Raw genomic sequence first — 115,343 nt, forward strand, 5'->3', positions numbered from 1 at the left:
AACAATCCTTACTAGTAGCTTAATTTATTATGTCTAACTTTTTGGGGTCAGATCATACTTACGTCAACTCTTTTTTATATTGATTCATTTTTTCAATATTATAGCGTTTCTATTCAGTAGCTAATGCTAAATCTATTTCACTATCGCTAGCATCTTTAGTTCCTTTAATTTCAACTGCTACTTTTAAATAATCTCCAGTATACTTAAATGGAACTTCATATTCCTCTGTAACAGGTGTCATCTCATTACTTCCTATTGAAAATAGCTCCATACCTACTATTCCATTTATATTTTCAATAATTTCTTCTCCTACAACTTCAGAATTAATTAATAGCCTTCCTATGCCTATATTTTCTCCAGTTTTTCTAAAATCATATTCAACCTCTATCTTTCCTATTGGAACCTCAATATCTGACACTATTTCATACCTCTTATATCCAAAGAAATTAAAATGATACTTTAGTAAATTATCTTTAATATAAAGTGAATATCCACCAAATCTTCCTCCAAACGAAACCAAAACTCCTTCTTCATCTTCACTTAAACGATTAAGATACGCCTTTATTTTATGAGATTTATCATTAACATTTGGAGCTTTTATACTTGATATTGGATCAGTTCCTTGTAAAAACTCAAACCTTTGATCTAAAATTTTTTCATTCTTTTCTTTTCTCTTTCTTCTACTAATATCTAGAATAGGAAGTACATCATATTTTCCTGCTTCAACCCACCATAGGTTTATTAACTCTCTAAGTTTTTTAGGATAGATTTTAGCAAGGTTGTTATATTCTGAGTAGTCCTCCTCAACATTATATAACTCCCAAACATCATCTTCTATATTTTCTCCCTCTATATGTCTTGCAACAGCTTTCCATCCTTTACTGTAAATTGCTCTGTTTCCAAACATCTCATAATATTGAACATCTTTTTTAGTTTTTGCGTCTTCATTATCAAATGTATATTTCAAACTCACCCCATGCATTGGAAGTTGATAAACTCCATTAATGCTAATTGGCTTCTCTATTCCTAACACATCTAATACAGTTGGGGTAACATCTGTTACATGATGATACTGATTTCTTATTCCGCCTTTATCACTTATTCCACTTGGATAATGTATAATAAGAGGGTCTTTTACACCTCCTGCATGAACAAATGATTTATACCATTTAAATGGAGTATTTCCAGCATGGCCCCACCCTGCAGGATAGCAATTAAATGCTTTGGGACTTCCAAGATCATCTATTCTATCTAAGTCTTCTTGTAAAATATCTTCGTCTATATGACCTAAATAGCTTTTATATACATTAAACTGTCCATGCTCTCCACCTTCTGCACTAGCTCCATTATCTGAAAGAAATACTATAATAGTATTTTCAAATTCATCTATTTCTTTTAAATAGCTTATGACTCTTCCTATATGATAGTCTGTATGCTCTAAAAATCCTGCATATACTTCCATGTGTCTTGCATAATATTTCTTTTTATCTTCAGTAAGACTATCCCAAGGAGATACAAGTTCATTTCTATCTGTTAGCTTTGTACTCTTAGGTATAATTCCAATCTTTTTCTGATTATTAAACCAACGCTCTCTTATTACATCCCATCCTTCATCAAACTTTCCTTTATATCTGTCTATAAACTTTTTAGGTGCATGATGTGGAGAGTGCATTGCCCCATATGCTAAATATAGAAAAAATGGTTTGTTAGGAGAATTTGACTTTTGATTAGCTATATATTTGATAGCTTTATCTGTTATATCCTCAGTTAAGTGATATCCGTCCTCTGCCTTTTTAGGCTGTCTTATTCTATGATTATCCTCTACTAAATCAGGATTCCATTGATTAGTCATACCAGGTAAAAATCCGTAAAATCTATCAAACCCTCTTCTAAGAGGCCAATGTTCAAAGTCTCCATCTCCTGTTTGTTGTTTACCAGGTGTTAAATGCCACTTTCCAAGAGCAAATGTGCTATACCCATTCTCTTTTAAAATTTCACTTAACAAACCATACCTCTTATCTACTCTTCCCCTTGCATTAGGAAATCCCGTATCTATTTCTGATACTACTGACATACCTACTGCATGATGGTTTGCCCCTGATAAAAGGCAAGATCTTGTAGGAGAGCATAGTGCTGTAGTGTGAAAGTTATTATATATAAGACCATTTTCAGCTAAAGAATCTATATTTGGTGTTGAAATATTTGAACCAAAACATCCTAAATGAGAAAATCCCATATCATCTAAAACTATATACACTACATTAGTCCCTTTCTCTTTATATTTCTCCTTAGGCCAATATGGAATTGATTTACTTATAGTTGTATTTATCTTTCCTTTGAAGTTTTCACTACTGTTTAATGACATTTTAATACCCCCCTTTTCTGAATTTACTACCTTTTTAAAACTAACGACAATTCATATATCCGCTCATCTGCATACTTGAAAAATTCTTTAAATGCAGGACAAAGTTTGTTTAACTTAGGCCTTACATCTTCAAAAGGCTCTCTCCACCTTCTGCACCCCCCTCTACATAGATTGAAATAATCACAAGCTCTACACTTATCATCTACATAAATAGAATCATAAACAAACTTTTCTGCTTTTTCAGATATAATAATATCTTTAAACTTTTCATTATTTACATTTCCTAGTAACCAATTATCTGTTACATAAAAGTCACATGGATATATACTTCCATCTCCTTCTACAACAAAGTAACAATGACATTTTCCTGACATACCACAAGTCTCTGATCTATATCCAGCAGCCATTTGAACTAGATTTGAAAAAAAGCGTATATCTATTCTCTCTCCCTTTACAAAGTCTTCATACCATAAATCAAATAAGTTTTTTAGAAATTTACCATATTTTTTATTATCTAGTGAATAAAATTTGCTCTCTTCATTTTCATCAAGACAAGGCATAAACTGTAAGAATTTAAATCCATTTCTCTTATAAAAAGAATAAACCTTTCCTATATGTCTTGCTACATATGAACTTACAACACATAATATATTATAGTTAACTTTATATTTATCAAGTAGTTTTATTGAATTCATGACTCTATTGAATGTACTTTTTTCATTTACATCCAATCTACTTCCATCATTTATATCTTTAGAACCATCTAAAGATACTCCTATAAGAAACTTATTTTCATAAAAGAACTTTGCCCATTCTTCATCTATTAAAATTCCATTAGTCTGAATTGTATTTTCTATTCTAACCCCTTTATGGTTATATCTTTTTTGTAACTCTATTACCTTCCTATAAAAATCTAATCCAATTAATGTCGGTTCTCCTCCCTGAAATGCAAATACACAATGATCATCAGCATATTCTAGTATGTTTTTTACTAAGTTAGTTATAGTTTCCTCATTCATAAAGCCGTAATCTTTAGTATCTCTTTTTTCACTCAATGAGTTATAAAAACAATACTTACATCTTAAATTACATTTTGATGATGAAGGCTTTATTAGAATACTTATAGGTGGCATGAGCTTTTTTCCTCCTTTGAACTAGTATATAGAGATCTTCATTTTGCCTTATATCTATTTGTCATTTTGAAAACTAACTTTATCTGAAAAAGCTTCTTTCAAAGGTTTGGTATCTATTGTGTTTCTAAGTTCATATTTTTTAAATATTCCTTTGTTATCTCCCCATTCTTTTATCTCGTTTAAGTGCTCATAATCTTCATCATTAAACTCCACTACACGATTTGTAACTTTTATCTGCTCTAGCACAGTCTCTTTCGGTACTTTAAGTTCTTTATAAACTATGTCAGCTGCTTCGTCTGGATTTTTCTTTATAAATTCAGTTGCTTCATTTAGAGCTTTTAATATATTTGAAACTAATTTAGGATCTTTATTAGCCAATTCATTCTTAGCTAAGAAAAAACCCCTAACAGAAAATTCAACTTCAGATGAACTGCCTATTTCTTTTATTCCTTCTATGTTCTTTACCTTAGGAATAAGTTCCCCATTGAAAAAAGCTGCATCTATATCGCCACTTTGTATAGCTGCTAAAGTTTCTGCTGGAGACTGAAGGGCTACAAATTTAACTTCATCATCTTTTATATTGTGATGGTTCAAATACTTAACCCATAGATATTCCATAACTGTCCCCTTACTTACACCTAGTTTTTTTCCCTTTAATTCTTTTGGACTATCTATCCCTTTTCCTAAAAGCACATTTCCAGATTTATTTTTATCTTTATTTTCATTTTGACCACTGCGACTAATGGTAGCCACTATCTTCATGTTGTCTCCGCTTAATCTATTTATTGCTGCATAGTCAGCAGCTATTCCTGTATCTGCTGTCCCTGTTATAACTGCATTTAAAGTATCTACTCCATATGCATAATCAGAGAATTCTGCCTTTATACCGTGCTTTTCAAATAAACCCTTAGCTCTAGCTACTCTAAACTGGATACCTGTATCTCCAGCAGTATCTATTGCAAACCTTACTAGTTGATTTGCCCTTGCTGTTTTTTTATTACAACCTACTATACTAATTAAAGAAATTATAAGTGTTAGAACTATTAAATATTTTAAAGTCGTTTTCAAGACTATTCCCCCTATCTACTTCCAAATTGAGTTTTAGATACTACTCCATATTTTTTAAGTGTTTTTCCTCCTAAAGTTCTTAAAAGTTTATCACTAAAATAACCCATAATTCCTAAAGTTACTAATCCCACAAATATCCAAGTCGTTTTAAAATATAATCTTGAAGTCCATATTAGATACCCTACCCCTTCATTTGCTGCTATCATTTCTGCACCTACTATTGCCATAAATGAATTTCCCATAGATAATCTTACGCCATTAAAAATAAATGGAATTGATGATGGTATAATAACATGAAGTAGTATTTGAAATTCACTAGCTCCTAGGCTTCTTGCAGCTCTTATCTTTTCTTCCTCAATACTTAACACTCCTGTAGCTGTATTTAACATCACTACAAATGAGGTAGCATAAATTATAAGAATTGATTTTGATATTTCTCCAACTCCAAACCACAGTATGAATAAAGTAATAAATCCTATCGCTGGCACGAATCTAAAGAAGTTAATAAGAGGCTCTAATATATCTCTCACTATTTTCAATCTTCCTATTAGTAGCCCTATAGGAATTCCTATTAGGCTTCCTATAGACCAACCTACAATTACTCTCAAAAGACTTATCAAAATATACTTTATTAAACTTCCATCAGCAATAAGTTCTCTAGCCCCTAATATGGTATCTCTAGGTCCTGGTAGAAATTCCGGTGTTGAAAGCAAGGCTAGAGTTTGCCATAAAAGTATAACTATAATCCAAGTTATAAAAGTATTTCTATTTATCCTTTTAAATGTTTTCACGATATTCCCCCCTAACTAGATAACTAACTCACTAGAATCTATCCATTTCACTTCTTTATCAAAATTTGACTGAACTCTTCTGTATAATTCATTAAACTCTTTTGATGATACATCTCTGTAATGAGGCAACTTGACATCGTAAGTCTTATATATTGAAGCATTTGGCGACTTAGACATTACACCTATTCTTTCTCCTAAAAGAATAGCTTCCTGTATATCATGAGTAATAAATATTATTGTCTTTTTAGTTTCTAGCCAAATACGAACTAGCTCTCTTTGCAATATTCCTCTTGTCTGTGCATCTAATGCTCCAAATGGTTCATCCATAAGAAGAATCTCTGGATCATTTGATAAAACTCTAGCAATTTGAACTCTTTGTTTCATACCCCCTGAAAGTTCACTAGGATATTTCTCTCTATGCATATCTAATCCAACTAATTTTATATATTTATCTGATATCTCATTTCGTTCTTCCTTAGTTAACCCTTTCATCTTTAGTCCAAATTCAATATTTTCTCTAACATTTAGCCAAGGAAATAGTGACGCATCTGGATGCTGAAACACCATTGCCCTTTCCCTGCTTGGTTTATATATCTCTCTTTTATCTATTGTTAAGATTCCCTCACTTTTTTCTATAAACCCACCTATTATATTTAGTAAAGTTGACTTTCCACATCCACTAGGCCCTAATAATATGAAGAACTCACCTTTATTTAAAGTAAGATTTACATCTTTTAATATATAGTTTTTATCCTCAGATTCTAAAGTATCATAAGTCTTTCCTAGATTTTTAATTATAATTGACATAGGACCCCTCCTAATTTTAAAGTAATAAAAAAACCTTCTGCCTACTAAAAATATCAGAGGCAAAAGGTTTAACTTTCACGGTTCCACTCTGGTTAAGCACAGAAGTGCCTACCTTTATTTCTCTATAACGGGAGAATCCGGAACAGTCTACTTTATTCAACCTACCATTCATAGGAGCACTTCAATTAATATCCACATAAAATCCTTTCACCATATGGATTTCTCTCTGAATGCTTAGATTAACCTACTTTCCCTAATCATAATGTTTACAATTTATTTCATTGTATATTCTTTCCATAAATTGATTTTATTTCTATGATTTTATCTTATTTCAAATAATACTATGGAATTCCTACAATGTCAATATGTTTTTATGTATTTAATTTTGAAGTTTTAAAAAATCTCAATCATGTTATAATTAGATTTGTATATTACTTATATTTGGGGGTTATTATGAAAGTATTTATATTAGATAAGGAATTTGAAGTATATAATAATGAAAATATAATCGGAGAATTAGAAAACATAGTAAAAGATACCACTATAGGAACTGATTATAGCTTTAGTCATATGATAATAAATGGTGAAAATATATATGATCATGACACATATATAACAAGCAACTATAAGGACATAAAAGAAATAAAAATAATTGTTAAAACAGAAAGCGATTTAATAAAAGATACATTATCTTCTGTCCATGATGATATAGATAATATTATCCACTTTGTTAAGCAAATATCAGAAGACTTTGCTAAAAAGCCAGATAGAAATGCATTTATGGATCTTATTCCACTTTTCGATAGATTCAACTTTATATTTAACTCATTTAATTCTATAGAAACAAGTGGAAATTTAAATAATAAGATTGCCAACTATGAAGCATGGAATGAATATGCTAAAGAAGTTTATAACCTAAGTGAAACTATGAGATCTTTTCAAATAATAATGAGAGATAATGATGTTTTAGCTATATCAGACGCACTAGTGTCTAAAGTTGTCCCTATACTTGAAGTTATGAAAGTGAAGATTTCAAGTTTATTATAGTGGTATAAAAATACCTGTATTTAAAAGATTTAAGTTAGTAAATATATTATGAAAAAGATAAGATTAAATATATAAAATGAGATACTATTATTAATTTAATAACATCTTTCAAAAATAGAATAGAACCTAATATTTTTAAACATTATAAAAGTTATTGCCAAAGTTTATGTATATACATAAGTTTTGGCAACTATAAAAATAAGTATATTCTTGTTATTCTATAGATCTTATGGCTTCTGTTGTTTCTATTTTATTGACTTGTCTTGACGGACCTAGTGTTGCTATATATCCTATTGACAAGTTTATTAATACAACTACTAAATAAAGATCCCATTCTATAAAAAACCTTTTTAATATAAATATATCTTTATACATATATTGCGTGTAATACAAGTAAACTCCTACTTGAATAACAAACGCTATAATACAAGATGCAAAAGCAGATATGACCCCGTACATTAGTCCTTCAAATCTTATCATTTTTCTAAACTGTCTATCTGTAAGTCCTATTGCTTTCATAATACCATGTTCTCTTATCCTAGATATTAGATTATAATTTATGTTGTTAAATATACTTAACCCACTTATCAACATTAAAACTATTGCAATCGAATTTTGTAATAAATTATATTGTCTATTTGATTTTTCACTTTCTTTTCTTATCTCAACATGATCTTCAAAATGAGTCATAGGAAACAATTTTGACATTTCTTGAACCTTTTTTCTCAATGTTTCATATTCTGATTTTGTTGCATTATCTTTCATGTCTATTTTGACTACTCTATAGTTATCTATTCCTGAAAGTTCTTTAAACATATTTTCTGATATAAACATATGAATCCCTTCTGATAGTGTACCTCTATGATTATTTGGTAATCCATGATAATCGACTGTACCTACAACTGTAAATTCTTTGTCTACATATTGAGATTTATATTTTTCATACCGAGATATAATTTCAATATTATTCATATTTTTTTCATAACCCTCTTTAGGGATAGAGACTTTAACTTTATCTCCAACATTTATATTGAAGGCAGGTTTAAGTTCTCCATCTTCTTTATTCATACTTCCTTTTTTGTTTATTTCAGGAACATATAATATTGCTAAAGGCTTATCATTCATTTCACTTAAATCAATCTTACTTTCGCCTAATTTTTTATTCAACCGTTCTATATCATCATTTGATAAACTCATTAAGGTATTTCTCATTATTTTTTCTTTCTTGTCATCACTTTCAAATGAGAAATTATCTCCATGTTTAACTAGCTCATTTCGATATTTATAATCTCCGTCAGTCATATACTTTATATAACTCTGTCCATATTCTCCGTTCATATACTTTTTATCAATTTTAATCCTAGAATAAAGTAGTTGACTAGAATATATATTTTTTACTTGAGGAAGTTTTTTAATATCATTTATCTGTTCTTTAGTATAACCTTTTTTGATAGCAACTTTGTCATCTATATCTAGTCTTAAATCATAAATAGCATGTAGTTTATTTACGTAAATTCCTTCCCTTCTAATTAATTCATTTTGAAATGACTGTGCAATAAATAATATACATCCTATTGACATAGATACTATTGTAAATAGGATCATCTTTTTATTTCTCTTCAAATTTTTACATGATATCTTTCCTGTTATTGACAGTGACCTTTGTATAATCCCCTTTTTTTCATTAAAAATTATATTTTTATCTTGAGTACTTTTATTTATAGCATCTATAGGAGATACTTTAATAGTTAATAATACAGCTCTTATACCTGCCAATAAGATGGAACTAAAAGATACTATCATTGATAATTTAATAGCAAATGTAGAAATAACTACGATATCTATTTTAGTATTTGCTTCTGTAAATAAATTGGTGGTGATTCCTTTAAATAACTGTACAGAAGTAACTCCCATTAATATTCCTATTAATACACCTATAGCATATATAATTCCTATCTCTGATAACATTACATATATTATCTGTTTAGAAGTTGAGCCTATTGCTCTCATGATTCCATACTCTTTCACTCGTTTTAATACTGAAATACTATATATACTGTATATTACCATTCCACCTACAGCCATTAACATCAGTGACATCTTAATTAGATCCCATTCAAGAGCTCCATATTGTCCCATAGCATCCAGTAACATAGGATTTATTCTTATATTCCTTTTCTCCTTTACTCCTATTTCTTTTGATAAATCATTTATTTCTTTCTTAAGTTTTAATCCTTCCTTAAATTCAACGAATGAATATATATAATCATCATTACCAGATAAATTTTCTTTATTAAAAGCTACGTATGCTCCTGTTTCTCCTCTAGATTTTGTTGCTGGTATATCTTTAACTATACCTACTAGTTTAAATTCTTTTTCTCCGCCTTTTTCTAATGGTATTTTTATAGCTTCACCAACTTTTATCTTAAGCTCCATTCTATCTAAAACCCAATTTTCTATTGCAATTTCATTAGATTCTGTAGGAAATTTCCCCTCTTCCATTTTTGTATTATTCATGTACAGCATATTCTCGTCTACTGAAGATATGTATATTGGTATTCTATCTTCATAGTTCCATATAGCATAGCCAGCCATGTTTGACACAACTTTTATATTTTTATTTTTCTTTATTTGATTTACTTGGTTCATATTTAGTCGATCATACCTAACATGTTGTGCTCCAGTTGACTTTTTAATATCATTAATTTCAGTATTTATTGAACTTTCTGCTAGCGACCCTATAGTTACCATTAAAAACGTACTAAGTGCTATACTTATGATCATTGCAGCTGCTCTCTTAGGATACTTAAGTATATATTTCAAAGCCATTCTAATATAGTACAATAATTTTCACACTCCTTTCTTATAAGATATCATTTCAAATTATATTCATATCTATATAAAATAATAGAGGTTGTCTTAAAAGTATCTAATATACTTTTAAGACAGCCCCTATCCTAGTAAATCTTATTAAGAAATCTTTTACAACTAAATTATATGGTTTAATTTAAAAGCATCGACAGGAGAATATTCTTAGTTTCCAGGTTTCTCTTCTGAACCTGATTTTTCAGAGTCATCTGTTTTTTCAGCTTCTGAATCTTTTTCGTCAGATTTATCTGTTGATTCAGATTCTGAATCTTTTTTGTCAGAATCTTCTTTGTTAGAATCTTCTGTTGTTTCAGATTCTTTAGAATCTTGTCCTTCAGTTTCTGCTTCTGTTTCTGTTTGTGTTTCATTTGAATCTTTATTGTTATTCTTCTCACATCCGTATAGTCCAAAAGATGCTACCATAAGCCCTGCTAATGCTAAAGATAATAATTTTTTTCTATTCAAAAAACCACTCCTCTATAGTTATTTATTACATGATATATTTTTCCTGTCGTATGTCATATACAATGTTACCACCCTTACCTTACAATATCCTTTAAACTTCCTTACAGTTTTGTAAAGTAGACAAAAATAAATAAACTACGGAGTGGTGTGTTCTATTCTACAGACCTTATAGCTTCTGTTATTTCTATTTTATTAACTTGTCTTGTTGGTTCTAAAGTTGCTATATATCCAATAAATAAGTTTAAAAGTATAACTATAAGATAAGGCTTAAATTCTATAAAAAACCCTTTTATTGATACTGCGTCTTCACAATATGCATAATAAAGATAAAATGTAAGCTGAGAAATAAACCCTACTATACAAGATACAGCTGCTGATATACCTCCATACATTAGTCCTTCAAAACTTATCATTCTTCTAAATTGCTTTTCTGTAAGACCTACTGCCTTTAAAACTCCATATTCTCTTATTCTAGATGCAAGATTATAATTTATATTATTGAATATACTTAATCCACTTATTAATATTAAAACTAATATAACTCCATACTCTAAGATTTGTCTTTGATTTCCAGAGTTCATAATTTCTTTATTTTTTTCAAAGTTATCTTGAAAATAAGTACCAGGTATAGTATCCGACAGCTTATAGACTTTATTTCTCACTGTTTTATAGTCAGCCCCTTCTTTCATATCTATTTCAAGATATCTATATATATCTATATCTGTAATTTTTCTAAATATATTTTTAGATATAATTGCATCTGGAGTATTACCAAGACTCATATAATTGTCTATAGGAATGTTGTCTACAATACCTATAATTGTAAACTCTTTATCCACATATTTAGACTTATATTGTTCATAATTAGATAATATTTGAAAGCTATCAGTTAAATCATCATAACTTTCTTTTGGAATAGATAAGCTTATTTTATCACCTACATCTATATTAAACACTGGCTGCATATTTTCATCATTAGGATCTTTTGATTTTTTACTCTCTGGAATATATATTATAGCTACATTTTCTTCATTCATTTTATTTATATCTATTTTTCCTTTTATTAAAGATTTTCTTAATTTATTTAACCCTTTATCTGATAATCCAAAAGTATTACTTCTAAGAACTAGCTGTTTATCATTATCTTTCTCTAAAGAAAATCCTCCTATCTGTGGTACATATCTATAGCCTTCCATATATTCTAAATAGTTACTTCCATATTCTCCATTTATATATTTTTTATCTATTTTAATATTATTTTCAATAATCTGAGTAGCTATTACTTCTGATATTTCAGGTAGTTCTCTTAAGTTTTTAATTTGTTTCTCATTATATCCTATCTTCATAGGTGACGTACCATTAACATTTACTTCGAAATCGTACTTTGTTCCAAAGAATGTATTCATACGATATTCTAGATCTCTTCCAAAAAAACTATATCTAAATGTTGTAGTTAAAAATATAGTACATCCTATACACATAGCTAATATAGTAAATACAAACGTCTTTTTATTTCTTTTTATATTCTTAAATGAAATTCTTTTAGATATGCTAAGTAATCTATCTATAAAACTTTCTTTATCATTAAAAAATATTTTACTATCTTGAGTATTTTTATTTATTGCTTCAATAGGAGAAACTCTGACAGACAACACTATAGCCCTTATACCTGCTAGTAATATAGATGCCAATGTCGTAATCATAGATAATCTAACTGCAAATGATGGTATGACAATTGTATCTAGTTTAATTTTTCCTGTGTAGAATAAATCTATAGTACTACCCTTAAGCATATACATGGCAGAAACACCAAGTATTGTTCCTATCAAAATACCTATTATATAAATAATTACTATTTCTAATATTATTATATAAGCGATCTGACTCGATGTAGATCCTATTGCTCTTATTATTCCATACTCCTGCATTCTTTTTAATACAGATATGCTATATAAGCTATATATTACCATTCCTCCTATTAACATTAATGTTGAAGAAATTTTGACTAGTTCCCAGTCTGTATTGTCTAGTTGTCCCATGGCCTGAAGTAATTCTTTATTAAGAGTTAAATGCTTCTCTTCTTTTATGTTCAAGCCTTTTGCAAGCTTTTTTATTTCGTTTCTTGTCTTTACTCCATCCTTAAATTCAACAAGTAAATTTATACTGTTTTCTTTTCCTAATAAACGTTCTTTATTGAATGCTACAAAGGCTTCAAGTGTCCCTGTGGATTTTTCATCCATTCGATCCTTTATTATACCTGATAGTTTAAACTGCTTTATTTTCTTTCCCTCTTTTAAAGGTATTTCTATAGTTTGTCCTAATTCGTGTTTAAGTTCAAGCCTGTCCAAAACCCATTCTTCAATTGCAATTTCATTAGATTTTGTAGGAAACCTTCCTTCTTTCATTTTGGTGGCTTCCATGTATAATATATTTGAATCTGCTGCAATCATATTAACTAATAATTGATTCTTATCATTCCATCCATTATAGTAAACTGTATTTGATATCCTTTTTACATTCCTATTGCTCTTTACCTTTTCTACTTGATTTAGATTAATACCACCATATGTAACATGTTGAGCCCCATCAATTTTTTTAGCGGTATTTATATTAATAACTTTAGAACTTTCATTCATAGAACCTATGGTTATTATTAAAAACGAGCTTAAAGTAATAGCTAGTACCATTGCAAAAGAACGTTTGGAATATTTTATTATGTATTTCCATGCTATTTTTATATAAGTTAACATGTAATCCTCCTTTCTTTATTTAAGCTTTAAACTTAAATGTTTCTATTTAACTTTACTTTATTTTTCATTTACCAAATTTCAATATATTACATACATTTCAAATTTGATAATCTCACATAAAGATAATAACATTCATACCTTACAATATAATTTAAACTCTCTTACAGTTTTGTAAAATTAGTAATTTAATTAATGATGATACTAATAATAGTAGTTATAAAAAAAGAAACTGACTAAACAGTTTCTTTTATATCCTTATAAAACCTTAAACTTTTTGTGCATATTGAGATTTATACTTTTTTATATTCATAGGTGATAACTTAATAGTTAATAATCCTACCATTATACCTGTTAGTATCCCAATCACTAAGGATACTATTGTAGATAACTTAATAGCAAATGTAGAAATAACTATAGTATCTAATTTATTCATTCCCATTGTAAACAAACTAATGGTAATTCCTTTAAATAGATATATAGAAAAAATCCCCATTATTGTACCTAATAGTGTACCTATTATATATATGATACCTATTTCTGATAATATTGTATATATTATTTGCTTAGAAGTAGAACCTATTGCCCTCATTATTCCATATTCTTGTATTCTTCTTAATGCTGAAATGCTATATATGCTATATACTATCATTCCACCTATAATCATTAATATTAATGATGTTTTAATTAAATCCCAATTAATTGCTTCAAGTTGACCTATAGTAGAAAGTAATATCCTATTTAATATTATGTTCTTTTTATTTTTTATTCCAATTTCTTTTGCTAATTTGTAGGTTTCATCTTTAATATCTAATCCTTTTTTAAATTGAACAAATGAGTATATATGATTTTTATTATTAGTTAAATTTTCTTTATTAAAAGCTATGTATGCTTGAAGCTGTCCTATAGATTTTATTTCTGATCTATCATTAATTATTCCTACCAACTTGAACTTTTTTTCTTTTCCTTCCTCTAATGGTATATTTATAGTTTGTCCAAGTTTATTGGGAAGTCTTAGCTTCTCTAAAACCCACATTTCCATTGCTATCTCATTAGAATTGGTAGGAAATCTTCCCTCTGATATTTTTGTTGCATCCATATATAATATATTTTTATCTGCTGAAAATATACTAACTGATAGTTTGTCTTTATAATTCCATTCTTTATAGTAAGATGAATTTGCTAATACTTTTACATTTTTATTTTTTCTTATTTTGTTCACTTGGTCTATCTTAAGCCTATTATATCTAACATGTTGAATCCCAACCAACTTTTTCGCACTATTAACATTAGTCATTCTCGAACTCTCCGTCAAAGAACCTATAGTTATTATTAAAAACGTACTAAGTGCAATGATTATAACCATAGTAATTGAGCTCTCAGTATATTTTCGTATGTATTTCCAACCTACCTTAATATATGTCGACAATATGATCCTCCTTTCCTATAAGCATACTATTGTAAAATATATAAATACAGAATACATATTCATTACTTGACTTAAAATAATAGATCTTTAAGTTTTTTATTTGAAGGTACATTTATTCTCTTAAGTTCGTATAATCCATCTGATATATTAGCATATTTACTCTTAGTAGTAAGGGTAACTTTAAAGTTCAGTTTTTTCAGAACCTCTTCATTTGTAGAATTATATTTTCCATATGGATAAGCGTAAACATAAGACTCACTTCCCACTTTTTCCTTAATGAGTTTAATGATCTTATCTGTATCCTTTGTAAACCTATCATAGTGAGATTTTTTACTTTCTTTAGTCTTAGACAATACACCTTCTCCATGATTAGGGCTTTCTTTGTAATAATGAAGATCATATGTATGAGGCTGTATTTCTACAAGTCCACTTTCAAACATCTCTTTTGCTTGTTCCCAAGAAAAATAAGAGTATCTTGGATCATTATTATATTTGATTATCCCCAATCTAGAACCTACTACGAATATAGTAGCTTTCATGTTGTTTTTCTTCAAAATAGGATAGGCATACTTGTAATTATTATCATATCCATCATCAAATGTTATAATTATAGGTTTTCCTGGTAGCTTAGCTCTTCCTTCTTTGTAATCTATTAATTCTTTAAAAGATATAGTATTATATCCATTCTTTTTCAAATACTCCATGTCTTCTTCAAATCTTTTATCAGTTACTGTTATTAAATTAGTTTTACTAGGATCTTTTACAACATGATGATACATAAGTATGGGAATATGTTCATTTCCCATTGCTTTCACTTTCATGTTCTTTGTAAATAAATTTTTTATATATGAAGCTATTAATACAAAGCAGATTACGAGTATAGTACTATATAATAGTTTTCTTTTAATTTTAATCACTTCCTAATAAAATGAATTTTAGTTTTTATATACTTTAAAGCTTAGTTGTATATTAAACTTTATAAATTTTCTTTATAATCTACTACAATTACCTTAGACTTCCCTCCGGTTATTAAATTAGCTAAAGATGACCATAATAACTTTCCTATATCTAAAATGTGTAAACAAATAATTATTGTAAAAATAGATACTAACAAAGGTACTTTGATTTCTAAGATATATTTTAAAAAGTGTATAATAAATAAATGTATTAGATAAATACCAAAGCTCTTTTGTCCTATACTGGCTAGAGTATTTTTCCCAGGTACTTCTCTTTGTTCAAAGATAGCAATAATCAGTACAGTTACACCAATAGCAAGTGGAAACAAACTAGAACGGTTATACATATAGCCAACAGTGTTTGTCCAAAAAGGTAATAAAGTACCAATTACTGTAACCAAACTAGATAAAAGAATAACTTTCAAACGATGATTATTAATGTATCTAAATATATTCTGTCTGCCTGCTACTATCATCCCTAATGCTAAAAATCCCCACCATTTACCTGGGTTAATTCCATTATAAGTAATTAATTTAATACCATAAGACTTCTGTATTTCTAATGCTAGGCATATAGCAAAATTGCTAAATACCATAAACCACATACAATAATACCTAAGTTTGTATTTTATTTTATATAGAAACGGAGCAAGTAGTGTAAAAATCATATAATGAATTATAAAGTAGAGATGTACAGCAGTTTCACCTAAAATAACATCTAAAAATGTAAACCCTTTGCCATCAACCATAAAAAAATATAAACCATATATCAATGAAATTATAATAAACGGTAGATATATTCTTTTTATTCTTTTCATAGAATATTTAATCCATGGCTGTTGTGCTCCTTTATTCATATAAAAACCTTGAATCATGAAAAATGCAGGTACTGCCTAACGACCAACCTCTCCTATAAATATATCTATTTTCCCTTTTCCACGAAAAGCATGTACTAAAATAACGGTAATAATAGCTGAACCTTTTAATACGTCAACTGTTACATTGCGTTTATTTGTCATTATTAGTTCTCCTTCCACTTGTTTCTACAAAAGAATAATATCATTCGCACCTTACAAGATGATTTAAGCATTCTTACAGTTTTGTAAAGTTGTTTCTAAACATAAAAAAAGAAACTATTTAAATAGTTTCTTTTTTATTCAACAGAACTTATAGCTTCTGTTATTCCTACTTTATTAACCTGTCTTATTGGACCTAATGTCGCTATATATCCAATAGCTAGATTTATAGCTATTACTATTAAATAAATCTCTGGCTGTATAAAGAATTTTTTTAATAATAACCAATCTTTATAGTATACATAATATATAAATATTCCTAATTGAATGATAAATGCTAAAGTACAAGAAAATAAAGCTGATATACCTCCATACATTAATCCCTCAAATCTTATCATTCTTCTAAACTGTTTATCAGTAAAACCTACCGCCTTCATAATCCCATGCTCTCTTATTCTTGTTACTAGACCTTGATTTATGTTATTAAATATACTTAGTCCACTTATTATTATTAAAACGACAATAATAGAGTTTCGTAAAGTACTTTGTTGTCTTACTGCTCTTTTAATTTGTTTATCTTTACCAGTAGAATCCATAACATTAGTATGTTTAAAAATTTCTGACATGTTTTGAACCTTTTTTTTGACATAATTGTAGTCAGCACCTTGTTTCATATCTATATGAACTATTCTATATGTATCTATCCCTGAAAACTCTTTAAATATGTCTTCTGATACTATTATATAAGGATTGGAATAAATTCCTAAATAGTTGTGATCTTTATCATAAAATGAAATATCATCATAGTTTAATATCTCTGTAATTTCAAATTCCTTATCTATATATTGAGACTTATACTTTTCATATTTTCCTAAAATCTCATAGTTATCCATTGACTTATCATAATATTCCCTAGGAATAGTTATTTTTATCTTATCTCCAACTTTCTTATTAAATACAGGTTTAAGATTTTTCTCTTTTTTATCCCACAATTCACCCTTTCTATTTGCTTTTGGAATGATAACTATAGCTGAATATTCTTTTTTCATTTTATCTACATCAATTTTTAGTTCAGGAATTAACTTATTTAGAGATTTCAAGTCACTATCAGATAACCCTAAGATTGTATTGTTAACTACTAGTTCTTTATCATTATCTCCTTTGAATAAAAACTTATAATCCACTCCTTCCATAGAACGAGCACTCTTATCTTGAGATTCTAAGTATGATATTCCGTTTATATTGTTTATATCTTCTTTATTAAACTTTATTTTAGAATAAAGGACTTGTTTAGCTACTATATCTCCTATACCTTGTATACTTTTCATCTCCTCTAACTGTTTTTTAGTATATCCATATTTCATAGGTATTAGCTCGTCTACATTTAGTCTAAATTCATAGCTAAGTGACTTGTCAATACTTCTTTGATAATCGTAATCCCTCTCAAACAGTTCATCTTTAAATGATCTTGATATAAATAATATACATCCTATAGACATAACTGATATAGCAAATATTAAAGTTTTTTTGTTTCTCTTTAAATTTTTGTACGATACTTTACTAGATATACTTATATGCTTTTCAATGAAGCTTTCCTTCATATTAAAGTTTATGTTTTTATCTTGAGTAGTTTTATTTATAGCTTCTATAGGAGATACTTTAAATGTTAAGAAAGTAGCTCTTATACTTGATAATATTAGTGAAATGATAGATATTAACATAGATAATTTAATTGCAAATGTAGATATTACTACAGTATTTAGCTTAACATTTCCTTCTGTAAATAGCCCCATAGTACTTCCTTTAAATAAATTTAGAGAACATATTCCCATCATCGTTCCTAGAATCATTCCTATAATATATATAATTATAGTCTCTGAAAGTATAACAAGTATCATCTGTTTGGATGTTATACCTATTGCTCTCATCATTCCATATTCTTGTACTCTTTTTAAAACTGACATACTATATAAACTATATACTACCATTCCACCTATGATCATTAACATTAATGATATCTTAACTAAATTCCAATCTATAACGTTAAGTTTTCCTATAGCCTCAAGTAACGTCTTATTTATTTTTATATCCTTTTTATCTTTTATTCCTATTTCTTTAGCTAGATTATTTATTTCTTTGTTTATATTTAGTCCTTCTTTAAATTCAACAAATCCAAATATGTAGTTTTCATTATTAGTTATGTTCTCTTTATTAAAAGCTATATATCCTTCTAGCTCACATCTAGCCTTACTTTTTTCTCTATCTTTTATTATTCCTACTAGTTTAAACTCCTGTATTCTATTATTTTTTTCCATAGAAAATGATATAGTTTGTCCAAGTTCATGAGGAAGATTTAATCTATCTAAAACCCACTTCTCAATTGCTATTTCATCTGACCTTATAGGATACTCTCCTCTTATTAGTTCTGTGTTATCCATATATAATATATTTTTATCTGCTGCAAGTATATTAACAGACAGTCTATCTTCAAATTCTCCCTTGCCGCAATAAACTGTATTCGCTAAAGTTTTAATATTTTTATTGTTTTTTATTTTGTTTAATTGCTTCATATTAAGATCATTATATCTAACATGCTGTACACCAATTGACTTCCTAATGTAATTAGCATTTGCATTTTTTGAGCTTTCCGATAATGACCCTATAGTCACTATTAAAAATGTACTAAGAGCAATACTTAAAATTATAGATAATGTCCTTCTAGAATAGTTCGTTATATACTTCCAAGCTATTTTCACATAAGTTAACAAGAAGATTCCTCCCTGTTAACTATCATTCCATCCTCTATTCTAACTATTCTATCTGCCATTTGTGCTATTTTTTCATCATGAGTTATAATAACTAATGTTTGATAATACTTTCTTACAGAGTACTTTAAAAGATTTATTACCTCTAAGCTTGTCTTAGAATCAAGATTCCCAGTAGGTTCATCTGCTAATACGATAGACGGTCTAGTAGCAAGAGCTCTTGCTATGGCTACACGCTGCTGTTGTCCTCCTGATAGTTGACTTGGGAGAGAATTCTTCTTATCATATATACTTAAAGTTTCCATCAAGTCTTTTACAAACTCTTTATCAACTTTTTTTATATCTAATTCTATAGGTAGTGTTATATTCTCCCATACATTTAGTACTGGTACTAAGTTATATGATTGAAAAACAAATCCTATCTTTCTTCTTCTAAATATAGCTAAATTTTCACTGTTCATGGAGTATATATCCTGTTCATCTATAAAAACTTTGCCATTTGTAGGTTTATCTAGTCCCCCCATCATATGTAACAAAGTACTTTTTCCCGATCCCGATGTACCTACTATAGCCACAAATTCGCCTTCATTTACTGTTAAATCAACATTATCTACTGCTTTTACTAGATTATTTCCTTCTCCATAATACTTTTTTAAGGATTTAGTTTCTAATATTTTCATCACTTTACCTCCTCACTAAATAAAGAATATCATCTGTGTCTTACAAAATGATTTAAGCTACCTTACAGTTTTGTAAAGTTAAAAAAATTGTAAACTTTGTACCTTTATTTTCTTGAGAAGATACTGTCACATTTCCACCCTGTTCTTCTAATATCTTTCTTGAAAGATAGAGTCCTATCCCTGATCCTTCAGAATTTCTAACTTTTTCTAAATTACCTCTATAAAATCTATTAAAGATATTACTAATTTCATTTGATGGAATTCCTATCCCATTATCTTCAATATCTATCTTTATATATGTTTCAAGTTTTTCTAAAGTAATATCAATTTGCCCATTTTCATGTGTATACTTAACTGCATTTTCCAGTATGTTAAATATAGCTTCTTTAGTCCACTTAGAGTCATGATAAACATTGATACTATCCACCATAATATTAATATCTATATTACTATCTAAAGCTCTTAAATATATTCCATTAACAGCTTCAAGTATAGTTTTCTTTATATCTTTATTCTCTTTTTTAAGTTGTATAATTCCAGCTTCCATTCTCGATATTTTTATTAAAGAATTTGACAACCATTCAAGCTTGTCTACTTCCTCCTTTGTTCTTTCTAAAAATTCCACTTTTTCTTGTTCCTCTAATTCATTATCTGTTAAAAGTGTATTAAATAGTTTTATAGAAGATATAGGTGTTTTAATTTGATGAGAAATATCCGTAACTAAAGATTTTATATTTTCTTTTTCACTATTTAAATTTTCTAGACTTAATTTTAGTCTCTTTGACATCTGATAAAACTGAGATTCTAGTCTAGAAAGTATACCTTCCTTATCTATGTTTACAGTCATTGAAAAGTCACCATCCATAATTCTATCTATAGCGAAAGAGACTTTCTCAAGTTTATTTATAAAATACTTAAATATAAATACAAATAAAATAATATTAATGAGAATTATAAAGATCATAATAAATAGATTTTTAACTAAAAAATCTTTAAAATAATTATTAAAATCATATTCCATATTCCTTTTTATTTTAGAACTATAGTTATACTTTTTAAGTATGTTCTTTCCTAAATTTTTATAATCTTTTTTAGACTTAGACTTGCTAGATAAAGTTTTTACAATATCTTTTTCTTTTTCAGGATAGATACTAGATAACTTTCCTATCATCTCTTCTCTTATCTCTAATTCATGTTTACTTACTTCCTTGAAAAAATAATAATTGCTGAGTATTAGTGTAGAAAATATAATGACTAAACTAATTATTAAAACAGTAAGTAATTTTTTAATTAAAGGTTCTTTCTTGAAAATCATTTCATAACACACCTTTCAGTCCAAATATAACCTATACCTCTTACAGTTTTTATGTATTTAGGTTTAGAAGGGTTGTCCTCTATTTTTTCTCTAAGCCTTCTAATATTAACTGCTACTGTGTTTTGTTCTACAAATATACCATCTATGTCCCATAGTTCTGTTAATAATTGTTCTTTTGTTATTATTTGTTGAGAGTTAGTCATAAGATATTTAATTAATTTAAACTCTGTTTTACTTAAGATAACTTCTTCATTATCTTTAAATACTTTCATAACATCATCATACAAAGTTATATCTTCTGAAACTATTTCCTTAGTAACTTTAAGTGAATTTCTTCTTAAAAAAGCATTTACTTTTGATATGAGAATCATAAGACTAAATGGCTTTGTAATATAGTCATCTCCACCTATGTCAAGTCCAGTGACTATATCCACTTCCTCATCACATGCAGTTAAGAATATTATAAGTACATCACTTATCATTCTTATTTCACTACAAAAATCAAATCCATTTCCATCTGGAAGTCCTACATCTAATATAATTAAGTCTATATTTTCATCATTAAGCACTTTTTTTGCCTCATTTATATTTTCACTTGCAAAAACATTGTAACCTTCCTTTGATAGTTTAAAGCTAATACCTCTATTTAAAGACTTATCATCTTCTACTAGTAAAATATTGCTCATATGCACACCTCTCTAAATAAATTGTCTTCATTACATATAATACCATAATACTTCCTATACTGTTTTATATTGTAGATTAACAACATAAAAAAAGATAACAAGAATACTCTTGTCATCTTTTTTTAATTTCCCTGGAAATATGTCATTAATTAGTGTCTTATTTCTTAGATACATTGATATTTTTTTATTTATCTATTCACTTTCCTCTTCTCTTTCTTCATATGTAATTGTAGCCAAATATATATTATCTCCTCTTTGCGAATATTCAATATCTATAATTTCTAATATTTCATGTTCATTTTCAGATATCCACTGATCTACTTTATCTTTTAAACTATCTCCTTGAGTATACTCCATAATAGTAACATGCTTCATAAATATACACTCCTTTACTTATATTAAATCTTAAAATATATTTTTATATAAGTATATTATCTAAGGAGTACATATATAATCTTTAGCTATAAATTACTAAATAATCTCTTTTAACATGTTGTTAAGTTTATTATTTTATTATGATATCTCAATAAAATTTATCCATATATTCTCTAAAAATATATATCCGAAAATTCTACATTTATCATCTCAACATTTTTATCCGTTACATGATCCACTTCTTCTGAAGTATTATCAGTCATTGTTTTTACAGGAAGTTCTATTATAAACTCACTTCCTTTTCCAAACTCACTTTCTACTTTTATATTACCGCCGTGAAGTTCTATCATAGACTTAACTATAGATAACCCTATTCCACTGCCTTCTGTTTTTCTTGTTAATGAAGTATCAACTTGTCTGAATCTGTCAAATATCTTATCTTTCATATCATCTTGTATACCTATTCCTGTGTCTTTAACTGATATAACTATGAAATCTTCTTTATCATATATATTTACATTTATTTCACCATTTTCTTCAGTAAACTTTATAGCATTAGAAAGCAAATTCAGTAAAATTCTTTCAACTTTTTCTATATCACAAGCTATAACTTTTTCTTCTATTTCAGTATCAAATACTAAGTTTATTCCTTTGCTTTTAATAAAATCTGCAACTGAAAGGGTTACTTCCTCTACTATATTTACTATGTTACAATTTTGAGTATTCATTATTAAAAAACCTGTATCTGCCTTAGTGATATCTATTAGATTCCTTATAAGTCTAAGGAGTCTATAGCAATTCTGTTTCATCATTTTCAAATACTTGTTAACGGTTTCAATATTGTTAGAAATCATTATATCTTCTTTAGTAGATTCTAACAGCTGTACAGCTCCGAGTATAACATTTAGAGGTGTTTTTAATTCATGAGATATAGTAGTAAAAAATTGTGTCTTTAAATTATCATATTCCTGTATTTCTTTTAATAGTTTTTCTTTTATTTCAACTTGTTCTTCTAACTTCTCAGCTTTTCTTCTTTCTGATATATCACGTATAACAGTTACTATATAATGGTCATCTTCATGTTTAAAAGATGAAGCCGCCACTTCTACATCTATAGAAATATTTTTATCTAGTATAATCTGTTGTTCTAAAAATTCTACAGAAGTTTCTTCAGTTAATAACTTAGCTATTCTTTCTTTTACGGTTTTTCTATGTTCATAAGAGATTTTAAAGACGTCTTCATAAGGGATTTCACTTAACTTATATATGTTCTCTTTCTGTGATAGTTCTAATCCTTTCTTATTAGTGATTATTATATGCTCTCTTTTTTGAACATAAACTGCATCTGGTAATAACTCTAAAAGCTTTCTATATAATTCAGTACTTTTTTCTAGTTCTCTTTCAAACATCTTGCTTTGTGTTATATCTCTAAAGCTAAATATACATCCACTTTTTTCTCCATCCAAAACAAAAGGAGTTAATACAACTTCTATTGTTTTACCATTTTTAAGTTGAATTGTATTATTTATTTCTACTTTAAAATTGTATATATCTTCTATCCTTTCAATAACATCATCAGGATATACAAATTTTGTATTAATAAATTCAAGCATTTTCTCTTCTTTTATTACTGACGGTACACTTCCCTTAATATCAAACATATCAATAAAAGACTTGTTAAAATGTATAACTTCTCTTCTTAGATTTAAAACTATTATTCCATTATTAGTAGATTCTAATATCGAATTTAGTATATTAGTCTTCTTTCCAAGATCTAATTGGGCCTTTTTTCTTTGAACAATTTCAGCATTTAAGTGTTTATATGGCTCTATAATATTTTCGTATAATAAAATTTTATATATAAACATAATGGAAATAAATCTAAAGATATGTGTCATTGTAAGGGACAATAAGTTATCTTGATTATAAGGAAGCATGGATAATCTTCCTAGTATTAAAGATATCTCTCCCAAAATTTGGGATATTATAGATAGTTTAAGATATGTAAAATTCCTTTTATTAAATCTATCTTTCTTTTGGTGTAAAACTAATAGTGAAATAGAAAATATTATCAGTATTCCATATTGATTTAGTATTTTTAATAGTAATATTTCTTTATTTCTAATAAAAAATCTAGGTATTGTCTCCCAAATAAATATATCCATCGTAAATAGTCCAAATATAATTAGATAAATTTTGGATACTAAACTTAAATTCTTAAAGTTAAATAATTGACTCTCATTATCTTTATACTTTTCTACAAATAATATAAACGCTAAAATTACTAAGCCTTTTATACATCCACTAATAATAGAAATTGGTACATGAATATCAACTATTTCCTTATATACTAAATCTGACTTATATAATTTGATCCCACTCATTAAGTTAAATATAGATACGAATCCATAAAAAGTTCCTATAAAGTTTATAAAAGGAGATTCATCTTTCACATTAAAAGTACTTAATGAAATTACAAACATCATTACCCCTACAAACCCTGTTATAGTTTCTATCATCATATGAAAAGAAGTAAAGTTTATCTTACTTAAATAAATGCTAAATAAAATGATAAATAGTAGTATTAGATAATATGTCTTACTTTTTTTATAATTAATATTAGTGTTTACTTTATTTAAGATTGACTTAGTGAAAACATTACTCATTGACATAATACCTCCATGTATTAGTATAAAGTTATAAATTCGACATTTTGCATTTTTTCCCTTTATTTAGTTTATCTGTAATTTTTATAGAAAATGGAGAAAGTATATGTTTTAATTACAGACATCCTATAACTTAACTTGCATATTTATAAAACTTATAAAATCATAGTCTATTGGTCTTTAATAACATATTTAATATCTCCTTAAAGATATATATCAGAAAATTCTACATTTAACATTTCAACATTTTTATCTGACATGTCATCCGTTTTACATTTAAAATCACTATCTATCATTTTTACAGGAAGTTCTATTATAAACTCACTTCCTTTACCAAGTGTACTTTTAACCTTTATATTTCCGCCATGAAGCTCAACTATAGACTTAACTATAGACAACCCTATTCCACTGCCTTCTGCTTCCCTTCTTAACGAAGTATCAACTTGCCTAAATCTTTCAAATATTTTATCTTGCATATCATCTGGTATACCTATTCCTGTATCTTTAACTGATATAACTATATATTCTTTTCTGTCATATATATTTACATTTATTTCACCATCTGCTTTTGTAAATTTTATGGCATTAGAAAGTAAGTTTAATAGGATTCTTTCAAGCTTCTCTTCATCACAAGCTATAACTTTTTCTTCTATTTCTGTATCAAACACTAAATTTATTCCTTTGATTTTAATAAACTCTGCAACTGAAAGAGTTACTTCCTCTACTATATTTACTACATTACAATTTTTAGTATTTATTGTTAAAAAACCTGCATCTGCTCTTGTAATATCTATTAAATTACTTATAAGTCTAAGAAGTCTATAACAATTTTGTTTCATCATCCTTAAGTATTTATCCATAATTTTAATGTTATTAGAAAAAATTATATCTTCTTTAGTAGATTCAATTAACTGTATGCCTCCAAGTATAACATTTAAAGGTGTTTTTAACTCATGTGATATTGTAGTGAAAAATTGAGTTTTTAAATCATCATACTCTTGTATTTCTTTTAATAATCTCTCTTTTATTTCAACTTGTTCTTCTAGTTTCTCAGCTTTTTTTCTTTCTGATATATCACGCATAACAGTTACTATATAATGATCACTTTCATGAATAAACGATGTTGCTGCTACTTCTACGTCTATGGCAATATTTTTATCTAATATAAGTTGCTGTTCTAAAAACTCTACAGAAGTTTCCTCAGTTAACAACTTGTCCATCCTTTTATCTATAATATTACTATATCTACGAGGAACTTCAAAAAGTTTGTCATGAGGAGCTAAGGCTAATTCATATATATTCTCTTTTTGTGATAACTCTAATCCTTTCTTATTAGTGATTATTATATGTTCACCTTTTTGAACATAAACTGCGTCTGGTAATAATTCTAAAAGCTTTCTATATAACTCAGTACTTTTTTCTAGTTCTCTTTCGAACATCTTACTTTGCGTTATATCCCTAAAGTTAAATATACATCCATTTTTTTCTCCATCCAAGACAAAAGAAGTTAATACAACTTCTATTGTTTTACCATTTTTAAGTTGAATTATATCATTTATTTCTATTTTAAGATTGTATATATCTTCTATCCTTTCAATAACATCCTCAGGATATAGAAGCTTTTTATTAATAAATTCAAACATTTTTTCTTCTTTTATTACCGACGGTATACTTCCCTTAATATCAAACATATCAATAAAGGCCTTGTTAAAATGTATAACTTCTTTTTTTAGATTTAAAACTATTATCCCATTATTTGTAGATTCTAATATTGAATCTAGTATATTAGTTTTCTTTCCAAGATCTAATTGGGCCTTTTTTCTTTCATTAATTTCACAATTTAATAATTTATACGGATGTATAATATTTTCATCTATTAAAGTTTTACATATAAGTACAATAGAAATCAGCTTACATGCATTAAAAGCTCCAACAGCTAATAAGTTATTTTGAGTATAAGGAACTATAAATAGCCTTCCTAATATTATTAATAACTCACCTAGAATTGTAATCAGCATTGATAGTTTTAAATATCTAAAAGTCTTTTTATTGAATGCATATGCCTTTTTGTGTAAAGTAATTAAGGATAAGGACAATATAGACAACATAATATATTCATCTAGTGTTTTAAATAAATCTACTAAGTTATGCTTAATAAAAAATTTAGTCATTGTCTCCCAAACAAATATATCCATCATAAGTATTACAGATATAGCCAAATAAATTTTGGCTATCAGATTTAAATTCTTAGTTTTAAATAATTTATTTTGATTATCTTTTTGTATAAGTATTAGTGAAGTAAAAAGCAGTAATACATAAATCCATTTAGAAATAATATATAGTGATATGTATACATCTAATGATCTCTTATAAGTTAAGTATGTATTGTACAATTTAAGTCCATTAATCATATTGAATATAGATACAAATCCATATGATATTCCTAAAAAGTTTATATATGAAGACTCATTTCTCATCTTAAAAGTACTTAATACAATTGCAAACATCATTGATCCAATAAACGCGCAAATAGTTTCCATCATAGTGTGAAAAGATACGAAACTTGTCTTACCTAAATACATACTAAAAGCAACAAAATATAATAATAATATAAAATAAGCTCTATTTTTTTTAATACTAATATCAGATTTTTTTTGATCTAAAGTTGTACTAGCATAAATATTATCCATCCTTCTAATACCTCCATATATCAGTATAAATTTAGAATTCGACATCTTGTATTTTTTACCTTTATTTGTATTATTTATAATTTCAATAACAACATAATTAGACATATAAAAATATTTAGCTCCATAAAAAATAATCTATAATTCAACTTATTTTAAATTTAGCCAAATTATAGATTATCAATTTTTACATAATATTTATATTTTTCTACAGATATATATCTGAAAACTCAATTTTTATCATTTCAACATTTGTATCTGATGTATCATTTACTTCGTACTGGACATCATTATATACTGTATTTGTAGGAAGTTCTATTATAAACTCGCTTCCTTTTTCAAGTTCACTTTTCACTTTTATAGACCCACCATGAAGCTCTATTATGGACTTAACTATAGATAGACCTATTCCGCTACCTTCTGCTTTTCTTCTTAAGGAAGTATCAACTTGTCTAAATCTTTCAAATATCTTATCTTTCATGTCATCTGGTATACCTATTCCTGTGTCTTTAACTGATATAACTATAGAATCTTTTTTATTATAGACATTCACACTGATTTCACCATTCTCTCCTGTAAATTTTATAGCATTAGAAAGTAAGTTTAATAAAACTCTCTCAAACTTTTCTGCATCACAAGCTATAATTTTTTCTTCTATTTCTGTATCAAACACCAACCTTATTCCTTTACTTTTAATGAAATCTGCAACTGAAAGAGTAGTTTCTTCTATTACACTAACTATATTGTAGTTTTTAATATTCATTGTCAAAAATCCTGCATCTACCTTTGTTATATCTATCAAATTTCCTATAAGTCTAAGCAGTCTATAGCAGTTTTGCCTCATCATTTTTAAGTATTTATTCATGACTTTTATATTATTAGAAAAAATTATATTTTCTTTAGTTGATTCTAATAACTGTACAGTACCAAGTATAACATTTAAAGGTGTTTTTAGTTCATGAGATATAGTAGTAAAGAACTGTGTCTTTAAATTATCATATTCCTGTATTTCACTTAATAATCTCTCTTTTATTTCTATTTGCACTTCTAACTCCTGAGCCTTTTTTCTTTCAGATATATCACGCATAATAGTAAGTATATAATGATCATCTTCATAGTTAAAAGATGAAGCCCCTATTTCCACATCTCTAGTAGTACCATCTCTTAATATAATTTTTTGTTCTCCAAATCCTATAAAAGTTTCTTCTCTTGATAGTTTATCTCTTGTTTTTTTTGCTAACTCTTCATCTTCATGAGGAACTTTAAAAGCTTTATTAGGATGAGTACGATTAAGTTCACTCATAGTTTCAAACTTTGATAATTCTATACCTTTTTTGTTTGCAATTATTATGTTTTCATCCTTTTCTACATATACTGCATCTGGTAATAGTTCTAATAGTTTTTTATATAACTCATTATTTTTATCTAATTCTTTTTCAATTATTTTTTTCTGTGTCACATCTTTAAAACTAAATATATATCCATCTTTCTCTCCATTCATAACAAATGAACTTAACGAAGCCTCTAATATCTTACCGTTTTTAAGTTTGATAATGTCAGGTATTCCATTCTCATAATCATATATATTTTTCATCTTATCAATAACATGACTTGGTTCTAAAAACTTTTCATTAATAAATTCAACAGTTCTTTTATCATCTGTTACCTTTCGTAACTCCCAGTCAATATCGAATAAATTAATAAACTTTTTATTAAAATGTATAATTTCTTTTTTACGATTAAGTACTATAATCCCATCGTTTGTTGATTCTAGTATTGAATTTAGTATATTCGTTTTCTTACTAAGATCTAATTGAGCTTTTTTTCTCTCTATAATTTCAGAATTTAATAATCTATACGGCTCCATAACGTTTTCCTCTATTAAAACCCTATATATAAATATAAAAGATATAAGTCTAAAAACATGTCCAACTGCAATAGAGAATAAATCACTTTCATTATATATAGTCATTGATAATTCCCCTAATATTGTAGTCACTATAGATAAACTAAAATATACTAAAATCTTTTTACTAAAATAGTTTTTCTTCTTGTATAAAATTATTAATGAAATAAAAAATATTATTGATACAATATATTCATTTATAATTTTAGATTGTGTTATTCCTATTCCTTGAATAAAAGTCTTAGGAAATATATTCCAAGTAAAAATATCTATTATAAAAATACTTGAGATAAATAAATAAACTAAAGCTACTCTATTTAGATTTTTAATTTTAAATAAATTAATTTGCTCATTCTTATCCCTCTTTATAAGTAATAGCGAAAGAATAATAGCAAAACTCTCCATATACCTAGCAATAATAGCCATTCTTATAGACATATCTAATGTTTCTGTAGGAAATAAACCTAATTTAGGCACTGTTAATCCATTCATTAAGTCAAATACTGCAATAAATCCATAAGAAATTCCTAAAAAATTAATGTATAAACTCCTTCCACTTACTTTAATAGTATTCATTGCAATCATAAATATCATAAATCCTACAAATGCACAAATAATTTCTATAATAGTATGAAAAAGTGTAAAATTTATTTTACTTAAATAAAAACTAATTACAACAGTAACCAAGAATATCAAAAAATTTAACATATTTTTTTTACAGTTAATATCACCCGTTAACTTCTCTGAAACTAAATTATTCAAAGCATTATACCCCCAATTATAAACTAAGCTCACCTATAAAACACAAAATAAAACTTATAATTCCCGATTTTTTACTTTTACTTAAAATATTCTTCGAACCTTTTTATGATACTATTAACAGAGTATAATATTAAAACAAAAAAATAGGTTTGACAACTTAATCAAACCTATCTAATTCTTGTTTATATTTCTTATTTTAAGTTTCTCTATATTATTTACCAATTAAGCCATTAATGTTTAAAATGCCTTATACCTGTAAAAATCATTGCTATACTATGCTTATTAGCAGCTTTTATAGATAGTTCATCATTTACAGAACCTCCAGGTTGTATAATTGCGGTTATACCAGCCTTAAATGCTTCTTCTACGCAATCTGAAAATGGAAAAAATGCATCTGAAGCTAACACACTTCCTTTTACATTTTGTCCTCCTTGCTTTATAGCATTTTCTAATGACCATATTCTACTTACTTGTCCTGGCCCAACTGCTATTGTTCCATTATCTTTAGCTAATACTATCGCATTTGACTTAGTATGCTTAGCAACCTTCCATGCAAATAATAAATCTTCTATTTCTTTTTCTGTAGGATTTCTATCTGTTACTACTTTAAAGTTCTCATTAAGTAACATTGTATCTCTATCTTGTACTAATATTCCACCTAGTACCTTCTTTAAGTCATAACTTTCATAATCATTTTTATCTATTTGTAGCATTTGTAATATCCTAATATTTTTTTTAGATTTAAGAATGTTTAATGCCTTAATAGTATATGAAGGTGCCACTATTATTTCTATAAATATTTCATTTATAAGTTTTGCAGTGGATTCATCAACTTCTCTATTTATAGCAATTATTCCTCCAAATATAGATACTTTATCACACTCATATGCTTTTCTAAAAGCCAATTCTAAAGTATCACTACTTCCTACACCACAAGGATTACCATGTTTTACTGCTACAACAGTAGGTTTATCAAATTCTTTCAGAATCTCTAAAGCACTATTAGTATCATTTATATTATTAAAAGAAAGCTCTTTTCCATGTAATTGTACAGTATCTGCAAGAGTTCCTGATATCTCTTCTATTTCTTTATAGAAAGCTCCCTCTTGATGAGGATTCTCTCCATATCTTAATTCCTGCTTTTTCTCAAATGTAAAAGATATTATGTCTGGAAATTTAATATTAGTAATTTTGTTAAAATACTTAGATATAAGCGTATCATAATGACTAGTATACTGAAATACTTTACTAGCAAGATATAATCTTGTATCTTCTGATACTTGTCCATTATGTTTTAATTGCTGCAAAATTTCATCATAATCTTTAGGATCAATTATAACTGTAACAAATCTATAATTTTTTGCAGCGGCTCTTAACATAGAAGGACCACCTATGTCTATATTTTCTATTATCTCTGTGTGAGTAACATCTTCTCTTAATACTGTTTCTTTAAAAGGATAGAGATTATTTACAACCATATCTATACACTTTATGTCTAACTTAGCCATTGAATTCATATGTTCATTGTTATCTCTCAGTGCTAAAAGTCCTCCATGTATATTGGGATGCAAAGTCTTTACTCTCCCATCAAAACATTCTGGGAATGCAGTCACATCTGAAACATCTATTACATTTATACCTTCTTCTCTGAGGGTTTTAGCTGTTCCACCAGTAGATATAATTTCCCATCCTAACTTTACCAATCCTTTAGCAAATTCTACTATCCCTGTTTTGTCCGAAACACTTATTAAGGCTCTTTTCATTCCCTATTTCCTCCAGTTTATCTTAAAAGTTCTAATGCCTTTTCCATCCTACCTATTCCTTCTTTTATATTTTCTAAAGAGTTTGAATATGATATACGGATACTATTTGGAGCTTCAAAGGCAATTCCAGGTACTACTGCTATATGTGCCTTTTCTAATAAAAATTCACTTAAATCTATTGAATCTTTTATAACTTTTCCATCATACTCTTTTCCATAAAAGCTAGATACATCTGGCATAACATAAAAGGCTCCTTTAACATCTGGACATGTTATTCCATTAATACCTTGTAGTTTTTCTATTAGGTATTTTCTTCTTTTTCCATATTCTTCTATCATAATACTAATTGACTCTTGAGGTCCTGTTAATGCCTCTACACCAGCTTTCTGAGCGATAGAATTTGGTCCTGAAGTCATATGACCTTGAATGTCATTCATTCCTTTTATAATATCTTTAGGCCCAACTGCATATCCAAGTCTCCATCCAGTCATCGCATATGCTTTAGAAAATCCATTTATAGTTATAGTCTTTTCCTTAATTTCACTAGAAAGTGATGCTATAGATACGTGTCTTTCCCCATCATAAACTAGCTTTTCATATATCTCATCAGATATAATGTAAAAATCATTTTCTACAGCTAATTTACCTAATTCTCTTAAATCCTCTTTACTATATACTGCTCCTGTTGGATTATTAGGAGTATTTATAAGTATTGCTTTTGTCTTATCTGTTATAGCTTCCCTTATTTTATCTATATTAAGCTTAAATCCATTTTTCTCATCTACACTTACTAATACAGGTTTACTTCCTGATAACTTTATCATTTCAATATAGCTAACCCAGCATGGTGTAGGAATGATAACCTCGTCATCCTCTTCACAAATTGCTAAAATAGTATTCATAAGGGCTTGCTTTGCTCCTGATGAAACTACTATATTGTTAACTTCATAGTCTAAGTTATTATCTTCTTTTAGTTTTTTTACTATAGCTTCTCTTAATTCTAAAATACCAGAAACTACTGTATATCTTGTAAAACCTTCATCTAATGCTTTCTTAGCCGCATTCGATATGTTTTCTGGTGTATTAAAGTCTGGTTCTCCAATATTAAACTTTATTATATCTATTCCATTTCTCTTAAGTTCTTCTAATTTATCTGTTATACCTATTGTCATTGAAGGTATCATGTTTTTTACTCTTTTAGTTAACATTTGTATACACCGTTGTCAAAACCTTATAAAACTTTATAAAGCTTATTTAATTCCCTGTTCAACGTGTCCGATTTTGTAATTCCTAAGAATATACTACTTTCGTTTGATATAACACTCCAAGGGCTTAACTTCGGATACAACGACTCCTACATCTCAAACATAACTGTTTAAGTAGTTATGCTTAAATATCTGCTTAAATTAATTGATGCATTAAAATCTCTATTAATTGCCACTCCACATTCTTCACAGATATAAGTTCTCTCAGACAATAATAACTTAGCCTTTATGTGACCACACTTACTACAAGTTTTTGATGATGGATAAAATCTATCAGCTTCGATAAACTCAATTCCATAAAATTCACATTTATATTGAAGCTGCCTTTTAAACTTGTATAATCCTTGACTGCCTATAGCTTTAGATAAATGTTTATTTTTCATCATACCTTTGACGTTAAGTGTTTCCATAACTACCCTTGATGGCTTGGTTTTCACTATCTTAGTAGTTGCCTGATGTAAGTGATTGTTCCTAATATTAGATAATTTTCTATAAAGTAATCTAATTTGCTTTTCAAGTTTTATAATGTTGCTTGTTTTGACGAACTTCCTCCCTTCTTTATTCATTTCATATTTTTTTGATACTTTACGTTGCAACCTACGTAATCTTTTTTCTAACTTCTTAACTAACCTTGTTTTATTAATATTTTTAAAAGTCATTCTATTGGAACATACAGCAAGATTCTCAATTCCAACGTCTATTCCTATGATTTCATTTGTTAATTCTACTACTGGATTTTCTTTTTCAATACCTACAGATAAGTACCAATACTTCCCATCAAAACTTACTCTTGGATTAGTGTATTTAACATTCATAGGTACTTGTTCTGATGTCTTAACCCAACCTACTTTTTCAATTAAAACCTTTTTAGATTTAACTTTTAATTTTATATTGTCATTATAAAACGATGGCTTACTTTTTCTTCTACTTTTAAATTTTGGCTTATCTGCTAATCTTTTGAAGAATATTTTATAAGCATTACAAGCATCTTTTACTGCCTGTTTTGCTATATTATTAGATACTTCATTAAGCCAGTTAAATTCTGCTTTCTTTAAAATAGTTAACTCTTTTCTTAAATCACCATCATTAATGAATTTACCACCATTTTTATAATTCTCTTCTTGCTTTGCAAGTGTCCAATTATATATAAATCTTGCAGTTCCTACAGACTTCCAAAGTTGTTGTTCTTGCTCTATATTAGGAATAATTCTAATCTTCTTTGCCAGTATCATCTTTCAAAAACTCCTTAATCATTTTCTTAGCCTTATTTGCTCTTTTACCTTGAAGCCTACAACTAAATACTGTAATAATTTGAATTAAATCTTCAACTAACTCCTGTTCTTCTGTCTTTTCTGTATGATCTATAATCTCAATAGTAGTTCCATATTTATCACATAGATTTTCTGTAAGCTCATAACCAAACCTCACTAATCTATCTTTATAAAGAATTACTATTTTTTATACTTCATAGTTAGTTATCATATCTATCAATTAATTTAATACCTTTCTATTGTAGTTAATTCCACTTCCTATGTCAGTTATTATCTCAAGTTGATAACCTTTGACATACACATATATGTTTTGACATTTTCAATCTGTTTTTCAAGGTCATCTTTTTGTTATGTGAACTAACTCTACAATATCCTATTACTTTTTTATTTAGATGCTTTTCTCCTTTAATTCCTAAAAAATGATTAAGTTGTTCTCGTGAATAATATCTATATCCTGTTGGTGCAATATGATGTGGTTTTAATATATCTTTTTTATCCTATTCTCTTAATGTTTGAGGATTTTTTCCTATTAATTTTGAAAATTCACCTATAGAATAATATTTTATTTATATCATCTCTGAATTTATTATAATATAATCATTATATAAATTCAGTAAAGTTCTATAAAATTATATAATGTTTTGTTAGCTGTTCCTTAACCTCTTTCAAAATAATGCTCTATTATATTAATACTATACTATTTTCATATTAAAATAAATACATTGCATCATTGAATATATGTATATTATTTATAAACACTATACTTTATTCTCTTAGTATAAATATTATTAAGTACATAAGATAATTTTAATAATATTACACAAATACCTAATTCATCACAACATCTAATTTATTTATTTTTTATATTATATCATTAAAATTTATAATTATAAAATTATAATTTTATTAATTTAAATCAAAAAAGAGAGTATGTACTACTCTCATTCATCCTCGACTATAGTATTTACTAAGTTCATCCCTTCTTCTGTAAGTTGCCATATACTTATATCATCACTAGTAATACCTATTTTCTCAAATAGACATTTGCAATTCTCTCTGTCTTCTTTACCTTCTTTTTCTTCTTTACCCTCTAAATTGATTGTTTCAAACCTATTTAATGTTTTATTTATTATATGTGAAATTTTTTTAGTTCTTTTTGCTTTTACGTAGTTTTGAATTAATGGGCTCTCTTCTATTTCATTATTTGCAACTTCATCATTATTAGATAGAAAAATAGTAAGGGCTATAAGTTCATGCCATTTTAGTTTTGATAAATATACTGAATTTATAATTAAACTTTGATCATCCAACATAATATCATCTCCACCTTTCTAATGTATAATATGATTCTAAACCTCACATGATACTTAAAAAGTGAAAGGATATTTATAAATTTCTAAATTCTCTATCTTTCTGTAGCACATCTTTCTCCATTTCTTCTCTATATTTTTCTAGTTTTTCTTTTAATATATTATACTTAAGAGATAGTATTTGCACTGCTAATAATCCTGCATTTTCTCCACTATCAATTCCTACAGTAGCTACTGGAATCCCTTTTGGAGTTTGGACCATTGATAATATTGAGTCTATTCCATCCAATATAGGTGATTTTATAGGAAGCCCTATTACTGGAAGCAAAGTTATTGACGCCAAAGCTCCTGGTAGATGTGCTGCTTTACCTGATGCCGCTATTATTAAGTCAAATCCGTTCTTTTCAGCGCATTGGCCAAATTCTATAACTTTTAAAGGAGTTCTATGAGTAGATAAAATTCTTATCTCTGTATCTATTTCAAATTGTTCTAATATTTGTACTGTTTTTTTTACCACTGGATAATCTGAATCACTGCCCATTATAATAGCAACTTTCATTTAAATACCCCCTTAATAGTCTCGCTTTCTTAAAATTTCTAGTATTACACATATTATCTATATAGCTAAATAATATATTCTTTTAAATATATAATCAACATTTTCTAAAAATCATGGTACTTTTTATTTAACTAAATAATTAAAAGTATATAAAAAAGAACTATAGACGTTCTAATATATACTAAAACGTTTATAGTTCTTGAATAAACTATCTATATTTTAAAGCTTAGAACCAAATTGAAATTTCTCTTTCAGATGATTCTATTGAATCTGAAGCATGAACTATATTTTCAGTTACGCTATTTGCAAAATCTCCCCTAATTGTTCCCATAGCTGCCTCAGTAGGTTTTGTACTTCCATTTATATTTCTAACTAGTTGTATAGCTTCATTTCCTTCAACTATCATTACTACTACAGGACCTCTCATCATGTACGATACTAATCCTTCATAAAACGGCTTTTCCTTATGTTCAATATAGTGTTGTTCTAAGATATCTTTAGTAGCATTTATTAATCTACATTCTTTTATCTTAAGTCCTTTTCTTTCATATCTACTTATTACCTCACCTATTAATCCTCTTTCAACACCATCAGGCTTTATTATAACTAGTGTCTTTTCCATTCCTTTACCCCCTGCACTCATATACTTTAATTTTAAAGATGATTATACCATATATATTTTATCAAGTAAATCAAAGTTAACACATTTTTTGTTACATTAAAATGTTATTATTCTATTAACTATTTTATAAGAACATAAATGATATTATAACTTTTTTATCATATGCCTATATAAATGTCCATCAACTTCCATTTTTTGATCTTCTTCATATCCCAGCTTTTGATATAATCTATATGCATTTTCTTTATCTATATCAACTATTAAACTTGTAACATCATGTCCTAGTTTTCTAGCTTCATCTTCTATAGACTTGAATAGTTTTTTAGCAATTCCTCTTCCTTGATACTGTGGATCTACTGATACAGTATCTATATAATATTCATTTTCGAAAGATTCTTTGTCAAATGCACCTCTTTTAATACCCATTTCTCTTAAGTGTTTTATAATAGCTTCATCTAACTTATCTGTATCATTTGAACAATATCCAAGTATTACACCTACTACTTTCTTATCTTCTTCATAGACTATAGTATTCTTATAGCTAAATCTACATTCATCCATTTGAAAAAATTTGCTTAGAGTATCTACAATATCTCTTTTTTCATTATACCCAGTAAAAGTTTTTCCTAAACCTTCTATAGCATTTAAGATAAGTTCTGACGAATAAATATGATCTTCTTGTTTAGCTCTTCTTATTTTCATTTTAAAATCCCCTTCTTAACTTTTTTATTTTTTCCTAAGTTATTAATAATTAACTTTGACTTACTAAGTCATCTCTACTAGTACGTTTTTCATCATTTAGAAAAGCCATTCCTTTTTTAATATAAATAAGTCCTGTTATTGATGATAGTAAATCTGTAATTGGATATGTTATCCAGGCTCCAAATAGACCTAATGTTTTTCCTAATAAAATTACAATAGGAATGAATAAAAGTAATTGTCTATATACAGATAAGAAAAGACTTGTTTTAGCTTTTTTTATTGCCTGATAATAATATATAGATACATAGTAAAAAGTAATTATAGGAAATATTGAAATTGTAGTCCTAAACGACTTTACAGTTTCCTTTAATATCTCTTTTTCTCTTAAGAAACTTCCTATTATCTGTGGAGTAAATAACATCATCACTATCCAAATTCCCACAGATGTTATAAAAGCTAGCTTAGTAGTCTTTTCTATTACTTTTTCTAGTTTCTTATATTCTTCAGCACCATAGTTATAGGCTGCAAGTGGTTGCATACCTGAACTAATTCCAAGCATAGTTATATACATGAACATTGATACTCTGGTTATAACCCCTATCATAACAATAGCCTTATCTCCACCAACAGATAGAAGAAGATTGTTTAAAATTCCTATAACTATAGCATCTGAAATTTCTACTATAAATGTTGAAAATCCAACTGCTACAATAATCTTAACTATATTTAAATCAAATGATAAATTAAATTTTAAATTGATTTTTTTAGCTACCTTATACATCTGGTAAAATGCATATATAAATCCGATTATTTGAGAAACCACAGTAGCTATAGCTGCACCTGCTATTCCTATATCTAATATCCCAACCAATATATGGTCTATAACAATATTGATTATAGCTCCTATAGATGTAGCTATTAAAACTATTTTAGGATTTCCTAAAGAATTTAAGATATATCCAAATATATTAGTAAATCCTAAGAACAAAGATCCGATTAGTACTATAGTAATATATTCTTCTGCTAAAGGATAGATTGTACTACTTGCTCCCAACTTTGATATTATAAACTCTTTAAATACAAAGACTATGATAGGAAGTAAAATAAGAGTTACTAGTCCTAAAAATATTGCATTCACAATACTTTTATTCAGTCTTTCAAAGTTTTTAGCACCATAGGATCTAGCTACCTCTGTAGCAGTTCCCACGCCTATAAGTAACGATAATGAAAGCATTAATCTTTGTATAGGAAAGGCAATACTCAAAGCTCCTATGGCATTAACCCCTACATATTTTCCTACAAAGAAGGTATCTACCATATTATAAAGTTCTCCTACTAGAAGAGTAATAACTGCTGGTATAGAAAATTTCAGGAGTGCTTTTGTAATGTTCTTTTCCTTAAATACTCCGTTCGTCGTAATCATGACTATCACCCCATTTAAGTTTCTTGTGTCATTTATAGTATTTAAGAATCTATTAAATGAACTTTGGGAGTATTCTCATATAAAAACACCATATATAATATTATACAGTGTACTTTTTATAAATAAAATCTACATATTAAACTATATTAAGGGACATATTTAGGTACTAATAAATATTTATCTTTTGTCCAATAGAAAAAAGCACCTCTAGTAAGGTGCTTTTTGTACTTTTTTGAATATAATCATTGTGGCCCCACTTCCAAACATCTTAAAATTTATAGGAAATACATTACTCTTCTTTGCATGTTTAATATCTACTTTAGGAAATGACATATATTCTATTAATTGTATTTCTTCATCTTTTAATTTCTTAGATTTACCCATAGATCTCCAAATTCTATAGCTAGAGCCACTCTTTTCATCTACTTGATATTTTATAACTCTATAATCATCTATTAGATTTTCTATATTGAGAAAAAAATGTATTTCTTTATTTACATTTTCTTTACCTTCATTAAAAATAAGTATTTGATAATCTTCGTCATTACAAGTTAATATATGATTTTCTCCTTTAGATATGATCTTATCTCCTAATAGACTTGCAAAATACATACTATAATACGAAGGTTTCTTTACTCCTTGATAACTTAATACTCCATATTCTCCAGAGAATAACTCTTCTTTAAAATCTAATGCTTGCATATAAAAATCATCATTCATAAAATTTTTAAACGTATATGGTAGCATATATTCTGTATTATATATATCATTGATTTTGTCATCATAGATAATACTCCTATTACTGAATTTTATTCTATCATCTAATGACTTATCGTATTCAAATATCCACTTTTCTACTTCTTCTGACGAAAAATTTTCTAGTATAGAATCTATATTAGATAAAAATATGTCTTCCTCATCTTTACTAATTATTATATAAGGCGTAAGGTCTAATACCTTTAGTTTTTTTACACCTTCTTCAAACAGTCTATAATTTCTGTTTTTAAAACAATCTTTTATAATTAAGTACTTAAAATTCAGCAGTTCCTGTATAGATTTTAAATTTTTAAATATATCTTCTATTAACAAGTAATGAAAGTTTCCAAAATATAGCTTTTCTAAATAATTTTTATCTAGTTTTTTGCCCTCGTCAGATAAGTTTAAGTCTATTTTTATAATTTCTTCTTCAATGTTATATCTTGAGTATTCAGCTAAATAGTCTTTTAGGTAGTCTAATGATAAATCTGTAGAATATTCTTTTACTTTCTTTATTTCTTTCAGTTCTTCTTCTGTTTTTTTATACTTTTTTCTATATTCTTTCGGAGTCATTTTATAGTGTTTTTTAAAATATTTATTGAAGTATCTTATGTGAGAAAATCCCAGTTCTTGAGATATTTCTGTTAGTGTCTTATCTGTATCTAAGAGTAATTTTATAGCTTCTTCTACTCTAGTTAAATTTAAAAATTCATTAAAACTAATTCCCACTGTATTTTTGATTTTATAAGATAAATAATGTGAACTTAGATATTCTTTTTCAGCTATTTCTTGAAGACTTATTTTATTTTTAAAATTATTATATATATATTTTACTATTCTATGATATCTTTGAAGCTGCTCTTCATCATCTTTTAATTCTTCTTTCTCATACATAAGATAATGAAAATGATTTATTAGATGATATAAGAGATCTATTAAAGTTTTATTTATAAATTCTTGGTAATTTTCTCTCTTTTTTATGCTCTCTAGTAATAATATTGCTACAAATTGTTTCAATATAATATATTCTTCAGTATTTTGTATATTTTCTTCTGATGTATCTGCATAAAAAAACATGTTTTTCATATCAGCATAATACTTATCAAAAAAACTAGGATTTATCTGAAGTATTAATACCAAATTTTCCTCATCACTATATATGCGATGAGCTTCATCAGCATTTACCATTTCTATCTGTTCCGCTTTTACTTTGTACGTTCCTGCCTCTATATTTAAATATATACTTCCTTTCAATACGAATATTATTTCAAGAGCATTATGCCAATGTATGGGATATTCTCTTATATCACTTAAGCTTATGTGTATAGGAAGATTATCTGTGTACCTCACATATTCTCTTCTCATTTTTTATTTTCCCCCTGTGTATTTTCTCTTATATTTATTATATCTATATATACTAAAAAACAAAATGCCAAAAGACAGAAGGGGGTCTTCTGTCTTTTGGCTTTGTGATTTTAGGTGATATAACTTTTTGATATTGGTTTATTTATTCCATTCACATGGAACTTTTATATAAATAATTGACCGGGTAAGTCAAATTATTTCAAAATTATTCTACTCCCACTCAATAGTAGATGGTGGTTTCGATGTTATGTCATAAACTATTCTGTTTACTCCATCAACATTATTTACTATCTTATTTGAAACTTTTTCTAGTACTTCAAATGGTACTCTAGCCCAATCAGATGTCATTCCATCTGATGAATTTACCGCTCTTAGAGCTATAGTATGACTATAAGTTCTTTCGTCTCCCATTACTCCAACACTTTTTATGTTTGGAAGAGCCGCAAAGTACTGCCATATATCGTTTTGAAGTCCAGCATTCTTAATTTCTTCTCTAAAAATCCAATCTGCTTCTCTAACTATATTCAGCTTTTCTTCTGTAACTTCTCCTAATACTCGTATTGCTAATCCTGGTCCTGGGAACGGCTGTCTGTTCACTATTTCATCTGATATTCCAAGTTCTTTTCCAACTTTTCTTACTTCATCTTTGAACAAAGGTCTTAGTGGTTCTATAAGCTTAAAGTCCACATCTTCTGGAAGACCTCCTACGTTATGATGACTTTTGATAACAGACGCTTTATCAGTTCCACTTTCTATAACATCTGGATATATAGTTCCTTGAACCAAATAATCAATTTGGCCAAGCTTAGATTTTTCTTCTTCAAATACTCTTATGAACTCTTCTCCAATAATTTTTCTTTTTGTTTCTGGGTCAGTAACCCCTTTTAATTTTTCTAAAAATCTATCTTGTGCATTAACTCTAATTAAGTTCATGTTGAACTTTTCCTTAAAGTTTTTCTCTACTTCGTCACCTTCATTTTTTCTTAAAAGCCCATGATCTACAAATACACAAGTTAAGTTAGACCCTATGGCCTTATGCACTAATACTGCTGCAACAGATGAATCTACACCGCCAGATAGTGCACATATAGCTTTCTTATCTCCTATTTGTTCTTTAAGACTTTCTATAGTTTCCTTAGCAAAATGTCCCATGTCCCAGCTTGGAGATAATTTACAAACTTTATATATAAAATTATTTATAATTTCTCTTCCTCTTTCTGTGTGTTCAACTTCTGGATGAAATTGAACTGCATATAGATTTCTATCCTTGTCTCTCATAGCAGCTACTGGACAAGAATCTGTTTTAGCTAAAACCTCAAATCCTTTTGGTAGACTATCTATGAAATCTGTATGACTCATCCAACATAAGATATCCTCGTCTATATTTTCAAATATTCCATCTTTGATTAATATTTCAAGCTTAGTTTTTCCAAATTCTTTCTCTTCCGCTCTAGTAACTTTTCCATCAAATACTTGAGCCATAAGTTGACCACCATAGCAAATTCCAAGTATAGGAACACCTAAATCGAATACTCCTTTATCACATTTTGGAGCTTCATCTGAATATACGCTTGCTGGTCCGCCTGAAAATATAATCCCCGAAGGATTCTTTTCTTTTATTTTATCTAGAGAATAGTTACAAGGAATTATTTCGCAATATACATTGGCTTCCCTAACTCTTCTAGCAATTAATTGGCTATATTGACCACCAAAATCCATTATCAGAATAAGTTTATTATCCATATTTTGCCTCCAGACTATCTTTAGTTATGTTCTACAAAAAAATACACATTCAAGAGTGGAATGTGTATTTTGGGTATCAAAAATACAAGTTAGTTCCACCCATAGTCAGACAATTTACGGTTATCTGGTAGAGACTCCCTAGCCTTATTCTAGGGTATATATGAGCCATAACGATAATATTTTTTAACAGTTTTTCCTTTTTATTCAGTTAACAAAAGTGTAACTTATAGTCCCACTTTTGTCAAGAAGTTTTGTTTATTTTTTAAATCTCAATATTTAAAGTTATGTCAACTTATCCATTGTAAATAAAAAAATACACATTCGAGAGTGGAATGTGTATTTAAGCATAACAAAAATACATATTGATTTCCACTCATAGTCAGATAATTTACGGTTATCCGGTAGAGACTCCCTAGCCTTATTCTAGGGTATATATGAGTTGTAGCAACTTTATTTTTTATTTAATATTAACAAAGCTCAATAATGTTAATTATATGTCTATTTTTAATTCAACAATTCTTTACCCTTTAAAAAGTTTTAATTTGTCGCAAAAATTTCGATAAAAAATAAAAAAACACACATCCGAGTGGAACGTGTATTTTGAACGACAAAAATACGAGTTAATTTCCACTCATAGTCAGATAATTTACGGTTATCCGGTAGAGACTCCCTAGCCTTATTCCAGGGTATATATGAGCTATTAACAAATTTAATTTCTTTAATCGATTAACTATAGTTTATATTATAGTTAATATGTTTGTCAAGCATTTTTGTTTTTAAAATTTTGTCACTAAGATTGTTTTATGTAAACCATTTAAAATTTTTTTAATTATCAATTATAAAAAAGTTTTCTCATTAAATATACTTTTTAACTATTAATTATTTTATTACATGATATCTCATATTTTTCAAGTTATATATTTCATTTACATAGAGATAATAATTATACAACAATTAATTTTAACTCGAAATGAGGGATTTTTATGTTAGATGAAAAATCTATAAGTTTAGTAAAAGAACAATTAAATAATGAATACGTACTTTATAAAAAATATTTAAACTATAGTAATATGATTTTTGATAGTGAACTTAAAAATATATGCTATGAATCAAGTCTTAAACATAAAGATAATTATCAAAGCATAGTTTCGTACTTAGATTCACTTAAAGGATAAGAGGAGTGATTTTATCTATGTATGTTTATAATCTTTTAACAGAGAAAGATATGCTAAATGACCTCATTTATTCAGAAAAATATATATCAAATTCTTATAGTAGTATTGTTTTAGAGTTACCATGCCCAGAACTTAGAAAAATACTTTTTAGATGTCAGTTAAATGTACAGAGTATTGAGTCTAATATTGAAAATGCTAGAAATGAAAGAGGTTGGAACCTTAACTCATTATGTAAACTTAGTTCTTATTCTTAATATTTATAACTTTCACGTTTAAACTATTATAATTCACAAAAAAGCTCCTATATAAAACTTTAAAAGTTTTACATAGGAGCTTTTAATATAAACTCATTGTCTTAAATTAATTTTATATATTCATTTTTAATTATTTCTCTAATTAGTCCCTATCAATTTCAATTATTCTTCCTGTATCAGCATTTATTTTAACCTCATATACTCCATAATCAGTAAGAATTTTAACTTCATAAACCAATAAACCATTTTCAGTATCTAATTCAGCTTTTATTACTCGCCCCGGAACTTGTCTTAGAGCGATTCGAATAGCTGTTTCGATATCTATACGATAGTTGATCCAGTAGTCCCATGTATTATAGTAATACCTCAACATATACACCTCCCTCTTTTGCATTTATACAACTATTATATTCAAATGCAAAAAAGTTGGTGCTTTCGAATCTCATTAAATAAACTATTTTGTAAGAAAGTATTAGATCAATTCTAAGGCTCATTTTTAATTTTTAAAGCTTCTTTATACATTATCTCTATATCAATTTGCATAAATATGCTACTATACTTTTAGAAGCTAATATAAGTCTTGAATAGTTTTAAAAAAATTTGCCAACCAAAAGTCATCCTATATTCGCAAATGGTTGGCAAATCTCTTTTATAAAGTTATTCAAATGTTGGTTTTAACACCTTTCACCACTTGATTTATTACATCATTGGCATTCCGCCAGGCATTCCACCGCCCATTTCTGGTACTGATTCTTCTTCTATATCAGTTACAGCACTTTCAGTAGTTAATACCATTGAAGCTACAGAAGCAGCATTTTGTAAAGCTGATCTTGTAACTTTAGTTGGATCAACTATACCAGCTTCGATCATATTTACATATCTTTCATTTAATGCATCAAATCCAATTCCTTGTTCACTTGCTTTTACTTTTTCTACTATAACTGATCCTTCTAGTCCAGCGTTTATAGCTATTTGCTTAACTGGTTCTTCTAATGCTTTTAATATTATTTGGATACCAGTTTTTTCGTCTCCTTGTGAGCCTTCTAGTAACTTTTCTACAGCTTTACTAGCATTTAATAATGCTGTACCACCACCAGATACCATACCTTCTTCAACTCCAGCTCTTGTAGCAGCTAAAGCATCTTCTATTCTTAACTTTTTCTCTTTTAATTCAGTTTCAGTAGCTGCACCAACTTGAATAACTGCTACTCCACCAGATAATTTAGCTAATCTTTCTTGTAATTTTTCTTTATCAAACTCTGAAGTAGTTTCTTCTAATTGAGCTTTTATTTGATTAACTCTATCTTTAATATCTGATTCTGCTCCAGCACCGTTTACAATAGTTGTGTTTTCCTTATCAACTTTAATAGTTTGAGCAGTTCCTAAAAGGTCTAGTGTAGTTTCTTTTAAGTCATATCCTAATTCTTCTGAAATAACTTCTCCACCTGTTAAGATAGCTATATCTCTTAACATGTCTTTTCTTCTATCTCCGAATCCTGGCGCTTTAACAGCAACACAGTTAAATGTTCCTCTTAATTTGTTTACAACTAATGTAGCTAATGCTTCTCCTTCTACTTCATCAGCTATAATTAATAATTGCTTACCTTGTTGTACTATTTGTTCTAATACTGGTAATATCTCTTGAATATTAGTTATTTTTTTATCTGTAATTAAAATATATGGATTTTCTAATTCTGCAACCATTTTTTCAGTATCAGTTACCATATATGGTGATAAGTATCCTCTATCAAATTGCATACCTTCAACTACATCTAAAGTAGTTCCCATTGATCTTGATTCTTCAACTGTTATAACTCCGTCTTTACCTACTTTTTCCATTGCTTCTGCTATTAATTGTCCTATTTCGTTATCATCAGCTGAGATAGATGCAACTTGAGCAATAGCGTCTTTAGTTTCTATTTGTTTTGAGAATGATTTTATTTCTTCAACTACAGCTCCTACTGCTTTGTTTATTCCTTTTCTTAAAATCATTGGATTTGCACCAGCAGCAACATTTTTAAGTCCTTCTCTAATAATAGCTTGGGCTAATAATGTAGCTGTAGTAGTACCATCTCCTGCAACATCATTTGTCTTAGTTGAAACTTCTTTTACTAATTGTGCTCCCATATTTTCAAATGGATCTTCTAATTCTATTTCACGAGCTATAGTTACACCATCATTAGTAATAAGTGGTGATCCAAATTTTTTATCTAAAACAACGTTTCTTCCTTTTGGACCTAAAGTAACTTTAACAGTATTAGCTAACTTATTTATACCTCTTTCCATAGCACGACGTGCTTCTTCGCCAAACTTAATATCTTTAGCCATTATATTCACACTCCTCAGTTATTTTAAAATTGTAAGTACATGATATTAATAATAAAATTATATGATTTAAAATTATTGAACTACTGCTAATACATCAGCTAATTTTACTATTGTATATTCTTCTCCATCTACTTTGATTTCTGTTCCAGCATATTTTGAAAATATAACTTTGTCTCCTACCTTAATTTCATCTTTTTTCTTTTCGTCATTAGTAATTCCTGCTCCAATAGCAACAACTTCAGCGATTTGTGGTTCTTCTTTTGCTGTACCTGGAAGTACTATACCACTTTTTGTTTTTTCTTGAACTTCTACTTTTTTGATAACAACTCTGTCTCCTAAAGGCTTAACGCTCATTAAAAACCCTCCTTAGATATATATTAAATTTAAGTATATTTAACTGCTTTTTTTCATTATTAGCACTCACCTTGATAGAGTGCTAATCCTTATGAATATTATGTTACTTAATAAATAGTCTCTAATCAAGCTTTTTTTTTAGATTTAAATGATAATTTAAAGGTTTTATTTTAAATTAATATCAATTTTCTTCCTATTATACTTTATTGCTTGATTTTTCTTATGTTCCTATGTTTAAGTAACTAAACTATATTTTGCCCACTTTTCATTTTATTAGACTAATGCATAATACATTAATATTATTATTAAAGATGGTATCATATTCCCTATCTTTATTTTCTTTATATTTAAAATATTAATTCCTATGGCTATTATAAGTAATCCTCCTAAAGCCGATACTTCATTTATCATTTGAGGAGTAAAAAAGTCTTTTACCATTGAAGCACTAAGAACTATAAGTCCTTGATATATAAGTACAGATATTGATGAAAAAGCTACACCTATTCCCAAAGTAGAGCCAAATACTATTGATGTCACTCCATCTAATATAGATTTAGCATAAAGTGTATCATGACTCCCTTTAAGTCCACTCTCTAGTGAACCTACTATAGACATAGCCCCTACACAAAATATTAATGTAGTAGTAACAAATCCCTTAGAAAAGCTTCCTCCTTCCTTAGAAAATTTTTCTCCTATCCAATCTCCAAGATTGTTTAGCTTTTCTTCTATGTTTAGCATCTCTCCTATAAGACTTCCAATTACTATACTTATAATTATAGGCAACATAGATTTTGTTTTTATAGCACTTGTAATTCCTATTAATATAACACATAATCCTATTCCATTCATTACAGTTTCTTTATACGATTCCTTTATTAAATTTTTAAATATTAATCCTATAAGTCCGCCTATACAAATTGATATAGAGTTTACAATAACCCCTAGCATGTACGTTATGTCTCCTTCCATATGTAATGATAATCACTAAATCTTTATTTAAAGAAAAAACTTTAGGTATTACCTAAAGTTTTTTAAGATGAAAGTAACGTTCTATCTGATAATAGTCCTTGTGTCTTCTCAAAGTTAGAAAGTAATTTTTCTACTGTTAATTCTTGTTTTTCTTCACCACTTATATCTAGTATAACATTTCCTTGGTGCATCATTATAACTCTATTTCCTAAGTCAACTACATGTCTTAAGTCATGAGTCACCATGAGTGTAGTGACACTATCTCTATTAACTATTTCCTCAGTCAGTTCTATTATTCTTGCAGATGTTTTAGGATCTAGTGCTGCTGTGTGTTCATCTAGTAAGAGTAATTTAGGCTTAGACATAGTAGCCATTATTAAAGATAAAGATTGTCTTTGTCCACCTGATAATAATCCTACTTCTTGATCCATCTTATTTTCTAAACCTAGATGAAGTTCAGATATAAGTTCTTTAAAATATCCTATATTCTTTTTAGATATACCTTTTGTTAATCCAAAATGCTTTCCTTTATTATAAGCCATGGACATATTTTCAAGTATAGTCATTGAAGGTGAAACCCCAACAGAAGGATTTTGAAACACTCTAGATATAACTCTAGTTCTTTTATACTCTGGAAGTGATGTTATATCCTTTCCATCTAAAGTTACAATTCCATCATCTATAGGAAGAACTCCCGATATAACGTTTAAAAGTGTAGATTTACCTGCTCCATTACTACCAATGATAGTTATAAAATCTCCCTTTTCCACTTCTAAGGAGAAATCATTATAAAGTACATTTTCATTAGCTGTATTTTTATTAAAAGTCTTACATAGATTTTGAATTGAGAGCATTCCCTTCACCTCCACTTCTAGTTTTCTTTCCTACAAATAAAGCTTTAATATCTTTACCTCTATTATTTATCCCTAAAAATATTATAACTACGACAGCTGTCATAAGTTTTAAATCCGTAGGTGATGAACTCTTTTCTAATGCAAATGCTGTAGCTAATCTAAAAATAATTGATCCAAATAAAACTGCTGTTGTTGCTTTAAAGAAAGTTAACCTTTTAAATATGGATTGTCCTATGATAATTGATGCAAGTCCCATAACTACAATACCTGTTCCCATACCTGCATCTCCAAATCCTTGATGTTGGGCAAGTATTGATCCAGCTAATGCAACTAGAGCATTTGAAATCATAGTTCCCATTATCTTAGCTTTTCCTATATCTACTCCTAATGAAGTAACTAGTTGAGGATTGTCTCCTGTAGCTCTTAATACAAACCCTGACTTAGTAGATAAAAATAAGTCCAATAATAATTTAGCTAAAATAGTTATTATTATAATTATAACTATACTGTTTATATTATATGAAAATATAGTTTTGGCACCCATTAAAGGTGTATTAGGCTTGCCCATTATCCTTAGATTAACTGAGTACAATCCTGTCATGACAAGTATCCCAGATAAGAGATTTGTGATTCTAAGTTTCACATGAAGAACTCCTGTAATAATCCCCGCTATAGCACCTGCTATAGTAGCCAATATAATGGCTAAGAAAGGATTCATTCCACCAACTATGCAATATGCTGTTACAGAAGCTCCCAAAGGGAAGCTTCCGTCAACAGATAAATCAGGAAAATCTAATATTTTATATGTTATATAAACTCCTAATACCATTATTCCATATATTAAACTTTGTTCTAAAGTACTAATCAAAAAACTACTACTCACCCTTGCCACTTCCTATCATTTGTGCTTTATTTTTTATATCTTCTGGTAATTTGATTCCTAATTTTCCTACAGTTTCTTTATTAATAACTGTAGAAGTTTCTTTTGTTGTTTGCATAGGAAGGTCTTGAGGTTTTTTACCTTCTAATATTTCTATAGCCATAAGCCCTGTTTGATATCCTAGTTTACTATAGTTAATACCATCTGTAGCTAACGCGCCATCTTTAACTTGCCCTTCTTCTGATCCTATAATAGGAATTTTCTTGTCAATAGTCTTTGAATAAATTAAAGGCATAGAAGAAACTACTATGTTATCAGTTGGAACATATATAGCATCTATTTTTCCTATAATAGAATCAAGTACCTGAGCAACTTCATTTGTTCCAGTAACTCCACCTTTAACAATTTTGAATCCAAATTTCGGTGCTGCTTTCTCTGCATCTTTTAATTGTACTTCTGAGTTTGCTTCACTAGTGTTATATAATATACCTATATTTTTGGCATTTGGAACTAATTTTTTTAATAATTCAAATTGAGTATCTATTGATAATGCATCAGAAGTTCCTGTAACGTTGGTTTCTGTTTTTTCTAGACTCTTTACAAGTTTTGCATTTACAGGATCTGTTACTGCTGTTATTAATACAGGTATGTCTTTCTTAGCTTTTTGAGTGGCATTGTATAATCCTTGTGCCGATTGAGTTCCAATACCTAGTACTAAGTTTTTATCTTGTGAAACAAAACTTTGTGCTATATTTTCAGATAAAGACTGGTCACCTTGAGCATTTTTATACTCTACATCTATTTTATCCTTATATCCTTTTTCTTCCAAAGCTGCTATAAATCCCTCTCTAGCGCTGTCTAAGGCTTTATGTTCCACTATTTGTGATATACCTATCTTTATTTTTCCGTTGTCCTCTTTACTACTTTTTGATTTAGAGCTAGTATCTTCTGTTTTTGAACAGCCTGCTAATAGAGATCCCCCTAAAACCAGAGCTAAACTCAAAGATACTATTTTCTTACCTAGCTTTCCTACCATTCTACCATCCTCCTATTTAGTCTTTAATATAGTGTGCTAAACAAAAACACTTTTAAGTATCCTACCTACATATACTTATCTACTATTCTACAAACCTACTTAACTCTTTATTACTAAAAAGTGTTAAAGTAAAAGTGCATAACTATATAATTTAACTGAATTATATAAAAAAAAACATTTCAAGTCAATATTATATACAAAGTACGATATTTTTCCTATAAAACAGGTACACATCTATGTCCTAGTCCAACGACAACTTCATTTAGGTGTAAAAGTCCTATACTCATAAATATACATACACTTAAATGTTCACCATATCTAGCTATACCTATCTTTCCACCTACATTTAATCCATTAGCTTTTGAAGCTACTTGTACTATAGCTTCTCTTGTTGCTCCTGCTACTGCACCATCATGCACTAAACATTCTTTTGTTATACCACTACGTCTTGATGCTACTACTGACCTTTCTATTATCTTGTGTATTGAAGATATAAGGTCTCCACCTATATCAACTCCAGCAGTAATTATTTCTTTTTCTTTAAAGCTATTTATTAATTCTTTTTCTTCTTCTCTAGATGATAATGCTATTTTTATAGCTGCTTTAGCTACATCTATACTATCAAATTTCATAAATTAACATCTCCTTTTTCTTTTGATATAAAGTAAAGCTTAATCTAAGCACTATATAAGTCTTATTTTAAACTTACAAAAATAAAAGTATTATAATTGTCGGTTATCGAATAAAATAATCTTCAACTATATTATAATTATATTAGATATATATTGATATAAGAAATCATTTATAATATAATTCCAAATATTTTACCCATATATTTAAAATAAGAATATAAAAAATACTATAAATATAAGATAATGACTTTTATATTTATAGTATCATAATTTTATCGTCTAAAATTTTAATCTTAAAGTTTTACTACTTAGAAAGTAGATATGTCGAATAAATAAATATTATCCATCCATGCACTGGATAAAATACATAGAAGAAATATTTTATACTTCTACCTCTTTCTCCATTATACATTGATATAGGTATTAATGTAAATATCATCATCCATTGATAATTATTATATAAAAGTGTTTTAAGCGTAAAAGATTCAGCACCAAATATAATGGATAAAGAAAGTATTGCATAAGCTATAAACATAATGCTCTTTTTTTCTCTAAATGCATAAAATATAACTCCTACTAAAATGAATATTGGTCCTCCTTCTACAAATATCGAAAGTGATATTAATATAATTATTCCAATTATTCCAGTTACATATTTTTTATCATTTTTTATTTTTTCAATTAAAGCAAGAATACTCAACGTAACTGCAAGAGTTAGAAAAATGTTGTTTATTATCATAGCGTCATCTGGTCTACTAAAGTATCTATTAATTATTGTGTTTCCTATTTCAGTTATAATCCCCCATATATATAGCCTTGTTATATATTTTTTTCTACTTCTAGTTTTGAAAAATCCTTCAACCGATAAAAAGATAAACATTGGTGCTACCGTTCTGCCCAAGTATTTGAACCAAATTGGCATTCCCATAAAGTTCAAATATGCATACAAATGATCTAGTACCATAAATATAATTCCTATTATTTTTAATTGAAACGAATTAAGTCCTTTTTTCATTTTTTCACCTCTTTTCTTAAGTTTAACTTTTTATATTTTTAAAAGACAGTACACTAAGTAATTAGAATCTTAAAATAAAAATTTGGTACAACCACATAGTAATATATCTCAATTTAAAATCAGATGGGATAAAATTCCCATCTGATTTCTTATTTTAAATACTTAAATATCTGTAAATTTTAGTTTTGTTTTATACTATTTTAAAGCCTCCATCTTCTTAATATATATTGTTCTTATAACTAAGAAGTATATTATTTGGAATACAAGATAACCACCTGCTACTGTTAAGCCATTCATAATTAGATTTTTTTGTAACATTGCTCCTAGTGGTTTTAAGGCAAATAACGAATGTACAACACCCACCACAAAAGGCAAGAAGAATATGATACCTGTCTGTTTAGTTATAATAGACTTAATGTTTTTCCTTGACGCTCCTATATTTCTTAGAATTCCATATTCTATATCATCTTGTTTTATGTCGTTAAATAATTTAAAGTAAATTATACTTCCAGCTGCTATAAAGAACAAGAATGCTATAAAGAATCCTATGAATAATGTCATTCCCATTGTACTTCTTTGTTCTGTATAAGGTATAATTTTAGAATAATAGTAGCCATTTTCTCCACTTACATGTTTATCTTCTGATTTAATTATTTTACTTTGTATCTCTTTAGAAGCCTCTAGTGAATCTTTCCAGTTTTTCAGCTTCATACCATGATATGTCATTACTTGTTCTTCTGAAGCTTTGTTAGATATATCCTTAAACGCTTCATCACTAATAACTAGAAGATCCGAATATTCTGTAAATGTAACATTAATTACAGATTTATATATTTCTTCTTTTATTTTATATTCTTTTGTACTATCTCCTATACTAAGCAATAGCTTGTCTTCATTTAATATTTTCTTCTTTTTATTATTGTCTTTTTTATCTTCAAATTGATTAGGATCAAATGGATAGATATATACTCCTTCATCTTTATTTAATTTAAGCTGTTTACTTCCAATCTTTTTAGCAATTTTATTATATTGAGAATTTGATATAGCAGTAAATATTTGTTCCATTTCTTCCTCATTGTTACCACTAGATACATTTTTAATCTTTCTTGTAAGTTCTATTCCATCAACCTTATTATAGTAATCTACATTTATATTATGTTTTTTTAATATATTTTTAATTTCAGTAACATCTATATCTTTAGACTCTTTACTTTCTATAAAGCTAATTTCATCTGCCATACCCATAGATGCCATCTCAGGTATTTCTGTAAAGAACGTATATACAGTTTCTGTAGCTGTAAAAGTTATAGCCCCTAATATAGCCGCTAAAAATAATACCTTAGCAGTATCTTTTAATTTGAAAATCATTTGAGATAATGCTATCATGTTAGTTTGTTTATAAAATATACTCTTATTATTGCGAAGTCTAGTTGTAATAGCTAAACTAAACTGAGTAAATATAAAGTATGTTCCAGTTATAACCAACAATATTACTGGAATGAAAGCTGCCACTACTTGTATCGGTTTTATAGTCGAAGCTATAAAATATCCTGCGCCTAGAAGTCCAACTCCTAATAAAGATTTTAGCACTGAAAATTTAGGTAATTCTTTAGGAACTTTATTAGACTTTATTTGTTCAACTATTTCCTTACTTTTTATTTTCACAAGCATAAAAGCATTTATAAGTTCAAAAAGTACAAAAAATACTATTAATGTTAATCCTACAGCTTTTAAAGATACACTAAATGGAATGTTTCCTCCTAGAAACGATCCCATAATAAGGAAAAATAGCTTTGAAAAAGCGGATCCCAAAATAATACCTGAGAGTATAGATACAATAGATATTATTGTACTTTCTACCATAACATATTTTTTTATTTGTCTAGTAGTCATCCCGAAGAGAGAAAGAAGTCCAAATTCTTTTCCTCTAGACTTTATAAACATAGATATAGAATACCCTACAAATAATACAGTGAAAATTACTATAATTATTTGACACGCTATAAGTCCTTTGTTCAGAGCTTCTATCATAGCTTTACTTCCAAACTGTTTTGCTAATCCTTCTCCTCCTTCTTTCACTACTTTAGAATTCATTACAAAGTTAGCAAATATAAAAAATACAGTTACTGCAAATGTATTACTTAAATAATACATTATATATCTGTATAAGTTTCCTTTCACATTTTTAGCTGCTATATTAGATAGTGTCATTATAGTTCCCTCCTAGAAGAGAAAGTGAGTCTAATATCTCTTTAAAGAATACTTGTCTACTTGAACCCTTTGTTATCTCTAAAAAGAAGTTTCCATCTTTTATCATTATTATTCTATTACAAAAGCTTGCAGAAAAGGCATCATGTGTTACCATTACTATAGTTGCTTTTCTTTCTTTATTCATTCTTTCAAGTGACTCCATTAAGTCATATGCTGATTTAGAATCCAAGTTCCCAGTAGGTTCATCAGCTAGTATCATAGACGGTTTACCTATAAGTGCTCTTGCACATGCAGTTCTCTGTTGCTGTCCACCTGATACTTCATAAGTTCTTTTGTTTAATATACTATCTATTCCCAATACTGATGCTATTTCCTGAACTTTTGTTTCTATTTCTTTTGTTTTTTCATTATTCATTACTAGCGGTAATATTATATTTTCCTTTATTGACAACGTATCTAGTAAGTTAAAATCTTGAAATATAAATCCAAGCTCATTTCTTCTAAATAATGCTAGTTCATTTTCATTTAATTTATGAGGATTTTTTCCACCTATTAGAACTTCTCCTGATGACGGTTTATCTATTGTTGCTAGTATATTCAAAAGTGTACTTTTACCACTACCAGAAGGACCCATTACTCCAACAAATTCTCCTTCTTCTATAGTCATATTAAAATTATCCAACGCTTTTACAGATATCCCTTTACCTTTCATTCCATATATCTTAGATAAATTCTTAGCTTCTAATACTTTCATTTTCTTACCTCCTATAGTTTACAATCATCTAAAAATAGTTTATCAAATGCAAATATTAAGTAATTATTTTCAACATAGATAAAAACTTTCTAATAACTTAATCTATAACTAAATTAAACTAATCTATTATAGTCATTAGAACTTATGACAATGTAATTTACATTATTATTATAAAAAAATAAGAGAAATCATTGTATTGATTTCTCTTTCAAATATAAAATATTTTCTTACATTATTGTCATGTTTATATCTTCCTTACTCATTTAAGTATATGCCATTATTGAAAATTATCTATTTTTCTTATATATATTTTTCTTACTATTAAGAAATATACTAATTGAACTAAAAAGTATCCAAATATAACTGTTAATCCATTAATAAGTAAGTTCCTTTGTAAGAAATTTCCCAACGCTTTTAATGCAAATAATGAATGAGAAGTACTAACTATAAAAGGTAAAGAAAATATAATTGCTATTTGTTTAGTTATTATTCTTCTTATATCAGATTTTGATGCTCCTATTTTTCTAAGGATACTATATTCCATACTATCTTGCTTCATATCATTAAACAACTTAAAGTATATTATACTTCCTGACGCTATAAGGAACAAAAGTGCTATAAAAAGTCCTATAAACATTACTACACCTAAGCTACTTCTTTGTTCAATATAGAGATCTGCTTTAGTAGAATAATGACCTTCATAACCTTTATTCAAATATTGTCTTATTTCTTTGACAGCCTTATAAGAATTTGATCCATCTTCAAGTTTTATTCCATAATACTCAATTAATTGTTCTTTAGATATATTTTTTAATATTTCTTCGAACTCTATATCATTAACAGATAAAACACCACTATATCGAATTCTTAATGTGTTCATAGGAGTCTCATATATTTTTTCTTTAATGTTATATTTCCTTGTAGTATCATTTATTTTAAATTCTAAAATATTCTTGTTCAACATTTTCTCTATATACGTTTCTTTCCTAGGCTCTAACTCCCCTACCTCTTTAAAAGGAAAAGTATATATTATTTCATTTTTATTTAATCTTATCTGTTTATTATTAGATTGTTTAGCTAACTTATTATATTGGGAATTGGATATTAAAGCTAAACTTTTATAATATGAATCTTTATTATCTACTTCCTCTCCAATTTTAATTTCTACTCCTTTAACCTCGTTTAAATATTTCACCTTCAGATCATACTTTTCTAGTATAGACGTTATTTCACTAATGTCTATTTTTCTATTTATATCTTCCTTGGAGTTCACTATTCCTACATCATCTGGAGTACTCATTCTTATTGCTTCTACAAATTCAGTAGAAAGAGAATATACTGTTTCAGTAGCTGTAAAGGTAATTGCTCCTAATATAGATGCTAAAAATAACACTTTTGCAGTATCCTTTAACTTAAATATCATTTGAGATACAGCAACTATATTTGTCTTTGTATAAAACCTAGTTATATTTTTTTTAAGTAGATTCGTTAGTAATATACTAAACTGAGTGAATATAAAGTAGGTTCCAGCTATAACTATAAGTGTAACTGGTATCATTCTTGATATTACACTAACTCCATATGCATTCCAAGCTAGTACATATCCTACTATTAATAAAGTAATTCCTATTAGAGATTTAAATATTGAAAATGTAGGTACTTCTTTTATAACTTTATTTGACTTTATTTGTTCTATTATTTCTTTGTTTTTTATTCTAATAAGCATCACTATATTTATAAATTGAAATAATAGCAAAAATATAATAAGTGTTAACTTTGTAGCTTTAAACGAAATACCAAATATAATATGTTTCTGTAAAAGTGCCCCTATTATAAGAAAAAAAAGTCTTGAAAACAATATTCCTAAAATGATACCTGAGACAATGGATATACTTGATATTATTGTACTTTCTATTAATACATATTTTCTTATTTGATTTTTAGTCATTCCAAATAATGATAATAGTCCAAATTCTCTCTCTCTAGATTTCAAAAATATAGATACCGAATAAGTTACAAAAAATAATGAAAACATAACTATTATGACTTGACACATTATAAGACCATTATCAATACTACGACTAGCTATTTCTGAGGGACTAGTTATTTTTTTGGGATAAAATACAAAATTAGAAAATATAAAAAATATAGCCACTGTAAGTGTATTACTTAAATAATACATTACATATCTATATGCATTGCCTTTCATATTATTTATAGTTATATTGTGTAGTTTCATTATAGTTTCCTCCTAAAAGAGAAAGTAGTTCTTATAAGTTTTATATATTGTTAATTTTCTAAACAATCAAGCTTGATAAATCTATAGAATTTAAAAAATCAAAAAAGCTATAGACTGATTTGTCTTTCTCATTATAAATCATTACTTATATTATTTTTATATTATAACATAAAAAATAAACATGATTCTTTTTTAGTATTGCTCCATAAGAATCATGTTCATTATTTTCCATTATTGATATTATAAAGTTTCTATTTTCCTTATATATATTGACTTTATTATCAAAAAGTATATTAACTGAAATACAAAATATCCTGTCATTACTATTAATCCATTAGTTAATAAATTACTATTTAATAGATTTGCTAGTGACTTTAATGCAAATAGTGAATGCACTGTACTAATTATAAAAGGTAAGAAAAATATAACGCCTATTTGCTTAGTTATTATCTTTCTTATATCATTCTTTGATGATCCTACTTTTTTAAGAATACTATATTCTACACTGTCTTGTTTCATATCATTGAATAACTTAAAGTATATTATACTTCCCGATGCTATAAAGAATAAAAATGCTATGAAGAATCCAATAAATAATATCATTCCAAAGGCATTTTTTTGTGCAGTATAAGGTTCTATTTTATTAGAATAGTATCCTTCATAATCCTTTCCTAAGAATTGTCCTATTTCCTTACTTGCCTTGTAAGAATCTTCCCAGTTATTCAGTTGTATTCCATAATATTTAAATAACTTTTCTTTAGGTATATCTTTTAATATTTTATTAAATTCATCATCATTCATAACTAAAATCTTGTTATCTTCAAGATATGATCCATTTATAGGCTTCCCATATAATGTTTCTTTAACTTCATATTTTTTAACATTACTATTTATATCTAAGTTTATTCCTTCTTCTTTTAGTCTTTTTTCTTTTTCTAACATTTCATCTTCATTAAATCCTTTTACTGGTTTAGAAGAAAAGATATATACTATTTCATCTTTATTTACTTTTACTTGCTTTTCATCGGATTGTTTAGCTAATTTATTATATTGAGAATTAGATATTATGTTAAAGTCCACAGTATTAGGATCATTTTTATCTTCATTTTCTTTATTTGCAATTTTAGCTTCTATTCCTTCTATATTATTTAAATACTTTACATCTAAATTATGCTTCTCTAATATGGATTTTACTTCTTTAATATCTATTTTATCATTAGTATTTTTCTTAAGCTCTACTATTCCTATATCATTTGGAGTACCTTCTGTTACTCCATTTGTGATTTCAGTAAAAAGTGAATATACCGTTTCTGTAGCTGTAAAAGTAACTGCTCCTAATATAGATGCTAAAAACAACACTTTTGCAGTATCTTTTAACTTAAATATCATTTGAGATAGTGCAACCATATTTGTTTTTGTATAAAATCTACTGTTATTTTTCTTAAGTCCATTTGTTACTGCTATACTGAATTGAGTAAATATAAAATAAGTTCCGATTGTAACTATAACTATAACTGGTATCATTACTAATACAACAAGGGTTCCCCTTGAAATCCAAGCTATACCGTATCCGATAGCCAGCAGTATAACTCCTATTATAGACTTAGTCTTAGAAAACTTAGGCACTTCTTTAGGTATTCTATTCGATTTTATTTGCTCTACTATCTCTTTGCCCTTTATTTTAAAAAGCATAATCATATTTATAACTTCGAATAGCACGAAAAATATTGCGAATGTCAATCCTATAGCCTTAAATGAAATACTAAATGGAATGTTATTTTCTAAAAATTTTCCTATTATAATGAAAAATAGTCTTGAAAGTCCACTTCCTAAAATGATTCCTGAAACAATAGATACGAATGATATTATTGTACTTTCTACCATAATATACTTTCTTATCTGATTCTTTGTCATTCCAAATAGTGATAACAATCCAAACTCTTTTCCTCTAGACTTTAAAAATATAGATACTGAATAAGCAACAAATAATATTGTAAATATAACTATTATAAATTGACACATTATAAGTGCATTAGTAACACCTTGTTGTGCATTTCCATTCCCTAATCTTTTAACGTTAGTTATTTCACTCGGATGAAATATAAAATTAGCAAATAAAAAGAATACAGTTACCGTAAATGTATTACTTAAATAATACATTATATATCTATATAGATTACCCCTAATATTTTTTACTGCCATATTAGATAGTGTCATTATAGTTCCCTCCTAGAAGAGAAAGTGAATCTAATATTTCCTTAAAAAATACTTGTCTACTTGACCCTTTTGTTAATTCTAAGAAAAATCTTCCATCCTTTATCATTATTATTCTATTACAAAAACTAGCAGCAAAAGCATCATGTGTTACCATTACTATAGTTGCTTTTCTTTCTTTATTCATTTTTTCAAGTGATTCCATTAGATCATATGAAGATTTAGAGTCTAGATTTCCAGTAGGCTCATCAGCAAGTATCATAGACGGTTTACCTATAAGCGCTCTTGCACAGGCAGTTCTTTGTTGTTGTCCACCTGATACTTCGTAAGTTCTTTTGTTTAATATACTATCTATCCCTAACACTTTCGATATTTCATTAACTTTTGCTTCTATTTCTTTCGTCTTTTCGTTATTCATTACTAATGGTAGTATTATATTTTCCTTTATTGATAACGTATCTAGTAAGTTAAAGTCTTGAAATATAAATCCTAATTCGTTTCTTCTAAATAATGCTAGTTCATTTTCATTTAATTTATGAGGATTTTTTCCACCTATCAGAACTTCTCCTGATGACGGTTTATCTATTGTTGCCAGTATATTCAAAAGTGTACTTTTACCACTACCAGAAGGACCCATTACTCCAACAAATTCTCCTTCCTCTATAGTCATACTAAAATTATCTAACGCTTTTACGGATATTCCTTTTCCTTTCATTCCATATACTTTGGATAAGCTTTTAGCTTCTAATACTTTCATTATCTTACCTCCTAATCTTTAAGTGAATTCTCAATAAGTAATTATCTTAAAAATGATAATATTTTTTTAATATTTAATCTGCATTAACTTAATACAATGAATTTGAATCAAAATTCTATTTTTAATATAGTCTATAGTCTTATTATAAAAAATTAAGAGAAATCATAGTATTGATTTCTCTTTCATACATAAGTTATTGCCTTACATTATTGTCATATTTACCTATTCACTAGCCAACTAGTAAATATCATCATTTTAAAGCATTTATTTTTCTTATATATATTTTTCTTACTAATAAAAAGTATATTAATTGAAATATTAAATACCCAACCATAACTGTTAGACCATTAATCAGTAAGTTTTTTTCAAAAATATTTTCTAGTAATTTTAAAGCAAATAACGAATGAATCGTACTAACTATAAACGGTATGAAAAATATTACAGCTATTTGTTTTGTTATTATTTTTTTTATATCAGATTGTGATGCTCCTATTTTTTTAAGAATACCAAACTCTACACTGTCTTGTTTTATATCATTAAATAACCTGAAGTAAATTATACTTCCTGATGCTATAGAAAATAAAATTACTATAAAAAGTCCTATAAACAGCATCATCCCCAAAGTATTTTTTTGCTCAGTATATGAATATATCTTAGCGTGATAGCAATCTCTATAGTTTACTCCCATAAATTTTTCTAACTCTCTACTACCTTCATAGGAGTCTAACCAGTTATTTAATTTAATACTATAGTAATTAACTAACTTATTTTGAGGTGTATTTATTATTATATCTTTAAACTCTTTGTCGTTAATTACTAACATATGTCTCATATAAATAGGTGATTTATATATTTTCTTCTTAATTATATAGTTTTGAGTTTTATCATTAATTTTTAAGATTGAATTATCGTTCATTACTTTAGATTCTAGTAATTTGTTGTTATCATAAAATTTAATGTTATCATCAAAATAAAAAATACATATCATTTCTTTTTTATTTATTTTTAATTTTTTCTCTCCTATTCTTTTAGCTATTTTATTATATTGAGAGTTAGATACTAGCATAAATTTACTCATATATTTATTATTTTTATCATTTCCAAATATCTCGTCAGCCTTTATTCCTTCAATCTTATTAAAATATTTTATGTTAACATTATAGTCTTTCAATACAGATTTTATATCCTCAATATCTATATGATCTCGAATATTCTTATCAGTTTGTAGGATCCCTATATCATCTGAATAATGTTCTACTGTCATCATTGGTGTCTCTGTAAAAAATGAATATATTGTTTCTGTAGCTGTAAAAGTTACAGTACCCAATATGGATGTTAAAAATAAAATTTTTGCCGTATCTTTCAGTTTAAACATTATTTGAGATATCGTAATCATACTTGTTTTTCTATAAAATCTTTTAGTATTTTTCTTAAGTCCATTTATTATAGCTATACTAAATTCAGTAATTATAAAATACGTTCCAACTATAACCATAAATGTAGTTAACGCTATTTGTAATGAAATATTATTTAATCTTGTTATCCACGATACAGCATATCCGGCTATTATTAGTACAATCCCTATTAGTGATTTGATTATAGAAAATGTAGGAACTTCCTTTGAAGTTTTATTTAGCTTTATTTGTTCTATTATCTCTTTGTTCTTTATTTTTAAAAACATTATTACATTTATAACTTCAAATAATATAAAGAACAAAATAAATGTTAATATTGTAGCTTTAAATGAGATTCCAAATGCAATACTACTTTTTAAAAATGCTCCTATTATAAGAAAGAATAACTTTGAAAATAAAATTCCTAAAATAATTCCTGAAGTAATAGATGCAACTGATATTATCATACTTTCTATTAACACATATTTTCTTATTTGATTTATACTCATTCCAAATAATGATAATAAGCCGAATTCTTTTCCCCTATACCTTAAAAATATAGATATTGAATAAGTCACAAATATTATAGAAAACATGACTATTATAATTTGACACAATATAATTCCAATATCAATGTTATTCTTTATACTAATACTAACTCCTTGGATATTCGTTATTTTTTTTGAGTAAACCATAAAGTTAGAAAATATAAAAAATATAGCCACTGTAAATGTATTGCTTAAATAATACATTATATATCTATATAAATTTTCTTTTATGTTTTTTAGTGCTATATTATATAATCTCATCGTAGTCCTCTCCTATTATACAACCTACAATGTTATTATAAAAAAATAAGAGAAATCATTGTATTGATTTCTCTTTCACATGTAAGATATTATCTTACATTATTGTAATCTTAAAAATACTTTAACTATTTAGTTAAGGATAAAATGTATAATATATAGCTATTTTTACACTATATCGTATAGACTTCTTCCTTTGTAAAATACTATAGTTATTTCCGTCCATTCGCCTTCTTCAGATTTTACCGATATATCATGTCCTAATTTATTACATATAGTTTTAGCAAGATACATTCCAACACCTGTTGATTCTGAATATATTCGTCCATTTCTACCTGTAAAGAAAGGATCAAATACCTTACCTAAATCTTGCTTAGGTATACCCACTCCTTTATCCTTTATAGAAAGTATTGTCTTTTCAGCGTCAGTATTTACAGTTACTAATACACTCTTATTTTCACTTTCTTTAACTTTAGAATATTTTATACTATTTGATATTATCTGTCTTATAACAAACTTTATCCACTTTTTATCTGTTTTTACTTCTATATCTTCCTTAACGTCTATTTTAGGATAGATAGAGTTCATTATAAATGTATTTTTGCTTTCATTTATAATATTTCTTACTACTTCTAGTATATTTACTCTTTCTACTTTAAAGTCTTGTTCAAAATCATTTACTCTTAGGGTATAAAGTGCCATCTCAAGTCCATGTGATAGTTTCTCTATCTCTTCTTTCATACTAGCATAGTTTCTTCTAGCAGTTTCATCTATATTTCTATCTTCCTCATTTTCCAACATAAGTTTTATTACTGATACAGGAGTTTTCATTTGATGTATCCATCTACTTTTAAAGTAAGTATAATCTTTATAATTTTCTCTATACTTTTCAAGCTTATTCTCATAACTATCATAATTTTTAATTAGAAGCTTTTTAAATAGTTCATGTTCTATACTATTATCTTTAGGTAGCTTAAATATTTCATTTGAATTTTCATTTTCTTCAAGTGCCATATTTAACCCTTTATAAAAACCATGTTTTTTGCTATAGTCTATAACTATGAATACTATAAGAAGTATAGTTGACAATATTAAAGTATAAAGTATATTATCTGTACTTAATTTTTCTTCTCTTATTATTAAATCTAAAGATATTATAAATATAGTTAATCCTATACTTATAAAATATATTAAAAAGTATGAAATCCTATCTTTTAAATACTTTATAAAATTCAATACTAATCACCTATTCCCATGTTTTAATCATTTTATATCCCTGACCTCTTTTAGTCTCTATTGCATTATATATTCCTATATCTTCAAGTCTTTTTCTAAGTCTAGTTACATTTACTGATAATGTATTATCATCTACAAATTCTACATCATCCCATAAATCTTCTAAAAGCTTCTCTCTAGGTACTATTTCATTTAGATTATTTATAAGGCTGTATAATAAAGCAAACTCTTTTTTACTAAGTTCTACTTTTTTGTCTTTCCATTCTACTATATTTTGCTTTATATATAAGTACAGTCCATTTACTTCAGTTACTTCTTTAGACTGCTTTTGTGCATATTCTCCATAAGTTCTCCTTAAAACTCCCTTAATCTTAGCTATAAGTAAGTCAAAAGAAAAAGGTTTAATTATATAGTCATCTCCGCCATGTTCTATAGCCATAACTTGTTCCATATCTGAAAATCTAGCAGATACAAATATTATTGGTACTTTCGATATTGCTCTTATTTCTCTACACCAAAAAAAGCCATCAAAATTAGGTAAATTTATATCCATTAATACCAGATGAGGATCTGCTTTTAAAAATTCACTCTTTATATTAGAGTAATCCTTAACAGTTATTGCTTGATATTCATATTTCTCAATTCTGTCTTTCATTAGGCTTTCCATTTTCTTGTCATCTTCTATTATAAATATTCTATACATGTTATCACCTTAGCTTCTAAAATGTATTAACTATACTATTAGTTTAGCTCATTATTTCAGGGATATATTTAAGATATTTATTTTTTTCCTTTTCCTATACCTAGTTCTCTAGCATAGTAAAATAAATATTGTTGTGCATATCCTGCATATTTTCCAAACTTATCTTGAGCATATTCTTGTATAGCCTTTAGTTTAGTCTCTTCATCTAAGTAAAAATACTCCATAATTCTTTTAACCCATATATCTATAGGAAAAGCATCCTGTTTATCCATAGAAAATAGCATTATACAGTCAGATACTTTTGGTCCTACACCTGCAAATAGCATCAATTGTGTTCTAGCATCTTCTGTAGACAAGTTTTTTAAATTATATATTTCTATTTCATTCTCTGATACTCTAGCTGATGCACTTACTATATATTTTGCTCTAAATCCTGTTTTACAGTCTTCTACTTCTTCTACAGTCAATTTTTTTAGTTTACCAGGCTCAGGAAATCCATAATATTTTTTTCCATTATACTCTCCTATATATTCACCATATCTTTCACTTAATATGTCTATAGCTCTTTTTATCATAGGAATTCTATTATTTGCTGATATTATAAATGATATTAAAATCTCCCATTCATCTTGTTTTAATATTCTTATACCATGTCCGAACTTTATAGCCTCTTTTAGCACAGAATCTTTTGCTAGCTCTTTTTTTATTTCCCCATAATCTGTATCTAAATCAAAGTAGTTATACCATATATTTTTAAAATCCTCTATATTCGTATTTGAAAGTATAACATCATTACCTTCTTTTTTTACATTTATCACTCTATTATAAGCTACTCCAGTAAAACTTCCATCTGATTCTTCATTCCATCTAAAACATTGTCCACATTCAAATATATGCTTTGGCTCAAAATCTTTTACACCTTCTATTATTACTTTTCCGTTATTTTCATAAGCGTTGTATTTCATATTACTCTTCTCCTTTCAGTTAAATATATAAAATAACTATAATAAATAATATTTTAATTTATGTATTAGGGTATCGAATTCTTTATTACTAACCTTTAATTTAAGTAAAAGTTTATATACACATATAAAATATAACCATTATATTATAAAGAAATCATAAACTTTATATAATTTTAAGACAATATTTAAATAATTCTCAAATCTAAGTTTAAAAATAAGCAAATATATAATATTTAAGAATATAAAGTATTAATATATAGTTTTAACGTTACACATACTAAATAACCTTAATATACTTACTTTCTAAAATTTATTCTATCAAATATCTTTGTCATAATTCCATTATTTATTTTTATCTTTAATTATTAAACAATTTAAAAGTAAAATAAAAAACCTTCTTTAACTATTGAATTTCTATAATAGAAATCAATTTAAAGAAGGTTTTAATATAATATATTTTAATCTTTAAAAATATCTAGATTTATTTAATTAATTTAAGTTAGCTCATTATGTTATGCTATTTATTTTTATATTAAAATTACTAGTTTTAAACTATTAAAATTTTAGCAAGAAGATCAGTATAGTATTTTCAGTATTATTAAGATTTAATTAGTATAATAGATTAAGTTATTATTTTATTATCTTTTTTAGGTTCTAATTTTTTTCCTGATATCTTGTTTACAATTATAGCTATTGCTCCATCTCCAGTTATATTACATGCAGTACCGAAGCTATCTTGTGCAATATATAAAGCTATCATCAGTGATGTTAAAGTTGGTGAAAAATGAAGCATACTTTTTAAAAGTCCTAAAGCTGCCATTACAGCTCCTCCTGGAACCCCTGGTGCAGCAACCATAGTAACACCCAACATCATGATAAATGGGAAAATCATTCCAAAAGAAAAGTCCATTCCATTTAGCATCATTATAGCAATTGCACAACTTGTAAGAGTAATGGTACTACCAGATAAGTGAATTGTTGCACAAAGTGGAACAACAAACTCTGCAATTCCATCATCTACACCATTTTTCTTTGTTTGACTTAAAGTTACAGGAATAGTAGCTGCAGAAGATTGAGTTCCAATTGCTGTAAAGTACGCTGGAATCATATTCTTAATTAAACTAAATGGATTAGCTCCTCCTAAAGTTCCTGCAATAGTGTATTGTATTATGATAATTGCAGCATGAAGAAGAAGAATCATAACAAATACTTTTGCAAATACAGATATAATAGCTGCAACTTCTCCTGCATAAGTCATGTTAGCAAAGATCCCTAATATGTGTATTGGCAATAATGGAATAATAATATTAGAAATGAGTTTTTCTACGATTTGTTGAAATTCATTCATAAATTTTTTAATTGTATCACCTTTAATTGTAGCTATTCCTAGTCCTATAGTAAAAGCAATTAAAAGAGCTGTCATAACTCCCATAATAGGTGGCATTTCTACTTTAAAAAATGGAGCTAAAAGTGATTCTTCTGGGTTACTTGCATTTAATGTAAGATTTTTAATATTCATGATCTTAGGTAAAACAGTAGTACTTGTTAAATAAGCTAAAGATCCAGATGCTATTGTAGATATATATGCGATTCCTGTAGTAATTGCAAGAAGTTTTCCTGCACCTTTTCCCAGCTCCCCTATACCTGGAGCCACAAATCCTATAATAATTAACGGAATAGCGAACTCTAAAAAGTTGCCAAAAATACTACTAAAAGTAACAAATATTTTTATAAACCACTCTGGAGCAACCTTACCTACTAAGATACCTATAATAATAGCAATAATCAATTTAGGCAATAGACCTAATTTTTTCATTTAACAAACTCCTTTCTATTTTTTATAATCGATTATGATTATATCAAACAATGTCTTAGTTATGGCTAAATTTTGCTATGAAATCGTTTTCATGATTGTTATACATTATATGCTTAATTAACCTTTCTTGTTATGAATCATCTTTTGCTTATAAAGTAATTACTTATTTTATCTTAAGTATAATTGATAAACTTTTTTACACCTCCTTACACCCCTGTGTTTCAATCAAATACATGTGTATTTTTTTAAACTAGCACATATTTTTTTATAAAGTACCTTATACTTATATTATACACATTTTCAGAAAAAAATGATTGTTATTTTTTTGAAATTAGTAAATTTATCTCTTTATATGTATACTATACCCGGACATTTATACCTTACACATGATATTTTAAAATTTATTAATCAACTAATATTTTTAATCTTTAAATTTTTATGAAAAAAATAACTCTTTAAAAATTATATATAAATTTAAATAATGCTCATTTACAAAAACTCCATTTATATTAAATTTCAATATAAATATTTTATGTTTTTGAGTTTTTATTATCTTAATTTTCATCTTTAATCTAATTTAATGTAAAGTTATGGAAGTTTAAATGTTGACTCTTTTGTAAATCAATATAAGTAATATGAGTTTTATAAAATTCATTAGCTTTTTTTATAAAATTGAACTAAATTTAAATACTATTTTTTCTTTCGTATTTAATTATTTTTTAATTAGATAAGATAGCTATGTTCGTGATTGAAAGTCATTTTGGGAATAACAGTAAATATTTTTTCCAAAAAAAATGTTGATTTTATAAATGCAAACATGTATATTAGTGGTATAGATAGTATTTCATTTTAGTTCAGAATTTTATACACATGTATGTGTTATGCGCACATTATCTTAAGGAGGTTTTTATATGTCTAGTAAAGTATTAGATAAGTTTTTAAAAGAAAACTTAAATGATTTAAAGGAAAAAGGTCTTTATAATGTCATAGACCCTTTAGAAAGTGCAAATGGTCCTATAATAAAAATAGGAGGAAAAGAGCTAATCAACTTATCTTCAAATAATTATCTAGGCTTAGCCACTAATGAAGAACTGATTAAAGCTTGTAATGAAGCCACAACAAAATATGGTGTAGGTGCAGGTGCTGTTAGAACTATAAATGGAACACTAGATATCCACATTAAACTTGAAGAAAAACTTGCCTCATTTAAGCATACAGAATCTGCAATCGTTTTCCAATCAGGATTTAACTGTAATGCTGGAGCTATTCAAGCAGTTATGGATAAAAATGATGCTATTCTATCAGATGAACTTAATCACGCTTCCATTATTGATGGATGTAGATTATCAAGAGCAAAGATTATTCGCTATAATCACTCAGATATGAATGATCTAAGACAAAAAGCAAAAGAAGCAAAAGAGTCAGGTCTTTATAATAAAATCATGATAATTACTGATGGAGTATTTTCCATGGACGGTGATATTGCTAAACTCCCTGAAATCGTTAAAATAGCAGAAGAATTTGATCTTATTACCTATGTAGATGATGCTCATGGATCAGGAGTATTGGGAAAAGGATCAGGAACTGTAAAACATTTTGGTCTTTCTGATAAAGTAGACTTTCAAATCGGAACTTTATCAAAAGCAATAGGTGTTGTAGGTGGTTATGTAGCTGGTAAAAAAGATCTTATTGACTGGCTAAAAGTTAGAGCAAGACCATTCCTATTTTCTACCTCTTTAACACCAGGTTCAGCTGCCGCTTGTATAAAAGCTATTGATATATTAACAGAAAGTACAGCTTTACATGACAAACTTTGGGAAAACGGGAATTACTTAAAAAAAGGCCTAAGAGAACTTGGATTTAATATAGGAAATAGTGAAACTCCTATTACTCCTTGTATTATTGGAGATGAAAGTAAAACTCAAGAGTTTAGTAAAAGACTCTATGAAGAAGGTGTATATGCAAAATCTATAGTATTTCCAACTGTTCCAAAGGGAACTGGAAGAGTAAGAAACATGCCTACAGCAGCTCATACAAAAGAAATATTGGATAAAGCTTTATCTATATATGAAAAAGTTGGAAAAGATCTAGGTATTTTATAAGCATCATAGCTTAATGCAGTTTCATATAGAATATGGAGGGATTTTATGAAAAAGATTTTTATAACAGGAGCATTAGGACAGATTGGTGCAGAATTAGTAATGAAAATGAGAGAAATTTATGGCAATAGTAACGTAATTGCCACAGATATTAAAATAGATAAAAATCATAATGTTTTTCAATCTGGTCCTTTTGAAATTCTTGACGTAACAGACGCAAAGCTAATGAACGAATTAGTAACAAAATATAAACCAGACACTATTATTCATTTAGCGGCACTTCTATCTGCAACGGCAGAATCTAAACCGTTACTTGCATGGAATATTAATATGGGTGGACTCGTTAACGCTTTAGAAGTAGCAAAAGAACATAATTGTAAATTCTTTACGCCTAGTTCCATAGGAGCTTTTGGTCCTTCTACTCCAAAAGAAAACACTCCTCAAGATACACTTCAAAGACCTACTACTATGTATGGTGTAAATAAAGTAGCTGGTGAATTACTATGTGACTATTATTATCATAAATATGGGGTAGATACAAGAGGAGTTAGATTTCCAGGATTAATTTCTTATGTTGCTCTTCCAGGTGGTGGAACTACTGATTATGCCGTAGACATATACTATGAAGCCTTAAAGTCTGGCAAATATACTTCAAATATTGCAAAAGGAACTTATATGGATATGATGTATATGCCAGATGCATTAAATTCAATTATAGATCTTATGGAAGCAGATAGTTCAAAATTGATTCATAGAAACGCATTTAATGTTACATCTATGAGTTTCGATCCAGAAGAAATTGCTTCTGAAATCAAAAAACATATTCCAACTTTTACTATAGATTATGATGTAGACCCAGTAAAACAAGCTATAGCAGAAAGTTGGCCAAATTCCATAGATCCATCATCTGCTATAGAAGAATGGGGATTTAAAGTAAAATATGATCTTCCTAAAATGACAACTGATATGCTTCAGAAATTAAAAGAAAAAGGTATTGGTAGATAAATAACTAAAATGATAAATTGAATAAGTAAATAATTCTTATAAGATAATCCCGTATAATTTGATTATACGGGATTACTTCTATAACATATTATCTATTTTGTAGTGGTGAACTACCCTTATATATTATACGCTACTTAGATCTCGATAAATTTAAGTGTTTTCCTATACTTGTCATAATATAGTCTTTTTCTGAAGAACTATCTACAATTCTATCTTTCATTGTAAGATCTAAAAAATCTTTAGCTTCTTTTTTTATATTATCTTTCTTTATTAAAGCATTTACTACTGTAGTATGTTCATAGTTTTCTTTTAAAATTACAACCTCAGTTCCCTTTCTTTCACTTGCTTTTTTAGCATCTTTATATCCAAATAAGATTCCTATAGGATTATCCTTACTCCCCGATATTATATTTGACTCTATGTTATTTTCGGAATAGTTATTTATATTCTTGCTTAATTTATTTAAATACTTCCAGGCTTCTTGTTCTCCTTTTAGCTTTAAAATTGAAGATACTATTAAATAACCTGATCCAGTTGTTTCTGGATTTGACATTGTTATTAGTCCCTTATATTCTAGCTTTATTAAATCTTCATAGCTTCTAGGGATTGAAAGATTTCTTTTCTTAAGCTCATTATTATCAACTATGATTATAGGCTCCCATATATCATTTCCTATCCAAGTAGGAAGTTCCTCTACTCTTCTGAAGTTATTAAATATTATTTCTATATCCTTAGGAATATAGGTGTCAAGTAGTCCCTTTCTGTCTAGTGTTAGTAAACCTGAAGGGCTTATTCCCCATACTATATCAGCTTTTGTATCTCTTTTTTCTTTTATTAGTTTATTTAAGATAGTTCTATTACTTTCCCTTACTATTTTTAAGTCAACATCAGGATATTTTTTATTATAATCTTCAATATATTTTTTTACATCATTTTCGTCTAATGATGTGTATACTACTAACTCTTTTTTATCTATATTGCTTTTCTTTGTATTAACACTACACCCTGTTATGAATACAAAGATTAAAAAAAGTAATGTTATTAAAAAGAATAATTTTTTTATTCTCATTTCTATCCTCACTTTCTATACGATCATGTAATATCTCAATATGAGTATAGAAAAGAGTTATTATGAGAGAGTTATATATTTGTAAAAACTAAGTTAAAGTTTAAATTAAAAAAAGCTGACTATATAGTCAGCTCTTTTTGATATAATTTTGATATATTAAATTATATTAAGAAATAATATAATGTTTGTCTATTTATTAGTATATTCCTTGCTCAGTCATAGCTTTTGCTACTTTAGCAAAACCTGCTATATTAGCTCCAGCTACTAAATTATATCCATATCCGTATTCCTCTGCTGCGTTCATAGCATTATTATGAATGTTAATCATTATTTGATGTAACTTTTCATCTACTTCTTGTTCTGTCCATGCTAATCTCATACTATTTTGTGTCATCTCTAAAGCTGAAGTAGCAACTCCACCAGCATTAGCTGCCTTAGCAGGTCCAATTAAAACTCCGTTATCTTGTAAGTATTTAAGAGCTTCGTTAGTCGTAGGCATATTAGCGCCTTCTACTAAGAATTTTACTCCATTTGCTACTAATTTCTTAGCTTCTTCAATTGTAATTTCATTTTGAGTAGCACATGGCATAGCTATGTCAACTTTTTGTCCCCATGGTTTTTCTCCTGGAAAGAATTGTACTCCAAATTTATTTGCATAATCTTCAACTTTATCTCTACCTGAAGCTCTCATTTCCAGCATATAATCAATTTTTGCACCAGATATTCCGTTTGGATCATAGATATACCCATCAGGACCTGAGAGTGTTACAACTTTTCCACCTAATTCACTAACTTTCTTAGCCGCTCCCCAAGCAACATTACCAAATCCTGATAATGCCACTGTTCTTCCTTCTATTGATAATCCTTCATGCTTTAGCATTTCTAAACAGAAATATGTTACTCCATAACCTGTAGCTTCTGGTCTTATTAAACTACCGCCATATGAAAGTCCTTTTCCTGTAAGAACTCCATTTTCAAATGCTCCTCTAAGTCTTCTATAATGTCCATATAAGTATCCTATTTCTTTACCTCCAACTCCAATATCTCCAGCTGGAACATCTACATTTGGTCCAATATGTCTGTATAACTCTGTCATGAAACTTTCACAAAATCTTCTTATTTCATCGTCAGATTTTCCCCTAGGATCAAAATCTGCACCACCTTTACCTCCACCTATTGGAAGTCCTGTTAGAGAGTTTTTGAAAATTTGCTCAAATCCTAAGAATTTTAAAATACTTAGGTTAACTGAAGGGTGAAATCTAAGTCCTCCTTTATATGGTCCGATAGATCCATTAAATTGAACTCTATATCCACGATTCACATGAACATTACCGTTATCATCAGTCCAAGGTACTTTAAACATTATAGCTCTTTCTGGTTCACAAAGTCTTTCTAGTAAATTTGATTTTACAAACTCTGGATGTCTTTCAATAACTGGTTCCAATGTTTCTATTACTTCTTCTACAGCTTGTAAAAACTCTGGCTCATAAGAGTTTCTGCCTTTTACCTTCTCTAGTACTTCTTGTACATAATTGTTCATTTGTTTTTCCCCCTCTATATTTTTATATATATTATAGTTTTATTACTAAAAAAAATCAATTAATTTTTATGCATTTTGTAAAAAAAAGTATAAAAAAACTTTTTTATGTAAAATATTCCCTTAAGGCCCATATTTACTGTAGTATTTAAAATAAAAAATATTAATAATTAATTAAATATAGTTATTTAATTATTAATATTTTGTTATACATTATTTAAAAATTAATAATAATGAATAATTACTTATTTGTTTGAATATATTTAATATTTAATTAATTACAATCCTTTTAATAGTTACGTTAACAGCTAATACGTTTATAGATGTCATTTGCTCTACTTCTTGTCCAATTTTTTCTTGAACTTTTTTTATAAAATCTGTTATTTTATTTCCGTATTTTATTGCAACATTTAAGCTTATAACTACCCCTTCTTTGTAATTCTTAGTATATATGTTATATATCTTATGAATACCATCAGAATTATTAGCTACAAACTTTGCTAAGTCTCTTATAACGCTATCTGAAATAGTATATTTTCCTAAATAGCTAAATGTAGGCCTTACTACCGTCTTTTCATATACCTGCTGCTGGGTAGTATCTTTATCCCTGAATATTTTTAATGTATCTATAAAGTATCCAGAAAAATCTTTTTTCACTTCAAAAGTAGGTACTGGAATAACATGTTTTCCTTGTTTTTTCCTATATTCTTGAGCTATTTCTATTTCTTCTGGTGTACATATCTGTTCTACATATATCCTTGACTCTATAGAAGGAAGTCCTAAAGCAATGACTATCTTGTCCACCATTTTATCTGAAGTTCCAAGTACAAGTATAGACTCTGGATTCATCTCTTGTATTGCCATTCTAACATCTAATCTATGGTCTTTATCAGAAAATAAGGCTCTTTTCACTGCCCTTATTCTAGATTCCTCTCCTTTTGCTGACTTACCAGTTATTATTTTATTTCCCTTTATAAACAGCCCATCATCAATTATATATTCTATATTAAGTTCCTTTGCTAGCATTATAGACTTATAGCTTTTACCTGTTCCACTTCTTCCTATTAAAGCTACTATTCTCATGTTATTGTCCCCCAATTATTAAGTGTAAATTAGTCAACGATATAATTCTATCATATATAATATTCTAAGTATGTCGAAGTTTCATTAAAAAGAAAGCCTGACGTACTTCTTTTTACGTCAGGCTTTTACATTTTCTAAATTTTAAATACATTTATCTCTTTATTTAGTATATTTGCAAGATCATTAAGCTTACTTGAGGATTTAGCAACTTCTTCTATACTAGAAGTCTGTTCTTCAATTGAGGCCGATACTTCTTCTGAAGCAGCGGCAGCTTCTTCTGACACTGCTGATATGTTTTCCATAGAAAACACTATTTCTTCTTTATCTTGGCTCATAGAATGAACATAGTTATCTATACTCTCAATTTTTTTTGTAATTTCTTTTATAATATTACTTATTATATCAAAAGACTTGCTAACTTCAAATACAGACTCTGTTTGCTCCTTAGTTATTTCTTTTACCCCATTCATAGCTTTTATTGTATTTCTACTTTCACCCTCAACATCTAATATTACTTCTTTTATTTCATCTGATAACTTCTTAGAATCATAAGATAATGTCCTTATTTCTTCTGCTACTACTGCAAATCCTTTACCATATTTCCCCGCTCTCGCTGCTTCTATTGATGCATTCAGTGCTAATAAATTTGTTTGGTCTGAGATTGAGTCTATGGTTTGCAATATTTCCTCTATATAGTTTATCTTTTTATCTAAAGATAGTATAGCTCCTTCTATTCTATTAGTACTTTCATTACTTTCTTTAGTCTTTGTTTCTAGTTCTTTTACCAAACCTGCACTTAATTCACTAGTTTTCATTATATTTTCTGCTGACTTCATCATTGTCTCTGAATTATTACTAAGTTCTACAAGCTTATCTGATAGTATAGATACAATTTGAACTCCTTTTTCTGTATCTTGTGCTTGTTCAGTTGCTCCTTTAGCTATTTCTTCTATCGCTCTAGATATTTGAGATGCTGACGCACTGTTTTCTTCAGAGGTAGATGCAAGAAGCTGAGCCGAATTTGTCACTTCACTTGAAACTTTTTTTACATGTATAATAAGATTACTTAGTTTATCCACCATATTATTGAAACTTTCACTAAGCTTTCCTATTTCATCTCCATTTTTAACCTTACACTTCACATTAAAGTCTCCATCTTCCAATTTTTCCATATTTTTGACCAACGTATTAATTGGATTTGTAATCGACCTAGCAAATAAATAGGCAACTACAGCTCCTACTATTATCGTAATTAATCCTATAATTAAGGTACTATTTAAAATCCCCCTTGCTTCTTGACTTACTTCACTAGCATATATATTAGATACCACTTTCCAGTTTAATTTTTCCAGATTGTTTATAACTGCATACTGCTTCTCCATATTTCCATTTTCCCTAATTTCATAATCTACAAGTGATTTATTTTCTTTTATAGCTACTAATAGTTCTTTAGAATTTGAAGTCTTTCCTACATTTGCTTTATCTTTATGTGCCATAACCTTACCTTTTGAATCATATATTATAGCAAATCCTTTCTCGCCTATTTTTATATTTTTTATTGTATCTGAAAATCTATTTATAGGAACATCTATTCCCATTACTCCTATGATGTTATTAGTATTATCATAAACTGGGACAGATACTGCTATCATAGTTTCTTTAGTTCTTACGTCTATATAAGGATCTGACCATGATATGTCTTTATTTTTCATAGCTCCTTTGTACCATACTCTTTCTCTACAATCAAAATCTTCAGGTGTTTCTGTCTCTGGTATATGATAAAACTTTCCATCAGTTGTGCCTAGATATATATTGGATACATTGTAGCTTTTTATAAATCTATTGAAGTTATCTATTATTTCTCCTTCATACTCTGGATTATTTACAAGTCTATCAGCCTTAGATATATGTGAGATTAGCTTTAAACTACTCTCTATTTCTGTTATATAACTGTTTATATGATTACTTACTTCATTTCCTATAGATTTTCCTAAATCTTCATATTCTCCATCTATTATATCTATAGATGTTAAATATGCCCCCCATCCAGATGCAATTAGTGGAATTATTATGAATACAATCATCACTAATATAATCTTACTCCTAATTTTCAACCTGACTTTTTTCATTTTTTTCACCTTACCTATTTTCAAATTTCCTTTGAATGTCTTAGTTTTGTTTGTCGTAATCATTATATTATTCAATATAAAAAAAGAATGTAAATAACTGTAAATTATTCACATTCTTTTTTTACCAAAATATGATATAAGAAAGCTTAATATCCTTACATAGACATTGAAACCTTTATTTTTAAATTCTAAATACATTTATTTCTTTGCCTAATTTATTAATTCTTTTTTATTATCTTATTAATTTATTTATATTCCTAATAATGAATTTTATTTTGTGTCTTTATAAATTATTCAAAAAGTATTTGTTATAGGATTGTTTATACCACATTTATTCCAAACTATTTATTAAGATATTAATTCATAAACCTTTAATTAAATCCAAAAACTATAAAAAAACTTGGACTAGTCCAAGTTTTTTATAGTTTAAATGTATTTATATTATCATCTAACTTATTTGCTAGATCATTAAGCCTACTTGCAGCATCTGATACCTCTTCAACTAAAGCAGATTGCTCTTCTACTGATGCTGTAACTTCTTGTGAAGATGCTGCCGTTTCTTCTGATACTGCTGATATACTTTCTATCGAAGACATAACTGCTTCTCCATGATCATGCATCTCATTAAAGCTATCATTCATTATATTTATTTCTTCTGTGACTTGATTAATTAGTTTGTTTATCATACTAAATGCTTTATCAACTTCAAATACTGATTCTGTTTGTTTTGCTGTTACTTCCTTTACTTCTTCCATTGTATCTACTGTATGTCTACTTTCATTTTGAACATTTAGTATTATTTCTTTTATCTCATCTGATGACTCTTTTGAATTATAGGCCAATTTCCTTATCTCTTCTGCAACGACTGCAAAACCTCTACCATTTTCTCCCGCTCTTGCTGCTTCTATTGATGCATTTAATGCTAATAAATTTGTTTGTTCTGATATTGAGTCTATTGTTTCTAATATATCTCCTATAGATTTTATTCTGTTATCAAGATTAGTTATATTTTCTTTAATTTTATTAGTGCTTTCATTATTTTGTTCAGTTTTTATTTTAAGTTCATCTACTACATCCTTACTTGCTAAACTAGTATCAATTACATCTTTAGTAGTTTTTAATATTAAATGTAAGCTTTCATTTAACTCATTAATCTTACATGATAGTTCAGTTACTGTTTGTACACCTTTTTCTGTGTCTTGTGCTTGTTCAGTCGCTCCTCTAGCTATCTCTTCTACCGCTCTTGCTATTTCAATAGATGAAGCATTATTTTCCTGTGAAGTGGCCGCCAATATTTCAGCTGAATCTGTTACTTCATTAGATATCATTTTAATATTAGTTACAAGATTTTTTAAGTTCTTTACCATTTCATTAAAACTATAACTAAGTTTTCCTATCTCATCTTTACTATCTATCTCTATATTTATATCAAGATGTCCACTTTCAACTTTTCTCATATTATCAACTAATTTATGTAATGGTTTTGTAAGTTTCCTACCAAATATGTACGCTACAATTACCCCTATAATAGCAGTAAGTATTCCTATTACAAGTGTACTTCTTAAAATATCATAACTTTTAATTCTTCCTTCACTAACATCTATAATAGACATTACTTTCCAATTAAGTTTCTCTATTTTTTTAATCATACCTATTTTGTGTGATTCAACCTCATTCTCATCTACATTATATTCAACATAAGATTTATTAGACTTTATAGCATTTGATATTTCTTTTATATTTGTAACCTCACCAACTATGCTTTTGTTCTGATGTGCAAGTATAGTTCCTTTTTCATCATACACAGCAGCATGACCTTTTTTTCCTATTTTAATATTACCTATAGTATCAGAAAAAGATTTAAGTGAGATATCAAGCCCCATAACTCCTACAAAGTCTCCATTATTGTATATAGGTAGAGCTGCCGTTACTACAGTTTGCTTTGTAGCTGCATCTATATATGGATCTGTCCATATTAGTTTCTTTTCCTTAACTGCTTTTTTATACCACTCTCTCTGTGTTAAATCAAAATCTTTTGGAATTTCTGCTTCTGGAATAAAACGCATTTGTTTATCTTTCGTTCCCACAAAAACACTAGTTATGTCTTTATAGTTTTTTCTAAAAGATTCAAAATTTTGTAGTAACCACTCAACTGAACTAGAATCTTCTAATATTTTTTCTACGCCAGATATTTGGGACATTATTATTAGATTTTTTTCCATACTTTCCATATAATTTTCAACATATCTATGTACTTCATTTCCTACAGTTTGTGCCATGAATTTATGCTCTTCTTCAATGATTCTAGATGATCTTACGTATGATCCAATACCTAAAATAAGTAAAGGAATTATTATAAGTATAGTCATCATAAGGATGATTTTGTTCTTGATGTTTAAACTAATACCTTTCACTTCTTAGCCTCCTTTTACTAACAACCATAGAAGAATTATACGAAAAATAGTATATATTGTCAATAAAAGTATTTGTTAGTAAAAGATATATTATTTAATAATGAAAATAGGGATACTAACCTTCTGAAATGAAGTTAACATGATAAGCACACAAGAGTATGACAAGAAAATATAGACTAGCATATTTTACAAGTCTATATTTTAAACATTTTCTTCTTTTTCTTTTAAAAGGAATGCAATAGTAAGTAAACTTTCGCTTAGTTGAACATTTTCTACTACAACATCTTCTGGAACCTTTAAATCAATAGGTGCAAAGTTCCATATAGCTTTTACCCCACAATTTACAACCCTGTTTACTACATCTTGAGCTTGACTTTTAGGTGTAGTTATAACAGCTATATCTATTTTGTTCTCTTTAGAAAAACTTTCAATACTATCGATATCTAATATATCTATATCCCTTATTGTAAGCCCCACAAGTTTAGGATTTTTTTCAAAAAGAGCTAACATTCTAAATCCCTTATCATCAAAACTTTTATAATTTGCTATAGCCTGCCCTAAATTTCCTGCTCCGATTATTATAGTATTATATTTTTTCCCTAGGCCTAGTATATTTCCTAGTTGGTTATAGAGATCTTCTACATTATATCCGTAACCTTGTTGCCCAAATCCACCAAAGTTATTAAAGTCTTGTCTTATTTGCGAAGCAGTAAACCCAGTAAGCTTACTGAGCTCATATGAAGATATCCTTGTTACATCTTTTTCCAGTAACTCCCCTAGATATCTATGATATTTAGGCAATCTCCTTATAACTGCCATCGAAACTTTCCTATCTTTGTTCATTTGAAACTTCACCCACTTTTAGTTAGATTTATACAAATCCATGTATTCTTATGATATGTATTTTATCATCGAGTTAAAATTATGTCAATGTTGAAATATACCCATTCGCAAAGGTTCTATAGTATACAGGATACATATAGATTTTATATTTATTCAACATATAATTAAAATTCTATTCACATTTTCTTTTAGTTAGTTTTTTTGTTAAAATTATATTATTAATATATTCTAGGAGGAAACTAAGTTGATAGTACTATCATGTAACAATTTATCTAAAAGTTATGTAGTAGACAAAATTCTTGATAATATTACTTTTTCTATAAATAATGATGAAAAAGTTGGTTTAGTTGGACTTAATGGAGCTGGAAAATCCACTCTTTTTAATATATTAACCGGAAACGTCTCTATAGATTCTGGAAATATATTCATTTCAAAAGAATGTAAGTTAGGCTATCTTGAACAACAAACTTATATAGAGAGTCAAAATAGTATACTAGACGAAGCTATGGAAGTTTTTAAGCCTATAATAGATATGGAAGAGAAGCTAAGAACACTTGAACAAGAGATAAGTATAGAAGCACAACAAGAAAATTCAAATAAATTAGAAAAATTAATGGAATCTTATTCTGTTCTCTCAGAAGAGTTTCAAGGAAAAAATGGTTATGGATTTAAAAGTGAAATTAAAGGTGTCCTAAAAGGACTAGGTTTCACAGATGATCAGCTTGATAAGCCTATTCATCAGTTAAGTGGTGGTCAGAAAGCTAGAGTATCTTTAGCAAAGCTTTTATTAGAAAAGCCGGATATTTTATTATTAGATGAGCCTACCAATCATCTTGATATACAAGCTATAGATTGGTTAGAAAAATATATTAGAGAATATAGAGGTGCAGCTATAATAATATCTCATGATAGATATTTTTTAGACAATACGGTATCTAAAATATTCTATTTGGAGAATTCTAACTTGTCTATTTATAACGGTAACTATACTACTTTTATGAAAAAAAGAAAAGAAGAGCTAGAGCTTCTTGAAAAAAAATATGAAGAACAACAAAAAGAAATATCTAGACAAGAAGATATCATTCGTAGATTTATGTCCTACGGCGGTCAGAGATATGTAAGACAAGCTCAAAGTAGACAAAAAATGCTTGATAAAATGCAAAAGTTAGACAGTCCCGCTGCTAGTAATAAACGCTCCAAGATAAGATTTGAACCTAGTATTCAAAGCGGAAACGATGTAGTATCTATAGAGAACTTAAGTAAGTCTTTTGAAAACATAGACCTTTTTAATAATGTTAGTTTTAATATATATAAAGGAGAAAAAGTAGGACTTATAGGTCCAAATGGTATTGGTAAAACTACTCTTTTTAAAATTATCATGGGTAATATTTCTCCTACAGATGGTAGTATAACTCTTGGTCACCATGTAAATATAGGATACTATGATCAAGAACAATCAGATCTAAATAGCCAAAAAACTATAGTAGATGAAATATGGGATGATTATCCTAACTTAAACCATTACCAGATAAGAACTCTTCTAGCTCAATTTTTATTTTTAGGAGACGATATATTTAAGGATATATCTGATTTAAGCGGTGGTGAAAGAAGTAGAATTTCACTTCTTAAGCTCATGTTATCAAAGTCCAATTTCTTACTTATGGACGAGCCTACTAACCACCTTGACATAGACTCTAAAGAAGTTTTAGAAGATGCTCTTCTCAATTATGATGGTACATTACTTGTAATATCACATGATAGATACTTTTTAAACAAAGTTACCAACAAAATACTTGATCTATCTAAATGTGGAATTACAGAGTATTTAGGAAACTATAGTTACTATCTTGAAAAGAAAAATGCATCTTTATCTGTAGAAGATGAAAATAGTAATGAAAAGACTAAGACTCAAATCAAAGCAGAACGTAAAAAAGAAAAAGAACAAGAAAAAATTGAAAGACAATTAAGAAAAAAAGTAAAGCTTCTTGAAGAAAATATATCTAAACATGAGGAAAGTATATCAGAACTTGAAAATCTCATGTGTGATCCTAATATATATTCTAATCATCAAAAAAGTAATGAGATTCATCAAGAAATTTTAAAGCTTAAGACAGAACTTGAGAATCTCTACACTGATTGGATGGATCTAACTGAATGTTAGCATATAAGCTATAAAAAAGTATGACTTTACATGACTTTAAAAAACTCTCACTTATATAAGTGGGAGTTTTTTAGTCAATATCTCTAAAAGGATATGAAAACTCCATATTATCTGTTACTAAATCAACTTGAAGATTATTGTATAACACATAAAAATAATTTAAAACAACTTAAAAATAGCTTAAGAAATTAACCATTATATATAATCCTAGTAAAACAATTCCAAACCATTTATTTAATCTTTCTTTTGATAGTATAGTTCCAATTCTAAACACTAAAAGTACAGCTAGCATAGATGGAAAATAAAGTTTAAAAAATTCAGGAGATACTTTTATACCTTGTTTTGAAAATGAAGCTGAAGCTCCTACCACAAATAATACATTTAGTATATCTGCTCCTATTATATTACCCAAAGCAAGATCACCGTGTCCTTTTCTTGATGCCGTAACTGCTGTTATAAGTTCTGGTAAAGAAGTTCCAAATGCAACTATAGTAGCAGCTATTACACTATTAGGTATATTAAATCTTATTGCACATTCTTTTATAGCAGGTATTACTATATTAGAAGACAGTATTACTATTGCTATACCTAGTATTAATCCTAAAATTTCTTTCAAACTTTTTTTGATTTCATAAGATTCTGTACATGTAGCATCATCTAAAGCGCATTCATCTTTATACGTTTTAGTCCATTTTATTGATAAAAATATGTAAAGTAATAACAATAATAAAAATAAGAATCCTACATATCTACTAATAGTCCCTCCTGAGATTAACATATTACTCAAATTACTATAAGGTATAGAGAAAATAACTAATAAAACTCCTGCACCGAATTGAATCCATCCGTGTCTATTTGTAATTTCTTTATTTATTTTTAATGGTGATATTGTAGTTGCTATACCAATTATCAGTGCAGTATCACATATAATAGATCCTACTGCATTTCCAAGTGCTAAGTCAGGATTTCCATGCATTGCAGAAACTACAGAAACCGATACCTCTGGAAGTGTTGTTCCTAAACTCACAATAGTAGCCCCTATAATCATTTTAGGTATTCCTATAGACTTTGATATATCAACAGCATTATTTACTAATATATCTGCACCTTTACCTAAAGCATAAAAAGAAATCACTATAATTATAGCTAATAGTGGTAAGCTGAAGTTACTAACTAGTACTTCTATATAAGATTCCATAATTCTCCCCCCCATAATGAAAAAAACCTATGTACAATATAAATATTATTGCACATAGGTCTAGTTAACTCAACTTAAAACCTTATTCTTTTATTTTTTATTATATGGCTTTACTATCTTAAATCTCTCTTTTATTTCACTCAATTTCATAGAAAATTTCATAGAAATATCTTTTGCCTTTTTACCTTGTATAGCATCATTCATTTCAACAGTATATACCTTGCTATCACTTTTACCTAATAAGGCATATTCATTTTCAATGTATTTCTTATCTTCATCCCATACTTTTTTATCATATACTTTTATAGAGAATAATTCTTGCTTATTACCAGAGTCCTTATCTATATAACTAAATTTAATCCAATTTTCTTTTCTATTTTCTTCATAAAATTTTGAAGTATCTATAGTTATACTATCGTCCCAATACGTAGGAAAGTCAAAGCCAAGTTCTATATTATAGTTATAATAGCTTTCGCTGATAGGTATTAAGGATTCTTCACCATCCCATTTGCACCATGTGGTAATCCACGGAGTATCTATCATGGATTCATCTTTTTTATCTATGGGCGCTCTCATAAGAGGTATTTCTATAATACCATCTTTATCTTTATCCCTACTTTTTTCCAAATAAGGTTTTGTAGTTTTATCATTGCCATTAATTTTTTCATCATAAAATACATTTTTTAATTTTCCGTCTTTCATAACTAATAACTCTGTTATTCCAGAATGGGCACCTACTCCATTATCTATAAATATTCCCATCTGCTTATCAGTAGCATTGCCTACCTGTATTGAGTATGGCTCAAAAGAAGATTCTAAGCTTACACCATTTATATGTTTAAGTTTGTTATCTTTCCATTTATATAGTTCAGCCGATGAACCATTTGTAACTTTATCCATTTTTATTAGGACAAGTTCATCCATTTTATCTCCATCTAAATCAGTTACAATAAAGTCTGTATAATAGTCCCTAAATATTTCTTCAAATTTTTTATTTTTTAATTTATATATACTGATACCTTTGTTTGAATTTTCACCGACTTTAAGTCCTACTATAACTTCTAACTTGCCATCTCCTGTTAAATCTTTGTAAACAATCTTATCAAATTTTTGACCTACTGACTTTATCTCATCATCTTCTTTCCAATTACCTGAGATTTTAGAAAGAAATAATACTCTTAAAGGATTCTTATCTGTTTCTACCTCATAAGGTACAGCAGCTTTTATTTCTCCTTTTCCTTCAATATCTATAAATTGAATATTATCTTTATTAGGCCCTTTTCTTAAAGAAGCAAGCTTTGAGCGTGATGGTAGCTGTTTATTTATTATAGGCTTTATTTTTTGTATATCTTCACTATATTCCACTTCTTGTTTAGCGCCTATTAATAGATCTTTAGTATCTTTTTGCTTTTTGGAAACATTATGGATAGATAATGCAACAAGAAAAATAGTTACTATAAACACTATTGAAAGTTTTTTTATCATTTTTTTTCCTCCTTCTTCAAAAGAGAAAAGAATATAATAATATTATAATAATTTTTAAAACAAATTTGGGTTACAAAAAGGTTAATTTATAACTTCATTCTATAACTTTTACGGAATATAAAGTTATATTTTCCAATATATAGGCATATGTTTAAACAGTTCAGAAAGGTTATATATGAATATAACTTATTTTAATAGTTATGTAAACCTTATGTGAAATTTTTACATTAAATATATTGTTAATATAAATTTAGTTTAACTTTTCCTAATTAGTACACATTTTATCAACACTATCCACAAACTTATTCACATTTGTATATCAAAAAGTAAGATATTCTAAAATATATTTCCACATTATACACATGTATGTTAATAATTATTTTTTTGTTTGTGGAAAATTTGTGGATTTTTTTGTAGAAAACCCTTTAAAAAAATCTAAATTTATACGTTTACATAAAATTTTCTTATAGTTTTAGATTGGGAACTGCATTTAAATCTAAATCTCCTATTTTCCCTTTAACATAATTATAATAAGCTACACATCCTATCATAGCAGCATTATCTGTACATAATATCTTTGATGGATATTTTATCTCAATACCTTCTTCTTCCCCTCTTAATTCCATAAGATTTCTTAGTCCTTCATTTGCAGCAACTCCACCTGCAATAGCTATTATATGATTACCACTCTTTTTTGATGCTTTTATAGCTTTCTCAACAAGGACTTCTATGACAGCTTGCTGAAAGCTAGCTGCTACATCTTCTACTACTATTTCTATTCCTTTTTGTTTTGAACTATTTAAGTAATTTAGAACAGCTGATTTTAATCCACTAAAGCTAAAATCAAATGTGTCTTCATCTAAATAAACTCTAGGAAATTCTATAGCATCTTTATTTCCTATTTTAGCAAGATTATCAATAATAGGTCCACCAGGATATCCTAATCCTAATGCTCTTGCAACTTTATCAAAAGCCTCTCCAGCAGCATCATCTCTAGTTCTTCCTAGAAACTCATATTCTCCATAATCTTTAACATTTACTAAGTGTGTATGTCCTCCTGATACTATCAAACATGTAAATGGAGGCTCTAGATCCTTATGCTCTATAAAGTTAGCATATATATGCCCCTCTATATGATTAACTGGTACTAAAGGAATGTTTTTACCAAAAGATAGTGCCTTGGCACTTGATATTCCTACAAGTAATGCTCCTACTAATCCTGGTCCATAAGTTACACCTATATTATCAATGTCATCTAATGTAACTCTTGCCTCATCCAAAGCATTTTTTATTATACTGTTTATATTTTCTATATGCTTTCTTGAAGCTATTTCTGGAACCACTCCTCCAAACTTCTTATGTACTTCTATCTGTGAAGAAATTATATTTGATAAAACTTCTCTCCCATTTTTAACTACTGATACAGAAGTTTCATCACATGATGTTTCTATTGCTAGAGTAATTATATTATCCTTTTCTATGCTAATATCCAAAACTATCCCTCCGATAAATTTCAACTTATTTTATATTATAACCTAAAGAGTTAATATATTGCCATATTTACACGTCTTTATTAAAATATTCAACATAAAAAAACTGAGCAAATGCTCAGTTTTAAATTTTCTATTCTTTATCTTCTAATTCCATAGACATATTACTTAATATTTCATCAGTTAAATCTAGTTCACATTTATAATCTTTCAAGTGTATACAGTTTACACAACTTTCTTCAGGTAATCCAACCGTTGCTCTTAGTTCCCATTCATTTCTAAATTGATGTTCACTACATCTAGCAGCAACTTTTCTAAGTTGTTCCATACTTGCCATAACTTATACCTCCTTTTCAAATTATCTATTTTTATTATTTGAAAAAAAGATAAGTTTTATTCACATCTTAAAGCTTCTATAGGGTCAAGCTTTGCAGCTTTATTCGCTGGATATATTCCAAAAAACATTCCAACTGCTGTTGAAAATAATACTGCTATTATAACAGTAGCAATAGATACTGAAGGTGGTATTCCTAAAGCAGAAGCTATTATCCACTGGAATATAAGTCCTAATATAGTTCCGATTATTCCTCCAACGCTAGATATAATCATAGACTCCACTAAAAACTGAAATAATATATCTTTTCGTGTGGCTCCTATTGCTTTTCTTATTCCTATTTCTCTTGTTCTCTCTGTTACAGAAACTAGCATTATATTCATTACTCCTATTCCTCCAACTAAAAGAGATATTGCTGCTATAGCTCCTATAACTCCTGAAAGTATTCCTAAAACATTATTAAGCATTCCCATTTGTTGCTCAGCACTAGTATACCTATAGTATTCTTTACCTATGTTTCTATGTTTTCTTTCAATAAATCTAATTATGTCATTTGCAGTTTTTTCTATAGTATCTCCATTTTTGAGATTTACTTCTACAAACTTATATTTATCTTCTATACCTAAACTTTTCATGCTACTTATAGGTATATACATACTCGTGGCTTCTTCCATGAACTGGCTACTTATTTTATCAAGTGTACCTGGTATCGTTTTGTATACTCCTACAATTGTAAACTTCTTTCCACTCCCTAGCTTGATTTTTTCTCCTATAACTTCTGTTCTTTTGAATAAATTTTCTGCTAGTTTTTCATCTATTACACATACATTTCGATTTCTCTTATTATCTGATTCTATAAAAAATCTACCTTGTGTAATATCAATTTGTTCAAGATTGTTATATTGCTCGTTAACACCTATAAGAGATACATTTTTCTTTTTACTTCCATTTATAGCTTTATCTGATAAACTTACACTAGGTGATATTGCCTTTATATCATTTTTAAATGCCTTTTGTATAGATTCTATATCATCATCACTAAACATATCCTCTTCTGTATATGATTTATCCAAATGCATTCTAAGTACAACTCTATTCGTTCCAAACTTTTCAAATTCAACACCAATCTGAGCTTGACTTCCTTCTCCTAAAGAAACTATAGTTATAACAGATGATATTCCTATTATAATCCCTAGCATTGTCAAAAAAGATCTCATTTTATTGCCCCAAAGACTAGATAGAGCTACTTTTATACATTCTATGAAATTCATTTATTCACCCCCATTGGATGATTAAAGATTGACTATATTTCTATTTTCAACTTCTTTATCCTCTATTAAAGCCCCATCTTTAAATACTACTATTCGTTTTGAAAATTGTGCTATTTCAAGTTCATGAGTAACTAGTACAATAGTTACACCCTCATTATTTAAACTTTGAAATATACCCATAACTTCTTCTCCAGACTTGCTATCTAAGTTTCCAGTAGGCTCATCAGCTAATATTATAGACGGAGTGTTCACCAAAGATCTTGCTATGGCAACTCTTTGTCTTTGTCCCCCTGAAAGTTCATTCGGTTTGTGGTCTAGTCTATTTTCCAGTCCTACCTTTTTTAATGCTTCTATAGCTTTTTCTTTTCTCTCTTTAGGAGGAATCCCTGCATACATCATAGGAAGTTCAACATTTTTTAATGAAGATATTTTAGGTAATAAGTTAAATGATTGAAATACAAAACCTATTTTTTTATTTCTTACACTTGCTAATTCTTTTTCTTCAAGCTCTTCTACATTTACTTGGTCTAATATGTACTTTCCTGACGTAGCTTTGTCTAAACAACCAAGTATATTCATAAATGTAGACTTTCCCGATCCTGACGGACCCATTATAGAAACAAATTCTTCTCTTTGAATCATCAAGCTAACATCTTTTAAAGCTTTTACTTCTATAGGTCCTGACCTATATGTCTTTGTAAGATTTTCTATTTTTATCATATTTGTCACCTTACTTTGTAGCTTTATTCCTGACTTTTTCTGAAGGATTTAATATTATTTTATCTCCAGCTTTTATTTTTTTACTTATTATTTCTTGATTAATGTCACCTGAAATCCCAATATCAACATTAGTTTCTTCTATCTTATTCCCTCTTATTACATAAACAACATAACTTCCATTCTTCTTTTGATATATAGCTTCATAAGGAACTACTAGTGCTTCGTCTTTACTAGCTATATCTATAGATACATTAGTAGTATATCCAGGTTTCAATATGTCATCAGTATTTTCTAAACTTATTTTTACCAATACATGGGCTTCTCTTGACGTACCTTGAGCTCCACTATTAGATACTCTAGCTCTTGGAGCTATATAAGTAACTTTTCCGTATATTTCTTTATCTTTAAACGCCTCTCCAGTAATTTTAGCAACTTGATCTATTTTTACATTCCTAATGTCATACTCTTTTACATTTACTTCTACTTCCAAATCCTTAGTATCACTTATAGTAAATAGTGGATTATTTCCTGTTGCAGGAACTCCAACTTTTGCTCCTGAAAATACTACTGTGCCATTTATAGGACTTTTAATATTTGATTTATCAAAAGCTTCTCTTTGAGTGTTTAGATTTATTTCTTGTATTTCTATAGTTTTCTTTTGTAATTCTATATTACTTTCAATATCTTCTTTACTTTGAGTTTCTATAGATGAAGACATACCATTTTGCATATCCTTATTAATGTTCTTTTGAGAATTAGCTGTGTTTTTAGCATTCTCTAGGCTCTTTTCTAAGCTCCTTAGCTTTTTCTTTTCTAGCTCTAAAGATAGCTCTGCTGATTTAAGTTTTGCTTTTAATTCTTCACTATTAAGCCTTGCTAATATCTTACCTTTAGTTACCACGTCTCCTTCTTTAACTAAAACTTCACTTATAGGATAAGGTAACTCTGAGATTACATTTGCTTCGTTTTTAGATTTTAATACTCCATTTAAGTCTAGAGTAGAGCTAAAGTTTTTTTCTTTTAATACTTTTACAGTTTCAAACTCTTCATTAGGATTCTTTACCTTTTTAGGAGCTTTCATAGCTCCTATAGAAACTATACCGGCGATTATAATCAAGACAGATACTATTGTTAAAAATTTCTTCTTATTGTCCACAAATATCACTCCTATGTCAAGATTATAAACAAAAAGTACTTCTAATATTCTTAGAAGTACTAATTATAATTAAGTAAAAAATTTCCTTATATTGTTATTGACCATTGTTCTAAATCCTATATATATCCCACACAATATATCCGTTCCTGATATGTCCCCGAATCCTACAACATCTTTTATACTTTCTAAAAGTTCTTCTTTATCTTCGGAATATATTATGTCTTTAATTATCTTCTTTATAATTTCCTGTGTCATGCCATTAGAACTATGCATTAACATACTATGGCTTATTTGTTCTATATCAAATTCCATATCTCTAATTATCTCTCTGTTTAAATTGTATATCCTACTCATATTAAGATTATAATGTATTCCCATATACACCAGAGTAGTCATGAATCCACATAAAAAATCATCTGAAGACGGAGTCATTCCAGGTCCAAATCCAATAATCTCCTTTGTATCCATAGATATATTATTTATATCATTTATGACTATTTTCGACAAAAAGTCCATTACCTTATTAAATATAAAGGAACTATATAAATTGTTGTGTATCTTTATATTAGATAAACTCTTAAATTCATCTATATAATCTCCTATGCTAAACATAAGAGGTGCTATACCTTCGTGCTTACCATAGTTGAATATTCCTTCTTCAAGTATTAATAAGTTGTTCATTATAGTTCTTTCAGAAGATTCTGACGATAACAATAGAGGTCTAGGATTCCATACCTCAGCACCATCTAAATCTATAGATAATCCCGCTGATTCTAATACTATTTCTTTATTAGTAAAAGTAACCTTCGTATTATATAATAGATTTAAGTCTTGAAAGTTAGAAACATCATTTATTACTATGGACATAGGCGCAATATATTTATGAGAGCCTAGAAAATATATTAAATCTTCATCCTCAGTAACAACCGTAAAAATTCCTCTATAAACAGATGATATATATCCGTTTAAAGTTCCTTTTTCTTCAATCTTATCTTTTAATTGTGAACATATATAAGTAGCTTGCATAAGACCATTCCTCAATATGTAAATAATATGTATTAGTTTTGTAACATATATATAAGTATTATTCATTACGCATAAATTGTCAAGTAAAGATTGGATATTAACATAAATTAAAGCATATATGTTAACTTTTTCTTCTTAAAAATTGATTAAACAATATAATATAAATTTTAAAATCTATATTAACATGTTCTAATCCTCTTTATTTAAATATACAGAATCTAATTTTCTTAAATATTTATTCTCATAATCTTTTAATACGTCTTTTACCTTATAGGATAATAACAATAAAGCAATTAAATTTGGAAATACCATAAGTCCATTAAATATATCTGCTAACTGCCAAACAACCTTCACTTCTAATACAGATCCTACAACTAAAAACGCTAAAACCAGTAATCTATAAGGCATTATGCCTTTTTCACCAAATAAATATTTTATATTAGCCTCTCCAAAAAAGTACCAACCTATAATAGTTGAAAAAGCAAAGAAAAATAATGAAATAGCTATAAAGTATACTCCTATATTTCCAAATCCTAGTTTAAAAGCATTCTGTGTAAGAGCAGATCCTGTTAATCCTGAATCTAAAGTACCAGATGTAAGAATTACTAAAGCTGTGATTGTACATATTATAACTGTATCTATAGTAACTCCTACTAATGCAGCTAAGCCTTGTTCAGCAGGATGTTTTACTTTTGCTACAGCATGGGCATGAGGTGTAGAACCCATACCAGCTTCATTTGAAAACAATCCCCTTGCTATACCATATCTAGCAGCTTGCATTACTGTTATTCCTAAAGCTCCTCCTCCAACAGCTTTCGGATTAAAAGCTCCAACAAATATCATTTTGAAAGCTGGTATAACTTTATCTATATTTATTATAAGTATTCCTAAACTTCCAAGTATATATACTAATGCCATTATAGGCACTACTTTTTCTGTAAAAGATGCAATTCTACTTATTCCTCCAATTAAAATAATACCTGCTAATATAGCGGTTATTATTCCTACAAATATCGGCTTTACGTTTATAGCATTTTTTACCACTTCTGCAATAGAGTTTGACTGTACCATATTACCTATAAATCCTAAAGCAATTATAATAGATATAGCAAAGAATCCAGCTAAAAATTTACTATTTATACCTTTCCTTATATAATATGCAGGTCCTCCTGTTATTTCATCTCCTACTCTTTCCTTATAGATTTGCCCTAGTATTGCTTCTCCAAAGTTAGTTGCCATCCCTAGTAATGCACTTACCCACATCCAAAATATGGCGCCTGGTCCTCCTGAAACTATGGCAGTTGCTACCCCTGCTAAGTTACCTGTTCCAACTTGGGCAGCAACTGCTGTTGCTAAAGCTTGAAAAGATGACATTCCGTCTTTATCTGCTTTTTCTTTTTTGTTGAACATTCCTCCAAATACTTGTTTAAACGCTGCTCCTATTTTTCTCACCTGGATAAATCTTAAATTAAAAGTGTAATAAATTCCTGTACCTAATAATAATGGAATCAATATAGGTCCCCATAAAATTTCGTAAATCATATTAAAAATTTTAGTCATATTTGTGACCTCCTTTTTATTTAATGATTCTTACATTATAGATTTTTTCTATACCTTGATTCCATTATATTACTTTTAAATATAGTTTTGTATAAAATTTAATATTTTTAGGTTGTGTATTCAGTATAATCATCGACAAAAAATATGTTTTTTTATTTATCCTTTCTCCACATAATCAGAGCGTTTTCATTATTATCTGAATAGTAGTTTGGTCTTATCCCATATTCTTCAAATCCAAACTTTTTATAAAGACTTTGAGCCGTAGTATTAGACTCTCTAACTTCTAAAGTCATATTGCTTATACCCTTCTCTTCACAAAGTTTTACAAGCTTTTCTACTAAAAGTGATCCTATTCCTTGTCCTCTATAATCTGGAGATACAGCAATATTAGTTATATGACCTTCGTCTATAATAATCCATACTCCAGCATATCCCACTACTTTATCTTCTTTTTTAGCGACTAAGTATTTTGCTAAGTTATTTTTTGTTACTTCCATTGTAAGAGCTTCCTTTGTCCAAGGTGTAGAAAATGATATTTCTTCTATTTTACATACTTGATCTATATCTTCTTCTTCCATTTCCTTAATCAATATGTTACTCATTTTTATCAACCTCACAATTTTTTTTGTCAAGTTCTCTTTGTGCCTGAGACTCTCTTAAATAATTAGGTACTAATGTAAGATAACTTTCTGTTTTTCCTTCCTTAGCTTGTGCCATGGTTAATTCAGCTATTGATGACGCCCTAGCCATATTAGCATGCTTTGGTGCAAATATAGATTTATCTCCAAGTTCCTTTATTATCTTATCTTTATATACTAATGTCCCATCACCATTAAATATGATATTTTCTGGTCTTTCCTTTAAGATCTTCATAAGTTCATCAACTTCTATAACCATATTTTCTCTTATAATATGTAATCCGCCACTTTCCCATTTGTATATTCCTGTGAATACTCTTTCTCTTCTTGCATCCATTATAGGAACTATTATTCCATTACTAAAAGGTATATTAAAAGCTAATGCATCTAAAGTAGAAATCCCAACTACATCTTTTTCTACAGAATGGGCCAAACTTTTAATTGTAGCAATTCCTATTCTAAGTCCAGTAAAAGAACCTGGTCCTTTTGAAACTCCAAACACATCTATTTCATCTATATTTAAATCAGAAGCTTTCATTATGTCCCTTATAATTGGCATTAACTTTTGAGAGTGAGTCATTTTATCATTTATCGTATATTCTCCTATTAGTTTTTCATCATCCATTATAGCTACTGTAGCAACTGTACTTGAGGTATCGATTGCTAATACTTTCATTATGATTTCAACTCCTTAATTATTTCATCGTATCTTTCTCCAAAACTATTTATAATTAATTCTCTATTATCTGAGCTATAACCTTTTCTTATTTCTATATTCAATCTCTCTTTAGGTAGTATCTCTTCTATCATACTTGACCATTCTATTATAGTAACTCCATCTGAATAAAAGTACTCTTCATATCCTAAATCATACATTTCATCTATTTCACCTATTCTATAGACATCAAAATGATATAGCTTATGTCTTCCTTCATATTCATTTACTATAGTAAATGTTGGACTAGTAACATAGTCATTTACCTCAAGTCCTTCTGCTATAGACTGAGTTAATGTCGTTTTTCCTGCTCCTAAGTCTCCATTCATACATATAATTTCTCCACCTTTAAGGAGCTTTCCAAGTCTATACCCTATATTTTTAGTTTCTTCAGGACTACTTGTAGTAATTTTTATCAATTGTTTCATCCTCTCTTTTATCCATTCAAAAATATTATATCCACTTTAACAAATATGTACAATAAAAAGACTAATAGAATTTATATACCTATTTCTATTAGTCTTTTTGCATTATTTTATAGTTCATAATATTAAGCAATATATTATATCCTCAATAAATCCTATCAACTATCAAGAATTAATATATTTATTTACTAATTATACTCCCTAATCTTTTATATAAAGGCATAGTTACTAGTGACACCAAAATTCCTTTTAATATATTAAACGGTAAAATTCCAAATATAATAAATGTTTCAAAGCTTACTACATACTTATTAACTGCCTTAGCCATGTCTATATATGCTTGAATAGGTAATCCATATAATTTAGCATAAAAAGGTATTAAAAATACATAGTTTAATACTGATGCCACTACACTCATTACTATAGTTCCAAATAACATACCTCTTACGGCACCTTTAAAATTATTTGATCTACTATATATATATCCTGCTGTCCATACATATATAGCCCCTACTATGAAGTTTGCTATTTCTCCGACTCCTAAAGTAGTGGTACCCTTTAGTCCAAACTTCAATAAATTCTTTACAAGTTCAATAACTACTCCTGCAATAGGACCTAAAGAAAATGAACCTATTAGTGCAGGTAAATCACTTAAATCGATTTTAAGAAACTCCGGTGTAAACCACATAGGTACTTCTATATACATTATTAAAAATGATATTACAGACAATACTGATATTTTCGTTAATAATGCAGTACTAATTCTTTTATTTATCCTTTCCATACACTCATCTCCTTTTTATATAAACTTTATTGTTAAATAATTAATAAATTTATATATACTTATACAAAAAGCCCTGAGATAAAATCTCAGGGCATGATATTCAAGTTATATTAAGTACTTAGATTAAAAAAATACTAATCTAACATCCTTAAACCTCTTCCATCCAGACTATACTGTCGGTCTTGGAATCTCACCAAGTCAACTGCAAAGCAGTTCGCGGACTTTACCGCCGGTCGGGAATCTCACCCTGCCCTGAAGAATAAGAATAATTTTTATTCACTTTTACAGTAATCATTATTTCACACATATTTTTTTATGTCAAATCAATCTCAACTACTTTTATCTTTATTGTATACAATATATTGGAATATTCCTTGTATATCATATTAAATCTTCCATTCTCTAATTATATTCCTTCTCTATGAACTATATTACCATTGATCATAGTTAAAAGTGTATTACAGCCTATATCTTTTAACGGATGTCCATCAAACACTACTATATCTGCATCCTTGCCTACTTCTATACTTCCAACTCTATCTTCTATTCCCAGTATTTCAGCTGGATTTATTGTTATAGCCTTTAAAGCAGTTTCTTCATCTAGACCTGCTTTTATAGAGAGTCCTGCACATAGTGGAAGATATTGAAGTGGTATTACTGGAGAATCTGTCATAATTGCTATTTTTACTCCAGCCTTATGAAGTACAGATGGAGTTTCAAAAGTTAGATTTTTAAGTTCAAACTTAGATCTATCAGTTAAGCTCGGTCCTACTATTGCACATATATTTTCTTCTTTTATATAGTCAGCTATGAGATGTCCTTCTGTACAGTGATCTAAGGTAATGCCTACCTCAAATTCTTTAGCTATTCTTATAGCAGTAAATATATCGTCAGCTCTATGTACATGAGCTTTTAATGGAATCTCCTTATTTATTACTTTTGACATAGCATCTAACTTCATATCAAATTCATATGGATCTATACCTGTCGTTAAATTTTTCTCTACCTTTTTAACATAAGCCTTAGCTTTAAATAAACTTTCTCTTAATATAGCAGCGGTAGCCATTCTAGTTACTGGAGATTTTTTTTGACTCTCGTATACCCTCTTTGGATTTTCTCCAAATGCTACTTTCATAGCTACTGATTCCTTTACTATCATATCATCAATTCTTTTACCATATGTTTTTATAACAGCAAATTGCCCTGCTATTACATTAGCACTGCCAGGACCTGTAGCTACTGTAGTAACCCCACCTTCATATGCCTCTTTAAAAGTTCTGTCCATAGGATTTATTGCATCTATTGCTCTTAAATGTGGAGTAACAGGATCAACCTCCTCATTTCCATCTTCTCCTTCAAATCCTATACCATCTTCAAATATTCCAAGATGACAGTGAGCATCTATGAATCCTGGTGTAACTATTTTACCTTTTACATCTATAGTTTCTACATTTTCTTCTACTTTTATATTATTATTGATTTCCTTTATTTTACCTTTATCTATAAGTATACTTCCATTTTCAATAACTTCTCCTGTTCCTTTGTATATTTTAGCATTCTTTATTAGTATCATAAATTTCCTCCTTAGTTTCTCACAATAAGATTATAAGACTTAACTTGATAAAATAAAACAATACAAATATAACTTGTATTGTTTCACTTTATCCTTCAGTCATCTTTTAGGTAGGATGATTGATCAAACTGTCAATTGTAGATGCTATAACTTCTAGGGTACAAGGTTTCTGTAACATTACATCTACGGTCTCTAAATTTTCATTTTTTATATCATCTGGCCAACCTGTCATTAGTATGAACTTAATATCTTTATTATATGATTTAACTATTCTTGAAACTTCTATTCCATTAAGTACAGGCATAGCAAGATCGCAAACTATTATATCATATTCCTTCTCTTTAATTAGACTTTCAACTTTACTGCTATAATTTTCTATATCAGAATTTATTCCTAACACTGTTAAAAGAGAACCTATTGTTTTTCCAACTTCTTTCATATCATCTACAACTAGAGCTTCTATATTTTCAAATTTTGGTAGTTCGTTAGTACACATATGTTATTTTTCATTAATTTCAAGTGTTTTAGGTAAATAAATTTTAAACAAAGTGCCTTCTCCAGGAACACTATGTACCTCAATATATCCGCCATGACTATAAATTATATTTTTAGATATACTAAGACCTAGACCTGTTCCTTTAGCTCCTTTTGTACTAAAGAAAGGTTCAAACAAATTCTCTTTTACTTCTTCAGTCATACCTGATCCAGTATCTTCTATTTCTACAACTATTGTATTCTCATCATCATCATAAGTTCTGATTGTTAAAGTTCCACCCTTTTCCATGGCATCCATAGCATTTAATATTATATTGAGTATTACTTCTTTTATCTCATATTGATTACAATGTATATTACTCGTTGACTCTAACTTTTCTATAACATGAAACTTTATTCCACCAGTTTCATAATAATTTTTCCATTTGGGTTTAGCCATTTCTATAGCACTTCTAGCTATATCATTAATACAATTAACTTCTTTCTTTACATTTGTATTTTTTCTACTAAAAGATTGTATTTTCTCCACTATAGACTTTCCATCTAAACAAGAACTATATATAGTTTGTATATACTGTTTTATTTCACTATCAGATAATTTATTCATGGCTATCTGAGAAAATCCTAATATAGTTGTAAGTATATTATTAAAATCATGTGCTATGCCACCTGCAAGTTCTCCTAGTACTCTAAGCTTTTCAGACATTATTAATTTTCGTTGATTATCATCTACATATTTTTGTCTTTCTAGCAAGCTAGTTATAGTATTTGACACGGCTTCTAAAAATGATACATGATGGTAGAAGTCATAAGCTTGTCTAATAGAAAATAGTCTCATAATACCTATATGCAAACCATTCATGAAAACCAAAGGTATTTCTATAATAGTATTGAGATTATACTTTTTACTTACAAAAGCATACTTACCTTGCATATCAGCCATTCTTATACAAGTACCCTTTTCTAGTATATTCAGAATATCTTCCTCTTCTATTTCTATTTTCTTTACATCTTCTAAGTAATCATTTGGAACGTTGTATTGAGAAATTACATCTATGCTACCTTTATTATTGTTAATTATATATCCAAAATCGGCACCTATAATGTCTGATATTTTCTTTAAAGAAATATTTAGTAACTCATCACTACTAGTCATATATGAAGTTTCTAGTATGAGTTCATTTAATAGCTCTAGTTTCTTATTTTCACTATATAATAGTTTCTTATCAATGAATAAGCTTCTTATGTACTTAAGAAAAATTTCACTCTCTTTATTTCTTATATTATCTAGAGAGTATACATACTCATGTTCGCTTAACATTAACATGCTGTGTATAGGAATTAGCTTATAAAAGTTTTCTTCTGTAAGGTTGTCCATTTCGTAACTTGCAAAAGTCATCATATTTGCATCCTTACAAACCTCTTTAATATCTTTAATAAAGTTATATAACATTCGGCTATTCTCGTCAGTATCTATTTTATCCATATGAACATGAGTTAATATTTTTTTGAATCCTTCTTCCTCACATCTTCTTAATCCGTACTTTATTTCGTTTACTCTTTCTTCTCTAGTTTTAAATGTAGAATCTACGTATAATCTATGTGTCAACTTCCTCGTTTTTACAAGTTCGTGATAATCAAATCCCCATTTCTTTATAGTTTCTTTTTGACTTGTATACACTCTAAGACTATTACATATAAGTATTATACATCCGTCATCATTCATTGTTTCTTTAACTAAGTTAATTAATATTTCTAGTGGGCTGTTTTCCAAACTTGTACTCAATATTCCACATAATGCCCCCGATTCGAATTCTAAAGAACTAACTTTCTTAATCAATTATACTCTCTCCCGTCACACGCTGTTTCCATAAAGCTTTTCATTTATGCTTGAACGAATAATTCTTTATTTGATACAAGTTTTCCTCTTTTTACATAAATATATTAGATAATTCCTACAAACAGCAATGATTTTATTTTAGTTTGGTTTGTAATGTTTTATAAAAATATAATATATTAGTCCCATATATGACTATATGCTACCAAATAAATAAGTATTAATCAAATTGTATAAAATTGTAGTTTTTTTAATAAAATTGAGATATATTGCCAGGAAATCGTTATCACACGCCTAAACTAGTATTTTTAATTCTACTAAAGATATTTTCTATAGGACTTACGTAGTATATATATAAATTATATAAAAAAAGAGGTACTCTTTTCAAGAGACCTCTTTATAAAAATTATTACAAACCTTTCATACTTAATGATATTCTACTTTTATCCTTATCTACTTCTACTATTCTAACATTAACTATATCCCCTACAGATACTACATCCATTGGATTTTTAATATACTTTTCACTTAAGTTTGAAATATGAATAAGCCCATCTTGTTTTACCCCTATATCTACAAAAGCCCCAAAATCTACAACATTTTTGATAGTGCCTGTAACTATCATATCTGTTCTTAAATCTTCAATTTTTAATACGTCTGTTCTAAATATAGGTTTTGGCATTTCATCTCTCGGATCTCTACCTGGCTTTTCAAGTTCTTCTATTATATCTTTTAACGTTGGAAGTCCTATTTTAAGTTCATTTGCTAAATCTGTAAGTTCATCTTCTTGTATTTTAGTACCTATGTTTTTTAGCTTTCCTTCTTTTATATCATTTTCTGTAAGTCCTAGTCTTTTTATAAGTTTAAGTGCTACATCATATGATTCTGGATGGACTGATGTATTATCTAGTGGATTATCTCCATCTTCTATTCTTAAAAAACCAGCACATTGTACAAATGTAGCTTGTCCTAGTCTTTTAACTTTTAAAAGGTCTTTTCTATTATTAAACCTTCCTGTTTCTTCTCTATATTTTACTATATTTTTGGCTACACTTGGAGCTATCCCTGAAATATAGCTTAATAATGAAACTGAAGCAGTATTTAAGTCTACACCTACGCTGTTTACACAGTCTTCTACAACTCCTCTTAGTGTTTCATCAAGCTTACCTTGATTTAAATCATGTTGATATTGACCTACTCCTACGTGTTTTGGATCTATTTTTACAAGCTCCGCTAATGGATCTTGTAATCTTCTACCTATAGATATAGCACCTCTTATAGATACGTTTATATCTGGGTATTCTTCATTTGCAACCTTAGAAGCTGAATATATTGAAGCCCCAGCTTCATTAACTATAGTATAGTAAACCTTCTTGTCTAAATCCTTTAAAATATCAGCAACTATCATTTCAGACTCCCTAGAAGCTGTACCATTTCCTATAGCTATAATATCTACTCCATATTTTTCTATATATTCTATAATAGTTTTTTTAGATTCTTCTACTTTGTTTTGAGGTTCTGTAGGATATATAGTAGTATATTCTAAAAGTTTTCCTGTTTCGTCTACTACAGCTATCTTACAGCCTGTTCTAAATGCAGGATCAAATCCCATTACTACTTTTCCTTTAATAGGAGATTGTAGTAAAAGTGGCTTTAGGTTTTTCCCAAATACTTTTATAGCTTGTTCTTCTGCATTCTCTGTTAAAGTGCTTCTTATTTCTCTTTCTATAGATGGAAATATAAGTCTCTTGTAGCTATCTTCTATACTATCTTCTAGATATTTTGTAGTTATAGCATCTTTATTTGTTATTACTCTTTCTTTTAATATGTGTATTATTTCCTCATCTAAGCTTTCTATCTTAACTCTTATAGCCTTTTCTTTTTCAGCTCTATTTATAGCAAGAACTCTATGGCTTGCTACATTCTTTACTGGCTCTTTAAAATCATGATACATCTCATATACTGAATTATCTTCTTCTTTAGTTGCTGATGTTATAAGTAATCCTTTATTAAATATGATTGTTCTTATTATATCTCTAAACTGAGCATTATCAGATATTACCTCTGCAACTACATCCATCGCACCTTGTATAGCTTTTTCTATTGTATCTACTTCTTTATCTTCATTTAGAAATGATGATGCAATTTCATCAATGTTTCCACTAGTTATATCTTGAGATAATATAATATTTGCTAAAGGTTCTAATCCTTTTTCTTTAGCTATAGTTGCTCTAGTTCTTCTTTTAGGTCTAAAAGGTCTATATAGGTCTTCTACTTTTTGAATAGTATCTACACTTAGTATATTTTCTTTAAGTTCATCTGTAAGTTTACCTTGTTCTTCAATAAGTCTTATAACTTCTTCTTTTCTATTCTCTAGGTTTCTTAGATAAGTAAGTCTTTCATAAAGATCTCTAAGTACTACGTCACTTAATTCTCCAGTTTGTTCTTTTCTATATCTAGCAATGAAAGGAATCGTATTACCTTCATCAATAAGCTTTATAGTATTTTCAACTTGAAATTGTTTTAAATTTAATTCTTTCACTAATTGAGATACGATATCCAATGTCTTCTCTCCCTTTCTTATGTGTTAGTAAGTTACTTTATTAATTATATACATAAAAATGGAATAACACAAGAAAAAGACTAGAAATTTCTTTCTAGCCTTATTTTTGTCAATTTTTCGTTATTTTTCATTATTTTTCATCATTTTTCATTGACTTATATTTCAAGTATTCATTTATGAAGATATCTATACTTCCATCCATTACATTGTCGATATTTCCTGTTTCTGCATTTGTTCTGTGATCTTTAACTAGACTATAAGGGTGAAATACATATGATCTTATTTGAGATCCCCAACCTATCTGATTGTATTGTCCTTGTAAATCATCTATTTTTTCTTTCTTTTCAAGTTGTTTAAGCTCTATAAGCTTTGCCATAAGCATTCTCATAGCTGTAGCCTTATTACTATGCTGAGATCTCTCATTTTGACATTGTACAACAATTCCTGTAGGTATATGTGTTATCCTAATTGCAGAATCTGTCGTATTTACATGTTGTCCTCCAGCTCCCCCTGATCTATATGTGTCTATTTTAAGATCACTTGGATTTATATCTATTTCTGCATCTTCATCTAATTCAGGAAATACATCTACTGAAGCAAAAGATGTATGTCTTCTTCCAGATGAATCAAAAGGTGATATTCTTACAAGTCTATGAACTCCCTTTTCTGCCTTTAAGTATCCGTAGGCATTTATCCCTTTTATAAGAAGTGTTACACTTTTTATTCCACCTTCAGTGTCAGATAAAATATCCAGTATCTGTACTGAATATTTCTTAGTCTCACTCCATCTTTTATACATTCTAAGAAGCATTTCTGCCCAATCCTGAGCTTCTAGTCCTCCTGTTCCGGCATGTATCGACAATATGGCATTATTTTTATCATATTCTCCACTTAAAAGTATTTTTATCTTAAAGTTATTTAGTTTATTTTCTGTACTATTCGTAGTCAATTTTAAATCTTCATAAATTGATTCCTCTTCACATTCACTAGCTAACTCTATCATAACTTCTAAGTCTTCAATATTATCTGATATATCTTCATACTCTATTAACTTATCTTTTAAGATATTAGTCTCTTGAACTATTTTTTGAGCTTTTTCAGTATCATTCCAAAAATCTGGTTCAAAAGTTTTAGCCTCAAGTTCTTCTACTTTTTTTCTTAGGCTATCTGTGTCAAAGAGAAACACCTATTTCTCTTATTTCCTCCTTAAAAGTCGCTAGCTTATCTTTATAACTTTCTAGCTCAAAAATCAAACATACCACTCCTTTTAAATCTAGGATCGATTAATTATTAGCTCCACAACATTTTTTATATTTCTTTCCACTACCACATGGACAAGGATCATTTCTTCCTACTTTATCCTTTACCACTACAGTTTTTGGCTTTGAAGGTTCAGCACCATGATTTGCTGATACAGGTTCTGCTACTCTTTCTCTTTCTATGTTTTCAGCTTGTTGAAGGTGATATAAGCTTCTAATTGTTTCTTGTTGAATACTATCTATCATAGTCTCAAACATATCAAAACCTTCTGTTTGGTACGCTCTTACAGGGTCTTCTTGTCCTAATGCTCTAAGACCTATACCTTGTTTTAATTGATCCATAGCATCTATATGATCCATCCATTTAGTATCAACAACTCTTAAAAGTATTACTCTTTCTAGCTCTCTTAAAACATCATCGCCTATTTCTTCTTCCTTTTCATCATATAGTTTAAAAGCTATTTCTTTAATTATGTCTTTTAAGCTCTCTTTAGTTAAACTTTCTACATCTTTTATATCTATTTTACCTTCTATAGGCATTAAATTTGATAAATAGTTTTCTAATCCAACAATATCCCATTCTTCAGGATATTTACCATCAGCAGTATATATTTCTATAGCACCTGCTATAGTATTTTCAATCATAGAAAGAATGTGGTCCTTTAAGTTTTCTCCCTCTAATACTTTCCTTCTCTCTGCATATATTACTTCTCTTTGCTTATTCATTACATCATCATATTGTAGTACATGCTTTCTTATACTGAAGTTATTTCCTTCTATTTTCTTTTGAGCATTTTCTATAGATTTTGAAAGAAGCCTATGTTCTAGTGGCTCATCATCTGGCATTCCTAATGTTTCTATCATTCCCTTTATCTTGTCACTTCCAAATAGTCTCATTAAATCATCTTCTAAAGATACAAAAAATCTTGAAGAACCAGGGTCTCCTTGACGACCAGAACGACCTCTTAACTGATTATCTATACGTCTTGATTCATGTCTCTCTGTACCTATAATATGAAGCCCACCAGCTTCTTTAACTTTCTCATTTTCTGTATCTGTTTGTTCTTTAGCTTTATCTAGAATATCCCTATATACTTTTCTAGCTGATAAGATTTCTTCATCATCTGTATCTGCAAAACTATCTACTTGTGAGATAATTTCTTCACTAAAGCCTTTTTTCTTCATTTCATTCTTAGCTATAAACTCTGGATTACCTCCAAGAACTATATCCGTACCACGACCAGCCATATTTGTAGCTATAGTTACAGATCCATATCTACCTGCTTGTGCAACTATTTCAGCCTCTCTCTCATGTTGCTTAGCATTTAAGACTTCATGCTTAACACCCAACTTTTTAAGCATTTTACTAAGAACTTCTGACAGTTCAATAGAAATAGTACCTACAAGTACAGGTTGACCTTTTTCATGCTTTTCTTTTATTTCATTTACTACAGCATTAAGTTTCCCTTCAACGTTCTTATATACAACATCAGCATGATCTTTTCTTACTAATAATCTGTTAGTAGGTATCTCTATAACGTCAACGTTATATATTTCCCTAAACTCAGATTCTTCAGTTTTTGCAGTACCAGTCATACCTGATAGTTTATTATACATTCTAAAGTAGTTTTGGAAAGTTATTGTAGCAAGTGTCTTAGATTCTCTTCTTACATCTAGTCCTTCTTTTGCTTCTATAGCTTGATGTAATCCCTCACTATATCTTCTACCGAACATAAGTCTACCTGTAAATTCATCAACAATTACAACTTCTCCATCTTTAACTACATAGTCAATGTCTTTTTTCATTATATTTTGAGCTTTTAATGCCTGGTTTATATGATGATATATTTCAGCATTTGAAGGATCTGCAAGGTTTTCTACACTAAAGTATTTTTCCGCTTTTGCTACACCCTTCTCACTTAAAGTTACATTCTTAGCTTTCTCATCAATTGTAAAGTCTACTTTTTCTTCAACATATTCACGATCTAGTAATGGATTTTTCTTTTCATTAGGATCTATTACTCTACCAGTTAATGTTTTTACAAAGTTATCTGCAAGTAAATATAACTTTGTAGATTTATCTCCCATACCTGAGATAATAAGTGGTGTTCTAGCCTCATCTATTAGGATACTGTCAACCTCATCCACTATAGCAAAGTTAAGGCCTCTTTGAACCATTTCATTTTTATATATAACCATGTTATCTCTTAGATAATCAAACCCAAATTCGTTATTTGTACCATAAGTTATATCAGCAGCATAAGCTTCTCTTCTTTCGTCATTCTCCATGTCATGTAGTATACATCCTACACTTAAGCCTAGGAATTCATATACCTTACCCATCCATTCTTTATCCCTTTGTGCAAGGTAATCATTTACAGTAACAACATGTACGCCTTTTCCTGAAAGAGCATTAAGATATACCGGTAAAGTTGCCATAAGAGTTTTACCTTCACCAGTTTTCATTTCGGCAATTGTTCCCTCGTGTAAAACTATACCTGCTATTAATTGTACTCTATAATGCTTCATACCAAGAACTCTATATGCAGCCTCTCTAGCTACGGCAAAAGCTTCCGGTAATATATCGTCTAGTGTTTCACCCTTTGCTAGTCTATCTTTAAATTCAGGAGTCTTAGCTTTTAGCTCATCATCAGAAAGTTTTTGTATATCCTTTTCTAAGTCCTCTATCTTATTTACTATTGGTTCAATTCTTTTTAGTTCCCTTTCACTATGTGTTCCAAACACTTTTTCAAAGAGTCTTTTCAATTTAACTCACCTCAAGTTATATTATTATATTATTTAAATCTTATCCGTTGCAAGATTTATTGATAAAATATAGATATCAAAATAGATTAAACCTAATTATAAAATCTAATTAAGATTATATCAAATATTGAATAACTATTTACTTAACTTATTTAATAAAGTAAAATTGTAAACAATAGAAAAATTTCTTGTAATTATTTAAAAATATTCTAAAATTAATTTTACATAATTTTCTTGGCGATTATTTTACAATTATTATTATATTTTATCATTAATGATAATTCCTTACAACCCTACGAAAATCCTTCAAAAAACAGTAAAAAAGCAGAGACTTCTCTGCCTTTTTATTATTATAAACAATTATAGATTCATTTTAGTATTCTGGTTCTATGAGACCATAGTCCCCATTTTTTCTTTTATAGATTACGTTAACATCACCTGTCTCTGCATTTCTAAATACAAAGAAACTATGTCTGAGTAACTCCATTTGAAGAATAGCTTCTTCTTCATCCATTGGTTTTATAGCAAATTTCTTAGTTCTAACAATCTTAGGGTCTTCATTCTTTTCATCAGGAAGAGATACAATATTTTCAAATCTAATAGTATCAATACCTTGACTCTTTTGAAGTTTAGTCTTATGTTTTCTTATTTGTCTTTCAAGTATATCTACAACATTGTCTATAGATGTATACATATCACTAGTTGTTTCTTCTGCCCTAAGTATAGCACCTGAAAAAGGAATTGTTACTTCTATTATTTGTCTATGCTTTTCAACACTTAATGTAGCATTTGCTGACACATCTTCGTGGAAGTATTTGTCAAGTCTACTCAATTTCTTTGTTGTCATATCCTTTAAAGCATTTGTAACTTCCATATTCTTTCCACTAACATTAATTTTCATAATATACAACTCCCTTCAGTTGTTTTAAGTAAGTATAAATATTTTGTTAAATTAATTATATTCTATATAATTTTAAAATTTCCTTTATTGTAAAATAAGAAAGTTTTATTATTGTATTATATAATGATACCCACTTAAAAAAGTTATCAACAAAAAAACGAAAGATTTTTTAAAATTAAACATTTGTTCATAATTATATATTTTTAATATTAATTTTCAGCAAATATAAATTAAATTGAAGTATTACAATTTTATAATTATTCTAATAATACATCAGTATATTACAAGTTTTTATCAATATATACCTATTAATCCATAGTTTATGACACTATGTTACACCATTAGCCTTATATGTTTTTATTAATATACAACCATGTGTATAAATATCATATTATTTTTTTATAACCTTATACATATTGACATGTGGAAAACATATACACCATTCTGTGGATAATGTTAATAGTTCTGTGGAAAACTGTTAATTAGTACAAGCTATTGTGTGGAAATTGTTGTGTATATGTAGTGGAAAAATATATTTTATATGTGGATTTCACTTTTTTTTATTAATGTCATATTCTTGATAATTATACTTATTCTTTTTATAGTATATAGAATATGAAGACACACAATATATAGATTATAAAATACAACTACTTTTCCACAGGAAATAATGATACATGATAGTAGCCTATCTTTAATATAAAATAAATAAAGTAAAATCCATAAACCCTCTAGTAAAAACTACTATAAGGTTTAGAATTTTACTTTATTATTTTTATTCCATAAGTTTTAAAGCAGATATATCTTTTATTAAAATTTTCTTGTTTCCTATTAACTCTATTAGTTCCATTTCCTCAAACATCTTAAGTTTTCTAATTATAGTTTCCCTAGCTATGCCAGCATAACTTCCCATTTCTTCTCTATTAATTGAAAGATTCAGAAGAATACCATCTTTTGTTTTTTCTCCAAAGTCCTTAACTAAATTAACTAATAAAGCAGCTACCTTAGCATCAGAATTATTGGTACTTAGACGCTCTACCAATCTCTCTACCCTAATAATTCTTTCATAAGCTTTTTCAAAAACTTTTAATGTTATATGAGGATTTTTCAAAATAATCTTATCAAATTCTTTTTTTTCTAAAGTACATATCTGAGTATTTTCAAGGGCCTGAGCAGAGAATTCAAACTTATCTTCTTTTAATAAATGGAATGCTCCTATAAAGTCTCCTTTTGATAAGATATACATTATTTGTTCTTTTCCATCAGCAGTATACTTATATATCTTAATTTTCCCTGAGCAGATAATAAAAAGCTTATTTCCTGTGTCTCCTTGATTGAAAATTTGTTCACCTTTTTTAAATTTTGTAGTAACTACACCCTTTGAAATTTCTGCTAACTCTTCTTTATTTAAACTAGAAAGTAATGGAATTTGACTTATACACAAATCATTTTCACAATTATCACATGAAATCCCAATATCACTATTACACCTAACTATAATTATCACCTACTTTTACTCTCTTCTACCTTTTAACTTCTCTTGATACATATTTATATAACTTATTACCCTGTGAATAGTATAACGCTATCATGAAGTGGATTAGTCTAACTTACAGCTTTAGCAATCTTAATATATTTAATACGTTATTCTAGCAAAAATATTTAAATATGCAAGTTAATCTATATATTTGCTTGTATATATTTTAATATTATATCATATAAGAGTATCTACAATGTATTATAGACTAAGTCAAAATATCTATATTATTTATATAACTTATAAAAACATTTTATAAAATAATATTTAATATTAATTAAAATTTAAGCTTATGATATTTCACAAGTGAAACTATAAAATAATCTTGTAAATAAGTATAACAGTTATGCAAAATACATAACTGTTATATAACAAGTGATACTTTCTTCGTTTTCTGTTTATCTATTATAGAAATAAGATATTTTTCAAGGGCTTTTGCGTGATTTTTATCCATTTCTGGTATGTCTTTAAGCTTGTACTCTATTCCCAATTTTTCGTATTTTTCTATCCCTAGTTTATGATAAGGTATTATTTCTACTTTAGCTACATTAGCTGGAATGCTTAGTATGAAGTTTGCTAATTTCTCCATAGATTCTCTTGTATCTGTAAAACCTGGAACTACAACGTGTCTAATCCACAAATTACCCTTATAATCTTTTAAGTGATCTATAAACTTCATATAATGATTCATATCTCTACCAGTTACAATTTGAAACATATCTTTATCAAAATGTTTTACATCTAATAATATATTATCTGTAACTTCAAATATTTCTTTTAAATTTTTTAAATTTCCATACCCACAAGTATCAATAGCAGTATTAATTCCTTGCTTTTTAAGCTCTCTTAATACTTCTAATAAGAAATCTGATTGTATTAATGGTTCCCCTCCAGAGAAGGTCACACCTCCTCCAGATTTCTTATAATATATTTCATATCTCTTAGCCATTTTTACTATTTCTTCACTTGTATAAAGCTTACTCTTATTATTTTTCATACATTGTGTGTCAGGATTATGGCAATAAAGACATTTCAAAGAGCAACCTTGCATAAACACAACGGTTCTTATTCCAGGTCCATCAACTAGACCCATTGTTTCTATAGAGTGAACTCTACCTTTTATCATAGTTATCACATCCTAAGCACTTCTATGGAACGTTCTATTAATTACCTCTATTTGTTGTTCCTTTGTTAATCTGTTAAAGTGAACAGCATATCCTGATACTCTTATTGTAAGTGTCGGATATTTTTCAGGGTTGCTCATTGCATCTTCAAGTATTGTACGGCTTAATACATTTACGTTAAGATGAAATGCCCCTTTTCCAAAATATCCATCCATTATAGCTACTAAGTTATTTATCTGTGTATCATATTCTTTTCCTAATGCTTCTGGAATAATAGAGAATGTATTAGATATCCCGTCTTGACATACTCCTCTATATGGTATTTTTGCCACAGAGTTAAGTGAAGCTAATGCACCGTTTTCGTCTCTTCCATGCATAGGGTTTGCCCCTGGTGCAAAAGGTTCTCCTTTCTTTCTTCCATCTGGAGTAGATCCTGTTTTCTTACCATATACCACATTTGAAGTTATTGTTAACACCGATAGAGTATGTTGAGAGTTTCTATAAGTTTTGTGTTTTTTAAGTTCAGTCATGAATCTCTCTACTAATTCTACAGCCATATCGTCTACTCTATCATCATCATTACCATATTTAGGGAAGTCTCCCTCTATTTCAAAATCAATAGCTATTCCATGTTCATTTCTAATTGGTTTTACTTTTGCATATTTTATAGCACTTAATGAGTCAGCTACTAAAGAAAGTCCAGCTATACCAAATGCCATAAATCTGTGAACATTTGTATCATGCAATGCCATTTCTCCAGCTTCATATGCATATTTATCATGCATATAGTGAATAGTATTCATCGTATTTACATAAAGCTCTGCTAAACGTTCAAGTACCTTATTGTAATTTTTCATTACTTTATCGTATTCAAGATATTCATCACTAATTTTATCTATTCCATTCATAACTAAGAACGGATTTCCTTGTTTATCAGCTTTTAATTCATCTACCCCACCATTTATAGCATATAATAATGCTTTAGCAAGATTTGCTCTTGCTCCAAAGAACTGCATTTGTTTACCTATCTGCATTGCAGATACGCAACAAGCTATACCGTAGTCATCTCCATATTCCGGTCTCATTAAATCATCATTCTCATATTGTATTGCACCAGTTTCACCAGACATTTTTGCACAATATTTTTTAAAGCTTTCTGGTAAATTCTCTGACCATAGAACTGTCATATTTGGTTCTGGTGCAGGACTTAAATTAGTAAGTGTATGAAGAAATCTAAAAGCGGTTTTAGTAACTAGTGTTCTTCCGTCTTCTCCCATTCCTCCAATAGCTTCAGTTACCCAGTTAGGATCTCCTGCAAATAAGTCATTATACTCTGGAGTTCTTAAATGTCTTACTAATCTTAATTTTATAACTAATTGATCTATAAGCTCTTGAGCTTGTTCTTCTGTTAGTACTCCTCTTGCAATATCTCTTTCAATATATATATCTAAGAATGTAGTATTTCTTCCTAGTGACATTGCTGCTCCATTACTTTCTTTTACAGCAGATAGATATCCAAAATAGAAGTATTGTACTGCTTCTTTAGCATTTGATGCTGGTTTTGAAATATCAAATCCATAAGATGCTACCATTTCTTTTATAGAGATTAAACCTCTTATTTGTTCTGAAACTTCTTCTCTACTTCTTAATAATTCATCATTTGCTTCTCCAACTAATTGATCTAAGTCTTTTATCTTTTCTTCTATTAGCTTATCAATTCCGTATAGTGCTATTCTTCTATAGTCTCCAATTATCCTACCCCTACCATAAGCATCTGGAAGACCAGTTAGAAGTCCTGCACTTCTTGCTGCTCTCATATCTTTTGTATAAGCATCAAATACCCCATCGTTATGTGTTTTTCTAAATTTCTTAAAATATTTTTCTACTTCCTTGTTCATTTCGTATCCGTATGCCTTTAATGAAGCATCTACCATTCTATATCCGCCAAATGGATTAACTATTCTTTTTAATGGTGCATCTGTTTGAAGCCCAACTATAACTTCATTTGCTTTATCGATATATCCAGGTGCAAAGTTATTTATACCTGATACTTCATTTACTTCTACATCTATTATTCCTTCTTTTATTTCCTTCTTTATTAATGCTTCAGATTTTTCCCATACAATAGATGTCTTGTCACTTGCTTCTGCTAAAAAGCTCTCATTTCCTGAATAAGGCTCATAGTTAGCTTGTATAAAATCTCTTACATTTATTTCTTCTTGCCATTTTCCAGGTTTAAATCCTTCCCAGTGTTTCATGATTACCATCTCCTTTTTTAGGATTTCTAACCCAAAGTTCTACCCCATCTATAATTAAATTTCAATTTAACTTAATGCTTACTACTCATAATTTTTTGGTTTTTGATTAGAAGTGTTATATTTTTTGGTTGCTGTATACATTATACTGTATCTACTTTTTAAAAGATGTGATTAGCGACACTATTTAAAAAGTATTTTCAAAAAATAAAAAAACCCTATTTTTAAAGCATAGGGTTTATAGGAAAAATTCTAATATCCTGGCACATCATTCTGATCTATAAGTTCAAATTCTTCCTTTGAAGCATAACATATTGGACAAACCATTGGTGGTTCCTTCTCATCAGGGTTAGTAGTATATCCACAAACTTTACATATCCAAACTTTCATTTTAATGTCCTCCTAGTTAGTTGTCTTATATTATATTTATACCCGCATTAACTATAGTTGAAACTGAACTAATAAATAAAAGTTATAGGATAGTGTAATCAAAACTGATTAATTATAAATCTATATAAACTGCATAGGAGTCAACAATGTGATTGAAAACTATACGACATAATAATAGTATATATTAGATATTTCAATATGAAGAAACATAATATTAATAAAGCTAAAAAATAAAAAATAATTGATAAAGTATACCGAATTAACTTTATGACATCTATTCATTATTTTTATTATATTCTAATTAGCAGACTTTAGTTTTGCTATATCATTCACATTCTCAACTGTTGCGATTTTAACTAATTTTAAGTCAACTTTAATTTCTGATACATCTTCTCTTAGAATTGCCACTTCTTCTGTTACCGCATCTAGCTTTTTATCTATTCTTTGAACATCTTCCTTTACATCTTGAACTTCACTTTTTAAAACTTGAACATCTCTTTTTACTCCTTGAACTTCATCATTCAAAACTTGAACATCTTTTTTTACGTCTTGAATATCTTTCTTTACGTTTTGAATATCTTCTTTCATGTCCAAAATTTCTTCCTTAATAGGATCTAACTTTTCATCTAAAAGATTTCCTATTGCTTTTAGTATTTCTGTATCCATGCAAGCACCTCCCACCTAACATAATTTAATTTTGCTATGTTCACTCAATTACTGCCTGTCGTTTCTATTACCGTACGTGAATTCTATATATTTATATTATAGCACTATTTTTTGAAAAATTACCCTTTTATTTAGATATATTAGCTTAAGTTAAAACTAACTGATTATAGAATGGCAAATAGATATTGAGTAAAAAAGTAAAAAAACCGTTATGAAGTTTTATCCAAAACGGTTTTTTATAAATAAAATTCTACTCTTTAGATTTTAATATAATTATGTCATTCTAATTTTTTAAAGTAATTCTTTTACTATGTTTTTCATAATTATCTTCAATCATCTTCTAGAGATATTCCCTTAATAATATAATTATTTTAACTCGACCATATCAATTTTTTTGATCTATAAAAAATGATCCCATGTTATTATAAAAGTCCATTCCATATCCCTTGGCCATTTTCTGACCTTGCTTAACCTCTTGTATCTTTGATTTTATATCATTCATTTTTTCTTCTAAAAGTTTTTTATTTTCATTATCCATATTCTTTAAAGTTGTAAGAGACAAACTAAGTTCCCTTAACTTATTTCCTAATAAATCATTATTATCTTGTTCCCTTGTTTCCTCTTTAAGAATAGCGTCTAACTTATCTACTTCATTAATTATATCTTGCCTTTGATTTGTATACACTTCTAATAATTCTATGTCCTCTTTTTTTATAGCTTTTTTTTGTTTATTAGTAATATCTATAATTTTATCTATATATTCTATTTTTTTGTCTAATAACTGTGCAGCTTCTTTTAATTCGTATTCATTCATTATATTCTCACCTGACTATTTTCTTGTACACTTTCTATTCTGTTTTTTTGCATGGCTTCTTTCCAGGTATCTCTTAAATCCTCAACTAAAGATATTACTTCATCTAGTATACTATAGTCTTTTTTCAAGTTGGCATCTATAAGTTTTTCTAATATATAAGTATATAAGCTTCTTAAGTTCTTTGATATTCCGTAATTCATATTTAGAGTTATATTAAGTTCGTTTATTATGTCTTGAGCTCTCATTATAGAGTTATGAGTTTCTTGTATGTTTTTTTCTTCCATATATAATTTAGCCATATTCATAAACTTTATGGCCCCATCATAAAGCATAAGCGTAAGTTGTTCTGGTGAAGCTGTTACTATTGAGTTTTGTTGATACTTTTGATATGGATTGCTAATAGCCATAAATCTCCATCCTTTCTGTTACGTCAAACTACATTTTTCCACCCATCTGTTGAGTAATCCATCCGGTTTGAGAACTCATTTTTTGCATAGCTTTCTCCATAGCCGTAAATTTAGCATAATATGAGTTTTCTTTTCTAAATAAAAGTACCTCTAAGTCTTCTATCTTTTTATTAAGTTTATTTACTTCATAGTCTAAAAAACTTACACTACCTTGTTTAGATAAGTTTTTTTCTCCAATAACAAAGTCTATAAGTATGTTAGACTTTACTTTTCTGAAAAGATCATCATTGCTTCCAGTTCCAGATCTATCAATTATGTCTTTCATTCCAAGTATTAGATTATCAAATATTCTAGTAACTATACCACTATTTGCCCTCTTTTTTGCTAAATCATCTTTAGATAAATCATCATCGTCTTTATTATATAAATCACTTTCTTTAAACAATACTTCTATAACAGCATCAGCATCTCTATCTATTGCTTTTCTTAATTTATCTTCATCAACTTTTAATTGTCCGCCTATTGATCCTGTAGAGTATTTATCTGTAGATATACCTATCTCAGTTAATAGCTTAAATACTCCACTATCTGTATTTATCTCCTTATAAAGATCTGATCTCATACTTGATAAAGTATTATTTATTGACATGTCGTTACGGAGTAATCCACCTTTAGCCATTTCTTCCCATAGTTCAATATCCTTTTCATTCATAGCCTTTTTTTCTTCACTAGTAAGAGGCTTATAGTTTCTATTAGTCTTTTCTCTTAAAAGCTTCCCTGCTTTTTCTATTAGTTTATTGTACTCTTCTACAAAATTCTTTACTTTTTCTACAATAGCTTCTGTATCTGTAGATACATTTACACTAAATGAACCTACGTCTTTTAGATTAACATTCAAACCATTTATCTCAAAACTATTTGATTCTTTCTCTATGTCATCTACTCCATTATAGCTTATTTTAGCATTAACTCCATTATATACATTACCTGTCGTTAAGTTAGCTTCTAATTTATCTCCATTGTTGTCATAACTCTTTACTTTTAAATTAAGATCATTTATAAACTTTTCTCCCGTTGATCCTGCAGATGCATCTATCTTTAACATTGCATTATTTTTACCTGTATTTGTAGTTTGTAGGAAAAACCTATCTATTCCTTTATCATAACTAGCTTTTACTCCTAAATCTGAAATTACATTACCTGATGCATCCTTTACACTAGCACTATTAATCTTATTTACTACATCACTTAAACTCAATTCATCTAAAGACTTGTTTATGTATACTGTATTTAACTCTCCTTTAAGAGCATTTTCTGTAGCCTCATCTAATTCTCCAAATACAAATTTTACTGGTCCATTTTTAGATTCTATTGTGAACTCTAGCTTATCATTTGCATTAAGGTTAAATTGACTAGCTACATTAGACTTATCTCCTTTTGATATATTACTGCTACTAGCTGCAGAAACACCATCAGCTAATCTGTCAACAGTTATATCATGTTTACCTATTACAGTTCCTAATGTACTACTTACAGTAGCTTTACTTTCGTCTGATGAAGTGGCTTTTTTATGCCAGTTCATACTACCTGATCTTCCATTCACATATCCAAAATCTTTTTTTGCATTTAATATAAAATTTGCAAAATCTTTATTAAGTGTATTATATATTTCTTGCTTCCACTTTAAAAGTTGCCTTTGCTGTTCTACC

General features: G+C 28.1%; 88 protein-coding genes, 2 pseudogenes, 4 riboswitches and 1 other annotated feature (1 of these 95 running past the window's edge). Of the genes and pseudogenes, 6 read left to right on the plus strand and 84 right to left on the minus strand.

What is annotated here, in order from left to right; genetic code table 11:
* Positions 1-109: 109 nt before the first annotated feature.
* Genes CLPU_RS01875 through CLPU_RS01895 form a run of 5 tightly spaced genes read right to left on the minus strand, consistent with a single transcriptional unit; the run spans position 110 to position 6,164 of the window.
* Positions 110-2,365 carry an arylsulfatase gene (locus tag CLPU_RS01875; RefSeq protein ID WP_050353953.1) on the minus strand — a complete coding sequence of 752 codons (2,256 nt, stop codon included), beginning with the start codon at positions 2,363-2,365 and terminating at the stop codon, positions 110-112.
* Between the two features lie 26 nt (positions 2,366-2,391).
* A complete protein-coding gene (locus CLPU_RS01880) occupies positions 2,392-3,498 on the minus strand; it encodes an anaerobic sulfatase maturase (protein ID WP_050353954.1) in 1,107 nt (368 codons plus the stop codon).
* Positions 3,499-3,552: 54 nt separating this feature from the next.
* Positions 3,553-4,566 (minus strand): ABC transporter substrate-binding protein, encoded by a 1,014-nt coding sequence (locus tag CLPU_RS01885; protein WP_050353955.1) that lies wholly within the window; start codon positions 4,564-4,566, stop codon positions 3,553-3,555.
* Between the two features lie 11 nt (positions 4,567-4,577).
* Complete coding sequence (locus CLPU_RS01890; protein ID WP_050353956.1) at positions 4,578-5,357, minus strand: ABC transporter permease; 780 nt, start codon at positions 5,355-5,357, stop codon at positions 4,578-4,580.
* Between the two features lie 15 nt (positions 5,358-5,372).
* On the minus strand, positions 5,373-6,164 hold the full coding sequence (locus CLPU_RS01895; protein ID WP_050353957.1) for an ABC transporter ATP-binding protein: 792 nt from the start codon (positions 6,162-6,164) through the stop codon (positions 5,373-5,375).
* Between the two features lie 52 nt (positions 6,165-6,216).
* Positions 6,217-6,434: a binding site (T-box leader), on the minus strand.
* Between the two features lie 183 nt (positions 6,435-6,617).
* Between CLPU_RS01895 and CLPU_RS01900 the strand changes: the two genes are divergently transcribed.
* Positions 6,618-7,211, plus strand: coding sequence for a hypothetical protein (locus CLPU_RS01900; protein ID WP_050353958.1), 594 nt, complete (start codon positions 6,618-6,620; stop codon positions 7,209-7,211).
* Positions 7,212-7,424: 213 nt separating this feature from the next.
* On the opposite strand, the gene CLPU_RS01905 is transcribed toward CLPU_RS01900, so the two are convergent.
* The 26 genes and pseudogenes from CLPU_RS01905 to guaA form a co-directional block, all read right to left on the minus strand.
* Positions 7,425-10,055, minus strand: coding sequence for an ABC transporter permease (locus CLPU_RS01905; RefSeq protein WP_050353959.1), 2,631 nt, complete (start codon positions 10,053-10,055; stop codon positions 7,425-7,427).
* Positions 10,056-10,244: 189 nt separating this feature from the next.
* Complete coding sequence (locus CLPU_RS01910; protein WP_050353960.1) at positions 10,245-10,544, minus strand: hypothetical protein; 300 nt, start codon at positions 10,542-10,544, stop codon at positions 10,245-10,247.
* A gap of 152 nt (positions 10,545-10,696) precedes the next feature.
* Positions 10,697-13,294, minus strand: a complete 2,598-nt coding sequence (locus CLPU_RS01915; RefSeq protein ID WP_050353961.1) for an ABC transporter permease — start codon at positions 13,292-13,294, stop codon at positions 10,697-10,699.
* A gap of 265 nt (positions 13,295-13,559) precedes the next feature.
* The gene (locus tag CLPU_RS01920; RefSeq protein ID WP_050353962.1) at positions 13,560-14,720 is read right to left on the minus strand and encodes an ABC transporter permease; all 1,161 of its coding nucleotides are present in this window, start codon (positions 14,718-14,720) and stop codon (positions 13,560-13,562) included.
* Positions 14,721-14,791: 71 nt separating this feature from the next.
* Positions 14,792-15,526, minus strand: coding sequence for a polysaccharide deacetylase family protein (locus CLPU_RS01925; protein WP_050353963.1), 735 nt, complete (start codon positions 15,524-15,526; stop codon positions 14,792-14,794).
* 170 nt (positions 15,527-15,696) lie between these two features.
* Positions 15,697-16,557 (minus strand): annotated as a pseudogene (locus CLPU_RS01930) (acyltransferase family protein); the annotation flags it as partial.
* Positions 16,558-16,569: 12 nt separating this feature from the next.
* Positions 16,570-16,695, minus strand: coding sequence for a hypothetical protein (locus tag CLPU_RS17960; RefSeq protein WP_268760442.1), 126 nt, complete (start codon positions 16,693-16,695; stop codon positions 16,570-16,572).
* Positions 16,696-16,829: 134 nt separating this feature from the next.
* Positions 16,830-19,460, minus strand: a complete 2,631-nt coding sequence (locus CLPU_RS01935; protein ID WP_050353965.1) for an ABC transporter permease — start codon at positions 19,458-19,460, stop codon at positions 16,830-16,832.
* Positions 19,454-20,137 (minus strand): ABC transporter ATP-binding protein, encoded by a 684-nt coding sequence (locus CLPU_RS01940; protein WP_050353966.1) that lies wholly within the window; start codon positions 20,135-20,137, stop codon positions 19,454-19,456. Before CLPU_RS01940 ends, CLPU_RS01935 begins: the two co-directional genes overlap by 7 nt.
* A 52-nt stretch (positions 20,138-20,189) precedes the next feature.
* A complete protein-coding gene (locus CLPU_RS01945; RefSeq protein ID WP_050353967.1) occupies positions 20,190-21,452 on the minus strand; it encodes a sensor histidine kinase in 1,263 nt (420 codons plus the stop codon).
* Positions 21,449-22,138 (minus strand): response regulator transcription factor, encoded by a 690-nt coding sequence (locus CLPU_RS01950; RefSeq protein WP_050353968.1) that lies wholly within the window; start codon positions 22,136-22,138, stop codon positions 21,449-21,451. Before CLPU_RS01950 ends, CLPU_RS01945 begins: the two co-directional genes overlap by 4 nt.
* A 192-nt stretch (positions 22,139-22,330) precedes the next feature.
* Positions 22,331-22,513: a hypothetical protein gene (locus tag CLPU_RS01955; protein ID WP_050353969.1), complete on the minus strand. Its 183-nt coding sequence runs from the start codon at positions 22,511-22,513 to the stop codon at positions 22,331-22,333.
* A 173-nt stretch (positions 22,514-22,686) separates the two neighbouring features.
* Positions 22,687-25,179 carry an ATP-binding protein gene (locus CLPU_RS01960; RefSeq protein ID WP_050353970.1) on the minus strand — a complete coding sequence of 831 codons (2,493 nt, stop codon included), beginning with the start codon at positions 25,177-25,179 and terminating at the stop codon, positions 22,687-22,689.
* 203 nt (positions 25,180-25,382) lie between these two features.
* Positions 25,383-27,869, minus strand: coding sequence for an ATP-binding protein (locus CLPU_RS01965; RefSeq protein WP_050353971.1), 2,487 nt, complete (start codon positions 27,867-27,869; stop codon positions 25,383-25,385).
* 205 nt (positions 27,870-28,074) lie between these two features.
* Positions 28,075-30,534: an MASE3 domain-containing protein gene (locus CLPU_RS01970; protein ID WP_050353972.1), complete on the minus strand. Its 2,460-nt coding sequence runs from the start codon at positions 30,532-30,534 to the stop codon at positions 28,075-28,077.
* A 230-nt stretch (positions 30,535-30,764) separates the two neighbouring features.
* On the minus strand, positions 30,765-32,297 hold the full coding sequence (gene purH / locus CLPU_RS01975; protein ID WP_050353973.1) for a bifunctional phosphoribosylaminoimidazolecarboxamide formyltransferase/IMP cyclohydrolase: 1,533 nt from the start codon (positions 32,295-32,297) through the stop codon (positions 30,765-30,767).
* Positions 32,298-32,314: 17 nt separating this feature from the next.
* Positions 32,315-33,505, minus strand: coding sequence for a pyridoxal phosphate-dependent aminotransferase (locus CLPU_RS01980; RefSeq protein ID WP_050353974.1), 1,191 nt, complete (start codon positions 33,503-33,505; stop codon positions 32,315-32,317).
* Between the two features lie 167 nt (positions 33,506-33,672).
* Positions 33,673-34,794 carry an RNA-guided endonuclease InsQ/TnpB family protein gene (locus tag CLPU_RS01985; protein ID WP_050353975.1) on the minus strand — a complete coding sequence of 374 codons (1,122 nt, stop codon included), beginning with the start codon at positions 34,792-34,794 and terminating at the stop codon, positions 33,673-33,675.
* Positions 34,772-35,399, minus strand: a pseudogene (locus tag CLPU_RS16490) (IS607 family transposase). The gene CLPU_RS01985 and the pseudogene CLPU_RS16490 overlap by 23 nt, the downstream one beginning before the upstream one ends.
* A 375-nt stretch (positions 35,400-35,774) precedes the next feature.
* Positions 35,775-36,146 (minus strand): hypothetical protein, encoded by a 372-nt coding sequence (locus CLPU_RS01995; protein WP_050353976.1) that lies wholly within the window; start codon positions 36,144-36,146, stop codon positions 35,775-35,777.
* Between the two features lie 73 nt (positions 36,147-36,219).
* Entirely contained in the window at positions 36,220-36,702 is a 483-nt protein-coding gene (purE, locus tag CLPU_RS02000; protein WP_050353977.1) for a 5-(carboxyamino)imidazole ribonucleotide mutase, read from the minus strand.
* Between the two features lie 226 nt (positions 36,703-36,928).
* Positions 36,929-37,324, minus strand: coding sequence for a nucleoside-diphosphate kinase (gene ndk / locus CLPU_RS02005; protein ID WP_050353978.1), 396 nt, complete (start codon positions 37,322-37,324; stop codon positions 36,929-36,931).
* Positions 37,325-37,468: 144 nt separating this feature from the next.
* Complete coding sequence (locus CLPU_RS02010) at positions 37,469-38,026, minus strand: GNAT family N-acetyltransferase (protein WP_050353979.1); 558 nt, start codon at positions 38,024-38,026, stop codon at positions 37,469-37,471.
* A 49-nt stretch (positions 38,027-38,075) separates the two neighbouring features.
* Positions 38,076-39,449: an MATE family efflux transporter gene (locus tag CLPU_RS02015; protein WP_097677525.1), complete on the minus strand. Its 1,374-nt coding sequence runs from the start codon at positions 39,447-39,449 to the stop codon at positions 38,076-38,078.
* Positions 39,450-39,656: 207 nt separating this feature from the next.
* Positions 39,657-41,570, minus strand: coding sequence for a helix-turn-helix domain-containing protein (locus CLPU_RS02020; RefSeq protein ID WP_050353980.1), 1,914 nt, complete (start codon positions 41,568-41,570; stop codon positions 39,657-39,659).
* A 210-nt stretch (positions 41,571-41,780) separates the two neighbouring features.
* Positions 41,781-43,313 carry a glutamine-hydrolyzing GMP synthase gene (guaA, locus tag CLPU_RS02025; RefSeq protein ID WP_050353981.1) on the minus strand — a complete coding sequence of 511 codons (1,533 nt, stop codon included), beginning with the start codon at positions 43,311-43,313 and terminating at the stop codon, positions 41,781-41,783.
* 82 nt (positions 43,314-43,395) lie between these two features.
* A riboswitch (purine riboswitch) is annotated at positions 43,396-43,497 on the minus strand.
* Between the two features lie 172 nt (positions 43,498-43,669).
* A riboswitch (purine riboswitch) is annotated at positions 43,670-43,771 on the minus strand.
* 156 nt (positions 43,772-43,927) lie between these two features.
* Positions 43,928-44,029: riboswitch (purine riboswitch) on the minus strand.
* A 267-nt stretch (positions 44,030-44,296) separates the two neighbouring features.
* On the opposite strand from guaA, the gene CLPU_RS02030 reads away from it, so the two are divergent.
* Together CLPU_RS02030 and CLPU_RS02035 are read left to right on the plus strand one after the other, a co-directional pair.
* Positions 44,297-44,488: a hypothetical protein gene (locus CLPU_RS02030; protein ID WP_050353982.1), complete on the plus strand. Its 192-nt coding sequence runs from the start codon at positions 44,297-44,299 to the stop codon at positions 44,486-44,488.
* A 17-nt stretch (positions 44,489-44,505) separates the two neighbouring features.
* Entirely contained in the window at positions 44,506-44,742 is a 237-nt protein-coding gene (locus CLPU_RS02035) for a spore coat protein (protein ID WP_050353983.1), read from the plus strand.
* A gap of 142 nt (positions 44,743-44,884) precedes the next feature.
* Here the strand turns inward: CLPU_RS02035 and CLPU_RS02040 are convergent, their stop codons facing one another.
* The 19 genes from CLPU_RS02040 to CLPU_RS02130 form a co-directional block, all read right to left on the minus strand.
* Positions 44,885-45,115 (minus strand): PepSY domain-containing protein, encoded by a 231-nt coding sequence (locus CLPU_RS02040; protein WP_050353984.1) that lies wholly within the window; start codon positions 45,113-45,115, stop codon positions 44,885-44,887.
* 326 nt (positions 45,116-45,441) lie between these two features.
* The gene (gene groL, locus CLPU_RS02045; protein WP_050353985.1) at positions 45,442-47,070 is read right to left on the minus strand and encodes a chaperonin GroEL; all 1,629 of its coding nucleotides are present in this window, start codon (positions 47,068-47,070) and stop codon (positions 45,442-45,444) included.
* Positions 47,071-47,142: 72 nt separating this feature from the next.
* Positions 47,143-47,424: a co-chaperone GroES gene (locus tag CLPU_RS02050; RefSeq protein ID WP_050353986.1), complete on the minus strand. Its 282-nt coding sequence runs from the start codon at positions 47,422-47,424 to the stop codon at positions 47,143-47,145.
* A gap of 273 nt (positions 47,425-47,697) precedes the next feature.
* On the minus strand, positions 47,698-48,372 hold the full coding sequence (locus tag CLPU_RS02055) for a DUF554 domain-containing protein (RefSeq protein WP_050353987.1): 675 nt from the start codon (positions 48,370-48,372) through the stop codon (positions 47,698-47,700).
* Between the two features lie 83 nt (positions 48,373-48,455).
* Positions 48,456-49,247 (minus strand): ABC transporter ATP-binding protein, encoded by a 792-nt coding sequence (locus CLPU_RS02060; RefSeq protein WP_050353988.1) that lies wholly within the window; start codon positions 49,245-49,247, stop codon positions 48,456-48,458.
* Positions 49,222-50,130: an ABC transporter permease gene (locus CLPU_RS02065; RefSeq protein WP_235436084.1), complete on the minus strand. Its 909-nt coding sequence runs from the start codon at positions 50,128-50,130 to the stop codon at positions 49,222-49,224. The genes CLPU_RS02060 and CLPU_RS02065 overlap by 26 nt, the downstream gene beginning before the upstream one ends.
* On the minus strand, positions 50,123-51,163 hold the full coding sequence (locus tag CLPU_RS02070) for an ABC transporter substrate-binding protein (RefSeq protein WP_050353989.1): 1,041 nt from the start codon (positions 51,161-51,163) through the stop codon (positions 50,123-50,125). Before CLPU_RS02070 ends, CLPU_RS02065 begins: the two co-directional genes overlap by 8 nt.
* Positions 51,164-51,378: 215 nt before the next feature.
* Positions 51,379-51,795: a HutP family protein gene (locus CLPU_RS02075; RefSeq protein WP_050353990.1), complete on the minus strand. Its 417-nt coding sequence runs from the start codon at positions 51,793-51,795 to the stop codon at positions 51,379-51,381.
* Positions 51,796-52,099: 304 nt separating this feature from the next.
* Positions 52,100-52,810: a TraX family protein gene (locus CLPU_RS02080; RefSeq protein ID WP_050353991.1), complete on the minus strand. Its 711-nt coding sequence runs from the start codon at positions 52,808-52,810 to the stop codon at positions 52,100-52,102.
* 195 nt (positions 52,811-53,005) lie between these two features.
* Positions 53,006-55,021, minus strand: coding sequence for an ABC transporter permease (locus CLPU_RS02085; protein WP_050353992.1), 2,016 nt, complete (start codon positions 55,019-55,021; stop codon positions 53,006-53,008).
* Positions 55,008-55,775: an ABC transporter ATP-binding protein gene (locus CLPU_RS02090; RefSeq protein WP_050353993.1), complete on the minus strand. Its 768-nt coding sequence runs from the start codon at positions 55,773-55,775 to the stop codon at positions 55,008-55,010. The genes CLPU_RS02085 and CLPU_RS02090 overlap by 14 nt, the downstream gene beginning before the upstream one ends.
* 277 nt (positions 55,776-56,052) lie before the next feature.
* The gene (locus CLPU_RS02095) at positions 56,053-58,014 is read right to left on the minus strand and encodes an FtsX-like permease family protein (protein ID WP_050353994.1); all 1,962 of its coding nucleotides are present in this window, start codon (positions 58,012-58,014) and stop codon (positions 56,053-56,055) included.
* A 240-nt stretch (positions 58,015-58,254) separates the two neighbouring features.
* On the minus strand, positions 58,255-60,231 hold the full coding sequence (locus tag CLPU_RS02100) for an ABC transporter permease (RefSeq protein WP_050353995.1): 1,977 nt from the start codon (positions 60,229-60,231) through the stop codon (positions 58,255-58,257).
* Positions 60,218-60,985 (minus strand): ABC transporter ATP-binding protein, encoded by a 768-nt coding sequence (locus CLPU_RS02105; RefSeq protein WP_050353996.1) that lies wholly within the window; start codon positions 60,983-60,985, stop codon positions 60,218-60,220. The genes CLPU_RS02100 and CLPU_RS02105 overlap by 14 nt, the downstream gene beginning before the upstream one ends.
* Positions 60,986-61,235: 250 nt before the next feature.
* Positions 61,236-63,188 (minus strand): FtsX-like permease family protein, encoded by a 1,953-nt coding sequence (locus tag CLPU_RS02110; protein WP_050353997.1) that lies wholly within the window; start codon positions 63,186-63,188, stop codon positions 61,236-61,238.
* A gap of 165 nt (positions 63,189-63,353) precedes the next feature.
* Positions 63,354-64,421 carry a sensor histidine kinase gene (locus CLPU_RS02115; RefSeq protein WP_235436085.1) on the minus strand — a complete coding sequence of 356 codons (1,068 nt, stop codon included), beginning with the start codon at positions 64,419-64,421 and terminating at the stop codon, positions 63,354-63,356.
* A 10-nt stretch (positions 64,422-64,431) separates the two neighbouring features.
* On the minus strand, positions 64,432-65,124 hold the full coding sequence (locus CLPU_RS02120) for a response regulator transcription factor (RefSeq protein WP_050353998.1): 693 nt from the start codon (positions 65,122-65,124) through the stop codon (positions 64,432-64,434).
* 77 nt (positions 65,125-65,201) lie between these two features.
* The gene (locus CLPU_RS02125) at positions 65,202-66,089 is read right to left on the minus strand and encodes a DNA-3-methyladenine glycosylase family protein (RefSeq protein ID WP_050353999.1); all 888 of its coding nucleotides are present in this window, start codon (positions 66,087-66,089) and stop codon (positions 65,202-65,204) included.
* Positions 66,090-66,711: 622 nt separating this feature from the next.
* Positions 66,712-67,905, minus strand: coding sequence for a dicarboxylate/amino acid:cation symporter (locus CLPU_RS02130; protein WP_050354000.1), 1,194 nt, complete (start codon positions 67,903-67,905; stop codon positions 66,712-66,714).
* 911 nt (positions 67,906-68,816) lie between these two features.
* Here CLPU_RS02130 and CLPU_RS02135 point away from each other — a divergent pair.
* Both CLPU_RS02135 and CLPU_RS02140 read left to right on the plus strand, forming a co-directional pair.
* A complete protein-coding gene (locus CLPU_RS02135; protein ID WP_050354001.1) occupies positions 68,817-70,007 on the plus strand; it encodes a glycine C-acetyltransferase in 1,191 nt (396 codons plus the stop codon).
* A gap of 45 nt (positions 70,008-70,052) precedes the next feature.
* The gene (locus CLPU_RS02140; protein WP_050354002.1) at positions 70,053-71,009 is read left to right on the plus strand and encodes an L-threonine 3-dehydrogenase; all 957 of its coding nucleotides are present in this window, start codon (positions 70,053-70,055) and stop codon (positions 71,007-71,009) included.
* A gap of 130 nt (positions 71,010-71,139) precedes the next feature.
* On the opposite strand, the gene CLPU_RS02145 is transcribed toward CLPU_RS02140, so the two are convergent.
* The 6 genes from CLPU_RS02145 to CLPU_RS02170 form a co-directional block, all read right to left on the minus strand.
* Positions 71,140-72,078, minus strand: coding sequence for an ABC transporter substrate-binding protein (locus CLPU_RS02145; RefSeq protein WP_050354003.1), 939 nt, complete (start codon positions 72,076-72,078; stop codon positions 71,140-71,142).
* A gap of 196 nt (positions 72,079-72,274) precedes the next feature.
* The gene (gene gdhA / locus CLPU_RS02150) at positions 72,275-73,618 is read right to left on the minus strand and encodes an NADP-specific glutamate dehydrogenase (protein WP_050354004.1); all 1,344 of its coding nucleotides are present in this window, start codon (positions 73,616-73,618) and stop codon (positions 72,275-72,277) included.
* 267 nt (positions 73,619-73,885) lie between these two features.
* The gene (locus CLPU_RS02155; protein ID WP_050354005.1) at positions 73,886-74,698 is read right to left on the minus strand and encodes an Asp23/Gls24 family envelope stress response protein; all 813 of its coding nucleotides are present in this window, start codon (positions 74,696-74,698) and stop codon (positions 73,886-73,888) included.
* Between the two features lie 134 nt (positions 74,699-74,832).
* Positions 74,833-76,827 (minus strand): methyl-accepting chemotaxis protein, encoded by a 1,995-nt coding sequence (locus CLPU_RS02160; protein WP_162198898.1) that lies wholly within the window; start codon positions 76,825-76,827, stop codon positions 74,833-74,835.
* A gap of 419 nt (positions 76,828-77,246) precedes the next feature.
* Complete coding sequence (locus tag CLPU_RS02165; protein WP_050354007.1) at positions 77,247-79,241, minus strand: methyl-accepting chemotaxis protein; 1,995 nt, start codon at positions 79,239-79,241, stop codon at positions 77,247-77,249.
* Positions 79,242-79,442: 201 nt separating this feature from the next.
* A complete protein-coding gene (locus CLPU_RS02170; RefSeq protein WP_050354008.1) occupies positions 79,443-80,084 on the minus strand; it encodes a redox-sensing transcriptional repressor Rex in 642 nt (213 codons plus the stop codon).
* 244 nt (positions 80,085-80,328) lie between these two features.
* On the opposite strand from CLPU_RS02170, the gene CLPU_RS02175 reads away from it, so the two are divergent.
* Complete coding sequence (locus tag CLPU_RS02175) at positions 80,329-82,245, plus strand: ABC-F family ATP-binding cassette domain-containing protein (protein ID WP_050354009.1); 1,917 nt, start codon at positions 80,329-80,331, stop codon at positions 82,243-82,245.
* A 169-nt stretch (positions 82,246-82,414) separates the two neighbouring features.
* Here the strand turns inward: CLPU_RS02175 and CLPU_RS02180 are convergent, their stop codons facing one another.
* From CLPU_RS02180 to fliD, 28 genes are all read right to left on the minus strand, one after another.
* Positions 82,415-83,443 carry a calcium/sodium antiporter gene (locus CLPU_RS02180; RefSeq protein ID WP_050354010.1) on the minus strand — a complete coding sequence of 343 codons (1,029 nt, stop codon included), beginning with the start codon at positions 83,441-83,443 and terminating at the stop codon, positions 82,415-82,417.
* 90 nt (positions 83,444-83,533) lie between these two features.
* Positions 83,534-84,928 (minus strand): hypothetical protein, encoded by a 1,395-nt coding sequence (locus CLPU_RS02185; RefSeq protein ID WP_050354011.1) that lies wholly within the window; start codon positions 84,926-84,928, stop codon positions 83,534-83,536.
* A 464-nt stretch (positions 84,929-85,392) separates the two neighbouring features.
* Entirely contained in the window at positions 85,393-86,421 is a 1,029-nt protein-coding gene (tsaD, locus tag CLPU_RS02190; RefSeq protein ID WP_235436086.1) for a tRNA (adenosine(37)-N6)-threonylcarbamoyltransferase complex transferase subunit TsaD, read from the minus strand.
* A 130-nt stretch (positions 86,422-86,551) separates the two neighbouring features.
* Positions 86,552-86,755: a hypothetical protein gene (locus CLPU_RS02195; protein ID WP_050354012.1), complete on the minus strand. Its 204-nt coding sequence runs from the start codon at positions 86,753-86,755 to the stop codon at positions 86,552-86,554.
* Positions 86,756-86,811: 56 nt separating this feature from the next.
* Positions 86,812-88,023: an ABC transporter permease gene (locus CLPU_RS02200; protein ID WP_050354013.1), complete on the minus strand. Its 1,212-nt coding sequence runs from the start codon at positions 88,021-88,023 to the stop codon at positions 86,812-86,814.
* A gap of 21 nt (positions 88,024-88,044) precedes the next feature.
* A complete protein-coding gene (locus CLPU_RS02205) occupies positions 88,045-88,743 on the minus strand; it encodes an ABC transporter ATP-binding protein (protein ID WP_050354014.1) in 699 nt (232 codons plus the stop codon).
* Between the two features lie 10 nt (positions 88,744-88,753).
* On the minus strand, positions 88,754-89,899 hold the full coding sequence (locus CLPU_RS02210; RefSeq protein WP_050354015.1) for an efflux RND transporter periplasmic adaptor subunit: 1,146 nt from the start codon (positions 89,897-89,899) through the stop codon (positions 88,754-88,756).
* A gap of 69 nt (positions 89,900-89,968) precedes the next feature.
* Positions 89,969-90,925 carry an oxamate carbamoyltransferase subunit AllH family protein gene (locus tag CLPU_RS02215; protein ID WP_050354016.1) on the minus strand — a complete coding sequence of 319 codons (957 nt, stop codon included), beginning with the start codon at positions 90,923-90,925 and terminating at the stop codon, positions 89,969-89,971.
* Positions 90,926-91,114: 189 nt separating this feature from the next.
* Positions 91,115-92,485: an alanine/glycine:cation symporter family protein gene (locus tag CLPU_RS02220; RefSeq protein ID WP_050354017.1), complete on the minus strand. Its 1,371-nt coding sequence runs from the start codon at positions 92,483-92,485 to the stop codon at positions 91,115-91,117.
* Positions 92,486-92,637: 152 nt separating this feature from the next.
* Positions 92,638-93,087, minus strand: coding sequence for a ribosomal protein S18-alanine N-acetyltransferase (gene rimI / locus CLPU_RS02225; protein ID WP_050354018.1), 450 nt, complete (start codon positions 93,085-93,087; stop codon positions 92,638-92,640).
* A complete protein-coding gene (tsaB, locus tag CLPU_RS02230) occupies positions 93,080-93,799 on the minus strand; it encodes a tRNA (adenosine(37)-N6)-threonylcarbamoyltransferase complex dimerization subunit type 1 TsaB (RefSeq protein WP_050354019.1) in 720 nt (239 codons plus the stop codon). Before tsaB ends, rimI begins: the two co-directional genes overlap by 8 nt.
* A complete protein-coding gene (gene tsaE, locus CLPU_RS02235) occupies positions 93,799-94,266 on the minus strand; it encodes a tRNA (adenosine(37)-N6)-threonylcarbamoyltransferase complex ATPase subunit type 1 TsaE (RefSeq protein ID WP_050354020.1) in 468 nt (155 codons plus the stop codon). The genes tsaB and tsaE overlap by 1 nt, the downstream gene beginning before the upstream one ends.
* Before the next feature lie 178 nt (positions 94,267-94,444).
* Positions 94,445-95,047, minus strand: a complete 603-nt coding sequence (locus tag CLPU_RS02240) for an ECF transporter S component (protein ID WP_050354021.1) — start codon at positions 95,045-95,047, stop codon at positions 94,445-94,447.
* Between the two features lie 147 nt (positions 95,048-95,194).
* Positions 95,195-95,311, minus strand: a riboswitch (FMN riboswitch).
* A 142-nt stretch (positions 95,312-95,453) separates the two neighbouring features.
* Entirely contained in the window at positions 95,454-96,620 is a 1,167-nt protein-coding gene (locus CLPU_RS02245; protein ID WP_050354022.1) for an amidohydrolase, read from the minus strand.
* A gap of 106 nt (positions 96,621-96,726) precedes the next feature.
* Entirely contained in the window at positions 96,727-97,116 is a 390-nt protein-coding gene (locus tag CLPU_RS02250) for a response regulator (protein ID WP_050354023.1), read from the minus strand.
* A gap of 3 nt (positions 97,117-97,119) precedes the next feature.
* The gene (locus CLPU_RS02255) at positions 97,120-98,955 is read right to left on the minus strand and encodes a GAF domain-containing sensor histidine kinase (protein ID WP_050354024.1); all 1,836 of its coding nucleotides are present in this window, start codon (positions 98,953-98,955) and stop codon (positions 97,120-97,122) included.
* A 406-nt stretch (positions 98,956-99,361) separates the two neighbouring features.
* On the minus strand, positions 99,362-101,515 hold the full coding sequence (locus tag CLPU_RS02260; protein ID WP_050354025.1) for a Tex family protein: 2,154 nt from the start codon (positions 101,513-101,515) through the stop codon (positions 99,362-99,364).
* A 130-nt stretch (positions 101,516-101,645) separates the two neighbouring features.
* A protein-coding gene (gene prfB, locus CLPU_RS02265; protein WP_097677528.1) for a peptide chain release factor 2 occupies positions 101,646-102,765 on the minus strand; the annotation gives its coding sequence in 2 pieces (ribosomal slippage) (positions 101,646-102,689 and positions 102,691-102,765; 1,119 coding nt in all).
* A 33-nt stretch (positions 102,766-102,798) separates the two neighbouring features.
* Positions 102,799-105,540 (minus strand): preprotein translocase subunit SecA, encoded by a 2,742-nt coding sequence (secA, locus tag CLPU_RS02270; RefSeq protein ID WP_050354027.1) that lies wholly within the window; start codon positions 105,538-105,540, stop codon positions 102,799-102,801.
* 373 nt (positions 105,541-105,913) lie between these two features.
* Positions 105,914-106,441: a ribosome hibernation-promoting factor, HPF/YfiA family gene (hpf, locus tag CLPU_RS02275; RefSeq protein WP_050354028.1), complete on the minus strand. Its 528-nt coding sequence runs from the start codon at positions 106,439-106,441 to the stop codon at positions 105,914-105,916.
* Positions 106,442-107,216: 775 nt separating this feature from the next.
* The gene (locus CLPU_RS02280; RefSeq protein WP_050354029.1) at positions 107,217-107,948 is read right to left on the minus strand and encodes a Crp/Fnr family transcriptional regulator; all 732 of its coding nucleotides are present in this window, start codon (positions 107,946-107,948) and stop codon (positions 107,217-107,219) included.
* Positions 107,949-108,342: 394 nt separating this feature from the next.
* Positions 108,343-109,104: a pyruvate formate-lyase-activating protein gene (pflA, locus tag CLPU_RS02285; RefSeq protein WP_050354030.1), complete on the minus strand. Its 762-nt coding sequence runs from the start codon at positions 109,102-109,104 to the stop codon at positions 108,343-108,345.
* A 12-nt stretch (positions 109,105-109,116) separates the two neighbouring features.
* Positions 109,117-111,360, minus strand: coding sequence for a formate C-acetyltransferase (gene pflB, locus CLPU_RS02290; RefSeq protein ID WP_200898449.1), 2,244 nt, complete (start codon positions 111,358-111,360; stop codon positions 109,117-109,119).
* A 249-nt stretch (positions 111,361-111,609) separates the two neighbouring features.
* The gene (locus tag CLPU_RS16975) at positions 111,610-111,747 is read right to left on the minus strand and encodes a rubredoxin-like domain-containing protein (RefSeq protein ID WP_115840396.1); all 138 of its coding nucleotides are present in this window, start codon (positions 111,745-111,747) and stop codon (positions 111,610-111,612) included.
* Positions 111,748-112,044: 297 nt separating this feature from the next.
* Entirely contained in the window at positions 112,045-112,413 is a 369-nt protein-coding gene (locus tag CLPU_RS02295; RefSeq protein WP_050354031.1) for a coiled-coil domain-containing protein, read from the minus strand.
* A gap of 385 nt (positions 112,414-112,798) precedes the next feature.
* Positions 112,799-113,227, minus strand: a complete 429-nt coding sequence (locus tag CLPU_RS02300; protein ID WP_050354032.1) for a flagellar protein FlgN — start codon at positions 113,225-113,227, stop codon at positions 112,799-112,801.
* On the minus strand, positions 113,227-113,634 hold the full coding sequence (gene fliS, locus CLPU_RS02305) for a flagellar export chaperone FliS (RefSeq protein ID WP_050354033.1): 408 nt from the start codon (positions 113,632-113,634) through the stop codon (positions 113,227-113,229). Before fliS ends, CLPU_RS02300 begins: the two co-directional genes overlap by 1 nt.
* A gap of 28 nt (positions 113,635-113,662) precedes the next feature.
* Positions 113,663-115,343, minus strand: the 3' portion of a protein-coding gene (gene fliD / locus CLPU_RS02310) for a flagellar filament capping protein FliD (protein ID WP_050354034.1). Its footprint extends 86 nt past the window's final position; 1,681 of the gene's 1,767 nt are visible here — the last part of the coding sequence; its start codon lies off the right edge, out of view; the stop codon is at positions 113,663-113,665.

The organism is Gottschalkia purinilytica (assembly GCF_001190785.1).
In the GTDB taxonomy this organism is placed as follows: domain Bacteria; phylum Bacillota; class Clostridia; order Tissierellales; family Gottschalkiaceae; genus Gottschalkia_A; species Gottschalkia_A purinilytica.

Coding starts and splice junctions, on each gene's coding strand:
- CLPU_RS02070 (WP_050353989.1), bottom strand. CDS start 51,163: ATGGTAGGAAAGCTAGGTAAGAAAATAGTATCTTTGAGTTTAGCTCTG.
- CLPU_RS02125 (WP_050353999.1), bottom strand. CDS start 66,089: ATGAAATACAACGCTTATGAAAATAACGGAAAAGTAATAATAGAAGGT.
- CLPU_RS16975 (WP_115840396.1), bottom strand. CDS start 111,747: ATGAAAGTTTGGATATGTAAAGTTTGTGGATATACTACTAACCCTGAT.
- CLPU_RS02010 (WP_050353979.1), bottom strand. CDS start 38,026: ATGAAAATAAGAAGAGCTAAACAAGAAGATCATATTTATTCGTCAGAA.
- CLPU_RS02195 (WP_050354012.1), bottom strand. CDS start 86,755: ATGGCAAGTATGGAACAACTTAGAAAAGTTGCTGCTAGATGTAGTGAA.
- CLPU_RS01895 (WP_050353957.1), bottom strand. CDS start 6,164: ATGTCAATTATAATTAAAAATCTAGGAAAGACTTATGATACTTTAGAA.
- CLPU_RS01915 (WP_050353961.1), bottom strand. CDS start 13,294: ATGTTAACTTATATAAAAATAGCATGGAAATACATAATAAAATATTCC.
- CLPU_RS02245 (WP_050354022.1), bottom strand. CDS start 96,620: ATGATACTAATAAAGAATGCTAAAATATACAAAGGAACAGGAGAAGTT.
- CLPU_RS02095 (WP_050353994.1), bottom strand. CDS start 58,014: ATGAAACTACACAATATAACTATAAATAATATGAAAGGCAATGCATAT.
- CLPU_RS02040 (WP_050353984.1), bottom strand. CDS start 45,115: ATGTTGAGGTATTACTATAATACATGGGACTACTGGATCAACTATCGT.
- CLPU_RS02180 (WP_050354010.1), bottom strand. CDS start 83,443: ATGGAATCTTATATAGAAGTACTAGTTAGTAACTTCAGCTTACCACTA.
- tsaB (WP_050354019.1), bottom strand. CDS start 93,799: ATGAAAGTATTAGCAATCGATACCTCAAGTACAGTTGCTACAGTAGCT.
- purH (WP_050353973.1), bottom strand. CDS start 32,297: ATGAAAAGAGCCTTAATAAGTGTTTCGGACAAAACAGGGATAGTAGAA.
- CLPU_RS02295 (WP_050354031.1), bottom strand. CDS start 112,413: ATGGATACAGAAATACTAAAAGCAATAGGAAATCTTTTAGATGAAAAG.
- CLPU_RS02075 (WP_050353990.1), bottom strand. CDS start 51,795: ATGAAATTTGATAGTATAGATGTAGCTAAAGCAGCTATAAAAATAGCA.
- CLPU_RS01965 (WP_050353971.1), bottom strand. CDS start 27,869: ATGGATAATATTTATGCTAGTACAACTTTAGATCAAAAAAAATCTGAT.
- CLPU_RS02015 (WP_097677525.1), bottom strand. CDS start 39,449: ATGATTACGACGAACGGAGTATTTAAGGAAAAGAACATTACAAAAGCA.
- CLPU_RS02200 (WP_050354013.1), bottom strand. CDS start 88,023: ATGAATTTCATAGAATGTATAAAAGTAGCTCTATCTAGTCTTTGGGGC.
- CLPU_RS01950 (WP_050353968.1), bottom strand. CDS start 22,138: ATGAGCAATATTTTACTAGTAGAAGATGATAAGTCTTTAAATAGAGGT.
- CLPU_RS01925 (WP_050353963.1), bottom strand. CDS start 15,526: ATGGGAAATGAACATATTCCCATACTTATGTATCATCATGTTGTAAAA.
- CLPU_RS02240 (WP_050354021.1), bottom strand. CDS start 95,047: ATGGAAAGGATAAATAAAAGAATTAGTACTGCATTATTAACGAAAATA.
- pflA (WP_050354030.1), bottom strand. CDS start 109,104: ATGATAAAAGGTAGAGTTCACTCTATAGAAACAATGGGTCTAGTTGAT.
- CLPU_RS02020 (WP_050353980.1), bottom strand. CDS start 41,570: ATGAGAAGAGAATATGTGAGGTACACAGATAATCTTCCTATACACATA.
- CLPU_RS02155 (WP_050354005.1), bottom strand. CDS start 74,698: ATGAGAATAGTAGCTTTAATAGGAAGAAGTGGAACAGGTAAAAGCTAT.
- tsaE (WP_050354020.1), bottom strand. CDS start 94,266: ATGAAACAATTGATAAAAATTACTACAAGTAGTCCTGAAGAAACTAAA.
- CLPU_RS01875 (WP_050353953.1), bottom strand. CDS start 2,365: ATGTCATTAAACAGTAGTGAAAACTTCAAAGGAAAGATAAATACAACT.
- CLPU_RS02060 (WP_050353988.1), bottom strand. CDS start 49,247: ATGCTCTCAATTCAAAATCTATGTAAGACTTTTAATAAAAATACAGCT.
- CLPU_RS01980 (WP_050353974.1), bottom strand. CDS start 33,505: ATGTTAACTAAAAGAGTAAAAAACATGATACCTTCAATGACAATAGGT.
- CLPU_RS02145 (WP_050354003.1), bottom strand. CDS start 72,078: ATGAGAATAAAAAAATTATTCTTTTTAATAACATTACTTTTTTTAATC.
- CLPU_RS01985 (WP_050353975.1), bottom strand. CDS start 34,794: ATGATACTGGCAAAGAAGATTAGAATTATTCCTAATATAGAGCAAGAA.
- CLPU_RS02105 (WP_050353996.1), bottom strand. CDS start 60,985: ATGAAAGTATTAGAAGCTAAAAGCTTATCCAAAGTATATGGAATGAAA.
- CLPU_RS02120 (WP_050353998.1), bottom strand. CDS start 65,124: ATGTATAGAATATTTATAATAGAAGATGACAAGAAAATGGAAAGCCTA.
- CLPU_RS02215 (WP_050354016.1), bottom strand. CDS start 90,925: ATGCAAGCTACTTATATATGTTCACAATTAAAAGATAAGATTGAAGAA.
- CLPU_RS17960 (WP_268760442.1), bottom strand. CDS start 16,695: ATGACAAATAAACGCAATGTAACAGTTGACGTATTAAAAGGTTCAGCT.
- CLPU_RS02250 (WP_050354023.1), bottom strand. CDS start 97,116: ATGTGTACTAACGAACTACCAAAATTTGAAAATATAGAAGCTCTAGTT.
- CLPU_RS02055 (WP_050353987.1), bottom strand. CDS start 48,372: ATGCTAGGGGTTATTGTAAACTCTATATCAATTTGTATAGGCGGACTT.
- CLPU_RS01960 (WP_050353970.1), bottom strand. CDS start 25,179: ATGAGTAATGTTTTCACTAAGTCAATCTTAAATAAAGTAAACACTAAT.
- CLPU_RS02090 (WP_050353993.1), bottom strand. CDS start 55,775: ATGAAAGTATTAGAAGCTAAGAATTTATCTAAGATATATGGAATGAAA.
- CLPU_RS01945 (WP_050353967.1), bottom strand. CDS start 21,452: ATGATTTTCAAGAAAGAACCTTTAATTAAAAAATTACTTACTGTTTTA.
- rimI (WP_050354018.1), bottom strand. CDS start 93,087: ATGAGTAACATATTGATTAAGGAAATGGAAGAAGAAGATATAGATCAA.
- CLPU_RS02170 (WP_050354008.1), bottom strand. CDS start 80,084: ATGAACAAAGATAGGAAAGTTTCGATGGCAGTTATAAGGAGATTGCCT.
- guaA (WP_050353981.1), bottom strand. CDS start 43,313: ATGGATAATAAACTTATTCTGATAATGGATTTTGGTGGTCAATATAGC.
- CLPU_RS02050 (WP_050353986.1), bottom strand. CDS start 47,424: ATGAGCGTTAAGCCTTTAGGAGACAGAGTTGTTATCAAAAAAGTAGAA.
- CLPU_RS02085 (WP_050353992.1), bottom strand. CDS start 55,021: ATGACACTATCTAATATAGCAGCTAAAAATGTGAAAGGAAACTTATAC.
- CLPU_RS02220 (WP_050354017.1), bottom strand. CDS start 92,485: ATGACTAAAATTTTTAATATGATTTACGAAATTTTATGGGGACCTATA.
- CLPU_RS02300 (WP_050354032.1), bottom strand. CDS start 113,227: ATGAATGAATACGAATTAAAAGAAGCTGCACAGTTATTAGACAAAAAA.
- CLPU_RS02110 (WP_050353997.1), bottom strand. CDS start 63,188: ATGAGATTATATAATATAGCACTAAAAAACATAAAAGAAAATTTATAT.
- CLPU_RS01900 (WP_050353958.1), top strand. CDS start 6,618: ATGAAAGTATTTATATTAGATAAGGAATTTGAAGTATATAATAATGAA.
- CLPU_RS02160 (WP_162198898.1), bottom strand. CDS start 76,827: ATGAAAAAAGTCAGGTTGAAAATTAGGAGTAAGATTATATTAGTGATG.
- CLPU_RS01995 (WP_050353976.1), bottom strand. CDS start 36,146: ATGTTGGATGATCAAAGTTTAATTATAAATTCAGTATATTTATCAAAA.
- CLPU_RS02205 (WP_050354014.1), bottom strand. CDS start 88,743: ATGATAAAAATAGAAAATCTTACAAAGACATATAGGTCAGGACCTATA.
- CLPU_RS02140 (WP_050354002.1), top strand. CDS start 70,053: ATGAAAAAGATTTTTATAACAGGAGCATTAGGACAGATTGGTGCAGAA.
- CLPU_RS02185 (WP_050354011.1), bottom strand. CDS start 84,928: ATGATAAAAAAACTTTCAATAGTGTTTATAGTAACTATTTTTCTTGTT.
- CLPU_RS01955 (WP_050353969.1), bottom strand. CDS start 22,513: ATGAAGCATGTTACTATTATGGAGTATACTCAAGGAGATAGTTTAAAA.
- CLPU_RS01880 (WP_050353954.1), bottom strand. CDS start 3,498: ATGCCACCTATAAGTATTCTAATAAAGCCTTCATCATCAAAATGTAAT.
- fliS (WP_050354033.1), bottom strand. CDS start 113,634: ATGGCTATTAGCAATCCATATCAAAAGTATCAACAAAACTCAATAGTA.
- CLPU_RS02035 (WP_050353983.1), top strand. CDS start 44,506: ATGTATGTTTATAATCTTTTAACAGAGAAAGATATGCTAAATGACCTC.
- gdhA (WP_050354004.1), bottom strand. CDS start 73,618: ATGAACAATTATGTACAAGAAGTACTAGAGAAGGTAAAAGGCAGAAAC.
- CLPU_RS02080 (WP_050353991.1), bottom strand. CDS start 52,810: ATGAAAAAAGGACTTAATTCGTTTCAATTAAAAATAATAGGAATTATA.
- CLPU_RS02135 (WP_050354001.1), top strand. CDS start 68,817: ATGTCTAGTAAAGTATTAGATAAGTTTTTAAAAGAAAACTTAAATGAT.
- CLPU_RS02130 (WP_050354000.1), bottom strand. CDS start 67,905: ATGAAAAAATTAGGTCTATTGCCTAAATTGATTATTGCTATTATTATA.
- ndk (WP_050353978.1), bottom strand. CDS start 37,324: ATGGAAAAGACACTAGTTATAATAAAGCCTGATGGTGTTGAAAGAGGA.
- CLPU_RS02030 (WP_050353982.1), top strand. CDS start 44,297: ATGTTAGATGAAAAATCTATAAGTTTAGTAAAAGAACAATTAAATAAT.
- hpf (WP_050354028.1), bottom strand. CDS start 106,441: ATGAAAATTAATGTTAGTGGAAAGAATATGGAAGTTACAAATGCTTTA.
- pflB (WP_200898449.1), bottom strand. CDS start 111,360: ATGAAACACTGGGAAGGATTTAAACCTGGAAAATGGCAAGAAGAAATA.
- CLPU_RS02100 (WP_050353995.1), bottom strand. CDS start 60,231: ATGACACTATCTAATATGGCAGTAAAAAATATTAGGGGTAATCTATAT.
- purE (WP_050353977.1), bottom strand. CDS start 36,702: ATGAAAGTTGCTATTATAATGGGCAGTGATTCAGATTATCCAGTGGTA.
- CLPU_RS01940 (WP_050353966.1), bottom strand. CDS start 20,137: ATGAAAATATTAGAAACTAAATCCTTAAAAAAGTATTATGGAGAAGGA.
- groL (WP_050353985.1), bottom strand. CDS start 47,070: ATGGCTAAAGATATTAAGTTTGGCGAAGAAGCACGTCGTGCTATGGAA.